The following is a 115,343-nucleotide window of genomic DNA, read 5'->3' on the forward strand; positions in this document are numbered from 1 at the left end:
TAATTGAAGTCATATATTTTGGCTGTCTGTTAAGTGTCATTGATCTCAACGAAAACGTATTGCTACCAATGCCCTACCCCTTCAGAACCCCAAAAAATCCCACACTCAAACCCAAAACCACACTCAAATTCTTATTTTTCAAGCTTAAACCTCACCTTTACCCTCACCTTTTGCTTTATCGGGGTCTCTCCTTTCTTGGCGGGTTGCCAATCCGATCCTTCTTTGATGAGACGGATTACCTCCTCATCACAACCGTAACCCAGGCTTCTTTTTACTTTAAAATCTGATAACGCTCCATTGGGCTGTACAAAGAAAGTAACTTTTACCTTACCCTCGATTTCATTTTTAAGTGCTTCTGCCGGATAACGCAGGCTGTCTTTTAAATAACGTTTGTAGCTTGAACTACCTACCTCGGGCTGTGCACCGATAACCGGAATAAACGCTTCGCTTTCGCCTTCATCACCGTAAGCTACTACTACCACCTCCTCCAGCGCCATTCGGTCTGGTTCAAGTGCTATATCGACGCTTTCCTGTTCTTTTACAATAATTTCTTCTGTTTCATAGCCTATGAAGCTGTAGACAAGGATAGAGTCTGATTCATTTACCTGTAGTCGGTAGTTGCCGTTGATGTCTGTGAGCACACCCGTCTTGCTTCCTTTAACTGATAATGTGACACCTGGCAGACCCTGCCCATCTTCGGCGGAAATGACCTGGCCGGATATCGTTTTTTGAAAATCAGGAGGGTTATTCAACCGCGATGCGGTTTGATCGATTGACAGCTTAGCAGCTTTTTCGGTTGATCTTGAAAAATCCCGTGCCCTATGTTCATTGGTCACAGGTGCCTGTGCCTCTTTTTTTCTTATTTTTTCCTGCGCCGTTATCTCAGGTTTGGCAATCTCCCCGGTATCTTCAGCATGATCAGCACCAAGGGCCAGATCAACATCCTGATCTATGGTAACCGCTTCATCTTCTTTTAAGGCAGTGCGATCATTTGCCTTAACGGGCGGACTGGTAATTTTGGCCAAAGTCTGCCCATCTTTCAAAGATTGATTCTTAACGTCTTGCGTAACTTTATCTTCAGATAATTGTTCAGATTCTAATTCTTCTGCAATCAGTATCGTATCACCTGTTATTAGCGGAGTTGGCTTTCCTTCCTTTTCTTCGATTTTTTGTTCACGGTCTTCTTCTGATCCGTTCGGCACTGTAGATTTTTCAAGGGCAATCGGCCCCTGGGATTCCGGTGATGAGGGATTAAATAAGCCCGGAATGTCAAACAACAGCCACGAAGCTACCAGCAACAATACTAATGCAGCAGCAATATTCCATGGCTTTTGGTAAATAGGTACAACCTTGGTTTTTGCTTTTTCTGTCCGGCGGCTTATCTGAAGGTTCAAATCTGATTCTATGGATTCCGAACTGGCAGGATTATCCATTGTTTCGATACCTTCGAGCGCCTCAACAGCCAATGGATCATCAAGTAGCATCTTTTCTACCAGATGCATCTCCCTGCTTTCCAACTTCCCTTGATGATATTTTCTCAAAATATCGGCGGTAAGTTTTTTGATCTCATGCTTATCACTATTTAATGAAGGGTCTTTCATAACTTTTCCATGTATATTTTCAGGTTACGCCGACCATTTTGAATATAACTTTTTACTTTCTTAAGTTCAAATCCTGTGATATCTACTATTTCCTTATAACACTTTTCGTGCAAATAAAACAACTCAATACACTCCTTTTGCCCATGAGGCAGTGCTGTAACAGCCATCTTTAAGTTTTCCAAATCTTCTTCTAAATTGTTTTCATTTTCAGGATGCAGATTATAGACAAATTCCATATTTTTTTCCAGGTTAATTTCCTGAATATCTTTACGATGTGTATTTTTTTGCGCTCTTAGCTGCATGAGGCAGTGATTTTTAGTAAGCACGTGCAGCCAGCTCCTGAAATTATTAACTTCATGCTTTTTTAAACTGACCACCAGCTTTTCGAAAATTTGCATTACCGCATCTTTGCTGTCATCTTCGTTTTTCAGGTACTTCATACAAACACCAAAAACAAGGCCGGTATAACGTTGATATAATTCACCCAACCGGGTCATATCACCTTGCTGCCGATAGCTTTTAACCAGCGCTTCATCACTTAGATGATCCCCGGAATGGTCTTTTTTTGCTCTTTTAAAAAACATTAATTAACAAGCTGTCCGGATGAGAAAAAAAATTACGCTCAATTTATGGAATCCTGGCGAACTAAGCATCCTGAAAATAAAACCTTTTTAGATAATGAAGAAATTTAAAGTTATTTTAATGGCTGTAATCCTCCTCATTGGGTGTACGGGCGTAAAACAAGGTAACGCGCAACGAAGTTATTGTCTGTTTTTCAACCTGTCCTGACGACAATCCACTTGCAGGTCAGGGTTTTATTATGAATAACCCTTAAATATCCACATAGGCGTAGTTTTATAAGCCCTTTTGAAGCCACATTTCCGATAAAATTTGACTGCATGGTTATTGGCAACCAGAATCTGTTGATGAAAACCGCCATACTTTTCCTGAAATTTTTGTATAATCATTTGCCCGACACCGGCGCCCTGATACTCCGGGTGTACCAGCAAGTGCGGATAATAAACCACCAGATAACCATCCGAAATGGCATTTCCCAGGCCTACCAACCTATCATCATGCCATGCGGTAATCACCGCATCTGAGTTGGCCAGTGCCGCTATCAGTTCTTTTGGTTTTTCTCCTGCAGACCATCTGTTGGCTTTGTATAAATTAATTACCTGGTCCTGATTAAGGGTTTTATCTTCTCTGAGGTTGATATTCATAGACAATGATAAGCATTCTATCGATAACCTGGCGGTAAAAGAAGAATTTATTGGTAGAATACAGCTATTTGCGCGACTTGGTCCGGCAGAGATAATGCAAAGCAGTTCAAAATCATCGATCTTTTTATGTGGGAGATTAACCTTGAGTCTGTAACCGCATTAGCTACCAGATAAATCACTTCTTCGAACAAGGTAATAGTTTTTGATTCCGGTTCATTAAATATTCATTTATTGTATAGCATAATTTAAAGAGACAACAGGTTAAAAAGTTATTGAAATGATTAAAATTTAAAAAACATGGTTTACATCTTGAAAGTCAACTTTTTCGATCTGATAGACAAAATATTGTTCAAAAGTTGGCTAATATATTGTTAACATTTTGTTAGTTTTAAGAAAATTTCAGAGAAACAGATTAAACATTTTAGGTGCTAATTGGAGAATTCAACTTCAAATACAGATGAAAAAACACTTATAAAAAACCTGGCAGACGGTGATATGGATGCTTTCCGGCAGATTTTCAACCGCTATGAAAAGCCGTTGAAATATTATGCTTTCCGCCTGACCAAGTCCAACTTCATCGTTGAAGAAATCATTCAGGAAGTATTCATTAAAGTTTGGGAGAACAGCGAAAAAATCAACCCTGATCTTAGCTTTAGCGCCTATTTGTACCGCATGGTACGTAACCGCGCTTTCAATTACTTCAGGGATTGCATGCAGTATGAGGATTTTGCCGAAGACTTATGGCAGGACCTATTGGAAGCCCGCACACAGACTGATGATGACCTTATTTCAGCAGATTATGAAAATCTGATTGGTAAAATCCTTCAGGAATTGCCGCCACAAAAAAGATCCATTTACATGCTTTCGCGGCATGAGGGAAAGAGTAACCCTGAAATCGCTGAGCTTTTGGACATCTCCACCAAGACTGTAGAAAATCACCTTTGGAAAACCTTACAGATCATAAAAGCACGACTACGTCCCCATATCCATATCTCCTGGGCACTATTGCCGGTTATGCTCTTTTTTTAGTCCCTGCATGTTTAATTAACTTACCGCTGTATTGATAAAAAATTTCATTTTGCTTGGGAGTTTCAGGTAGTTTTCGTGTATTACTAGTGAAGGGGGGATACAGCTAGTTTGCACTATGGATGAACGAAAGGAAATAGAGCTGATATTTAAGAAGTTTTTAGATCATACATGCTCCAGACAGGAGTTTGAGATTTTAAAACAATATTTGAAAGAGCCGGAGGCAGCGTTGCATATCAAACGTTTGATGGAAGAAGATGGTGAGTTAATTCAAGAATATCGGGTTTTGAAGGAAGAGCCTGAAGGTAAGGACTCGTTATTGTTCAACAAAATTACGCAGGCTGTAGGGAACAGGGAAGTTGAACTTCTGTCCAAAAGAAAAGAAAGGAGGCCAAAAAGGCATAGTAGATATTTAGCCAGTTTGATACTGATAGGTGGGATGGTAGGTTCGTGGTTTATCTACATGATCGGTCCGGATGGTTCGCAAGAAAGCTGGTTGCAGAAGAAGACACTGCCCGGACAGAAAGCCACAATAACGCTGACAGATGGGTCTACAGTGCTTCTGAACTCAGATAGCGAGCTGATCTACCCTAATGGGTTTGACGCCAAGCGGGAAGTGATTTTGGAAGGTGAGGCTTTTTTCATGATCGCTAAAGATGAAAAGAGACCTTTCAGCATAAAATCAGGAAAACTAATTACGACAGTATTGGGTACCTCATTTAACATTAAAGCATTTCAGAATGAAAACATTGAGGTAACCGTGGCTTCGGGTAAGGTAAAGGTATCACCGGAAGAAAATAGTGGGATTTTATCTGATGACGCAAATCAGGCACTTATTCTCACACCCAATCAACAAGCTGTCTATCACTTTGCCGGTGACTATTTTGGTAAGGAGGAAGTGGATGCGAGTCGTTATCTGGCCTGGAGGGAGGGTATAATAAAACTGGATCATTTACGATTCGATGAGGCTGCAAAAGTATTGGAAAGGTGGTATGGTGTTAAGATTGTTCTGGAAAATGATCAAATTGGGAACTGTGTTTTGATAGGGGGTGAATTTCAGAACCAGAGTTTACATAAAATACTTAAGACTGTGGAACTGGCCTTAGGAATTAGTTACGAATTCACGCGAGATGGAGTGATTATTAGAGGTAAAGGATGTCTGTCAAAACATAAAAAGCATTGAATTAATTAGAAATTGCCAATGACAAAATAAATCCGAAAAAATGGCTTTCCTGTTAATGTCCATGACATAGCTGGAAAAAAAAGAGGCCAGGCTTAATCCAAGTGTTGTAGCAAATGTTTAAGCTGGCCTGTGATCTAATAAAACCAAAGTCTTATTAAACTGATGCAAAAATATGAATAAAATTTTACAAAGGGAAATTAATACCCTGTCTATAACTCTCCTGGCTGGTATCGGGGCTTTTAGTCTTTTTATTGGTAATCCCCCGGAAATAGAAATTGACTACGGAAAAAAACTAACGAAGAGCATAAGTTTCCTCTCTTCTAACCTGCTACAGGCGCTTTTTCCTAAAGTTTGTGATAAAGGCTTTTTTTCAAGGTAAGTTCCTGTGGATTTTCATCGGTGGAGCAGTACAATTTAAACTTAAATTTCAGAAAGATGAGACATAAAAGACATGTGTTGATTATCATGGGTTTGCTTTGTTTTCATGCAGCTATTCAGGGGCAAATATTGCAACCGGCACAATGGAGCTTCGACATTTCGGAACAGGAAGTAAGCATCGGCGATGAGCTTGAGTTGATTTTTAAAGTGAAATTGGATGACACGTGGCATCTATACGCCAATGAACAGGATTATGAGATTGGTCCGTTGCCTGCTGAAATACATTTTGAGCCTCACGAAAGTTATCGTATTGTAGGAGCATTGATGCCTGTAGGAGAGATAATTGCCGAATATGATACCCTTTGGGAGGAAACGGTCAGGTACTTTAAACATAAGGCAGAGTTCCGTCAACGGATCAGGATATTGAAAGCAAATCCGGTGATAAAAGGTAACTATTCTTATCAGGTGTGTACTACCGTTAATGGCCGTTGTGTACCAGGTGATGAGGACTTTGCTTTTAGCGGAATTATTGTAAAACAACAAGGTAAAATCAAAACAGGGAATGCTGGAAGTAATTCAGATGGGAGCGCTCAAACGGATTTGTAATAATCCACTCTGGGGTGCGATTACAGCTAAAAACTCATGCGCAGTGAGATGTTTTTCCTGGGAAGTTTAAACTAAAAGCAAACAGTTTGAATAAATAAAAGTAACCAAGGGGACTGGCAATGATAAAAGGATGCAAGGAGACGATGTCAAAAAGATGACTGAAACACTTCATAACAATTCGGTTAGGTTAACTGCTTATGGTCCTTTTTGCCAGTCCCCAAAGGTAAGGTATCGGATGTGAAATGGGTATGACATCCAGCCTGTTAAATTATCTGATAATGTGTACAGGTTCTAAAGAGGTAGTCTTTTCCATACAGTCCGTATTCCCCTTTTTAAGGGTTAGGGGGTTAGTAAGATAAAGGACAAATTTTATGGGGAAGATACCTCTTATGGAAAAGACAAAAAGAAAACTAATTGTAAGTTGTAGAAAAGAAAAGGGAATAAGGAGTTATGGTCCAATCTAACAGGGATTCTTCCGGATTTAACGTTCATTTTAAGTTAAGCTCCTTATTACCCCTTTTCTGGGATTTAAAACAATAGAATTTTGATGATAAAAGTGGATAAGTATCAATTGTAATAAAGCGTAAAAAGCTGGAGAAATAAAAGGGAATAGGGGCATTTTAAAATAATTAAAAACAAACTTCTTCATAACATTCAGTTTAAGGTTAAGCCCCTGTTACCCTTTTTTCGGAGTCAAGACTTTGTTCAGTAGAATTTTCCCCGGATGTATGTACTGGCCCTTGTTACCAGCTTTCGCTCTGCGGAAGCGCCGTAAGCAACATCCGGGGTCCTCTGACAGTTAATTCCTGGTAACCAATGGTTGAGAATTAAAAAAACGTGACAACATATTCAAAATGGCCATTAAAAAGTTTATCCACTACGATCCTATGGTTTGCATTGCTATGAATGTTTTCGTTCACCCTGACCCCGGTAAGAAAGTCAGATATTTGATATCCGGATCATTATTGTAAAGCCGTGCCCGAGCCAAAAAAAGAAATATCGACTAAGCAATATGCCCGGATAACGCTCCGGGCCGCCTCGAGACCATTCGAAATTCGCCGGTACGAATGGTTTCAAAGAAATGTATGCTTTCTCCCGGGCCGGGAGGAAAGAATTATAGGTCATTTGTTCGTTTTTAAGGGGGATATCTTTTGTGCCTTCAGGATACTTGATTTATTGGAAAATGATTATTTGCTCCAATTTAAAGCACTTGATCATAAAGCTGGAAAGAAACCGGGTTAAGTATCCCAACTGGCTAAAGACAATCTTCGGTCCGGCAGGCCGCGAGATTGTGCACAAAAGTAATTATGCTGTGGAATTAAAAGGGAATAAGGGGTTGTCACATATCATACGGTGACTGCTTTGTGCCAATTCAGTTAAGTAAAACTCCTTATTACCCTTTTTATATCGTTCCAACTTTCCTTACAGCTATGGAATACAAGAGCAAATCACTGAACTATCAGCAATTTTCGAGTTAACATTTTGGTATCTTGTGCCAGGGTCGATACCAAAAACAGATTGTCGGTATTTACGATCATTTTGTCATGACTACCTAAAATTCATATGATTTTGTACTGGTAACTCGATTATTCGGCCAAATACTACAATTTTCTTGTACTTTTTATATAATCAGCGTTAGATAACCCTTCGGTTCATCCTCTTCAAAACGCTTTGATGATCATTTTTTTTTTGCATGGTTTTGATAAATTAATACACATTTATTATTATCATAATGCCTAATACTTGTAATTAATGACAAAATCCCGTAGATTTATGTAACCAGTATTCAAATACCAATCTGAATTAAATCATTAGTTAGCAGACATATAATTGGATTGGATCTTTTTTAGATGTTGTTTAAAACTGTTTTTAATTTGGGAAACACATACTTACTTTAATAACAATCGCCAACTGTCAATCCCTGCCAGGACTTAATTCATCGGTCTTATTTTAAAAGGGTTTGGCCTTTTTGGGAAGGGCTTCATGTCTTGAGATGTCGATATACACAGTTGGAGAAATAGAGAGTTTGTATCTAAAATAACTGGTAAAATTTGCTGTGGCATTCTGAAGTCGAAATGTATAACATTAAAAGGATTTATGATGAAAGGAGTAACCATTTATTTAACCGCCAACCAAAATCTTATACAAAACGCTAAAGAGTACCATAAAGCCAGGCCCCGTAATAAACTTCCGGACCCTATCAAGGTATTGGAAAAACCGTTGGAGACTGACGTATCGCCAGACTCGTCATTTGATTCTTCGGCACTTCCAATGAAAAAGGAAAATCTTATCACTTTAATTGGGAATGCCCCAAAAGATTTAAACTTTGTACTTTTTATAACAGATGATCAGAAAAAAAACAATCCTAAACATGGACTCAACCAAGGCAATTCTTTTACGCAAGATATGGAATCCGGTCAAATGAAAGAACTGACAAAGGACTTCCGCGGAAATAGTGATAAACGTATTAGAAAACCGAGAAAGTTCAGGAATAAACGTTCAAAAAAACTGGGATTGACTGAGACTGAAGTGGAAATATTAAGGCTTATTTGTGATGAGAATACTTCAAAAGAAATTGCTGAGAAAGTCTGCCTCGGTAGAAGGACCATAGAACACTACCGGCGCAGGATTCTTATAAAGACTGATAGCCAAAGTCCCATAGGCCTGGTAAAGTTTGCTATTAAAAATGGTTTGTACTGAAACCTTCTATGCCCGTTCCTTAATGTCAATTTGGTATTCTGCTATGCAGCCAACTCTTCATATCCAGATAATCCAGAATACTATCTGTTACGAGGTTTTTGTCTTTTTCAAACAGATCAAAGTAAAATTTCTGTAGATATTTTGGATAGTCACCGGGGGCAATGTGGCTCAGTTTTGCAAAATGCTTCAGGCAGATCCTTTCAAAGGGAGTTGCACTGGTCCGCTTTCTTAGAAAACGACGGCAACTGTCAATAGAATAACGCAGGAAGATAGTATTTCCCAATTCAAAATGAATGATCAACTGTAGTAATCGCGCGTAACGTTGAATGTCCAGTCGTGCGTCACTTTTAATTTGCATAATGCGGTTGACCCATACCAGCGCCCGGGAATAATTTTTATCCATAAATTCAAAATTGGCAAATTGATTCCAAAACAAGATAAAGTAATTGTCCGGAACAGATTTTTCATGCTTTTTCAAAAAAGATTGGATGGTTAGCATGAGCTCTTTGCCTTTTTCCAGGTTCTTTTGGTCCCGGTATAATTCTAATTCAACATTATAAGTTCTAAGCAAAGTTCTTAACCGTAGCTTATGGCTTTTTTTGATACCGTACTGATCGGGTATAGACCTAACCTTTTTGAGGAGTGCCACTACTTCATCATAACGATGGCGCATAAGTAAAAAGGTAATCTTGTTATTCATCGAGTTAAGGTATGCCCCCGGGTCGTCTTTGATTTGATGTGGATGTGCTTCGATTAAGGTAATTAATTGATCCAGGCTCTGCTCACTTAATTCCCCGTTGTCCCCAATGATCCCCTGGCTGTATAAAATATGATAGAAAAGAATTTTGGCGCGTAGTGTTTCAGGCTTCCCGGCTACTTTCAGGACGGCTTGGGAATGAAAACTTTCGGACCTATCACCGGGCTCATTAAACCGTGTCAAATCCGTAGTGATAGCCCAATACTTTTGTAATGAATGCAACTTTTCCATCGTTGCCGCAACTGTATTATCGATTTCCTACAATTTTTCCTGGTTGGCACCGAATTTGGAAAGGTATAATTTACGTTTCCAATTTAATATTTCTATCATCAGGGATAGTTTTTCATAACGTGCGGCTAACTTTTCTGCCTTTTGGATGGTAAAATAACATTGATCAAATAATTCTTTGGTAAAAAGGATTTCAATATCCCTGATCAAATCGGTAATTTCTGCTGTTTTGGAAACCTTATGATGATAATTGCGAAGACTTTTTAATATTAACTGTGACAGGTAAATCTTTGTCACATGCAATTGTTTCACAAAAGTCTCTTGAGCGAAGGTCTCTTTTAGTTTTTTTTCATCATAACTATCCCGACTATCGATAGCCTCAAACAACCTCAAATAGTTGGATGCTACGTTTATTGTACGGCAAAACAACTTAAAATAACGTTTTTCACTTTGATTTAAGGATTTGATCAAAAAAAATAGATTGCCCTTTTTGTTCATTGAAAACTTACGTTTTTTATTAAAAATACAAAAAAAATAGTGATTTAGATTTTTTTAAACGATAGTTACAGATTATTAAGATGCTACGTTTTTGAAATATTTGATTTTTTCTGAGGTTCAGGCCAGCGTATTTTTGTTACTGTCAAAATGAATATTTAACCCTAAAACTCAATGATCATGGCCAACTCAATTAACTGGTTTGAAATACCTGCCAAAAATTTCGAAAGGGCTTGTAAATTTTATGCAGAAGTGCTGGGTGGGGAATTACATGAAATGCAATCGGATAACCATAGATTTGGTTTTCTTCCCAACTGGAATCAACAGGATGGTGGCGTAGGAGGCGCTGTTGTGTCTGGCGAAGGTTATGAACCTACTGATAAAGGTTCTATTGTTTACTTAAACGGGGGAGAGGACCTTAACACGCCTTTGGAAAAGGTAGAAGCCGCCGGAGAAAAAGTTGTCACTCCTAAAACTTCCATAGGGGAAAATGGATTTGTTGCTCATTTCATTGATACCGAAGGCAATCGTGTTGCCTTTCATTCTATGAAATAATCGCTTGAATTTGTTTGTAACTTCTAAGATTTAACTTGAATAAATAAAACAGGTGGCGCCTGGCTACCTCCACATCGCCTTAACAAGGCCCACCTTTTTTATTTACCACCCCCTCAGCCCATTTTCATTGACATTTTAATTTTACCCCCTATGTCATATCTCTCAAAAGATTTCATAGCTTTCTTTAAGGAACTTGAAAAAAACAACAACAAAGATTGGTTTGATGCCAACAGGAAAAGGTATGAGACTTCCGTAAAAAAACCGTTTACACAATTGGTGGATGAAATGATCGGGCGCATTAACGCAGAAGAACCGGAAGTAACTATTCAGGCCAGGGACGCGCTATTACGCATTAACCGTGATATCAGGTTTTCTCCGGACAAAACTCCTTATAATACCCATTATGGGGCTATTATCTCGGTGGCAGGCATAAAAGATAAAAGTATCCCCGGTATTTATTTCAGGTTTTCATCAAAAGGAATAGACATCTATGGGGGCGCCCATGGGATTGACAAAGATCAACTTCAGAAAATCAGGACTTACATTGCCGACAACCCCGATCAATTTGAAAAAGTAATTAACAACAAGCGTTTTAAAGAAGCATTTGGAGAGATTATGGGAGAGAAACATCAAAGAATACCAAAGGAGTTTCAGCACATCAGTAAGAAGCAGCCCTTAATTGCCAACAAGCAATTTTACTATGGTACCCAACTTCCGGCCAAATATATCACCGATGAAAAACTTCCTGAAACACTCATGGATTACTGGCATGCAGGCCGTTCAGTCAAGGATTTTTTAATGCAGGCGATGCAATAAATTTTAGATGAGGCGCTATCATATGGAACACTTGTATGTCGCGACTTTTTGTAGATTTTTGAAAAGATTTTCTTGTTTTTTCTCTTTTAAATGTTGTTGGCAATAGGGGGTGTAATAACGATGGGTGGCGAGAAAGTTTAAATTCTGGACAAACCACACTTCATCTTTAATCCTGGTCCGATGCACGTGCTCCCATTCCTTTTTTAAGTTTTCCAGTATGGTGAAATAATCACTGGTAGCCAAATGGTACAAATCTGCATCACGGATAATCTTTTCCAACAAGTCTTTGGGGTGATGACTTATTCTGGTGGCATCGATGCACCGGTTTACCAACTTGATTTTTTCCCTGGGATAGTTTTGCAATGCTAAAAAAGCTGAGGCAATTTGTTGGCTTTCCTCTTCATGTCCCCGGTAAGTTTTGATAAAGCCGGTGTCATGAAACCAGGCAGACAGCACCAGTATTTCTTTTTCATCTTCAGACAAATCACAATTACAGGCAATTGTTATCACTGAGTCTACCACCCGGGTGGTATGATTGATGTTGTGATATGTGAGATAGGGCGGAAGCTTTTTTAAAAGTTTCCTGACATAATTTTCCGTTTCCGCAGTTATTTCCTTCTTCATTAACCCCTGGAATTTATGAAAGTTAAAATTCAATGCCAAAATCCAGACCTACTAAATTGGCTCCGGGTCCATCCACCCGGCTTTCGTTAGTGTATATTATACCGATATCTGCCAATTACATAACCCTGTTTATTCTTTTTACAAATAGTCCTTTAAACTTGGTAACGCCATATCATGGAGAATAGCGTGTTTTCACCCCAATTTTGTGACTTTCAAAGGTAAAACATTGAAGTTGCAAAAGTGGATTTAACATTTTGACTGTATTTACCAAGGGATTTACCCCTACTGTACCTCTACATGCTCCTATGGCTACCTGGCAGCTAATTCCGGGAAAAGCGTAAGCAATGCTGAGTAAAATGTGGGACTTTGAATGCCAGCCCGTGTGTGAAATGCGTGAAGGGGCTATTGAAAAGGAATTAATTTTTCTAAGCGGCGTTGTCCTATCAAAAAAAGTATGGAAGAAACAGGCCGGGAGAAGTAAGTTGAGCCCTTGGGGATATAGTCCATTTGGGTTTAAGGTATGATAAAAGCTTCATAAAAAAGCGCGCAACCGGTTGTATAATTGGGTTTAATTGCATAATATTAGTATCATTTAGTTAGTATGATTTAGCGCGTGAGAAGTTTTTTAGATGAAGAACAGTCTTATTAAACAACTGGTCCGGGGGAACCAAAAAGCGTTCAGAAAGATTTTTGACCTGTACAAAGACAGGCTCTATTATTACGCTTTGAAAATAACTAAAGACAGTGATGCGTCAGAGGATATTGTTCAGCAGGTTTTTGTCAGTTTATGGAATCATCGCGCGGAAGTTAGTGTGAACTATTCTTTCGATGCCTATCTTTTTCGCATCGTTCGAAACTGTGCTTTTAACTATCTTAAAAGTTCCGCAAAAGCTAAGCTGTTGAAACAGAAGTACCTGGATCAATGCCCCTGGCCACCTTTGGAGGTTGTAGGGGAAATAGCTTATCATGAATGTGAAGAAGTAGCGCTTCTGGCCATTGATGCACTCCCTGAAAAGAGACAAATTATTTTTAAAATGAGTTACGAGGACGGAATGAGCCATGAAGACATCGCCAAAATGTTGGATATTTCCGTCCACACCGTAAAGTCCCAACTCCTCAAAGCCACCAAAAAGATAAAGCAGCAGTTGCTTTTGTAATCATTCTGCATCCGCAGGTTTCTCTGTTTACTGCAGATGTAGCAGTGGTATGATCGCATCAATCCGTTTAAAATTTTCTAATTTTCAGCCATTTTTTTATTAAAATCATATTTTTTATTCAAATACACTGCTTTTATTAAAAAAATTACAGCCAAATTTTTTTAGAGTAATTTTTTGCCGCCTGCCGGTTGTATATCTTATAACAACAGAACTTAATGCATGATGATCTATGAAAAAGCAAGAATTGCTGCGCAAATATTTGGATGACCGTTGTTCACATGAGGAATTGCAGCGGCTGTATACTTACCTGCAGGAGGATGATGAGGATGAATACCGGGAGATCCTGTATGAGATATGGTCAAAGCTTGACCAGGGACGTACAGTGGATAAGCAAACGACGGAAAGGATGTTTGGTAACATTAAATCAGCTATAGTGGAAATGCAGGGAAGAAAGAAGGATAGACCCGCCGCTCCCTTTCACAAAATTTTAAATCCCTATACACGTGTGGCAGCGGCTGTTACAATCGTTCTCATTGCTTCTGTATTGATATTCCGGTTCTTTTTCTATGCGCCATTGATAACAGCAGATACATCGTATGGAAAAACCCGTATCGTGAACCTTCCTGATGGGTCGGTGGTTTATCTTTATGCAAATTCAAAAGTGCGTTATTCCGATGATTGGTCCCTTGTGAATCATCGCGAAGTCTGGTTAGATGGGGAGGCTTTTTTTAAGGTAGAGAAAAAGCTTGAAGTTCAGGGGCGGGACAAAAATGACCTGGTGATTGTAAGTGACGAGGTAACTACACAAAAGCATAAAAAATTTACTGTGCATACCAGTAATCTGGATATAGAAGTCATTGGAACCAGATTTAATGTCAGGGACCGCCGGGGCGAAATACAGGTAGTATTAAATTCAGGACAGATAAAACTCAAAACGTTAGAGCGTGACCTCGATGCCCGGGAAGAATACCTGATGAAGCCGGGTGACCTGGCACAGGTGGGACCTAACAAGCCATTGGCAATCAAAAAAGTGAAAGAACCCGATTTATATTCCCTTTGGAAAAAGAACGAGTTGTATTTTGATAATCTGTCGTTGCAGGAAATAGCTGTGGAACTAAATGATAGCCATGGGATACAATTGCAGTTTGAGAATCAGGAAATTGCTAATCTCAGATTTACGGGGTCTACGCCTGTAGACAACTTACAAATCTTATTGACAACCATCCAAAAATCTTTCGAATTAGAAATTATTCAGTATAAAAATGAGGTCATGTTAAAAGACAAAAAGTAAAAGACTGCCCCCAAAATTCGGTCAGTCAAAGGGGCAGTCAGATTAATTATTAGTATAAACACTTAAAGTTAGTTCATTATGAAACAGAAACTACCTAAACACAGTTTTTTTCTGCTGTTTTGTGCATCTTGTTTTCTCTGGTTAACCGCTCACACCCAGGATTTGGCGTTGGGCGGTTACTTCCCGGATGAAAGCATTGGAAGAGGCGATCAGGAAACTTCACTATCACTGAAAACGGCGCTGGATAACCTGGAAAACAAACACCGGGTGCGTTTTAATTATGCCAGCGATTTGGTTCTGGGCAAAAGGGTCACCTTGAACCAGAAGGAGTTAGGCACGGATTTAGAAAAGGGTCTGCAACTTCTTTTGAGTCCCATTGGGTTAAGGTTTGAAAGGATTAGTGAAAATGTCTATGGTATTTATAAGATTAAACCCGATTCGATAGTCAAACCGTTGGAACCAGCCAACAATGATGTCGGTGGCCGTAAGAACGGGCAATCCCTAAACGAAGTGCAAGATTTAAGTAAATGGTCGGACCGGAAGTTGATCGACAGGGATATTACCGGTACAGTAAAAGATGTATCCAACGATGAACCTTTGCCAGGTGTCAATATACTGGTGAAGGGAACCTCTATAGGTACAGTCACTGATGTTAATGGGAAGTATACACTTTCAGTGCCTGATGATGCTACAACGCTGGTTTTTTCTTCGGTGGGGTATACCGCGGAAGAAGTTACAATTGGCGGCCGGACCGTAATTGATTTATTAATGTCTCCTGATGTGCAATCCCTTTCGGAAGTGGTAGTTATTGGCTATGGTACCCAGGAAAAAAAGGATGTCACGGGTGCGATATCTTCGGTTTCGGCCCAGGATATTATGGAAGTGCCCGTTATGAATGCCCAGCAGGCCTTGCAAGGCAGGGCACCCGGTGTGGATGTGGTTGCTCTCGGAAACCGTCCGGGCCAGGACGTTCAGGTCAGGGTCAGGGGCCGCCGTTCCTTTGTGGCAGGTAACAATCCCCTGTTTGTAGTAGACGGAATTCCGTTTTCAGGGACTATCAATGACATTAACCCAGCGGATATCGAATCGATGGAAATTCTGAAAGATGCCTCAGCTACTGCCATTTATGGTTCCAGGGGGGCAAACGGTGTGGTCTTGATTACAACCAAAAGAGGTCGCCAGGGAAAAACCAATATCTCTTACAACGGATATTTTGGCCCGGTCGAAGCCTACGGTAAAGTGGACATGATGAATGGGGAAGAATTTGCTGAATACAAAAGGGAGTCGAGGAGAACCACCGGGCAGTACCCCAGCGATGTGACCGATCCGAATTTAGACGCGATTTTGTTCGAGCAGGTGGAACTGGAAAGCATTGCTGACGGTTATGCCTGGAACGATTACCAGGAATTAATTTTGCAAAGTGGCCATCAGCAAAGTCATCAGCTCAGTGTTGATGGTGGTGGTGAAAAAACCACTTTCAACGTAAGTTTCAACTATTTTAATGAAAGAGGGATTACCAAAACGCAGGACTTCGACCGCTTTACAGTCAGGGTCAATCTGGATCACAAGATCAGTGAGCGATTGAAGGTGGGGACCTCAACATTGCTCACCCACTCCATTCAGAACTGGGGTCCCAACCCATGGGGAGAAGCACTTGCCAACAATCCCCTTGGCAGGCCATTTAATGATGACGGAACCCTGCGCTTCAGGCCTACTACTGATGGATTAAGGGTCAACCCGCTGGCCGATGTGACAGATGGCGCCTTTATTGATGAACGCCGCAGATACCGGATATTCAGCAGTCTTTATGCGAATTATAAGATTACCGATGACCTGAACTTTCAGGTGAATTTCGGACCCGACGCACAAATCCGCCGGCGGGGCTTGTTTCAGGGACGATTTACCAGCGCCAGGGCCGAAGGCGCACCACGTTCCAAGGTAGAAAACCAAACCACATTCAACTACACGCTTGAAAACATTCTGCAGTGGAACAAAACCTTTGGCGATCATAGCCTCAACGTTACAGGCCTTTTCAGTATCCAGGAAGAGCGATTTGAGGAGAGTTTTACCGACGTACTGGATCAGCCTTTTGAGTCAGCCAAATTTTACAACCTGGGCTCTGCACCGTTGGTGAGGGAACTTGGCAGCGAATTAAGGGAATGGGCTATTCTCTCCTGGATGGGCCGTGTTCAATATGGTTTATTCGATAAATACCTCTTTACAGCTACCGTTAGAGCAGATGGTTCATCACGGTTGGCCGAAGACAATAAATGGGGGGTATTTCCGTCGGCTGCTTTTGCCTGGAGATTGATCGATGAAGGCTTCATGGACAATCAAAGTATATTTCAGGATTTAAAGCTGAGAGTAAGCTATGGGCAGGTCGGTAATACGGCCGGTCTGCGGCCAAATATTTCCCAGGGAAGGCTGGCCCGGACAATGTATGCTTTTGGCGAAGATGCTGCTATTGGTTTCAGACCTGACCTGATTCCTAACGAGAACCTGCAATGGGAGAGTACCACTACTTTTAATGCCGGTGTGGATTTTAGCGTTCTTAATGGCAGAATCAGCGGTGCTTTTGAGTATTACATTGCCGATACCGAAGATTTGATCATGAATCGTCAGTTGCCCACTACCTCAGGGTTTGACTTCATCCAGGAGAATGTCGGATCAACCAGAAATACTGGTTTTGAAATACAGCTATCTTCCGTGAATATAGACAATCCCGGAGGCTTTAAATGGACTACGGATGTCGTATTTAACCGAAACCGGGAGGAAATCGTTGAACTCTTTGGCGGAAAAGATGATGATATCGGAAATCAATGGTTCATAGGCGAACCTATGACGACCTATTTCGACTATGAAAAAATCGGTATATGGCAATTGGATGAGGTTGATGAAGCACAGGGCTTCAGCCAGCAGCCTGGTGAAATCAAAGTAAGGGATCAGGATGGAAACGGACGAATTGACGGTGACGACAGGATTATTCTGGGATCAGACCAACCCGACTGGGGTGGCAGTATCACTAACAGGTTTGAATATAAAGGCTTCGACCTCTCCGTATTTGTCTTTGCGCGTTGGGGACAAATGGTTCGCAGCAGATTTCATGACAACAACAATACCTTATTTGGCCGGTACAACAACCTGGATGTGGATTATTGGACGCCTACCAATCCTACCAATGCTAACCCCCGGCCCAATGAGGACCAGGAACGTCCCGTTTGGGGTTCGACGCTTTCTTACAAAGATGGTTCATTTTTGAAGATCAGAAGCATTTCCATGGGATACAATGTTCCTGAAAAATTTATGGAAAGACTGCCCTTGTCATCTCTTAGAATTTATGCTACCGCACAACAACCCCTTATATGGGCCCGCGATGATGACTTGAGAAACCTGGATCCTGAAATAACAAGAACGCCGGAAACCCGTAGGGACAGGGCTGATTTCGGGGCGGAAAGACAGGCTGAGTTATCGGCTGACGTACCGGGTCTCAGGGTATTCGTGTTTGGTATCAATGCCACTTTCTAACTATCAAAACACAAGGAAATGAAAAGAATCAATTATATATTAATGGCCATACTTACCATTTTGGGATTGGCCTGTACGAATAAATTGGATGAAAACATTGTCACCGATGTTACTGCGGAAAGCCATTACACCACTGCGGAAGGCTGGGAAGATGGCGTCAACGCCGTTTATGAGAGATTAAGAAGGTACTATGGACGGGAAGAAGGTTTTACCGTTTCTGTATTTGGTACTGATATTTACACCAAAGGTGCTGATGGGGGTCGCAAGGCTGTAAACGATTATACCGCTGCCCTTAATCCGGATGAAAGTTATTTCAGGGATATCTGGAACTGGTTTTATGAGGCCATTAATACCGGCAATACAGTGATTGATTTCGCAGAGCGTGATGTAGTCCAGGGATTGGATGAAGGAATTAAAAATGTAAGAATCGCCGAGGTTAGGTTTCTCCGTGCTTTTTACTACTTCCATCTGGTACAAATGTATGGCGATGTGCACTTCACATTGGAAGCAACTGTCGACGTGGAAACTGAAGCCAACCGTACCCCGGCAGAGCAGATTTATACTGAAGGAATTATTCCCGACCTGGAATTTGCCATTGCCAATTTACCCACTGTACAGGGTGATTATGGCCGGGCTACAAAACCGGCGGCCGAGGCAATTCTCGCCAGGGTTCATCTGGTTTTGGAAAACTGGGATGAAGCGGAAAGACTGGCTAAAAATGTGATCAACTATTCCGATTTTGACCTGGTAAGACCCTGGGGGCAAATCTGGGATCAGGACAATGAACTCAATGAAGAGGTCGTTTGGTCAGTGCAATATACCTCCGATCCTTTTACCAATGATGGCGGAAGCCGTGGCCATCTGTACTTTTTGGCTGAATACGATAAAATCCTTGGCATGGAAAGGGATATTGCCAATGGACGTCCTTGGAAGCGATTCCAACCGACCCCTTATTTCCTGAGCCTCTATAAGACGGAAATGGATCGCCGTTATGACGAAGGATTTAAAGTGGTCTGGTTTGCCAATAATCAGGAAAACCTTCCTGAGAACATGCAATTGGGCGACACAGCTTTTTATGTGGTACCTTATGCAGTGCCTGATGATATCCAAAAAAGTAAACCTTATTTTTGGGTAGACGTGGATCCGGCCTCTACAGACCCTGAAATGTCTCTGCGGCAAATCAATAAAAGGTGGTTCCCTTCTCTGAACAAGTTCATCGACCCCGAAAGATTAACCGTTCAGCAGACAGAAGGTTCCAGGGATTTTATAGTAGTAAGGCTGGCAGAAATGTATTTGGTGGTTGCCGAGGCCCTGATGATGCAGGGTAAGGTAAATGAAGGTGTTCAATATATCAATGAAATCCGCCGTCGGGCTGCCTGGGAAGGCAAAGAAGCGGATATGGAAATTACCGCCGGTGAATTGGATCTGGACTTTATTCTGGAGGAAAGGGCCAGGGAGCTGGCAGGTGAGAAGTTCCGGTGGTTTGATCTGAAACGTACCGGCAACCTGCTTGAAAGGGTAAGGCTTCACAATCCCGATGCATCACCTAACATTGAGGATTTTCACAGGCTCCGGCCCATACCCAGAGATCAGATCGACCGAACAAGCAACAAATACCCTCAAAACCCGGGCTACTAACTAACAGCCCACATCCAGGCAATCCCAAGCCGTCCCAAAATCAAACCGGGACGGCTTTTTTATTCTGCTTCCGCTTGTGGTCGTATTACAATTAAATCTTTGGAAGTATGAACTACCACACGGCTTTCTTTTTTGAATCCGGATGCCTCCAACCATTTCCCGCTTAGGATTAGCGCTGGCACCACACGATTACTCCATTTATTGAAGCGGTACTTCGGTTGTACTTTTAAGCTTCTCACTTCTGGTCTTTTTGGTTGTTTTTTCCTCTTACTTGTGGATATAAGCTTTATTTTACAAAATGGCCGGACTGTGGTGTCCACAAACAAGAGAACTTGCGTACACAGGACTTACACCTGCTCTCAGTCTGACCTTATCTTTTAATAATTAGTCTACTATGAATGTTCTTTCGTTTGTGGACAAAACAAAGGTACTGGTTTTGTTCTATTTGTATTCAATTCAAAATGTAAAAATAATTTAATAATTATCGCTAAAACCCATAAAAATATTTACTTTTCATGAAATTATTATCGTTATACTTGAGAAGTTTTTTACAAGCTGCAGGAGCATGGAAAGAGCCAAATCTCTGCGAAACTTTTCAAATAAATTTTAATTGTTTAGTTATAACTAAATAAAATGGCTAAATTTACGCTAGAAGAAATATCAGAAATAAAAGGTGTAATTAAATTTTATTATTTAATTATTGATGGTGTAAATGGTTATAAAGAATTTGAAAATGCAATAATAGCTGAGGGAAAGTGCGATCACGAGCTTAACAGTATACAAGCAATTATGGAACAAGTTGCAGATCGAAAATCCTTAACTGAGAAAAAATTCAAAGATACAACACCTAAAAAAGATAGCGTGAAGGAATACGAAATTAAAAGTAAGAATTTGAGCGTTTACCTATTTCATGAGAAAAGAAAAGGTAGAATTATAGTAGTGGGTGCCAAAAAACATCCTAAAAGTCAAAATAAAGATATTTTGAAGTTCAGAAGAATTAAAAAAGAATATATTAACTCGCTATGAAAACCTGGGAAGAACTAAGAAAAACAGAGGAATTTTGGGAGGAGAGAATCCGGAATGATATTTTTAGATTTGTAAAATCTTATATGATTGAGAACGGAATCAATCAATCCGAGTTGGCACAAGATCTCGGTGTGTCTAAAGGATATGTTTCTCAAATATTGAATGGAAACTTTAATTTTTCTATTAAAAAACTGATTGAACTTTCCCTAAAACTAAAAATTGCCCCGGATATTGACTTTAAGCCATTGCAACAATTTCTTAATGAAGAAAAGGAAAGGATTAGCAAAATAGACGAAGACCGGCAAGAGTTGGAAATAAAGGAAGCCCCAACCATGCGAGTTAAAACGTCATAGGATGGAGATCCAAAAATTACTACGGAAAAAGCAGTTAACGCATTTCAAGAAATAGCATTCTCAAATTTAGATGATCCAAGAATAATAAAACCTCCAAGAGTGCCCATGGATGCTAAAACTACAGGTTAAATGAAGAAGCCAATTAGTTATCAGCTTAGAAAGATCCGTCAAAACAGTTTTCTTTTAATACTCAATTAAGGATTGAGTCCGATGTAACAACCTTGGAAAATTACTATTTGTCCATTCTAAATCCTACCGGTATTATTCACAATTTAATCAATTCGAGTAAACATGATGATTTGATAGCATTAGCTAATAGTCATTCAGGACTAAAAAATTATGAAAAAGCCCTGGAGATAACAGATCGCATAATAAGGGAAAATCCTGACGATGTCACCCCCCACTTTAATAAGGCTGTTATTTATAATTTAATGAATGATTTTGAAAAATCGGTTGGAGCATATAATCTTTTCATAAATAGCAAAAAAGATTTTTATCTCGCGTATTTTGAAAGGGCCATGTCCTAATTTTAGCTTGAACGAATTTGAAAAAGCAACTGAAGATTTAAATAAAGTGACAGCGCTCGAACCAAACGACTATTTATCCTATTTAAACCTGGGAGTTGGCTATTTGAAAAGAGAAGATTTTACAAGAGCCTTAAAATATTTAGAGCCCGAAGAGGAGAAAAAACCCGATAGTTATCAAGCATACAATAACATAGCGGATGCGTACAGAAAAATGGGGAAATTCGACTTGGCATTGGAAAGTTCATATAAATCATTAATCTATAAAGCGAAACTTTGATTTGGGTTATGCAACCCTTGCGGAGGTTTTCGCAAATAAAATAAAAATACAGGCATATTCTTAAGTTGTGCGACACCCACGTCCGCTTGTGCCTTTTAACAACGCAAAACGCCAGCGCCATGCTTTCCTTATATGGTAATTGCAATGTTTTCATTAAAAGTCATAGTATGACCCATCCATAAGACAGCCCCCTGGTTTTCTAATTATTCTAAAAATTCTAACTTTGCCTTTTTTGTGGCAGCAAATACCCATTGCATGAAGGAAGTAAAAATCGGTTTGATAAAAGAAGGGAAATTCCCCGTTGACCGGAGGGTACCTTTAATACCAGAACAAGCCCGGAAAATTCATGAACTGCATCCCGATGTGACGGTTTTTTGTCAAAAAAGTGACATTCGCTGTTTTGAAGATCACGAGTATGAAAAAAACGGTATTACGCTAACCGATGACATTTCCGGATGTGACATTTTACTTGGGGTGAAAGAAGTGCCGGTTAATGAGCTCATTGCCAACAAGACTTATTTCTTTTTTTCCCATACCATCAAAAAACAAGCATACAATCGCGATTTGCTAAGGGCCATTCTGGAAAAAAACATCTGCCTGATTGATTATGAGTGTCTCACCGATCTGTCGGGCAGGCGGTTAATCGCTTTTGGCCGTTATGCGGGAATTGTAGGTGCTTACAACGGGATTTTGACTTTTGGAAAGCGGTATAACCTTTTTAACCTCAAAAGGGCAAAGGATTGTTTCGATTTGGAGGAGTTAAAATCAGAATATGGGAAAGTCAAATTGCCTAAGATTAAAATTGTCCTCACCGGTGGCGGACGGGTAGCCAAAGGGGCCATGGAGGTGTTAAATGGTATGGACATCCGCAGGGTAAGTCCCGAGGCCCTTCTCAAAGAAAGGTTTGATGGCCCTGTTTATACCCAGCTCAACGCCCGTGATTACAATACCCGTAAAGATGAAAAGCCTTTTACAAGGAGTGAATTTTACCAAAAACCGGAAGATTATCGCTCGGAGTTCTTACCATTTACAAAAGTAGCAGACCTGCTGATTGCAGGAGCGTTTTGGGATCCAAGGGCACCGGTGCTATTTACAAGGGAGGATATATTAAAAAGGGATTTTGAAATCAAAGTGGTGGCTGACATCACATGTGACATTGAAGGTTCCATCCCTTCTACCAAAAAACCGGCCACTATCGATGATCCGGTTTACGACTACAATCCCAGCGAAGATAAGATAGAGACTGCACTAAGCGATGAGGCTAATATCACCGTGATGGCTGTTGATAATCTGCCGGGAGAATTGCCCAGGGATGCTTCACGTGATTTTGGCCATGAGTTAGTGAATCATGTGTTACCTCACCTCCTGTATGAAAATAAAGCCGATATTATAAAAAGGGCCACCATTACCAAAGACGGAAAACTTACTGATACATACGCCTACTTGCAGGATTTTGTAGACGGTAAATAGGCTTTCCATTTTTTTTCTCATCAACTATTTACAGCAATGGCTGCATTGGTTTTTAAAAAAACTGTAAAGCGGCGTCTCATTTGAAGCGGCTTTTTTTATTTTCCCTTCATGACGTACCCATTTAAAGAACTCATAACTGACCGTTTGATACTTGCGGAGTTTGGAAAGACTTCTGCTGAAACCTGGTTAGGTTTAATCAAAGACAAGGAGGTAGCCCTGACTACCCTGGCATTACCACACCCTTGTACATGTAAGGATGCAAAATTATGGAAGGCGACACAAATAGATGCCATAAAAAGCGGTAGCATTTTACGTTGGTCGATTATCAAAACAGATGGTCATGCTGTTATGGGTTGTGTGAAACTTTCATTGAATCTGCGTTTTAATTCCGCGGAAATTGGTTATTGGGTGGGGAAAAAATACTGGGGGAACGGATATGCAGGGGAAGCTGCCATAAAAGTTTTGAATTATGGATTCAGCGAATTAAAACTTAACCGCATCGAAACCTATGCCATGGTGGTAAACAAAGCCTCCTCCAAAATCCTGTTGAAATTAGGAATGCAAAAAGAAGGCTTCCACCGGCAACTCATAAAACGCTGGGATAACTATATAAATGTCGAGTCCTTTGCCATACTTCTCAGCGACTGGAAAAATCACAACACCCCATAACAACACTCAAAAGCCAACCATCCACACCCACTCACACCCACTCTCAAACCCAAACTTACACTCAAATCATCCATTCATAGAAATCAAGAATTCCTCATTGCTCCTGGTACCACGCATTCTTTCCAGCAGGAATTCCATCGCCTCGTTGGAGTTCATGTCAGACATAAATTTCCGTAGAATCCAAACTCTGGATAGCTCTTCTTTATCCATGAGTAAATCTTCCCTTCTTGTACCTGAAGCAGGAACATCAATCGCAGGGTACACCCTTTTATTGGAAAGTTTTCTATCCAGTTGCAGTTCCATATTACCTGTACCTTTAAATTCTTCGAAGATAACTTCATCCATTTTGGATCCTGTTTCAATCAATGCGGTAGCAATGATAGTGAGTGAGCCGCCGTTTTCAACATTTCTTGCCGCGCCGAAAAACCTTTTCGGCTTATGGAGCGCATTGGCATCTACACCACCGGAAAGAATTTTACCGGACGAAGGTACCACCGTGTTATATGCCCTGGCCAATCTGGTAATAGAATCGAGCAAAATAATTACATCGTGTCCACTCTCCACCATCCGCTTTGCTTTTTCCAATACAATGCTGGATACCTTGACATGACGTTCGGCTTGCTCATCGAAGGTAGATGAAATTACTTCAGCATTTACACTTCTTGCCATGTCTGTTACTTCTTCCGGTCTTTCATCTATCAATAATATAATAAGATAGCATTCGGGATGGTTTTCGGAAATGGCGTTGGCTATTTGTTTTAACAGAACAGTTTTACCCGTTTTTGGCTGTGCCACGATCATACCCCGCTGCCCTTTGCCAATGGGGGCAAACAGGTCGAGAATTCTGGTTGAATACTTATCCGGTTTGGTGCTCAGATTTAATTTTTCTTCGGGAAAAAGTGGTGTCAGGTATTCAAATGGCACCCTGTCCCTTATTTCATCGGTGGTCTTACCATTGACGTTTTCAACCCTGAGCAGGGCGAAGTATTTTTCCCCTTCCTTGGGAGGCCTGATCTGTCCTTTGATAGTATCTCCGGTTTTTAGCCCAAAGAGTTTTATTTGTGAAGGGGACACATATATGTCATCAGGGCTGGCTAAGTAATTATAATCAGATGACCTCAAAAAACCATAGCCATCCTGCATAATCTCAAGAACACCTTCATTTTCGATAATACCATCGAACTCTTTCAATATACTCGCCGTATTTTTTTTGCCGCGGCTACCTTCGTTTCTGTCTTTTCTTTGAAGTTTATCCGTTTTTTCACGCTCGGATGCCACAGGCACAACCTTTTCAACCGTGGGGGGTTCATCTGTAGTCTTTTCATTTTCAGGTTTTTCGGGCGTGTCAGTTGGAACTTCTTCGGCCGAAGTATCTTCTGTCCGGGCGGGAGATTCAAATGAAGTAACACCCGCATCGATTTCCAGATCAAAACTTCCCAACAATTCTTCTGCACTCATATCAGCCTCAGGTTCCGGCTGTTTGTTTTCTTCTTCTATTTTTACGTTTTCCCTTTGTACACGAGGTCTTCTTTTGGATTTGGATTGATTTGAAGATTCTTTTGAATTTCCATTTTTTGCTGCTTTTACAGCTTTCTTAGGTTTTTCGGCCACTTTTTCCCGCAATTCGTTTTCTGGCGTGACAGCTTGTTGATCCAGGATTTTGTAAATCAACTCGCTTTTTGGTAGTCTTTTATAGTTTTTAACCCCTAACTTCTCAGCGATTTCTTTCAGCTCTGAAAGAAGCCTTACATTTAATTCTTCAATGTTATACATATTGTGTAGATAAAAATACCCAGGAACTTCCTGATATCGGTTTGATTTAAAAAGATGCTATTATGATTATAGAATATGTCGAATTTGATAGAAGAGAAACAAACTTGTGATGATTGTATGCCTCTTTATTATGCAATAATATACTAAGTGTGAATAATTGTCAAGTATTAAAATAAATTAATTCATTCATAAGATTAAAATCATTTTCTTTGCGCAAGCAAATTCCAGAAAAAATGTTATTAGTTGCCGACATCATTGAAAACAAGCAAAGGGTAATCCAGGGGTTGCATAAGCGGGGTTTTGACAAACCCGAGGAGGCGGTAGAGAAGATTGTGAGTTTGAATCGACAGAGAAAAGAAACAAAAACAAAATTAGATCAGACCCTCGCTGAATCGAACGGTATATCCAAACAAATCGGTAAGCTGATCAGGGAGGGAGCGCATCAGGAGGCAGAGGAGATAAAAAGAAAAACGGCAGCATTAAAGGTTTCCGGAAGGGAATTACAGCATCTTCTTACTGAAATAGAACAGGATCTGAGAACACTGTTATATCAAATTCCCAATGTCCCCAACCCCAATGTTCCCGAAGGAAAAGACGCTGAAAATAACCTGATAATTAAGCAACATGGCGAAAAGCCCGTCCTTTCCGGTGACAAAAAACCGCATTGGGATTTGATCAAGGATTACGACATCATTGATTTTGATCTTGGCAACAAGGTGACAGGTGCGGGCTTTCCGGTTTACAAGGGAAAAGGTGCCAGGTTACAGCGGGCTATGGTGAATTTTTTTCTTGACGAAGCCATCGATGCCGGTTATACGGAAATTCAGCCACCGATCATTATCAATGAGGCCTCGGGACTAGGCACCGGCCAGTTGCCTGACAAGGAGGGGCAGATGTATCATGTTCAAAATGAGAATTATTATCTTATTCCCACCGCTGAGGTGCCTATTACCAACTTATACAGGGACATCGTATTAAATGAAGCAGACCTTCCGATAAAGCATGTTGGTTATACCCCGTGTTTCAGAAGAGAGGCCGGCTCATGGGGAGCTCATGTAAGGGGTTTAAACAGGTTACATCAATTCGATAAGGTCGAGATTGTACAGATTGCCTCACCGGAAAAATCATATGAGGTGCTTGAAGAAATGTTACAACATGTAGTAGGATTATTGAAAAAGCTGAATTTACCTTACCGCGTTGTCAACCTGTGTGGCGGTGATCTTGGTTTTACAGCCGCCCTGACCTACGATCTCGAAGTATATTCTGCAGCCCAGGAAAAATGGCTTGAAGTCAGCTCTGTCAGCAATTTTGAAACTTACCAGGCCAATCGCCTGAAACTCAGATATAAAAGCCAAGATAAAAAAAATGTGTTGCTTCATACTTTAAATGGCAGTGCGTTGGCTTTGCCAAGGATTATGGCTGCTATCCTTGAAAACAACCAAAAAGAAGCAGGCATTGAAATTCCAAAAATTCTTTGGGAGTATACCGGGTTCAAAATAATTTCGTAAATTTCCCGCAAAATCAATCAGACAATCGCCTAACCAAAAAAGAGATGAGGAAGTTATGTATTTTTCTGTTATTGCTAAGCCTGTTTCAGGCCTGTTCCGATAAGAAACCTTCTGAAGATATTGCTAAAATTTCCGTGTATCCGGAGACCAAAAAAGTAGATACTATTGACACCTATTTTGGTGTGCAGGTCAAGGATCCATACCGCTGGCTGGAAGATGACCTATCGGAGGCCACGGCTTCTTGGGTGCAATCCCAGAATGAAGTTACCTTTGGCTACCTGAACAACATCTCATTTCGTGACAAGATAAAAACCAGACTGGAGGAGTTGTGGAATTACGAGAAAGTTTATGCCCCAGCCAAACATGGTGCGTATTATTATTTTTATAAAAACGACGGATTGCAAAATCAAAATGTCTACTACAGAACCAAAGATTTGGGTGAAGAGGCAACCGTTTTCATCGACCCTAATAAGTTTAGTGAAGATGGTACCATTGCTATGGCCGGTACTGTTTTTACAAAAGATGGCTCCATGGTCAGTGTTTTACTTTCTGAGGGAGGCTCAGACTGGAGAAAGTTAGTTGTATTGAACACCGGTTCGATGGAAATGGTGGGTGATACCCTTATCGACCTGAAGTTTACCGGCGTAGCCTGGGTAGGTAACGATGGTTTTTACTACAGTAGTTATGATAAACCCGAAGAAGGCAGTGAGTTATCCGCAAAAACCCAGCATCATAAATTGTATTATCATGCAATGGGGACACCACAATCTGAAGATCGCCTGATTTTTGGTGGTGACACGCAGCCAAGGCGTTATATCGGCGCTTATACAACAGAAGACGGAGAGTACCTGATCATTCAAGCGGCTCAAAGCACCTCCGGAAATGAATTATATTTAAAGAATTTGTCCGAGCCGAACAGCGAAATTATCAAGGTAGTAGATAATTTTGATCATGATCATGTAGTTATTGGCAACGAAGGGGCCAGATTATTTATCCAAACCAACCTTGATGCACCTAACCGGAAAGTGGTTGAGACCAATGCTTCCAACCCCTCGCCTGACCAGTGGAGAGACCTCATCCCTGAAACTGAAAATGTTTTAAACGCGGCAACTGGTGGGGGAAAGATATTTGCCTCTTACATGATTGATGCTAAAACAAGCGTAAAGCAGTATGACCTGCAGGGTGAGATGGAAAGGGAGATTGAATTGCCAGGTATTGGCAGTGCTTACGGTTTCAATGCCCGAAGGGAAGATCAGGATTTATATTATACTTTTACCTCATTTACCTACCCTTCGTCCATTTTCAGGTACAATATCAATAGCGGTACATCTGAGCTTTATAAAAAACCTGAAATCAAGTTTGATCCCGGTAACTATGAGACAAAACAGGTCTTTTATGAGAGTGAAGATGGTACCAGGGTGCCTATGTTTATTGTGCATAAAAAGGGTATTGAATTGCATGGCAAAAATCCTACTTACCTGTACGGATATGGAGGATTTAATATCAGTCTTACTCCCAGTTTCAGCATATCCAGGTTGATATGGCTTGAAAATGGTGGCATTTACGCCCAACCTAACTTACGGGGTGGTGGGGAATACGGAAAAAAATGGCACCTGGCCGGGACAAAAATGAATAAACAAAACGTGTTTGATGACTTTATAGCCGCGGCTGAATACCTGATTGCGAACAACTATACCTCATCCGAATATCTTGCCATTGCCGGAGGGTCCAATGGTGGATTGCTGGTAGGTGCTACCATGACGCAACGGCCCGACCTGGCTAAGGTAGCTTTCCCTGCAGTTGGGGTTTTGGATATGTTGAGGTATCATAAGTTTACTGCGGGTGCTGGCTGGGCTTATGACTATGGCACGGCCGATGAATCCAAAGAAATGTTCGAATATCTGCTAAAGTATTCACCACTTCATGCTATTAAATCAGGTACCGGCTATCCGGCTACCCTGGTGATGACCGCTGACCATGATGACCGGGTAGTACCTGCCCATTCATTTAAATATGCCGCTACATTACAGGAAAATCATGTGGGAGACAACCCTGTTTTAATACGAATTGAAACCGATGCCGGTCATGGAGCAGGCACCCCCACCTCAAAAATCATTGAGTCCATCTCCGACCGCTATGCTTTCGCTTGGTACAACATGGGCATCAAACCTTATGAAAATGGTAATAAAAATTAAAATGAAAGTTAACAATTGACTGTTAAGCGTGAAGATTACTTTTCATCATCATTTTAATTTTTATTACCCATGATTATCAGGGCTGGAGTTAAGGAAGATTTGCCGCAGGTTTTTGATTTGATTAAAGAACTGGCTGAGTATGAAAAGGCGCCACATGAAGTGGATAACTCTTTGGAGAGCATGGAAGAAGATGGTTTTGGGCCTGTGCCGGTGTTTGGATTTCATGTGGCTGAGGTTGGCAACAAGATTATTGGAATATCCCTTTATTATTACCGCTATTCTACCTGGAAGGGGAAGTGTCTTTACCTGGAAGACCTGGTGGTCAATGAAAACTACCGTGGGTCGGGTATTGGAAAAAAACTATTTGATGCAACCGTACTCGTAGCCCTGGAGACCGGCTGCCGCCAGCTTAACTGGCAGGTTCTGGACTGGAACGAACCCGCCATCAATTTTTATAAAAAGCTCGATGCCCATTTCGACGGAGAATGGATCAATTGCAGACTCACCCACCAACAGTTGTCGAATTACACAGCAAAATAACCAAACATTACAACCCCAGCATACAACCCCCCTTACACATAACATACCTTCACTCCATCTCTATCCCCCTCCCCACAACCATTCCATCCCCCCTCCCCAAAACACCCGCCCAAAAACACATCCCCTCCCCACAACACATCCCCCCAATAACCACCCCCACTTACCAAAATACCTCCCCCCCACACCCACACTCACACCCAAACTCAATTCACGGATTCTAGGACGGTCCTGAACGCCACATGCTTATCCTTAAACTTCTTCATATGCTCATCCCTTAATTTGGTAGCAAAATTGGCAAGGTAGTTATCAATTTCCTTCATGGAACGCGCAAAATACTGAATGGAGTAAGTGGTGCCATTATTGGGGATTTCACCTATCAGGCGATAAATTTTATAATCGACAAATTGCCCTGTTGCCAATACATCCGGGATATGTTTTTCTTTCATCCATGCGAGCCATTCATCTACCACATCGTCTTCAACGTTCACCGTTACATTATATAAAATCATAATCTCAGCATCTTATTGTTTTCATAAAAGCTCAATTTAGAACAATATCCTCAATATCAGAAACAACCTACTTATTGTGCTTTCATATACCGAATATTAGACTAATTTTGATAGAAAGTTTACGCTTGCATCAATCAAAATGAGTAATATGGTGTTAATTTTGGGGAATATTAGCGAAAGACATTGTTTTTGGCTTACAACAAATTTTCTTTCATTGAAAAATGAGAGGTTGTTACCATAAATTCAAAATAAATCAATGCCAAATAAAAAAGTTGTTGTCATAGGGGCCGGTTTTGCAGGCATTGCCGCTGCTACCACTCTGGCTGATCAAGGATATGAAGTGACCGTCCTTGAAAAGAATGATCGTCCCGGAGGAAGGGCCAGAAGTTTCCAGGCCGAGGGTTTTAAATTTGACATGGGGCCAAGTTGGTATTGGATGCCGGACGTATTTGAAAGCTATTTCCGGCGATTTGGTCACTCTACCGCTGACTATTATGACTTAATCCGGCTGGACCCCTCATATACTGTGATTTTTGGGGAAAATGATTTTGTAGATATTCCTGCCGACCTTGGCGAGCTGGGGGCATTGTTTGAAAATCTCGAGACCGGTAGCTACGAGAAGCTGATTCAATTTCTTAAAGAGGCAGAGTACAAGTACGAGGTTGGTATCAATAAGCTGGTGTATAAGCCCGGCCGGTCCATATTTGAATTTCTCAGCTTACAGCTTTTATTGGACCTCTTAAAATGCGACGTCTTTGTTTCCATTCACAAACATATTCGCAAGTTTTTTAAAAATGAAAAGCTGATCGAACTGATGGAATTTCCGGTTTTATTCCTTGGGGCATTGCCCGAAAACACACCGGCCTTGTATAGTCTGATGAACTATGCAGACATCAAACTGGGAACCTGGTACCCGATGGGAGGCATGTTTAAAATCATTGAAGGAATGGTTCGGTTAGCACAATCAAAAGGAGTAATCTTTGAATATAATCAGGAGGTAAAAGAAATTGTGATGAACGGAAAAAGCGCTGAAAGTGTGGTTACTGCCGGGCAAAAATTCGCCGCTGATGTGGTGGTCGGTGGGGCGGATTATCACCATGTCGAATCGGCGTTGTTACCTGCTGCTTTCAGAAGCTATGATGAGAAATACTGGGAGGGTAGGGTGATGGCGCCCTCATGTCTCATCTATTACCTTGGTATTAACAAACGTCTGCAAAATCTCCGTCACCACAACCTGTTTTTCGATGAAGATTTTGGGCCGCATGCTGTCGAGATTTATGAAACCAGGAAATGGCCGGAAAAACCACTATTTTACGTATCCGCCCCTAGCGTTACAGACGACAGCCTGGCGCCTGAAGGTTGCGAAAATCTTTTTATTTTAATTCCTGTTGCAACCGGCCTGGAAGATACGCCATCTATAAGGGAAAAGTACTATAATCTGGTCATGGAAAGGTTGGAAAGATTAACAAAACAAAACATCAGAAATGCTGTTATTTACAAAAAAAGTTTTGCCCATAACGACTTCATTAAAGACTATCATGCTTTTAAAGGTAATGGATACGGTTTAGCTAACACATTAAGGCAAACGGCTATTTTAAAACCTTCATTAAAAAGCAAGAAAGTACAAAACCTCTTTTACACCGGACAATTGACCGTGCCGGGCCCCGGAGTGCCCCCATCAATTATTTCCGGTCAGGTAGTAGCAGGGGAAATAATGAAAGAATTCGGTATTAAACAATGAATTAATTATTTTTATATTCATAGCCCGAAAAACGATGGAACTTTTTGACGAAACCACTTTCAAATGCAGCAAGCTAATTACGCAGCATTACAGTACCTCATTTACGCTTGGTATAAAGACACTCCATAAAAAGTACCATTTTCCTATCTATGCTATCTATGGTTTTGTACGTTACGCCGATGAGATAGTAGATACCTTTCATGAGCATGACAAAAGGCAGTTGCTGGAAGATTTTAAGCAAGATACCTACAAGGCCATTGATAACGGAATAAGCCTTAATCCCGTTTTGCATGCTTTTCAGGTTACCGTAAAAAAATACAATATCGAACCCGGTTTAATCAATGCTTTCCTGCATAGCATGGAGATGGATTTGTATTTTCAAAATTACAATGAAAACAAATACGATGAATACATTTATGGTTCGGCAGAAGTGGTAGGATTAATGTGTTTACGCGTTTTCTGCGAAGGGGATGATGCCTTGTACCGGAAACTAAAAGAGCCGGCCAGAAGGCTGGGGGCCGCATTTCAAAAAGTGAATTTCCTGAGAGACATGAAAAGTGACTTTGTTGAAAGAGGCAGAACCTATTTTCCTAATGTCGATTTTAATCATTTTAACAAAACGGCCAAAGTTGCCATAGAGGAGGATATTTCCAAAGACTTTGACGCAGCTTATGACGGTATATTGGGATTGCCTAAAGGGGCCAGTATGGGTGTGTACCTGGCCTATATATATTATCTTAAATTATTCAAAAAGATCCGGGATTGCCCGGCCTCTAAAATTATGCAGGAAAGGGTCAGAATTCCGGATAATAAAAAAATCGCCCTTTTAATTCAAACCTATTTCAGGCACAGATTCAATTATATATAATAAATCACCTTTGTATGCATTAACAATACAGGATATCAAAAAAATTACCCAGACTTAAAAATCAATATGTATAATTTAAAGGTAAGTATAGACGAAAATTCAGGCTTTTGCTTCGGGGTAGTATATGCCATCGAAATGGCTGAAGAAATTTTGGATGAGCAGGGTAATCTGTACTGCTTGGGTGACATTGTTCATAATGATGAGGAAGTAAAAAGGCTTGAGGCGAAAGGACTGAAGATCATCAATCACGAAGAACTTCAGAAAATCAGAGACGCTAAAGTGTTGATCAGAGCCCATGGTGAACCCCCCTCCACCTATCAACTGGCTATTGATAATAACCTGGAACTGATAGATGCCTCATGCCCGGTAGTGCTTAAACTGCAAAACAGAATTAAAAACTCCTATGATAAGGAAGAATTGATTTATATTTATGGAAAGCATGGACATGCCGAGGTAATTGGACTGCTAGGCCAGACCAGTAACAAAGCCGTTGTATTTCAGGATATCAACGAGCTCGACCTGGAAAGCTTGCCAAAAAGAATTACACTATACAGTCAAACGACCAAAAGTACAGATAATTTCTATGAGATCAAGAAAACCCTCGAAGATGCGGGCATAGAAGTTACCGCCAACGACACTATTTGCCGGCAGGTGTCTAATCGTGATAAAGAACTTAGGGATTTTGCCAACAAGTTTGATAAAATTATCTTTGTGTCAGGAACAAAGTCCTCCAACGGAAAGGTACTATACAATGTATGTAAGAAGACAAACCCCAATACCTATTTTATTTCACGGTCTGAGGAAATTGATAAATCATGGTTTTCACAGAATGATAAGGTAGGCATTTGCGGTGCGACTTCAACACCGATGTGGTTGATGGAGGAGGTTAAAAATGAATTATTAACTTATTAAGTTAAAAGCTTGCAAAATTTAATTTATGTTTTATTGGCGGTAGGAACCTTCTTTTTTATGGAAGGTGTAGCATGGTTTACCCACAAATATGTAATGCATGGCTTCCTGTGGAGCTGGCACCGTTCTCATCATACCTTGCACAATCATGCCCTGGAAAAAAATGATTTATTCGCCGTGGTGTTCAGTATTCCGGCCATTTTACTGATACTTTTGGGAACAGTAAGCCAGCAATTTTATTTTGCATTGTACATAGGTATCGGAATCACTGGCTACGGTGTTTTTTACTTTATATTTCATGACATCATTGTTCACCGCCGGATAAAGATCCCCTACAAGGCAAAAAACCGGTATATGAAAAGGATCATGAGAGCCCATTATATCCACCATGAAAAACATACCAAAGAAGGATGTGAAGCCTTTGGTTTTTTGTATGCCCCGAAAAAATATGATAAGCAGTAAGAGAAGGGCGGAGATTAAATTTCAGGTATAGCCTGAAACCATTGGTATGATTACATCAATCGTCATGGAGGCAAAAGAATAAATTAAAATTGTTGTTCAGGCATTTATGTCAACTTTACAGGTTTCGTTGATTGGTTCCGGAAATGTGGCCTGGCACCTGGCGCCCGAATTGGATAACATTGGTTACTTTGTCAGGGAAGTATATAGCAGGAATACCAAAAATGCCAGAAAGTTGATAGGGCGGCTATACCAGGCCGAGCTAAAGAAAGACCTGGATTTTTCAGAAAGCACGTCACAAATTTTCATTGTAGCCGTATCTGATGATGCTATTGATGAAATTGCCCGGGAAATAGTAGTTCCTGAAGCCTCTGTGCTTGTACATACATCAGGCAGTAAATCCATGGAGGTACTTGGTTACGCCTCCACCCCGAATATTGGCGTCTTTTATCCTCTGCAGACTTTCAGCAAGGATAAAAAAGTTCATTTCCAGGATATCCCTATTTTCATTGAAGCCGAAAACCGCCACACCCGGAAGACCCTAAAAAACATGGCAGACCAAATCAGCGAAAGCGTCTATCAAATAAATTCAGATTCCCGGCAGGCCTTGCATATAGCAGCGGTGTTTGCCTGCAATTTTACCAATCACCTTTTTACCATTGCCAAAGATATGCTGGACAATAACCATCTGGATTTTGAAATGTTGAAGCCGCTTATTGTTGAAACGATCAACAAATCATTGGCGTTGGGACCTCAGCAGGCCCAAACCGGCCCGGCCCGGCGTGGTGATCTCGAGGTGCTGGACAAGCACCTGAAGGCCTTGGAGAGCCATAAATCCTATGCGGATATTTATAAATTGATCACCCAGAGCATTCTCGATACCTATCCCAGTGAATGAATTTTTTTCAATTTGATAAAAAACAGAACAATATCCCGTTGATATATGTTTTAAACTATATAATTTTGAAACCATGGAAAAACCTGAAATTCCTCAAAAGTCTCCTATTGTTACAGAAATGGATGCCGGTACTTACTTTTGGTGTGCATGCGGTAAAAGTACCAATCAACCGTACTGCGACGGTTCTCACAACGGTACCTCATTCACACCTGTTCGTGTTACTATCGAAGCGCAAAAAAAAGTGGCCTGGTGCACCTGCAAGCACACCGAAAATCAGCCATTTTGTGACGGCTCACACAAGGATTTATAACCCCATAAAGGTCCCTTATGTCTTTCATATAACAAAAAATAAATTGCTGATAATCAATAATATACCTACTCATACTATGATTGGTTGCAAAGATATGAGTTTTTGCATTTTTGTTATTTTCTTAGGGTAGCGATTAGCAAAGATCGTGGGGGCTTTTATATAACTTAATTCTTAACCTGCCGCCAGCGTCCGTGGCTGTTGCGCATCATATAACAAAAGCAACAAAAGAAGCCGCCGCACGTTTAGCGGAGCAATAACGCGTGCTCTCTCAGCGATGAGCACGCATTTCCGTTTCATCTGCCAAGCTTTCAACCTCAGCAAATTACACTCAAACGCGTACTCGCTTCATAATTTTTATTTTCGAAAAAAATTCTGCAATACCCACATCCCCCCCTGTCAACAACCCCACACCTCCCCCCTGACACCCGACACCTCTCCCCTGATGTGAGTGTTGCACAACGCAAGCACCTATATGCCCATCTCCTCAGCGCAAACGGCTGTGTCTCTTTGTGTCTTTGTGCCTCCGTGGTGAACAGTGGTTAACCACCAAGGCACAAAGACACAAAGAGATGTTCCTTTTAATATAGCTCCTGGAATAATAACTAAAAACGGAAAGAATTATGTGTTAAGTTTTTAATAGATGATTCTTTTATTGATTTTTGTAGCCAGTGAGCTTTACCAAAAAATCCAGGGGCTGTGGCAAAAAATCGACCCGCAAATTTTTCATTTTCCGGTTTCCTGAAATTAACACGGTTTCCTAACCTGATCATCATTGCTTTGACCCAATATTTTACCGCCATTTTTCTTGTCGGTACCCAAAACCAATGGAAGATCATGCTGTCTGACTATAAACTTTTGCTTATCTCCATATCGACAGTACTTATTGCAGCCGCCGGATATATTATTAACGATTATTATGATGTCAAGATAGACTTTGTCAATAAACCCGAAAGGGTGGTTGTTGACAAATTGCTCAAAAGAAGGGTAGTCATGGCGGCCCATTCGATCCTTAATTTTGCAGGTATTGGCATTGGCTTTTTGGTGTCTTTCAAAATAGCCCTGATTAACTTTTTATCAGCATTATTGCTGTGGCTGTATTCCAATCATTTAAAGAGGCTTCCGTTTGTGGGTAATGTTGCTGTAGCATTATTAACCGGGGCAGCCCTGTTGGTGATAGCCATTTACTATCAAAAGAACATGTTCCTTGTGTTGGTATATGCAATTTTTGCATTTTCAATTACTTTAATCCGTGAAATCATCAAAGATATTGAGGATATGAAGGGAGATACTGTATTTGGTTGCAGGACCTTGCCGGTGATTTGGGGAATTAGAAAAACCAAAATGATTATTTATCTGCTATCCTCTGTTTTTACGGCGCTTTTATTTTATCTTGCGTCTGTGCTGGATAACCCTACATTAACCATCTTTTTTGCTGTACTGATTATTCCGTTGTCCCATTTTATTTACCGGCTGATTACCGCAGACACCAAAAAGGATTTTTCGTATCTGAGCACTTACTGTAAGATATTAATGTTGTCCGGAATATTAAGCATGACTTTTTTTTCATCTTAGACTATATTTGTGCTCCAAAAACCTGATAATTTGAAAGTTACGAATCAAAACCTCGCTATATTCGCATCCGGAAGCGGAAGCAATGCCGAAGCATTTTTTAAATATTTCAGAGGTAATAAAAATATCAATATTTGTCTTTTATTGAGTAATAATAAGAAAGCGTTTGCCCTTCGGCGCGCTGAAAAATATGGTGTTCCCACTGTAACTTTTGACCGCCATGAATTTTATGAAACCGACAGGGTGTTCAGCACCCTGAAGGAGCACCACATCAGCTTCATTGTTTTAGCCGGATTTTTGTGGAAGATTCCCATCGAATTGATCGAGAATTATCAGGGAAAAATGGTGAACATCCACCCTGCATTATTGCCTAAATTTGGCGGAAAAGGGATGTATGGTATGCATGTGCACAAGGCTGTGATTGAGGCGAATGAAAAAGAAAGCGGGATCACCATCCACTATGTTACAGAGAACTATGATGAAGGTGAAATAATATTTCAGGAGAAATGTGAAGTAAAGCCTGCCGATTTGCCTGAAACACTGGCAGAGAGAATCCAAAAGCTGGAGCATAAATTTTATCCTCAGGTAGTCGAAAAAACCTTATCCGTCCTTCAATAAATACAAGTATATTGGCCTTGTAATGTATTGAACAATAAATGATTAAAAAAAATATAAAAGTTTATAGTTTTGCATTTTAATACGAATTTAAACATGTCCTTGAGAATAAAGATAAAATCTGCATTAATATCGGTTTACTACAAAGACAATCTTGAAGCGATCATTCGGTTACTGAAAAATTATGATGTGGACATTTATTCTACAGGAGGAACACAAAAATTTATCGAGGGGTTGGGAGCGAAGGTGATACCGGTTGAAGGGCTTACCGGCTATCCGTCTATTTTAGGAGGCCGTGTAAAAACTTTGCATCCTAAAGTGTTTGGCGGCATCTTGTCCAGAAGGGAGCACCGACAGGATTTGGAAGATACACGTCAATACGAAATACCGGCTATCGACCTTGTGATTGTAGACCTGTATCCTTTTGAAGAGACGGTAATGTCAGGGGGCTCGGAAAGTGAAGTAATTGAAAAGATTGACATTGGGGGTATCTCATTGATAAGGGCGGCAGCGAAAAACTTCAGGGACGTAACTATTATTTCATCTAAAAACCAATACGAAACACTGGAAACGATATTAAAAGAAAAAGAAGGTGCTACTGATCTGGAAGACAGAAAACTGTTTGCCACGCAGGCCTTTGATGTCTCCTCCCATTATGACTCGTTGATATTTAACTATTTCAATCAGGGAGGGGAAGTGAAGTCTTTGAAATTTAGTGAGCAGAATGAGCAGACTTTGCGATATGGGGAAAACCCTCATCAGAAGGGTGTTTTTTATGGCAACCTGCCGGAAATGTTTGACCAATTGAACGGGAAGTCTTTGTCATACAATAATCTGGTAGACATTGATTCTGCGGTATCATTGATCGATGAATTTGACGGAGAGACAGCTTTTGCCATTTTAAAACATACCAACGCCTGTGGAGTAGCTACCGGTAATACAGTAAAAGAGGCCTACTTAAAAGCTTTTGCAGCCGATACCATCTCTGCATTTGGCGGTGTGTTGGTGACCAATCAGAAGGTGGATGCCGAGGCGGCAGAGGAGCTCGACAAATTATTTTTTGAGGTATTAATTGCTACGGCTTTTACCGATGAGGCATTAGACATTTTGAAAAGCAAAAAGAACAGAATATTGTTGCTCCGGAAAACCGGGATCAAAACGAAAAAGCAATTCAAAAGCCTGCTTAATGGTGTGATTGAACAGGACAGGGATTTAAAAACAGATGAGGCCGCTGATTTTAAAGTCGTAACAGACCGCGCCACAAATTCTGAGGAGAATGAGGCGCTGGTATTTGCAAGTAAAGTTGCCAAGCATACTAAATCCAATACCATTGTTTTGGCCAGAAGCGGCCAACTGTTGGCAAGCGGGGTGGGGCAGACTTCCAGGGTGGATGCATTGAAACAGGCTATTAAAAAGGCAAAGCATTTTGGATTTGAATTGCAGGGTGCTGTCATGGCATCGGATGCGTTTTTTCCTTTCCCTGATTGCGTGGAAATAGCACAAAAAGAGGGGATCGAGGTAGTAATACAACCGGGGGGATCGATTAAAGATCAGGCATCTATTGACTATTGTAATACGCACAATATGGGTATGGTGTTTACGGGGATTCGTCACTTTAAACATTAAGCTTTTTGGATAAACCAATATCCATGGTAAATTGAATTTTTATAAGATAACAACCTAATATAAAGAGGACTATAAGCTAATATGGGATTATTTGATTTTTTGTCAAGTGATATTGCTATCGATTTAGGTACTGCCAATACCTTGATTATTAATAAGGATAAAATTGTGGTGGATGAGCCATCAATCATTGCCGTAGATAAGACTAACAATAAGGTGTTGGCGATTGGGAGAGAGGCGATGCAGATGCATGAGAAGACACATGAAAATATTAAAACTATCAGGCCTTTGAAAGACGGGGTAATTGCTGATTTCTATGCTGCCGAGCAAATGATCAGGGGTATGATAAAAATGATCGATAAAAACAACAGAAGATTTTTACCTACATCCCACCGCATGGTCATCTGTATACCTTCAGGTATTACCGAAGTGGAAAAAAGGGCAGTACGTGACTCAGCCGAGCATGCCGGGGCCAAAGAAGTGTATATGATCCAGGAACCACTCGCCGCCGCAATCGGCATTGGCATCGATATTGAAAGACCCTTCGGATCGATGGTTGTAGACATAGGAGGAGGAACTACAGAAATTGCGGTTATAGCCCTTTCAGGTATAGTTTGTGACCAATCCATACGCGTTGCAGGTGACTCTTTTAATAAAGATATCCTGGACTACATGCGCAGGCAACATAATCTCCTGATCGGTGAAAGGTCTGCCGAAAAAGTCAAAATTGAAGTTGGATCCGCCCTTACCGAACTTGATGATGCACCCGAGCCATTTGAGATCAGGGGAAGGGATTTAATGACCGGAATCCCAAAAGTAATTAAGATAGACTACTCTGAAATAGCCTTTGCAATAGATAAATCTGTTTCTAAAATAGAAGAGGCGGTATTAAAAGCGCTGGAAATCTCTCCACCCGAACTTTCAGCAGATATTTATGACAACGGAATACACCTCACTGGCGGCGGTGCATTATTAAGGGGATTGGACAAAAGATTAGCTTTAAAAACCAAGTTGCCTATTCACGTAGCGGAAGACCCGTTAAGGGCCGTGGTAAGGGGAACAGGTATTGCCTTGAAAAGCATTAATGATTTCAAAGCGGTATTGATGACATAGAAGTGTCAGATGCGAAGTTTATTTTTATTTTTATTTAAATATCGAACCTTTTTTGTTTTTGTAATTTTACAAATTCTTTGTTTCTGGCTGATAATCAGTAACAACAGGTATCAAAGTGCCGCATTTTTTACCTCTTCGAACCAACTGGCTGCAACGATCATGACCACTACAGATAATGTAAGCGATTATTTTAACCTCGGGGCACAGAACAGGAAACTGGCAGAAGAGAATGCAAGGCTTAAAAAACTGTTAAATGAAAAGCAACAAATCTCAAGTTACTTTCCCGCTAAACGGGTAAAAGATACAGCCGTATTGAAACAATTTAACTATGTGCCGGCTAAGGTTGTCAAAAATTCTGTTAGCTGGTCCAACAATTACATCACCATTAACAAAGGTGCCAAGGATGGAATCAATAAAGGAATGGGGGTAGTAAGCCATGACGGTATTGTGGGCATTGTAAAATCTTCTTCCGGACATTTTTCAACGATTACTTCCCTTTTACATAGTAATATATTTATCAGCTCTGTTATTAAAAGAACCGGTGATCTTTGTTCAACCAGTTGGGACGGGCGTAATCCTTACGAGGCTACTTTAAGATTTGTCCCCCGCCATATACGTTTACAGCCTGGTGATACCATAGTTACTTCTGGCTTTAACGCGATATTTGACAAAGGCACCCTGATTGGAACTGTAAAAGAAACCAGCATCGAGGAGAATGCTACCTTTTATAAGGTGACTATCGACCTCGCTACGGATTTTAATAGTCTGTCTTATGTGTATGTAATTGAAAACCGCCTGAGGGTGGAAAAAGATTCACTGGAACAAAATCTGGCGCAGTAAGATGGATAACCGGAATTTAGTCATACAATCGATTCTCTTTATCATCTACATGGGATTGCAGGTGATTTTTATGAAGAATGTGGTGTTGTTTGACAAAGCCTTTTGTTTTGTTTATGTAGCCTTTCTGCTGCTCATCCCACTGGAGGCAGGAGCTTTGCTAATCATGTTTTTGGGATTTATAACGGGTCTCATCACAGATATTTTTTATGACTCCCTTGGAATTCATGCTTCTTCCTGCGTTATTATTATGTTCTTGCGTCCATATTTAGTAAATTTATTAACACCGAGGGGTGGTTATGATGCCGGTTTAGTGCCCACCCTGAGAGTTATGGGATGGGAATGGTTTGGTGTTTACGCTTACGTGCTGATCTTTATTCACCATCTGGCCTTGTTTTATATTGAAGCCAGCGGCTTCAGGATGTTCTTCTTTACCTTTTCAAAGGCTTTTTTCAGTAGTATTCTGACATTTACAGTTGTGGTCATTATTCAATATTTGTTTTACGCACCCAGAAGAAGCTTATGAACAATAACTCAAAGTATATTATTCAGTTTACCATATTATTTGTATCCCTGGTATTTACCGGAAGGCTGTTTTCCCTTCAGGTGCTGGACAAAAACTATAAACTGGCCGCAGAAGATAATGCTATGAGGCCAATCATAGAATATCCCTACCGGGGGGTAATCTATGACAGGAATGGTAAACTGATTGTGCATAACACACCGGTCTATGATCTGATGATAATTCCAAAGGAAGTGAAGATGGAAGACACGCTGGCCTTTTGTCAACTGGTTGGAATTACTCAAAAAGAATTTGAGGAGAAGATAAAAACACTTAAAAAGCAACGTCGCTATGCGCTACCTTCAGTACTTGTAAAACAAATTCCCGGAGAGGAATTTGCAAAAATTCAATCTTCCCTGATAAATTATCCGGGATTCAATATAGTGGCCAGAACTGTGCGGGGCTACCCTTACGGCACACTGGCCAATGCCCTGGGCTACATGAGGGAAATCGATCAGAAAGGCCTGGACAAAGATACGGCAAACTATTACAAGCAAGGGGACTACATCGGGATCAGTGGTGTGGAGGCCAGTTATGAGGAACCTTTGAGAGGTAAAAGAGGGGTCCAATACAAGATGGTAGATGCTATAGGGGTAGTGAAAGGTGCATTTAATAACGGAGCCTTCGATACCTTGTCTATTCCAGGTCAAAACCTTTATGCCTCCATAGATATAGACCTTCAAAATTATGCCGAGCAATTATTGGATAATAAAAGGGGAAGTATCGTAGCCATCGAACCTTCTTCAGGAGAAATATTAACGATCGTTTCCAGACCTTCGTACGACCCTAATAGCCTATCGGGCAGGGATTTGAGCAAAAATTATAGAAAGCTCACCCAGGATACCCTCAAGCCATTGTTCAACCGGCCGATTATGGCAACCTATCCGCCAGGCTCGATTTTTAAAACCCTGCAGGCTTTGATAGCACTTCAGGAAGGGGTGATCAGCCCAAATGAACAGATTTACTGTGACGGCGGCCTTATTGGAGATCATGCCCCGCCAGGATACTATAATGTACACAGAGGTATCAAATATTCTTCCAATAACTACTTTTTCAAAGTATTTAAGCGGATTATTAACCAGAGAAAACATGAAAATACTTTTATAGATGCAAGAATAGGCCTAACCAACTGGCGGGAATACGTGGCTGGATTCGGACTGGGACATAAACTGGGGGTGGACATACCCAACGAGAAAGGTGGACATATTCCTGATACCAGCTACTACGACCGTTTTTATGGTAAAAACCGCTGGAAGTTTTCTAACATTTATTCTTTAAGTATTGGCCAGGGAGAAATGCTGATGACCCCCATTCAAATGGCTAACCTCGCTGCTATTTTAGCCAATAAAGGTTATTACTATATACCCCATATCATTAAGGGTGTGGGCGACGAAAACCAGCCATTGCCGGAGTATCGAAAGAAATATCACGTGGGTATTGACTCATCCTATTACACTTATGTCATTGATGCCATGCAGGAAGCCCTATCCGGAACAGCCGGGCGGGCCATTATTCAGGACATCGAAATTTGTGGCAAAACAGGGACTGCCGAAAACCCACACGGAGAAGACCATTCCGTTTTTATGGCTTTTGCCCCGAAGGACGATCCCAAAATAGCGATTGCTGTTTATGTCGAAAACGCAGGTTGGGGCGGGCGAGCGGCGGCAAGTACTGCAAGTTTATTGATAGAAAAGTATATCAGGGGTGAAATTACACGACCCTGGCTGGAAGATTATGTGTTAAAAGGAAAATTTATTTACTAAGTGAGAAGGCCGGATCTTTTAATTAATAAAGTCGATTGGCTGGTGACTGTGATTTATGGTGTCCTGGTGTTGTTAGGATGGTTAAATATCTATGCTGCCTCTTATAACCCTGAAGTAAGCATATTTTCAACCGGCATTAACTCGGGACGGCAACTCCTGTGGATAGGAGTTTGCCTTATCACCATCATGTTTATTTTAGTAATCGATTTTAAGATTTACAATTCAACGGCCTATTTCATCTATGGGTTTTTCATATTATTGTTAATTGGTGTATTGTTCACCCGGTCGGTGAGCGGTGCGAGTTCCTGGTTTCAGATTGGCAGTTTTAAATTTCAGCCCTCTGAGCTGACTAAATTCGCGACAGCACTTACGCTGGCCAAATACTTCAATGATCATAACCCCAGGTTTGACAGGATCAAATCGCTGGGTTTCATGTTGATAATAATTGGTACACCTATGGGCCTGATTTTACTTCAACCCGATGCCGGTACTACCTTGATTTTTGGCGCTTTTGTCCTGGTATTGTATAGGGAAGGGCTTAACCCGATGATCCTGGTAATTGGTCTGGTGGCCATTACCCTGGTAGTTTTAACTTTGCTGGTCGCCAATGATTGGTTTCTGGTGGGTGGCATTGTTCTGATAACAGCGGCGATTATCATTTTCTGGGGTAAAAATATGAAAACCAAGCGTCTGATCAGAATTATCGTTGGCGCGTTACTGATTATTGGCATAATCTTTAGTGTGGATTACCTGGTAAACGAGGTTTTGCCCCCTCATCAACAGAAAAGGATTATGGTATTGTTCAATCCGGGGTCAGATCCATTAGGGGTAGAATACAACGTCACACAATCCAAAATCGCCATTGGATCCGGAGGATGGTTTGGGAAAGGCTATTTACAAGGCACACAAACCAGTGGCGGCTATGTACCGGAACAAAGCACGGACTTTATATTCAGTACCATCGGAGAAGAGCATGGTTGGATGGGCAGCCTGGTTTTGATGGTGTTATTTTCTGTGTTATTCCTAAGGTTGTTGTTTATCTCAGAAAGGCAAAAGTCCAGGTTCGCCCGTGTTTATGGCTATTCGGTCGTGAGTATTTTCTTTTTCCACTTCATGATTAACATTGGCATGAGTATCGGACTTTTCCCGGTGATCGGTATACCGTTACCATTTTTTAGTTATGGAGGGTCCTCGTTGTGGTCTTTTACCATATTAATTTTTGTCCTGCTAAAGATCGATGCCCATCGCATGCAGGTATTTACAAGGTAGGCATAAAAAAGCACAGATTACAATAACCTGTGCCCGATTTCAAGTAATAAAATTTCTTAGTTAAGCTTCAGGCGCCGATGTATCGATAGAAACGAAAGAACGGTTATTTCTTCCCTTTTTAAATACTACCGTACCATCTTTTAACGCAAATAAGGTGTGATCCCTGCCAATACCCACATTAGCACCCGGATGATGTTTGGTGCCTCGCTGCCTTACCAGGATGTTGCCGGCAATCGCCTTTTGACCACCGTATATTTTCACCCCCAACCGTTTACTTTCCGATTCTCTTCCGTTTTTGGAACTACCAGCTCCTTTTTTATGTGCCATTTTAAAATATTTTTATGATATCTTCTCGATTAATACCTTGGTGAATTGCTGTCTGTGACCATTTTTGACTTTGTATCCTTTCCTTCTTTTCTTTTTGAATACAATCACTTTGTCACCTTTAACATGCTCAAGAACTTTGCCGGTTACCTTGGCCCCTTTTATAGTTGGCGAACCGATTTTAACCTTGCCGTTATCATCGGTTAACAGCACTTTATCGAATTCTACGGAAGCGCCAGCCTCATTGCTGCCCATAAATGGCGCATAAACATACTGGTCTTGCGTTACTTTGAACTGCTTTCCTGCTATATCAACAATTGCGTACATCTAACTCTGATTCAATTATTTTGTCAATTCAAAAATGGTTTGCAAAGTTATAGTATTTAATACATAAAACAAATCCCTTATATTTAAAAAATGGACAGAAGAAAAAAAAATATTTTTTTTTGAAAAAATTAACCCTTTTTTTGGAGTGATAATTATCAAGTGTTTATTGTAAATGTGGTATTTAAAACAATGAAAATCAGAATATTAAATAGAATTTTAAGGTTTTTGCTATTCAAATTTTTAGACCAGGCCATCTTTGATTTTTAGATGTGATTTTATCATATTTGTAAAAGTTATCTTGGACAAAGAAATCGCCCATCTGACCGGCATAATTAAGATAGCTATTCAACGACACAGGTATATTATAGTATTGTTAAGGGATAAATTCATAAAGCAGATTTTCGTATAATGCTGACAGCTTAATCAAGCTGAGTGAAACCTTCTGTGAGTTAAAATAAAGATTCAATCAAAAAATAATAGTAAATGAGTAATAATGGCGCTGTTACAGAACCCATTTTAAGTGAAAACAAAAACAGGTTCGTTTTATTCCCAATTGAGCACGATGATATATGGCAGTTTTACAAAAAGGCGGAAGCCAGTTTTTGGACTGCTGAGGAGATAGACCTTAGCCAGGATTTAAAAGACTGGGAAAATCTTAATGACGGTGAAAGACATTTTATTTCTCATGTACTGGCATTCTTTGCCGCCAGTGATGGTATTGTTAACGAAAACCTGGCGGAGCACTTTGTCGCCGAAGTTCAATATACTGAAGCCAAGTTTTTTTACGGTTTTCAGATAGCCATCGAAAATATTCATTCCGAAACTTACTCTCTGCTAATCGATACTTATATAAAAGATCCCAAAGAAAAAGATAAACTTTTTAATGCGATAGAGACCATGGATTGCGTTAAAAAGAAAGCAGACTGGGCATTGCGGTGGATTGATGAGGGATCATTTCACGAAAGGCTGATAGCATTTGCGGCCGTGGAAGGGATTTTCTTTTCAGGAAGCTTTTGCTCAATATTCTGGCTGAAGAAGAGAGGCTTGATGCCTGGCCTGAGTTTTTCAAATGAGTTGATTTCCAGGGACGAAGGATTACATTGTGACTTTGCTTGCCTATTATACAACAATCATGTTACCAATAAGCTTGGCGATGAAAAAGTTATTGAAATAATAAAAGACGCCGTAGAAATAGAAAAGGAATTTGTGACGGATGCCTTGCCGGTAAAATTGATCGGTATGAATGCAGATTTAATGTGTCAATACATTGAATTTGTTGCCGATCGCTTGCTATCGGAGCTTGGATGTCCTAAAATCTATGGAGCCACCAATCCATTTGATTTTATGGAAATGATCTCCCTGCAGGGTAAAACCAATTTCTTCGAGAAGCGTGTCGGAGAATACCAAAAGGCTGGTGTCATGAAGAAAGAAGAAAGTAATTCCAAATTTTCGCTGGACGAAGATTTCTAGGCGTATTCAAAAAATTTTGTTAACCCCAATAAACCCCCTAATAAATGCTAGTAGTTAAAAGAGATGGTAGACGAGAGTCAGTCAAATTTGACAAGATAACGGCCAGAATTGAAAAACTGTGTTATGGTTTGGATATGAGTTATATAGAACCCGTTGAAATTGCCAAGAAGGTAATTAACGGTATCTATGATGGTGTCACTACTATTGAACTGGATAATCTCGCTGCGGAAACAGCCGCTACCATGACTACCCAGCACCCTGACTTTGCCAAATTAGCCGCCAGGGTTGCCATTTCAAATCTCCATAAGGTAACCAGCAAATCCTTTTCCAACACTATGAAAAGGCTGTATACCTACATTGATCCCAGAACAGGGGAAAATGCCCCTTTAATTTCCAAGGAGGCTTATGGGGTGATCAAGAAAAATGCGGCACTGCTTGATTCTACAATCATTTATGACAGGGATTTTAGCTATGACTACTTTGGGTTTAAGACGCTGGAACGATCTTACCTCATGAAAATTGATGGTATGGTGATAGAAAGGCCACAGCATATGTTGATGAGAGTGGCTGTGGGCATTCATATGGATGATATTGAAGAAGTGGTAAAAACCTATAATCTGTTGTCCGAAAAATGGTTCACTCATGCTACGCCTACACTGTTTAACGCCGGCACACCTAAGCCGCAGTTGTCTTCCTGTTTCTTGCTTACCATGAAGGAAGACAGTATTGAGGGCATTTATGACACGTTGAAACAAACGGCAAAAATATCTCAATCGGCCGGAGGTATTGGCCTGAGCATTCATAATGTAAGGGCGACAGGATCTTATATCAAAGGTACAGGGGGCGTATCCAATGGTATTGTTCCCATGTTGAGAAACTTTGACATGACCGCTCGTTATGTCGATCAGGGCGGTGGGAAGAGAAAGGGTAGTTTCGCCATATATCTGGAGCCCTGGCATGATGATATTTTTGCCTTTCTGGATTTGAAGAAAAACCATGGTAAAGAAGAGTTAAGGGCAAGGGATCTGTTTTACGCGCTTTGGATTCCCGACCTTTTTATGAAGAGGGTTGAAAATAATGAAATGTGGTCTTTATTCTGTCCTAATGAAGCGCCGGGATTGGCAGATTGTCATGGCGAGGAGTTTGAAAAACTTTACGCAAAATACGAAAAAGAACAACGGTACAGAAAACAGGTTAAAGCACAGGACCTCTGGTTTGAGATTTTGGAGGCCCAGATCGAGACCGGGACACCTTATATGTTATACAAGGATGCGGCCAACAAGAAATCCAATCAGAAGAATTTAGGGACCATTAAGTCAAGTAACCTGTGTACAGAGATTATCGAGTATACTTCTCCCGATGAGATAGCTGTATGTAACCTGGCTTCAATCGCACTTCCGAAGTTTGTGACGGAGGATGGGAAATTCGATCACCGGAAATTGTATGATATCACATATGTGGTGACCAAAAACCTGAACAAGGTGATTGACATTAATTTTTACCCCGTTCCTGAGGCTCAAAGATCAAATATGAGACACCGTCCAATTGGGATAGGTGTACAGGGGCTGGCAGATACATTTATACAATTAAAAATGCCTTTTGACTCACCTGAGGCCCGTGGTTTGAATGAAGATATTTTTGAAACCATTTATTTTGCTGCCATGACCGCTTCCAAGGACCTGGCCAAAACAGATGGAAAATATGAAACATTCAAAGGCTCGCCGGTTTCAAAAGGTATTTTTCAGTATGATATGTGGGGCGTGACTCCAAAATCAGGAAGATGGGATTGGGATAGCCTAAAAAGAGAGATCAAAAAACATGGTGTAAGAAACTCCTTGCTTGTGGCGCCTATGCCAACCGCTTCTACCTCACAAATTCTTGGAAACAACGAATGTTTTGAGCCATATACCTCCAATATTTACACCCGGAGGACACTTTCAGGAGAGTTTATCGTAGTGAATAAGCACCTCATGAAAGATTTAATAGAACTGGGCTTGTGGAATGATGCCATGAAAAACCGCTTGATCGCTGCCAATGGCTCTATTCAGGAAATCCCGGAGATTCCTCAAAATATTAAAGACCTTTATAAAACCGTTTGGGAAATATCCCAAAAAGCCATCATCGACATGGCCGCTGACCGTGGAGCTTATATTTGCCAGTCACAAAGTATGAATGTACACATTCAGGACCCGAACTTCGGTAAATTGACTTCTATGCATTTTTATGCCTGGAAACGTGGATTGAAAACGGGTATGTACTACCTGAGATCCAAAGCCGCCACCGATGCTATCAAGTTTACTGTGGATAAAAGCACCGCACAACAGCCTCAACAACAGGTTGTTCCTGCACAGCAGGAGCAATTGCAGCAAAAACAAGCCGATATGGCCTGCTCATTGGACAATCCGGATGATTGTGAGGCCTGTGGTAGCTGATTTGTAAATCTGGCTTAACCAAAGATTTCTTGTAACAACCTGCTATTAAAAATGATTAGCAGTAAGTCCCGGTAACAAAAGCCGGGACTTTTTTTATTTCAAAAAATTTTTGTGATTATCTTAGTTAACCATTGAATATCAATCTTTATGACCGACAGATTATCTATAAGACGCTGTGGTATAAAAGATCTGAAGGTATTAAGCGATGTTAGCGTTACCACCTTCAAAGATGCTTTTGCGACTGAAAATACAGTAGAGGATATGAATGATTATCTTCAAAAAGCATTTAACCGGAAACAGATTGAAAAGGAACTTTTGCATCCTCATTCAGTTTTTTATCTGGCCTACTATCAAAATGAATTAGCTGGCTATCTCAAAATTAATTTCGGGCCTGCCCAAACAGACATCCGGGATGACACGTCCCTTGAATTGGAGAGAATTTATATCCTGCAAGCATTCCAGGGCAGAAGGTTAGGCCCACAGTTACTGGAAAAAGCTATTGAAGTAGCCAGGGAAAATAAATTAAAATACATCTGGTTAGGCGTATGGGAAAAGAATGACCGCGCTATTCGTGTATACAGCAAGAGAGGGTTTGTAAAGTTTAAGTCCCACACCTTCTGGTTGGGACAGGATAAGCAAACCGACGATCTGATGAAACTGGAATTGTAAAGGCTTGGTTAATCATCGGATGTTATTAACAACCATGTACCTTGGATAATATGCTGTTTAATTGACAATGGTTATGAAGACTTGCCGGCTTTTTCCTCATCCCTAACCCCTCTTACCTCTCTCCTTAAAACCGGAATATTTTAGATAGCATCTATATTTTCTCTCCGGTTTTTCCGGATTTTTGTAGGTAAACAAAAGATTATTCTTCTTTTTGGAGCAAATCCAAAAGGTCTTCTACCCGAAGATTATTTCCCTGAATAGTATATTGGGCTTGTTGGTAGTATGGCTTCCTTTTTTCAAGTTTTTTAATAAGCTCCTTGGTCAGGTCATCGGATGCAATATTGTTAAACAAAGGCCTTTCCTCCAAATCCTTCACGGTCAGCCGGTTGGCTATGATATAAGGATCCACGTCAATGAATATACTTATCCCGCTTTTATTAATGTATGCCATGTTATCAAAAAAACAGGGTGCGCCACCGCCCGTGGCCATGACAAATTCCCGATATACATCATTGATGTTGTGTAATGCCTTTCTTTCCTTGATTCTGAAATAATCTTCGCCCTGGGCAGCAAAAATTTCCGGGATGTTTTGATGTTCTTTCGCAGTGATGACCTCATCCAAATCAATAAACGGTAAATCCAGGGTATCTGCCAATTGCCTGCCCAGCGAAGATTTACCACAACCAGGCATGCCGATCAAGAATATCTTCATGGCTACTTGGTCAGTTTTAGTACATCTTCAGCTTCCGGTACATCGTTGTAGTGCCATTTGCCTTTAACCACCCCGTTATCCAGTAAAACGAGACCAGGGTTCGAACGAATGATCGTCTTCAGGACAGTGGCATCTGCAAAGTAGTAAGGGACACCCAATTGCACTTCATGTCTGAATTTCTCAAATGTCTCGCTGCCTGTGGCAGTAAATACAACCGGATCCACCACGCTGTTTTCAAGTCCGGCAATTAGTTTATTGATGGTTTCGAAGCTTTTAACATCCGATTTTTTCACATCATAGGTAATAATAATCAGCTTAACACCTTCAAAACTTTTCTGTGTGAAATCACCTTCGTCATTCCAGATATTATAATCCGTGATTTTTGGTGATGCCTCGGGGTTTAACAGAATCATGTCTTTGTATTCATAACCGCCTTCACTGGGATATTGGTCGAATTTGTGTTCTTTCCCATCTTTTGTCATGATGTACTGGTAACGCAACTTTTCGGACGGTTCCATCGATTTGGGTAAATTTGCACCTATTTTGTAGGCACGAAAGTCCACGAACGGCAGGTGATCTATGGCATAAATGGCCAGAAATGTATTAATCGCAAAAACAGTGGCTACGATGACAGTGCCCGTTTTGAAATTCAGCGGTGATTTGAATTTTTTCCAGTGAAAAAACAAGATGCCTATCAGTATTATCAGTACCACATCTTTGGAAAACGATTCCCATGGAGTCAGCTTAATAGCATCTCCGAAACAGCCGCAATCAGTCACTTTATTGAAGTAAGCCGAATAAAAAGTCAGGAAAGTAAAAAACACGATAATGATTAACAAAATGCGGGTAGTAAGCCGCATATGGTAGTTGATCAAGACAGCAAAGCCCAATGCTACCTCCAGAACACTTAGAAACACGGCAAATGTCAAAGAATAAGGGACAAAAACATGAAAAAAACCGGCAATGTCGGTTGAAAAAACTTCAAAGTATTCCTGCATTTTTATAGATGTGCCAACAGGGTCATTTACCTTGATGATACCGGAAAAGATAAAAAGTAAACCTACGATCCAACGCGCTGTGTTAATCACTATTCTCATTTTTGTAGTATTTCAAGTTTAAAAAACTATTTCATTCAATCTTTTGTAAAGCCTGATTTGATCAGGGCAAATACGGCGTAATTGATAATATCCTGATAATTGGCTTTTACCCCTTCGGATATGAGTGTTATACCGGCATTGTCTTCAATTTGTTTTACACGTAACAGTTTCATCAATATGATGTCGGTGATTGAACTTACCCTCATGTCTCTCCAGGCCTCACCGTAGTCATGGTTTTTATTTTGCAGCAACTCAAGGTTTTCATTAACAGCGTTGTCATAGTAAGGTTCTAATTCCTCATAAGTGATCTCCATCCTTGGGTCATCTGCGAGGTTTATCTGTAAAATAGCTATTACACAATAGTTAATGATTCCAACAAATTCGGAAGTCACGTCTTCAGGTATTTTTTGTTCACCTTTCTCCTGAATGGATCTGATTCGCTGGGCTTTGATAAAAATTTGGTCGGTAATGGAAGGTAGTCTGAGAATTCTCCAGGCAGTTCCATAGTCCTTCGTTTTTTTGGTAAAAACTTCTTTACATGCACCGATGACATGTTTATACGCATTGATGGTTTTGTCTATCAATTTTTTCTGTTATTTTATTCAGATCATTAACTTCACCACACCTAGTGCGAATTTAAATTTTTGCACTTAAACAACCATCAATAATTTATAAAATTAATTGTGACAATTGTACGGGTATTTACGTTAATATACATTGAGGGTGGTTGCTAGTCGGGCAAATTATGACTGATACGATTTTCCACATAAAAAAGACCTGGAATCTACAGGGGGTTATTCGCTGCCTGGATCAGCCCATGGTGATGGGTATCATCAATACAACCCCGGATTCATTTTACAACGAAAGCAGACGAAACGGAAAGGTACAGCTATTGTCAGGAGTGGAAAAAATGGTTGAGGAAGGGGTGGATATTATTGACATCGGAGGGTATTCTTCCCGGCCCGGAGCTGCTGAAATTTCTGTTGAGGAAGAGTTAAAGCGGGTAATTCCTGCAGTAAAATCGGTAGTAAAGCGTTTTCCGGGGGTCATGTTGTCTGTCGATACATTCAGGGCTGCAGTGGCCAGGGCGGCTGTCGATCAGGGTGTTCAGATAATCAATGACATATCCGGAGGGGAAGGCGACCCTGATATGTTTGATACGGTAGCCTCTCTGAAGGTTCCTTACATTTTGATGCACATGCGGGGCAAGCCTCATAATATGCACCAATTCACAGATTATGAGGATGTGGTGATGGATATTATAAATTATTTCCAGGAAAAAATCAAAAAACTTAAAAATCTGGGGGTAAATGATGTAATTTTAGACCCCGGATTTGGGTTTGCAAAAACGCTGGAACAAAATTATGAAATACTAAAAAAATTAAGCTATTTTAATGTCTTAAACCTGCCGGTTTTAGTGGGTGTTTCAAGAAAATCTATGATTTATAAAAAGCTGGGGGTGTCTGCCGCGGAGGCTTTGAATGGAACCAGTGTTTTACATGCTATAGCCCTTATGCAGGGTGCCATGATTCTCAGGGTTCATGATGTCAAGGAGGCGAAAGAGGCCGTATTGTTATTTCAGGAAGTTTTCAAGTGATATTGCTGTTCGACATAGGATTTTTGAAAATTAGCTGGGTAGATATTATCGATATCTCCCTGGTAAGTATCCTGATGTATCAGGTTTACAAGTTAATGCGGGGTAGTGTCGCCCTAACCATTTTTCTGGGATTTTTATCACTCTATCTTATATATCTGGTAGTTGGTGCTGCCGGAATGGAGCTGGTAACTACTATTTTAAGTCAGTTCATGGAGGTTGGTGTCATTGCGGCGATCATTCTGTTTCAGCAGGAAATCCGGAAATTTTTACTCCTGATTGGAAAAACCACTGACTTAAACAGGGAATATTTGTTCAAAGGCTTTTTAGGTATCAGAAACGGCACTGGTAAAAAAAGCTATCAGGTAAACCCCATTGTGGAGGCGGTAAAGGCTATGGGGGGCTCGAACACCGGAGCGCTTATCGTCCTGTCCAAGGATTCTGAGTTGAAGTTTTATGTGGAGTCCGGGGATGTAATCAATGCCAAGGTATCCAAAAGATTGCTGCTGGCTATCTTTAATAAATTCAGCCCGTTACATGACGGCGCAGTAATTATTCATCAGGGCGTTATCAAGGCCGCAAGATGTATTTTACCCGTAACTGAGCGGGAAGACCTGCCAGCCACTTTAGGCCTGAGACATCGCGCGGCCATAGGAATGTCCGAAATAACGGGGGCTATGGTAATTATCGTGTCAGAAGAAACCGGGGAAATGTCAGCAGTAATAGATGGGGAATTATTTAAGAATCTTTCAGCCCAGGAGTTGAGAAAGATGATCAATAATTACCTTTTCGAAGACCAGTCTGCCAAGAAAGAAAAGAAAAATAAAAAAGATAAGAACAAAAAGACCATTACTGAGCTCATTGCCGGTAATGACAATTAAGGCATTGTACCTATCAGGCACTTCACTGAACTCATTCAAAATATAGAATTTTCTCCCATTTAAAGAATAATTTCCCGGAATGGGAAACTGCCATCGTATAAAATCCGCTTTTTTGGGCCAAAAACCGCGATATTAAGTTTGGCGGGCGTTTTGAAACAGGATTGCCACATTGAAACATTAAAAATATGAAAAGTGATAAACCAACAGCATATATCCAAAACACCATGTATAGCCTATTTGCCAGTAACAAATTCAGGTACCCGGTGTTGTTATCCCTGGTTTGTCTCATATCCCTGGCATTGACTGCGCAGGACATAACTTTGGAAGCTAAAAGAATGCAGAAAACAGATCAGGGATCTGCCATTGAATTATCTCTCCTCAGCCATTTATTTTTGAAAGTAAAGATTAACCCTCCTTATTATCAAAACATTACTGATTATGCCGGCCTGCCGGTTCATATATTAAGCTATAACAACGAATTGATCGCTGAGGGGGTGCTGGATCAAAATGGACAAGCGGAATTTAACGAGTTAATAAAAGTTTCTTTGGACCGGGTTCACATTTACAGCGTTGTGACCGGGGATAAGATAACAGTAGAAAACCCCAACGGGGCAGTGGTGGGATTTTTAATATCACCTCTGGATAAGTTAAAAGATATTTAAGTTACCGTAATGGTGTTTTAGTTTAGTTAGTTGGTTTTTTGGTTAAAAGTGGTCTAAGCATTTGCGAAGACCATTTTTTGTTTTCGGAAGTTTTAAAGACAGTTAACCGCTGTCAATTCTGGCAATTATCATTATTTTTGAAAAAACTATCGGACAAATTTATGCTCAGAAGGCCACGGAGAAACAGAAAATCGCCCATCATCAGGTCAATGGTTGCGGAAACAAACTTATCGGTGAAGGATATGATCTTTCCCATATTTTTGATTGAAGGAAATAATAAACAGGTGGAAGTTGATTCGATGCCGGGGATTTTTCGTTTTAGCCTTGACAAGCTGCTTCCTGAAATAGAGGCCTGCCTTAAGCTGGGGATTACTACATTTGCTCCGTTCCCTGCCATCGATGAGTCAAAGAAGGATAAGTTTGCCACTGAAAGCCATAATCCGGATGGTCTATATATTAAGGCTATAACGGCGGTAAAAAAGGAGTTCCCTGATATTTGTCTGGTTACCGATGTGGCGATGGATCCCTATAGCTCAGATGGCCATGATGGCATAGTTGAAAACGGTGAGATACTAAATGACGAAACCCTGGAAGTTCTGGGCAAAATGGCTTTGGCCCAGGCCCAAGCAGGTGCAGATATCATTGGCCCTTCCGATATGATGGATGGAAGGGTAGGCTATCTCAGAAATATGTTGGATGAACATGGTTATTCCGGCGTTTCCATTATGTCTTACACCGCTAAATATGCCAGTGCTTTTTACGGCCCCTTTCGCGATGCCCTGGACTCTGCTCCCAAAGCGGGTGATAAAAAAACCTATCAAATGGATCCTGCCAACCAAAAAGAGGCGTTGATTGAGGCAGACCTGGATATGGAAGAGGGGGCGGACTTTATCATGGTGAAGCCTGCTCTTGCATATCTCGATGTTATCAAACTTTTAAATGACCACCTTAACCTGCCTGTAGCTGCCTATAATGTTAGCGGCGAATATGCCATGATCAAAGCTGCGGCCCAAAGAGGCTGGTTAGAGGGTACAGGTGCCATGCTTGAAGTTCTGCTAAGTATTAAAAGAGCAGGCGCGAAGCTTATATTGACTTATTTCGCTAAAGATTTTGCCATGCATCAGCAGGTCTGACGGTGTATTGAATATGTTAATCAAACAAATCGTCTTCACGCTCCAACATCAAAATGGAGGATTGGGGCACAATGTAGTATTTCTCTCCTTTGTATTGTAACGCATAAGCCCCTTTTTGAAGAAAAATAGCCAGATCCCCTTCTTTGGCCTGTAAAGGAAGCTATTTCACCTTCTCATCCTGCTCCTTCCAAATCTCATCCTCGTCAGCCGGAATAGGAATGGGGTATCCCGGGCCGGTTTTCGCCTATAAAATCAAAATACAGGCACATGCTTAAGTTGTGCAACACCCACGAGACACTTGCGCCAGCAAGAATCAACCACTAACTGTCAATTGCCAATCACTCCAAAATCTTTTTTAATCCCTCCCAATATTTTTCAAATTGCCCCAGATTATTGTGACCCCCGTGAGGTATGGTGATCATTTCTACATTTTTTCCATCGAGCGATTCCTCCAGTTTTTTGCCGGAGGCGTAGGCTACTATTTCATCTTGCAAGCCGTGGAAGATGTAAACCGGTGTTTCAACAGCTTGTAGATATTGATAGGATTCCAATGGATAGCGGATGAGTTGGTTTACAGGAAGAAAAGGGAAATACGACCGGGCAATTTGGGCCAGGCTGTAAAATGGAGTTTCCAGGATTAAAAACCTGTGAGGTATCTGAGAGGCAAGATAGGCAGCAATGCCAGTACCAATAGATCTGCCGTAAATAACAATATCCCTGGCGGCGTATTTTTGCTTTAAATAATCATAACATAACCTGGCATCACTGAATAAAGCAGCCTGACTGATTTTACCCGTACTTTTACCATAGCCTCTGTAATCAGGCATAAAAATATCGTAACCAAGTTTCGTGAATGCCTCTGCTACCTGTCCCCATCCTGCCAAACTTCCGGCATTACCGTGAAAATACAGGATAACTCCCTTAGGTTGCACTGAGAAAAAATGTAGTGCATGGATCCTGGCTCGGCCTGCCTCATTACTTTCCAAAAAGACTTCCTCGAACTTATTCCGGAAGGTAAACTGATAGTCCTGCGGCAATTTTTGCGGAAAAAAAATAACCTTTTCCTGGAAAAAATAAAGCACCAGGCACAAGGCCAGATAAATTACGGCAGCGCCCAAGAAAAATTTCAGTATGAAACTCATAGGGTGGGTATCGTTAAAAGGTTGGGTTTTTTAAGCATCCTCTTCTTCACTTTCTTCGAGGGATAAGGGATCGGAATCCGGTAGCTCCAGGGCCTCGACCGATTGGATGGCGTTGCCTGCAATACCTTTAATGGTACTGTACATGTAATTGGTGTTCAGCAACACTTTTTCTATTTGCATTTCCCGCCTTTTCCAATGCCCCTGAATCGATCTTCTTTCCTTTTCCAGATCCTGCTTCATTTGGGTAAAGCCTTCCACAATGCCTTCGATCTGGAGCTTGAACTCGTTGCTGGTGAGAAAGTCATACAACATGGTCATTTTATCACCTTTGTTTTCCTGGACGGTCACCGCGTTGTTAATCTGAATGATGGACTCCCTTAAGACAAAACACAAACCTTTGAACTCCTCGAAAGTACAAACCCAAATTCCCTCTTTCAATCCCATGCGTTCCATGTTGTCTGGCATGGTGTCAGTTACCAGTACGCCGATGTTGGCACCTTTTTCACGAATGTCATTTTTAAACTTCTCAATCCAGGTTTTTTGAAAATCCTTCGTACGCTTGCTTTCATAATAGATGACTCCGCAGTTTTGCTTTTCCCTGGTGTTGACGATCTGCAAACAATCTGCCCCCCTTGCCCCTTTTTTGATTTCTGAGATGGTATCCAGAGGAAATTTATCCTGCAACCATTCCTCAATAGCCAATTCCTGGACTTCCCCCTGAATTTGCATGGAACCCTGTGCTACCTTTCTTTGCATTTCTTCCAGGTGTTTCTTTTGGTCTTTCAGCTTTTTTTCATACTCCTTGAACTTAAGCTCATTTTTCTCAGCCTCTTTTTTTCTGATTTCTTCAGCAAAATCTTCCATTTTCCTGTTAAGCTCTCTTTGCACCTTCAGTTCCAACTCTTCCTGTTGTTCCTTTAATTGATTTTCTTTTTTCAATAGTTCCAACTCCCGTTGCTTCAGCAATGCATTTTCCTCTTTTTTTTGAGCATTTTCTTCCTCGAGCATTTTTATTTTTTGCTGAAATTCGCCGGAGGTTTCTTCTTTTAATCGCAGCTTTTCCTCCTGCAGTTTTTTGACCAGCCTCTGCTGAAAGATCTCATTTTCCCGCTCTTTTTTCTTTTCGAATGCCTCCCTTTCTTGGGCCAGTGCCTGTTTTTGATGGTTAAATGCCGCTGCCTGATCAATTAACTTTTTTTCATACTCTTTTTTGATCCTTTCCCGGGCCTGGTTAAAAAAGGCTTCCTCGACAGGGAATTCGAAATGGCAGTTGGGGCAACTGATGATGTTTTTATTGTTACTCATAGATTGATTTTTAAGCCATGTTTGCTTAAACAAATCTAGTGGAATTTGATGAAGTTAATTTTATTCTCGATATAATTTTGAACAGGGGCGGCCATTTTCATGAGGGTGGTATTTGTTTCAGAAATCTTGTTTGCGTCATAGTATGGCTTTGAGCTATGCTATGACTGGTAATTAAAAATTTCGGGTAGCGTTGTATTCTTGAGCAGGAAGGGCCGGATTTAGAGCAAAAGTGCAATAAGAGGTAAAGAATGTGTAAAGTATTTCGTTATATTAAAAATAATTTTTTTGAATTGTTGTGACTTTTTGAATGCGGTGGTATTATAAAGTCAAACGATTAAATAAAATAGCCTTTGAATAGTCATTACCATATCAGCGATGAACAGATTAGTCAGGAGCAGGCATGGGTAGAGGCGGCACAAAAGGATCCTGAACAATTCGATAAGCTATATGACCGCTACTTCGGAGGTATATTTAATTTTGTTTACAGGAGGACGGATGATGAGGTAGTAGCTGCAGACATTACGTCACAGACCTTTTTGGCGGCATTGCAAAATCTGAAAAAGTACAGCTTCAGGGGATTACCATTTTCTGCGTGGCTTTACAAAATAGCGGCTAACCAGGTTAACAAGTATTACCGGATCTCTAAGAAAAATGTGGTTTTCAGCCTGGAAGAGTCGTTGATTGGAAAGTTGATTGCCGAAACTGAGGAAGATACCAATGAGGAAAAAGTTGCCCTGTTGGTGGAATACCTTAAGCAGCTATCAACAGAAGACGTCATGGTGTTGGAATTGCGTTTTTTTGAAGAAAAGAGTTTCAGAGAGATTGCCTATATATTGGAGATCACAGAGAGTGGTGCGAAGATGAGGACGTACAGAGCCCTGAACAAATTAAAAAAAACCTTTGACGCTAAATTAAAGAGGTATGAAAAGGCATGATATCAGATTGAGGAAACAGGAGTTTAGCGCTAACCGCATCAGGCAGTATAAAGATTACAAACAATTGATGGGTAAACACCAGCGTATGAGCCGCACTCGTACCATGGTGCAATTTGCAGTGGCAGTTGTATTGCTGGTATTCGTCATGGGGTTGATATATTATACGGCAACCAGCCCGGTGGCCGAATCGCCACAGGTTGAAGGGCCGGATTTTAATCAGAAAACAGGTATTCTTAATCCTGAAACAGACCAAACTGATTTTAAGCATGAAGTGGTCAGTGTGATAGGCATTAGCGCATCACCAATGGGGGGACTGGAACAATATGAGACGTATTTAAATGAAAATTTACGTTATCCGTTGGCCGCGAAACAAGGAAGGCTTTCGGGAAAAGTTTTGGTGCAATTTCTGGTGAGTCCGGAGGGCAGTCTGAGTGATTTCAGAATTATGCAAAGTGTTGGCGGAGGATGCGATGAGGAGGCAATCCGCCTGATTAAGGAAGGGCCGGCTTGGGTGCCTGGGATGATCAACGGGGAATCAAAAGAAGGGGCCATGATTGTACCGGTTAATTTTGAGCTTAAAAACAAATAAACTACCCTTATTATACAGCCTTTGACCGGCAAATTTGTCTGAGTCCGGGTACTATTTTGAACAAGTGTATGGCCATACCAGCGTTCACCTGATTCTTTTTTGAAACTTTAAACAAAATTTATCATGGATGTTAAGAAAAAACCAACGGCTGACGTCTATCGCAGCCGGAGTATGTATTTAAATCTTAGTTTGGTTATAACCTTGTTGCTTGTGATCAGCGCTTTCCAATGGCGATCGTACGGAGCAGGTGACCTGCTTACTTTTGGAAGTTTGGACGAAGCAGAGGATGATTTATTCATTGTTCCGCCAACCGTGCAACCACCACCTCCAAAACCTAAAATTCAGCACCCCAAAGTATTGGAAGTTGAAGACGATGTGGAAATTGAGGACCTGGATATTAGCCTGGATGTTTTTATCGATGAAGATGATGCTATTGAAGTTATCGTTTATGATGATCCGGAAGATGAGGAAGACGCAGACCATATCTGGGAAGGAATTATCGAAGAGCAACCGGCCCCTGTGGGTGGTATGTCGGCTTTCAAGCAATTTTTAAAGAAAAACCTGAAATACCCCAACCAGGCACGGAGGATGGGTATTGAAGGGAAGGTATTTGTACAATTTATCGTGGACAGGGATGGCAGTCTCAACGATATAAAGGTGCTTAAAGGCATTGGGGCAGGCTGTGATGAAGAAGCTGTGAGGATCTTGAAAAAACACCCCAAATGGTCGCCCGGCAAACAACGTGGCAGGCCTGTCAAGGTTCGAATGGTCATCCCGATCTTCTTCAAACTGGGATAATGCCCGAAAAAGGGAAATAGCCATCAGTTTAAGCAATTTGCTATTAAATATTGTCGCGATGCAACTAAACCCGAATGGCGTGTGCGTGTGTGGAGCATGGGCTCACCATTCTCGGGGAAGATGTTTGCGCCGAAGCTTTGCCGGCATATTACCGGTGGAAACGATACATAAAGGCGACGAACCATATTGACAGCATATTTTACCTAAATCATGGCATGGCAAATATTTAATAAGCTTTCAACTGGCGGCTTTTATCCCGGTTTCGAATGAATAACGATCACAGGGTTTACCATACAGTTTGGCCAAGTGATGGCCGTTATGCAAAGCCTTTTGTTTTATTGGATCAGTTCTAAAATACAACAGCCTGGAGAGGGTGGACTTTACACTTAAAACAAAGAATTGAATTTACATTTAGAAAACAGATTTGAAATGAAAAACCAAACCAAAAGAGGCCGCCCGCAGCTTAACACCGGAAGCATGGCCGATATCGCTTTTTTACTTTTAATATTCTTCCTGGTTACTATGACTATCAATACCGACAAAGGCTTGATGATGCGGCTGCCGCCGAAACCTGATCAGCCCCTTGACATGGAAATTCATGAAAGGAATCTTTTCAAGATTTTGCTGAACAGCCATAACCAGGTGATGGTAGAAGATAAATTACTGGATAACATGACCGGGCTCAGGCAGGATATTATCGATTTTGTCCTGAACCGGGGAAAAGATGAGAACAGCTCGGATAGCCCCGAAAAGGCAGTAGTGTCGATAAAAACCAACCGGGGTACATCCTATAAGCAGTATATTAAAATACTTGATGAGGTGCAGGCGGCCTATTTTGAAGTATATGCGGAACGGGCAGGTGTGACACCAGAGATTTTCAGGGCGCTGGACCATAGAGACCCGAAGCAAAAAGCACTTTACTTAAAAGCAAGAAAAGGCATCCCCATGAACATTTCCATTGCCAAACCTTCGAACTAAAATTACAGGAAAAATGAATAAGTTTAAAACAAGTAGTAACACTTCACAGGAAATCCCCATGGCCGCGCTGCCAGATATCATTTTTATGTTATTGTTTTTTTTCATGGTCACCACAGTGGTCAGGCCAAACGAGATTTTAGTTAAGCAGCAATTACCCAGTGCCACGCAATTGAAGAAAGTTGAAAAAAAATCATTGGTAGCCAATTTTAACATCGGCGCTCCTAAAAATGTGCATCAGTATGGTACTGAAACTAAAATTCAATGTAATGATGTTTTTATTGCAACCAGGCAAATTCCCCAACAAGTTGAAGAAGCCAGGGCAAAATTGAGCGAACCGGAAAAGGACAAGCTGACCATCGCTTTAAAGATTGACGAGGAAGTGAAAATGGGTATAGTGAGTGATGTCGAAACACAACTTAAGGAGGTAAATGCTTTGAAAATCATTTATAATAGCGTTAAACCTCGGTAATTTTCTTTAATAATTCCTGAGGTTCACTCATCGATTGTATGCCGTTTTATTTTAATTTCTTAAACATTATCAAGTTTTTCCAGTTTTGTTACCCACTCCTCTTCCGAATGCCCTTCAGCAATAACATGAAGATGCTTCATGGCTTTCCTCCTATAATATTGTGTTCCCAAAGGTCACCTGTACTAAATTCATCCAGGTAAGCGGAAAGCTCATCTGAGGTATATCTTTTGTATTGTGAGTCTCTGCCCTTTCTTTCGATAACCACTAAATCATCAGGGGAAAAATTATTTACCATACTTACCGATTGTGTAGCAATCAATAGCTGACAATGATGAGATGCTGCTTTGATTAGACCAGCAATAACATCAATGGCTGCTGGATGAAGACCTAATTCAGGCTCATCAAGAAATTGAAAGTTGAAATCACCGATTTTAACCAAGCGTTATACTCAACTCAAAAGAGAAGTTCCGGTTCCCGATTTCCTAATGGCATACAACGATCCTGCTGAAATAACTGTGTGAAGAATATCTAAAAAGAACTGTAGCCTTTTGCATAGTGGACTCTCAATTTAAATATTCCCTCACGAACAGGCTGACAATCACCAAAGTTGCCATTGAGAGGGCTAAAAACACTCATCCGGACTGCGTAGGGCCCTCTTCTAAAACCGGGCCATATTCTATTTTAGTGATATAAGAGCTATCTCATTCTCTGTCAGCATGCATAAACCCTATCGTTTCGGATGTGGTTCCGGTATCCGGGCCTTCAGTCCATCTGAAGATCGATGTTATCCTAATGTTAACGGATTGTCCTGATTCACCGAGAAATCTTCCTTTATTCTCGGTAAATGCATCGAAATTGGCCGTTCTGCCTTCCTGTTTCAAATCGCCATCTTGTACCCTAAAACGAAGGCCAAATGCATCATCTCCTAATTCAGCCGGGCCTCGGATTGACCCACTCACATTGAGTGATCCTTCAGGATTCTCAAACCCCTCGAGGTTTGTGGTGAAATTGATGAGTTGGCCGGTAAACGTTTGGGCTTCGAAATCCAGGGTGAATTCTACATCGGCGAAGTAATCAAGTTTAAACCCGGAGGTGGTATTTCTTTCAAAAAATTCACCCATATGCATGCCCTTATAGACCATGGTACCACTCGTAGGGAACCCTGCTTTTCTGGTGAGGGAATGCTTGGCGTTCTCTCTCAATGCTTTATACCGGGTCTGCGCTTCCGCAAACGTCCGCTGTGCGTTTTCATCATTGCTTGTATTATCTGTAACAGCCTCATCGTCCTCACTACAGCTCCAGATGGCCAACAGAACTAAAAAAATAAATGAGATTTTATTCATAACGCAAGGATCATTATGGTTAAAAAAATTATTCTTCCCGCCAAAATTAAGAATCACCGATATATTCCCCTACCCTTAATCCGTCAAATGATGTTGGTATTCTGACACTTGTAAGTTATTTCTCTAAATAAACACACATATTTACCGCTTTCAAATTGCGCTCACCAACAACAAAATGACAAAAAGATGGCCTCATTTGAGGAGAAATAAAAGTGATCCCATTCTATTTTTAAGCCGCGCAGAAATTACCCGACAACCCCTTCTAACCGCCACCAGAACAGGATATGAGTGCCATCAACAGCCAAGGCAAGCATCCTGGTTTAGGTTATTTATCTAGTTGAAGGGTGGAATGGGTTTTTCCTTCTTCATGAAAGTCACCATATTTATACAGTTTTTTGGTTGGTAAACGAGTTTAAATCTAAAAAGAATACATGAACGGGCAATACAGAAAAGCTATCAAGCCAGGTTTGTTGGTTAAAATAGTTCAAAAACAAGACCAAAGATCCGGTATCCTGACGGAAGGTGTAGTAAGGGATATCCTGACGAATTCGCCCACCCATCCGCATGGCATTAAAGTCAGGTTGGAAACCGGTGAGATAGGCAGGGTAAAAGAGATTCCGGAGGAATAAATCACGATGGGCCAGGGCATCGATCCGGATTGTGGAAATAGTCATGATGAAGATAGTTCGGTAATACTACGGAGTAGCATGGGCTCAAACGGGTTCCCTTTTTCCGGTTAAGTTGATTTAGCCAGGTTACATTTTTATGAAATTTTGATCTTAAACCCGCAGGTTCCGGTTATACCTAAAACTAATTTTAGGATCTTGACGTTTTCCATTAAGTATGTGATGGAAGCTCTCAATACATGATACTTTCTTTTTTGTGTAATGTATGAAGGCATTATTGAAAAATTTTTTATTTACCCGCTTGTACCTTAGGCAGATGAATTTTAAAAGGGACTTACGACTATTGGTTATCTTTACTTTCCTATCACCCTATTGCTTCGGTCAAACTGCAGGGGAATATTACGAAAGAGGCATCAGGGAGCTATATAAGAATAAAAATTACAAAGCCGCCCTGACAGCTTTTTCCAGGGTAATTGATATCGACCCCGAATTTTATGCCGCATACACCAACCGTGGAAAGGTAAAGCAAAAAATGAGGGACTATTACGGGGCCAGAAAAGATTTTGACAAGGCGGTGGAATTACGCCCCCAAAGTTTTGACGTGTACATCGCCCGGGCAGATTTTAATACGGCTATTAAAAAACTCAATGAAGCCTACGAAGATTACACCAGGGCTTTGGATTTGAATCCGGGATCCACAGAAATATATACTAAAAGAGCGCAGGTTGCCCATCTGTTGAGGGACTTTAATAGTGGCATTCAGGATCTTGATTCGGCGATTTCGATCACGCCGGCAGACCATAAACTATACGCCATGCGGGCTCACATAAAATCCAATGCCTATGATTCCAGATCGGATACAGGAGTTGAATGGGGCACAGCGGCTATTGTAGACCTGGACACGGCACTGAGTATAGATCCGCTCAACGCGGATTATTACGATCAGCGTGGTGTTATTAAGTTTGAATTGGGCAGAAACCTGGATGCTATGGCAGATTTTAACCGGGCCATTGAACTGAATCCAAAAAATCCTGAAACGTTCAACAACAGGGGTCTCGTGAAAATGAAAATAGAGGATTACAAATCGGCGAACAGTGATTTTGGTAAGGCCATTGAACTGTCTCCCGATAAAGAGTATTATTTTAGAAACCGGGGTTTGACCCGTTTCAATGCAGGGAAGCATAAAATGGCAATTACCGACTACACCAGGGCCATACAATTGATCATAAGCCAGGGTGAGGTACCGGCAGACGGAGTCAATTTTAAACTAACCAATGCGCATCTGATCAGGGGCATGTCCTATGTCGCTATCAAGAATAATTTCGCAGGCTGCAAAGACTTCTATCGCGCTGCTGAACTGGGTGAAACCAAGGCCAAAAACTATTTGCGAAGGTACTGCAATAACCAGTAAAATCGCCGCGCGTAATGAACACTCATTTTTTAACTAACGACTCAATAATCTGAAAATTAACTTCCGGGAAACAGGGCAAGTATCTCGTGGCTGATGCGGAACGTTTTCGGCAGAATTCTTTGTGCCTCTTCGTGTCTTTGTGCCTCCGTGGTGAAAAATGGTAAACCACCAAGACACCAAGAGACACAAAGATTTTGGTCGATGAAATAAAATACAGGTTCACGCTTGAGTTTTGTAACAGCCAGGAACATTGGCGCCATATCTTCGTTGAGAGGCAGGCTTGATTTTATGTCGTCTCACACCCTTGGACGCATACACTACTTTTAAAAAAAATTGTCGAAAACTTGCAATTACGAACTGATTCGTACTTACAAGTTTGTACGAATCAGTTCGTATTTACAAGTTATGAGTTTTCCAAAACCAACAGACAGTGAATTAGCCATTTTGCAGGAGCTATGGCAAAGGGGGCCGAGTACGGTGAAGGTAATCCATGAAGCCTTGTCATCAAGCCGCGATATCGGCTATACCACCGCCCTGAAGCTGATGCAAATCATGCATGAGAAGGGTTTGCTCACCAGGGAAAGGGAAGGAAAAACCCACATTTATCAACCTGCTGTTTCGCAGGAAAAAATACAGAAACAACTACTCAATAAATTAGTGGACACCGCTTTTCAGGGATCTGCCATGAAGTTGATCATGCAGGCGCTGGGCAATGAAAAAACCTCCACTGATGAACTCACTCAAATAAAGTCTTTTATTGAAAAACTGGAAGGAGGTCAAAATGAATAAGCTTAATGAAATTTTCTCAACAACTTTTACCGAAGCACTCGGCTGGACACTTTTCCATTCACTCTGGCAAGGGGCAATCATTGCTGTTTTCTTATATCTTCTGCTGTCAATCTTCAGACAGGGACAGTCAAGGATTCGCTACTTTATCGCTGTTAGCGCTCAATTATCAATTTTAACCGTGGCTGTCATTACTTTTATGTACCAGCTTAATATAGCTGCTCCTGCGGCTGTCGATAAGAAGATGCCACTCTATTTTTTGAAGTCAACGCATGGTGCAGCAGCCGGTGATTATGCCGTTGGCAATGCATCCACTTTTACCCTGGACTACCTCCTGGCTGTTGTTCAGGCTCAGATGCCCCTGTTTTTAATGGGCTGGCTTGCCGGCGTAGTGATTGCCCTATGCAAGCTGGCAGGGGGGTATTACTACATGAAAACAAAGATCGGAAAGGCCATGAACCATTGCCCCGATGAACTAAAGCAACTGCTTTCAAGGCTCACAAACCAGATGAATTTTAACAGGATGGTGAGAATTTGCGAAGTACCATTTCTAAATGTACCCGCTGTTTTTGGTCATTTGAAACCGGTTATACTAATTCCTGTAGGGTTGGTAAATCATCTTACCCCTCAGCAGGTGGAAATGGTAATTCTACATGAGTTGGCCCACATTAAGAGGAATGATTTTTTGATTAACCTGTTACAGTCTATTATGGAAGCCCTGTTTTTCTTCAATCCCACAGTGTGGTGGATATCGCGCGAGATAAGACAGGAAAGGGAAAATTGTTGTGATGACCTTATCATAGAAATGCATGGACAACCGTTGCCATACATTAAAACCCTGGCAGCAGTCAATCATTTTAATGTCTCAGGCTTTAAATTACTTCCTGGCTTTTTTGGAAACAGTAAAGGACAGTTACTGAAGCGAATGCAACGGCTTGTTGGGGTTAAAACGGGCAATTCCTCTCCCCAGGGGTACAAGGTGGTATCTTTATTGGTAGTGCTCCTGTCGTTCTTTTATTTCGGTTGGGTAAATAAACATTTGACTACTCCAAACCAGGCCGTAGAGCATGGCAGTGCATACAGCACTCTCCTTTCGGAAATTCCTGAGCCATCTCAGGGATTTTACAAGATATTGCCGGTTCCGGAGGCCGATACGGTTAAAGATGATGATATTACCAGGGAACAAGCGGCAAAAATCAAGGAACAGGAGCAGCTTATCAAGGAGTTGAAGGCTAAAATTGATGCGCTGGAAGCCAGAAAAAGCGAAGATAGGAGAGCAAGAGCGCAACGCAAGGAAGAAGTAATAAGAAGTTCGGGAGAGCATCCGGAGGAAATGCTTGAGCTTAAGGAGGAGGCAAAGAGGCAGCTTGAAAAATTACAAGACCCGGAGATAGAAAGCGTTGAAAAGATTGGTGAGATGCTGGAAAATACAATCATCGAAGAACTTCCGGATTTTAGCCGCCTTAATCACCTGAAAGACGTCGAGATCGAGCTGGAAATTCAGGAACATTTGAACATCATTCGGGAAGAAATACTGGAAAACATCAATGAGGTTAACATTTCAAGACTGGAAGACTTTGAAATAAATATCTCCGGTTTGCAAGCTTTGGAATTAAACACGGAGAGTATGAAAGAAATGATGCAATTCGATTTGGAATAGCCCCCGATGTGACGGTTCAACTTGCCGCACCACATTAAAACTTTTGGATACCTTTAGTTGTGTGATCACCTTTGTGTCTCTTTGCGTCTTTGTGCCTTCGTGGTGAATAACGGTTAACCACAAAGTTCCCCAAGGTCAGACAATTGACCAAACATCTAACAAAAATAGTTAATTCATAAATATTTGATATTCAATAATTTATGAATTAGTTATATAGTAGACACCAAGGCACAAAAGGGACTATCTAAGCTAGCTCTTCGAAGGTAATTATGGTTTTTTCAATAATGTCACAGCATTCGTGCAGTTGCTCTTCGGTCATTACCAGTGGAGGGGCAAAACGAATGATGTTTCCATGCGTAGGCTTAGCCAGTAAACCATTATCTTTTAAAGCCATACAAATATCCCATGCTGTTGAACTTTCAGGTGTATCGTTGATCACAATGGCGTTAAGCAGCCCCTTTCCCCTTATCAGTTGAATAATGCTTGTTTTGGCGATCAATTGATTCATCCTTTCCCTGAATAAATTACCCAACCTGAAGGCATTTTCAGCAAGTTTTTCATCTTTTACCACTTGCAGGGCGGTGATGGCCACTTTACTTCCCAAAGGGTTACCGCCAAACGTACTGCCATGCTGCCCGGGTTTCATCACCTCCATAATATGGTCATCTGCCAGCACTGCCGACACAGGGTATACCCCGCCCGAAATGGCCTTGCCCAGGATCAGTATGTCGGCTTTTACATCTTCATAATCACAGGCAAGCAGTTTTCCTGTTCGTGCAATGCCCGTTTGGATTTCATCACCAATAAACAAAACATGATGTTTCCTGCATAAATCGTAAACATCTTTCAGAAATCCTTCGTCTGGTACATAAACCCCGGCCTCGCCCTGGATTGGTTCTACCAGCACGCCTACCACGTCCTTTTCTGCTAATGCCTCAGCCAGTGCTTTTGTATTGTTGTAAGGTATTTTGATAAACCCGGGTGTGTAAGGGCCGAAGTGTTTTTTAGCATCAGGGTCATTGGAGAAAGAGATAATGGTTGTAGTGCGGCCGTGGAAGTTGTTTTCAAAAACAATAATTTTGGCGGTATTTTCGGCTACACCTTTTTTCTCATACCCCCATTTCCGGCAAAGTTTAATGGCCGTTTCCACTCCCTCAGCCCCGGTGTTCATGGGAAGCACCTTGTCATAACCAAAATACTCAGTGATATATTTTTCATATACACCCAGCACATCGTTATGAAAAGCCCTGGATGTCAACGTTAGCGTATCGGCCTGTTCCTTAAGCGCCTTAACGATACGCGGATGGCAATGTCCCTGGTTTACCGCACTGTAGGCCGACAGGAAATCGTAATATTTTCTTCCTTCCACATCCCAGAGATATACACCTTCACCTTTTGAAAGTACCACGGGCAAAGGGTGGTAATTGTGGGCGCCGTACCTGTTTTCTAATGCAATAGCCTCATCACTTGAAGAAAGAATAGAGATCATATTTTTGGGTTTACAAATTTCAACTATCCGCAAATTTACTAAAATAAGCCCTGATTCCGAAAAGAATAATCTGCATATAATCCAAAAAAACAGTCATTTTTTGAAAATACTTTCTATTTTGCGGGTCTATGCATTTTAAAGCCGGATTTTGTTCAGAAAATATTTATGAAAGATTTTGCTGTTATTTTTGATATGGATGGGGTGTTGATCGATAGTAACCCTTACCACAAAAAAGCACTTGTACAATTTTGCCTTTCCCATGGCTACCAGCTAACGGAAGAGGAACTGCGTGAGAAGATTTACGGACGGACCAATAAGGACTGGATTACCAACCTTTTTAACGGTCAGGTTACAGGCGAGGAGCTGAAAAAGTATGCCGATGAGAAAGAGGCGCTTTTTCGAAGATTGTATAAGGGCTTTGTAAAGCCTGTGAAAGGACTCATAGCGTTTCTGGAGCTGTTGGAAGAAAAGAACATTACCAGGGCCATCGCCACATCTGCCCCCCGGGCCAATGTTGATTTTACCCTGCAAGAAACGCACATGGGAGAATTTTTTACGACCATTTTGGATGATTCGTACGTAAACAAAGGTAAGCCGGATCCGGAAATTTATTTAAAAACCGCTGCGGCTATAAATTATAAACCCGGGCATTGTGTGGTAATTGAGGATTCGCTGTCGGGTGTAAGCTCGGCCAGGGCGGCCGGCACCAAAGTGATTGGTATCACGACCACCCATACCAGGGAGGAATTGAGCGATACGGATTTAATCATTGATAATTTCACTGAACTCAATATTGAAACTATCGCATCGTTATTTTAAGTATTAAAAATAAGCCTGTAATTGAGTCGCTGTTGATCCATGTTATTTGAAAACCCATCCATAGAAATCAATGAATTGCCTTCTACCGAAGCATTGGATTTTAAAAAACTTGATCCCCGGTATCTGACAGTCAAAATTGTCAACCATACCATTTTTTTTTCATTTTCGGGATTGGGGCTGGTTTTGTTTGCGTGGCTTAGGGACGGCTTTCCGTTCAACCCGGTTTACCTGATTCTTTTAGGAGCCTGGGTGGTTATCTACCTTATAACGCTGTGGTACATGATCAAAGCTTTTCAATTTAAAGGTTATGTGCTTCGTGAACGGGATATTATTTATAGAAAAGGATGGCTCTGGAGCAGTACCACCATTGTTCCATTTAATCGCATTCAACATTGCGAATTAAGTCAGGGACCCTTTGAAAAGACCTATAATTTGGCCAAATTAAATATATTCACCGCAGGTGGGCAAAGCAGCGATTTAAGATTGCCCGGATTAAAAAAGGAGGAAGCTGCGCGTATAAAAGAATTTCTTGTCAATCAGATTAATGACCACCACAAACCCAGAAGCTAATTTCAACGTTCCTGCCAGGCAATCCAGGGCTGCGATTTTAATTTTCATTTTAAAATTTATCAATAATACTTTTAGAAAAGGCTGGGCACTCCTGGTCCCTGCATTTTTAGCACTGAGAAAATTATCGCTTGATGATTGGCAAATTTATGTGCTTGGTTTCGTCATTGCTGCTATTTACATTGTTTTTTCCTATTTGTCTTACCAACGCTTCTTTTATTATGTGCTGGGCGAAGAAATTATTATTGAAAAAGGTATCTTGTATAAAACCAAAATAAGCCTTCCTTTTGACAAAGTTCAAACGATTAATTTTAAGCAGAATATTCTGCAACAGGCCTTAGGTGTACTCACCCTGGAAATAGACGCTGCCGGTTCGGGCACTGAGGAAATTAGCCTGGAAGCGCTGCGTGAAAACAGGGCTAAACAATTCAGGGATTACATCCTGGACCGGAGAGGTGCTGCCGAACAGTTGGTGGAGGGGGAAAGTAGCCCATTGGATAGTGACAAAACGGAGGATCATACCTGGAAAAAAAGGGAAACAAAAACCCTGCTCCGGCTTCAACCTGTCGATTTAATTAAAATCGGCATTTCCCAGAACCATTTAAGATCGATGGTTATTTTTGCAGCTTTTGTCTGGAACATTTATGACCAGCTAAAAAAACAACTGAATTTCAATGAGGAAGAAAAGATTGAAGAACTGACAGGTTTTATTGGAAATGAGTGGTTGGGAAGGCTGGGTCTAACGATAGCCATTGTCCTGCTGCTTTCCTTGATTGTTTCCCTGGGTCTTGTCTTTTTCAGAAACTTGAATTTTCGCCTGCTAGAAACCGGTGAAGCCATTAAAAAACGGTATGGCCTCTTTGAAAGGCAAGAACAATCCACCACCCTCAGCAAGATCCAGAGTGTTTCATGGGGTGATAACCTTATTAAGAAATTATTTGGCCTTTTTGTGTTCCGCATGTACCCGGCGGCAGGTACTGAGCTTAACAGTAAAAAGACAATCAGCGTGCCGGGTTGCTACCGCCGGCATGTCAAGACAGTACTTGATCTTATTTTCGGTAATCAGGAGGTCGTTCATTATTCCAGGTATCCAATGAGCAGGTTATTTATCAGAAGATACCTTCTTTTCTCAGGTATTTTACCGGCAGTTTTTTTGGCCGCATTGACCTGTATGTTGAATGGATTTTATGGACTGTTCTTCCTGCTTTGGATTCCTCTGGCTTTTGTAGCTGTAAAAGTTTATTATAACAAATGGCAGCTTTTCCTTTCCGAAGATATCTTAAAAATTCAGTACGGTTTGTTTTCCCATCAAAACAAGATGATGTTTTTCCACAAGGTGCAGGGAGTAAAACTGAGCCAAAGCCCCTACCAAAAAAGGAATCGCCTCGCCTCGCTGGAATTGTTTTCTGCCGGCAGAAATTTTTCTATTAACTATCTGAGTTATGATACGGCTCTACAGCTTCAGAATTATATACTCTATAAAGTGGAGAGCTATGAGGAGACCTGGATGTAGTTGAAAAAAAGTACTTTTCATTTACAAAAAAATGGTTAACCACAAAGCCACCGAGACACAAAGAATTTTGTCGGAAACGTTGTGCAACAGCCACTGGCGCCAGGTTAGGAATTAAGTTATATGAGCGCAATAGAAAAGTACCTGAAGATAAAATAATTAAATATTTATCAAGACTATTCAAAAATCAGCTATGTTTAACCTGGAATACGCAGCGGAAAGTTTGGATTCTTATTAAAAGCTTCCGATATTTGCGAACTCTTTAGAAAAAAGAAGAAAAATAAAGCATCATGGCTAGAGTTTGTCAAATATCGGGAAAGAGGCCTTTAAGTGGGAATAATGTCTCACACGCCCATAATAAAACTAAAAGAAAGTTTTATCCCAACTTGCATAAAAAGCGTTTCTATATTCCTGAAGAGGATAAGTGGATCACCCTGAAAGTATCTGCTTCAGTGTTAAGAACGATTAATAAGAACGGCATTACCAGTGTCTTGAGAAAAGCCAGAAAACAAGGCAATGTTTTAGTATAGGCGTTGGTTCCGGTGATTAAAAAATTTTACTTTAATTAAGATGGCAAAAAAAGGTAATAGAGTTCAGGTAATTCTTGAGTGCACGGAGCATAAAAAAACCGGCTTACCGGGTACCTCGAGATATATCACCACCAAAAACAGGAAAAACACCACCGAAAGGCTGGAGCTGAAGAAGTACAATCCGGTACTTAAAAAACATACTGTTCACAAAGAAATTAAATAACCATGGCTAAGAAAGTTGTTGCTACCCTGCAAAAAAAAGAGACCAAAAATTTTGCTAAAGTTATTAAAGCTGTAAAGTCACCTAAAACAGGGGCCTATACTTTCAAAGAAGAGATGGTACCTGTTGATATGGTGAAAGAAGTTCTGGCTTCCGCCAAATAGGTAGCAAGAAAGGCAAAAATTGATGAAAGTCCCTGCTGGGACTTTTTTAGTTTTACTTTTAAGCAGCTTGCATTTAGCGTTACATTAAACCCATTATTAATCTTTCCGGCATGGCACTTTTCGGGCTTTTTGATAAGAAGAAAAATAAGGAGTCATTGGACAAGGGTCTTGAGAAGACCAAAACCTCATTTTTGTCGAAGATTAGCAAAGCGGTTGTCGGGAAGTCCAAAGTCGACGATGAAGTTTTAGATGAACTGGAAGAAATATTGATTACGTCGGATGTAGGGGTGGAGACAATGGTAAAAATCATTGAAAGAATAGAGGCGAGGGTCTCCAGGGACAAGTATCTTAATGCCAGTGAACTCGATGTAATCCTGAAGGAAGAGATAGCAGGGCTTCTACAGGAAAATAACAGCGAGGATTTGAAGGATTTTTATGTGCCGGAAGCGCACAAACCTCACGTAATCATGGTTGTTGGCGTAAACGGCGTAGGGAAGACCACCACGATTGGTAAATTGGCGGCTCAGTTCAAGGCCAGGGATAAAAAGGTAGTACTGGGTGCGGCGGATACCTTCCGGGCCGCAGCGGTAGACCAGTTGAAATTATGGGGAGAGCGGGTAGGTGTGCCGGTAGTAGCACATGGTATGCATACAGACCCTGCCTCAGTCGCCTACGACGCAGTAAAGGAAGGGGTACAGGAAAACGCTGATGTAGTGATAATCGATACGGCAGGCCGTTTGCATACCAAGGTGAACCTAATGAACGAACTTTCAAAAATAAAAAGGGTAATCCGGAAATTTATTCCGGAAGCGCCTCATGAGGTTTTGTTGGTATTGGATGGTAGCACAGGCCAGAATGCCATCATCCAGGCTAATGCTTTTACGCAAGCTACAGATGTTACAGCCCTGGCAATTACCAAACTGGATGGCACAGCAAAAGGAGGGGTCGTTATAGGCATTTCAGACAGATTTAAGATTCCGGTTAAGTATATAGGTGTGGGTGAGGGTGTGGAGGATCTGCAGATTTTCAACAAAAATCTGTTCGTCGACTCTTTATTCAGCAAAAATTAAATCTTCCCTCAACCTGCAACTATCAAACGCGTGCTCATCGTAGGGAGGCAACCCGGAACCCACTACCTACCCCCTCGATTTCAACCAATTATAGAACTGAACCTGCGACCTGACCTTCCTCGTCCCACTTGCCCTCTTGATAGGTAAATGCTTATGATTCTTATCCAGTTTCCGTAATTTGGTATTGTCTTTTAATTGCAGATTGATGAGTTGCATCAGTTCTTTCTTAATAGCCGGATCATATATGGGAAAGCCCACTTCAATACGGCGATAAAGATTTCGCTTCATCCAATCGGCTGAAGATAAATACATGTTGTTTTCCCCTCCATGCCTGAACACAAAAATACGGGCATGTTCCAGATACATATCTACCAGGCGATATATCTCGATGTTTTCACTATGATGCATTTCATTGGGAATAAGGCAGCAGATGCCTCTGACAATCAACTTTATCCGGACCCCCGCCTGGCTGGCTTCATAAAGCTTGTTAATCATGACTTCATCTTCCAGGTTGTTTAGTTTTATGATGATTTCCGCCACTTCGCCTTTCCGTGCATAATCTATTTCCCGGTCAATCATTTCAAGGAAACGTTCCTGAAGGTTGAATTTTGCTACCAGCAGGTGCTCAAACCCGGTGATTTTTTTCTTTTTATGCAGGTAGTTAAAAACCTGATCGAGCTCGGAAACCATGGTTTGATGACTTGTCAGTAAACCATGATCTGCATAAATGCTGGCTGTGCTTTCGTTAAAATTGCCGGTACCAAAGAACGCATAGGCCTTTAATTCCCCTTTTTTACTTTTCATTTTCACCAGGGCCACTTTAGCGTGTACCTTCAAACCCGGGATGCTATAGATAATGTTAATGCCCGCGTTTTGCATCTTTTTTGCCCACCGGATATTGTTTTCCTCATCAAACCGCGCTTTTAATTCTACAAATACTGTTACCTTTTTACCATTGTTTACCGCACTGATCAATGCATTGGCAATCACTGAATTTGCAGCTATACGATACAAGGTAACTTTTATTTCCTCTACCTCGGGGTCGGTAGCAGCTTCATTGAAAAAGCGCAATACGTAGTCGTACGATTGGTAAGGAAAATGTAAAATCACATCCTTTTCCCGGATGGTTTCAAAAATCGATTGACCCTGATCTAAAACAGTTTTTTTCACAGGCAATTGCCCCGGATACTTTAGCTTGGGGTAGAGGGGATTGGGAAGTTTCATGAAATCATTCAAATTATGATATCTCCCTCCTGGCACCAGTTCATCCTTACTTAGCCCGAAAGTATCTACGAGCTGTTTCAGCAGGTTTTCGTTCATTTCCTGATCATACAAAAACCTTGATGGCGGGCCAACGTTTCTTTTTGCCAGTTGTTTGGATATTTTTTCTACCAGGTCGCCTGAGTACTCATCCTCTATATTCAAATCCGCACTTTTATTGAGTTTGATACTATGACAGGCCAGTATATCATAACCGGGAAAAACGATGTGCAAATTGGCCTTTAGTATGTCGTCAAGCAGGACATAGTGATGACCATCTACAACGGAGTTTACTTTAAAGAACCGTGGAAGGTGATCAGAAGGAATATTGACATAGGCAAAACATGGCGTGTTTTCCGAAGGCGATTGGAGTTGAAGCGCGAGATAAATGCCCCGGTTATTGAGAAAAGGTTCCCGGTTGTTTTCCCTGTTTAAAAAATAAGGTTGGATATAGGCCAGTACCCTGCTTCTGAAATAGTATTCCGTTTCGGCAGAAAACTCCTCGGGTATTGTCTCATTCAGATGTACGAATATCTTGTTTGATCGCAGTTCAGGTAACAGTTCATTTCTGAAAACCTGACCGAATTCATCCAATTGCCGGTTTACTTTTTCATGAATTTCATGTAAAATAGTCTTTGGGTCAACAGGCAGATTCTTTTTCACTTTTTTCTTGCCCAGCTTATTGAGGCTTTGCCAAGAGGCCACCCTGACCCTGAAAAATTCATCGAGATTTGATGAGTATATAGATAGAAATTTGATTCGTTCATAAAGAGGTACGTTGGGATCCTTGGCTTCCTGCAGTACGCGGTGATTAAAAATTAACCAGCTCAAGTCCCTGTCAAATAAAGGCGTCGCTTCTTCCATAATGCGTTTAAATAATCGGGCAATAATTTATAGCAATTATTACTCAATTAAAAGCATGATTACCAAATGATAACAATTTATTCATGCAGGCTGTATGCCATGATACGGTTATCGAAAAATGTGGGAACCAAGAGAAGGTTTTTTTCTTTGATATACTCGATATCGGCGGCATTGATATTATCTTTTTTAGTGTCGAGAATTTTAAATTTTGTTCCATCGGCATTCAGGTAATATATTTCACCTTGCCAGTTAGAAATAAGATAGCCTCCATTGCCGATGGCCATAATTCCATGGCCCGCCCCGATGTTATCAGTTACAACTTTGATTTTCCCGGTAGTCATGTTTATGGAGCGCAGGTCGCTGCTAGCCATTGAAGTAATTAACAGGTGACGTTCAGTTAAAAACAAACCATTGGGGCCGTCAAGATCGGCGTTTTCAAGCCAGGTGGTAATCATATCACCTTTTAATTGATGAATTTTGTTTGTATTGGAGTCGGTAAAATAAACTATTCCCTGGCTATCGATCACGACATCACTTAGAAATTCGGCGCCTATCACCGGATATTTTTTGACGATCTTACTTTTTTCAATGTCAATTTCAACTAATTCGTCGATGTCAGTTACGTACAGTTTATTACCATATATTCCCATCCCCTTAGGTGCATTCAGGCCTGTTACCCAATGGAGGTCAATAACCTCTCCTTTTGTTGTAAGCCTGGACAAAAATCCATTGCCGTCTTTTTTAGTTGGGTCTCCATTGATGTTAGACGCAATTAATATATTTTGATTCGGGTAAAATACAATTGATTCAACGGTGGTAAAAATTGTGTCAGTTTCCCAGACTTTGTTCAGTTTCAGGGATGGTTGGTTCCTTGTGTATGCGTCGGGGTTGCTTGAAGCATTATTCAATGGCTCTCTAGAGCTTTGAATGCATCCTGACAGCCCGTAGAAAAGAACTAAAAACAGATGGAATTTTGACTTTTTCATTTAAAATTATCTGGTTTCGAATTTGACAGGATGTTTTTCTACGATACCCTTTCTATTTGACCTATCAACGGGTGCATCAATTTAAACCAAACCGGTGGAAACAGGGCCACAATCATCATTCCCGGATAGCCTGTCGGCATCTGGGGGCTCCTGGGATGATATTCCAGTGTCTGATATTTTTTACTGGCCTTAAAGTGGTGGTCCGAATGCCGTGAAAGTTCAAAAAGCACAACCCTTCCGATTACATGGTCTGAATTCCAGGAATGATGTGGTTTTACCCTTTCATAAATACCTTTATCCACCCGGGCCCGGTAAAGGCCATAATGTTCGATATAGTTAACCGATTCAAGGAGCAGAATACCCACCATTGCTGAGATCATAAAATACAACAAGGGTGCAAGTCCGAAAATCAAAAAAATCAAGCCCAAAAACAGCACCTGGATCAATTGAAATTGCAACATTTGATTATTATAAAAACTCAGAGGATTTACTCCTTTGGCCAGCAACCTGCTGGCTTCTAATCTCCAGGCCGAAAGATAGCTGTTTATAACAGAACGTAACCAGACTGCATAAATGCTTTCATGCAGTCTGGCTGATGCCGGATCTTCTTCGGTTGCCACATGCTTGTGATGCCCCCGGTTATGTTCAATGAAAAAATGCATGTAAATTGATGTTAAAAGCAGGGTTTTAGAGAAGAATTTTTCAAACTTTTTTGTCCTGTGCCCTAATTCATGCGCCACATTGATGCCGAATACACCGCACATAATACCCATTCCCACTGTTCTTCCGGTCAATTCAATAACAGTTAGCCCTGGCTCGGAAATGGAATAAAGGAAATAAACAACAAAAGCCAGTTGAATTGGAACGATCATATACAGTAATAAGTCATAAACCCATTCTTTTTTGACCATTTCCTGCTCAGCTTTATCGAGATTACTATGATCGGGTTTAAAAAACAGTTCTAATGACGGAATCAAAACAAAGGCATATACCAATGGTAAAAAGGTAAGCCATCCCTGGGAGGAGAATGAGATAAAAGCAGTCAAAGGCAACAAAAAGACACTTAAATACTTCAAGAATCTAATTTTACTCATCAGGTGGTAACTTTGATCCTTTACTAATTTATCGAATGTTAAGCAGACTTAAAAGTTAATTGGTGACAAAATCCCACAATCTGGGGGGTTACATATTATAAATTAATTCTTGACATTTATGTTGTGTATTGTGATTGTTTTTTGCCTTCTCTAAAAATTACCATTTTTGGGGAAGGTTTTTTTGTAGTTTCAGCCTTGGATTTCTTTTAAAAAGATGAGGTTTTTTCTAAGTTATGTAAAAAATAAGAGGTTCAGCCACTCCTAGCTGAACCCCAAAGGTCAAAAACTCAAAATAAATAGGATCAATGAAATTTTAATCCTCAACAACAATATGCAATATAAGATTTATTTTTCTAAAATAAAATAGCAATTTGGCTTCAAGACCTATTAAATTGCTATTTTAGAAGGATATTACTATCTCCACTTCTATTTATAAAACAAATATTGTGTGAATATTGTTCGCTGTCAGGTTAATTTTTTCGCCTTTTGCATAGGTTTGCGATAACCTGGTTTTAGGGGCAACGCTCAGAGATGGCTTTTTAAATATGCTTAAAATACTTACTTTTAGTTTGGCAATCACACATTTTGTTTAGACAGCTTACCGGTAATATTTTGATTATGGATATATATGATCGGTGGGCTGTTTAAGTTTATAACAAATCATTGGCAAGATTGGCTAACTCCGACCTTTCACCCTTCTCCAATGTAATATGTGCGTATAGCGGATGATCCTGAATTCTGTCAATCAAATAAGACAATCCGTTGCTTTGCGAGTCGAGATATGGGGAGTCAATTTGGTAAATATCCCCGGTAAAAATAATTTTGGTATCATCGCCGGCCCTGGTAACAATGGTTTTTACCTCATGAGGTGTCAGATTTTGGGCTTCATCCACGATAAAACAAATATTTGATAAACTACGGCCTCTGATATACGCCAAAGGGGTAATAACCAGTTTCTCGTTGTTTACCATTTCGGTAAGTCTCGAGGCTTCTTTGTCGTTTTCCCCAAATTGATTTTGGATGAGCTTAAGATTGTCCCAAAGGGGCTCCATGTATGGATTCAGCTTGGATTTGATATCTCCGGGTAAATAGCCGATATCTTTGTTGCTCAATGGAACGATAGGCCTTGCAAGATAGATTTGTTTAAATGATCTTCTCTGCTCGAGGGCTCCGGCCAATGCCAGTAAAGTTTTCCCGGTTCCGGCAACACCTCTGATGGTGACCAGCCTGACTTCAGGATTCAGGATGGCATGCAGGGCAAAAGTCTGCTCTGCATTTCTGGGTTTGATGCCGTAGGCGCTCTTTTTCTCTACTTTTTCAATGTTTTGTGAAATGGGGTTGTAATAAGCCAGTACTGAGTTTTTGGTGCTTTTCAATATGTAATACTTGTTGGCAGATAGCGCTACTTCATCTTTTAACTTATCGCCACTGAAGGAACCCTCCTCGTACATTTCATTGATCAGCCCTACCTTGATTTTATCTACGGTAGTTTTGCCGCTGTACAGACTGTTGACATTTTTTATTTTCCCGGTTTCGTAATCCTCGGCATGTAAATTTAAGGCTTTGGCCTTTAATCTTAGATTGATGTCTTTGGTGACGAGTATTACTTTCCTTTCCTTGGTTTCCTGTTGCAACTTCAGCGCTGCATTCAGGATTTTATGATCCGCATTTTCCTGATCAAATACGTCTTCCGCGTCAATTTTACTATCAGAGGTCATCAACACTTTAAATTTACCTTTGGATTTCCCATTCAATGGAATCCAATGATCGAGCATGTAATCAGAAGATAATTTATCGATCATTCTGATAAACTCACGCGCCTCAAAGTTTTTGGTATCATTGCCTTTTTTAAAGTGATCCAGCTCTTCCAAAACTGTAATTGGAATGCCTACATCGTGTTCTTCAAAATTCAATATGGCATCGTGAGAGTATAAAATTACGGAAGTGTCCAGTACAAAAATTTTCTTGTCTTTTCCGGTAGGCATACTTAAATCCTTATTCAAAAACCCAATTCAACACATTATCTGGTCTGTAATTCAGCGAGATTTGGCTGTTTGGCAAAGATAAGGTGAATTGATATATAAATGATTAATTTTTATGGTAATTTCAAAGTAAACACATCCTGTGTTTCGTTGACATTAATTCTTAACACATTGGCTAATACCAGTTTAACCAGCGTTTTTGAAGCAATGGGCCGTGATAAGTTGGCAATTTGCTGAAATTTACGTAAGGTAATAAATTCGTTTTGATCTAAATACGCCATTAAAATTTTTTCTTTTTCGCCAAACCGAATATGCACCCCCTTGTCTTTATTTTTTCTTTTCAGTATTTCCCTGATTTCTTTGCTGGCCTTGATTGTTTTGTCTTCCACGCGTATATAAGCCTTTCCCCAAGCCTGGGTTTGGTCTTCGATTACATAATGTGGTTTATTTTTGCTTTCCAATATATCATAGCTAATTACTGATTTTTTGGCGTTTAATGGAATGATCTTTAGGATAAAGTTGATTTTTGGTTTAATAAATTTTTGAATGGCCTGGTCCAGGGCAAATTGTTCTTCATTCACAAATTTTAATCCGGGTAAGCTCCCGTTGTCGTCTACACCGATCAATAATTTACCTCCTCTGGTATTGGCAAAGGCTACGATTTCCTTGACTATTTTTTCAGGATGAGCTACTTTTCTTTTAAACTCCAGCGTCTCGTTTTCCCCCGATTTTACCAGGTTCCTTAATTCATTGATATTCATCTTTTCAAAAAGTAAAATAACGATTTTCAGTTCACCTGAAAAATCCCTGTAGCTGCAACAGCAAGGATTAGGTTGATCGATGGTCACACGATCTTAATCATACAAATATCTGAAAATTTGCGATAAATCATTTCATATAAAGGCACTAAAATAGTACTAATAGCTATCGATATCATCTTCGTCCCCAGACTCCGGTATAGAAAACATGCTACTGAGTAAATCCTTAAATTTGGTGCCGTGGGTAAGCGGCTTTTTGCTTAGTAAACTGTATTCTGACAGACCATGCAGGGCAAATTCCATTAAAAACAGCTTAAATTCACTATCGTTTTTTTTATGATACTGATCTATCAGTTTTTTCAACCCCGGAACATTGTTAAGTTTGTTTTCATAGTCCTTGTTATTAGCATCATTAATAATATCAATTTCGTTGCCATCACTAAACCAGCCGGTAATCTCAGCGTAAGGGCTCTTTTCTTTCTGCTTTCTGAATGCTTCAGGATTAGGAAAAAAATCCGTGAATTTTTGCCTGATAGCCTTACCTACGAGGTTATTGGCGACAATGGCCGGGCCTTCTTGTTCACCCTCATATACTAGTTCCACCTTGCCTGTAATGGCAGGAATGGCTCCGATAAAATCTGACACACGGATATATGTTTCTTTTTCTCCGTTAATCAGTGCCCTTCTTTCTGCTGCACTGACCAGATTTTCATAAGCTGAAATGGTCAGGCGGGCAGATACACCACTTTTTGCGTCCACATACTCACTTTCTCTGGCTTCAAAAGCAATTTGCTCTATGAGATCGCTGGCCAACTCGTTGGTTTTGACCATTTCACATTGACTTTTCTTAATGTTGGCTTCCTGTGTGGTAATCTTTTTTCCAATTTCTATGCTTTTAGGGTAATGGGTGATAATCTGGCTGTCTATCCTGTCTTTCAAAGGGGTCACAATGCTACCGCGATTCGTATAGTCTTCAGGGTTGGCTGTAAATACAAACTGGATGTCAAGGGGCAATCGGAGTTTAAAGCCACGTATCTGTATGTCCCCTTCCTGCAAAATGTTAAACAGGGCTACCTGTATCCTTGCCTGAAGATCAGGTAGTTCGTTGATAACGAAGATGCCACGGTTGGATCTCGGTATTAAGCCATAATGTATCACTCTTTCATCGGAATACGGCAGTTTCAGTGACGCAGCTTTAATGGGGTCGACATCTCCGATAAGATCTGCTACTGAAACATCCGGAGTAGCCAGCTTTTCCGTATACCTTTCTTCCCGGTGTTGCCATATTATCGGGGTATCATTACCCAGTTCGTCAATAGTGCTTTTGGCATGTTTTGATATGGGTTTTAGCGGGTCATCATTCAGGTCGGAACCTTTAAGTACCGGAATGTATTCATCGAGCAATTCCACCATCATCCTGGCCAGACGCGTTTTTGCCTGACCTCGCAAACCCAGCAAATTGATGTTGTGCATCGACAATATGGCCCTTTGTAAATCCGGAATAACGGTTTCCTCATAACCCCATATACCTTTAAATACTTCTTCTTTTTTGTGTAATCTGGCAATGAGGTTGTTCCTTAACTCCTGTTTTATCGACTTTGGTTGATAGCCGGCGGCTTTAAGTTCCCCCAAAGTCTGTATACGCAATAATTTATCAGGCAAAATTTCCTGGTAATTCATATTCATCGTTAGGTTATAAAACTAAATATTCTTTCTTCGATTTCTTTTGTAATCTTCAAATACCAGATTGCCCAGGCCTTGCAATCCACTGTAATAGGCATTTCCGTTGTTTGCCTTGGTAAATTCTTTAACGAATTCTTTTAAATAAGGATCTGTCGCAATCATGAAGGTGGTAACGGGAATTGATAATTTTCGGCATTGAATGGCCAGGTTGAGGGTTTTATTGAGAATTTTGCTATCCAATCCAAAGCTGTTTTTATAGTATTTTATGCCTTGTTTCAGGCATGTTGGTTTACCATCGGTAATCATAAAGATTTGCTTGTTGGTATTTTTCCTTCTTCTGAGTAAATCCATGGCGAGCTCGAGCCCAGCTACCGTGTTGGTATGGTAAGGGCCCACCTGCAGGTAGGGGAGATCTTTTATCTTTATCTGCCAGGCATCGTTACCAAAAACAATGATGTCCAGTGTATCTTTCGGATATCTTGTAGTGATTAGTTCCGCCAGCGCCATGGCTACTTTTTTGGCCGGGGTAATGCGATCTTCCCCATACAGAATCATAGAATGGGAAATATCGATCATCAATACGGTAGAAGTCTGTGTTTTGTATTCATTCTCAACAACCTCCAGGTCCTCTTCGGTAAGCATGAAATCTGATAATCCGTGATTGATGTGAGCATTTTTGATGGAATCGGTCATAGAAATCTGCTGAATAGAGTCACCGAACCGGAAATTCCTCCTGTCGGTACTTTTCTCATCACCCAGGCCGTTGTAGTGGGTCCTGTGGTTGCCCCCTCCTGCTTTTTTTAATTTTCCAAATATTTCCTCCAGGGCGTTTTTTCTGATTTTCTGCTCTCCTTTGGCAGTTAATTTGAATGCACCTTTAACATTTTCTTCTGTAAGATATCCTTTATCTTTTAAATCCCGGATGAAATCTCCAATGCCATAAGCATCGTTTGTCAGGTTATATTGCTTGTCGAGATTGGTTAGCCATTGCAATGCCTCACCAACATCTCCTGCCGTAACCAACATGATCTGCATAAATATATTCAGCAGATCATCGAAGTTATTGGCTTTCTTTTTCTCTGGGATAAACTCTCCAAATCTATATCCAATCATAGGGTGTTAGCTTAAACTTATTTCTTTAATGAAACGAAAAACAAGCCCTGATAATTCTGTTCCGGCGCTTAAAAGAATCTAACTTTCAAATTTAGAACTATGCATATGTACCAAAAACCCGGGAATTGCGTTTATTGTTTGAAGCATTTTAATAATTTTGCAAGAAATATTTAAAGTATAAAATATTTAACTATGAAGAAAGTAGTTTCTTTTTTATTTGCGTCTTTGTTATTTACTGTGGCGAGTTGTTCTTATAAAACCTGCGCAACATACACAAAAGCTCCTGCTGAAAAACAACAAAAGGAGGTTAAAAAGGATGTAAATGGTTAAGTTTTCCTTATTTTATCTTTAGGAAGTATGTTATTCGATGATGAAAAATGCCTTGCTCAAGGTATTTTTTGTCATTTACAGGGGTTTGTAAAGTGATTATAGGAAAAACCCAAAGGGTCAGGATACTGATAGATGAACCCTAGCTCGTCCATCATTTTATTTCCATTAATAATTTTGAAATTGCCAGTGGTGATATTGCTAAATGCGGGAGCTTTCACATTTAGTATTGCTGCATTTCTAAGGAACACCTGCTTCCTGGTAGGATGTTTGGGGGCAACTACGTTATAGATTCTTCCCCATGCCTGCCTGTCAATAACTGTCATAACGCTTTTAACAGCATCATCACGGTGCAGATAGTTAACCGGGAAATGACCATTGTCGATTTCTTTTTTGTCTAAAAAGTATTTTACCGGTATCCGGTCATAACCAAACAAGCCTCCCAACCTTAAAATAGTTAGTTTATTGCCAAAGGTATTTTTAAGCAATTTTTCGATATGTGCCAGTGGTGATGTTTTCACAGGTAAATTTTGAAGGCTCATTTCATCATGGCTTTTGCCATCGGTTGGATACACGGATGTCGAACTGGTATAAATTACTTTGCCATCAAAACTTCCTGTTGCCTCCTTGACGCTTTCAATCTGGCCAATACCATGTTCAGGGCCTTGTTTTCTCACTTTAGGGGGTAAGGTGATGATGAGTAAATCGGTCTGAAAAAAATCAGCATCGGCAGGGGCGCTCCGGTTTTTCTCATTCCCCAGGGTAAACTGGTAAGGTATGATACCTGCCTCTTTAAAAAAATCGATTTTGTGTTGACTGGTTGTGCTGCCCTTTACTTTAAATCCCTGATTGAGTAGTTGCAGGGCCAAAGGGTAACCTAGCCAGCCACATCCTAATATGCTTACTCTTTTAATATTATCCATAGAAAACTAATGGTACCATGAAATACAAATAGGGGAAATGTCCCCCAATACTAGCGTAATTGTCTGTTTCAAAATATTTTAGATAAAATTCTTGGTGTCTTGAAGTCTTTGTGGTTCACCATTTTTCACCACGGAGGCAAAAAGACACAGAGATTCTGATCTACATGAAAATACCGGGACATGCTTCAGCTTTGCAACCATCACTTCCCTCAGCACATTAGTTATTAAGTATCCGGATAACCATTACCGGGAAGTTTGCTTAGGCATAGTTCCGAAGATGTAGTCCCACAGTGGGGAGGACACCCCGAATGCCCTTTCATGGTCCTTGTAATGATGAATGCCGTGGTGAATCCAAAGTACCTTGAAAATATTTTTGGGAGGCTGATAAGCATGTACAATGTAATGCACTCCCAAATAAGCGCAGTAGCCTATCAGAAATCCAGGCAAAAACCCGAAAACGGCATTCCCCATAATCAGCCTGAATAGAAAAAACAGGATTACCGTGATGGCGCTGCTCATTAAAGGAGGCATAGCCAGACGGTCTTTGTCTTTTGGGAATTCATGATGCACACCGTGTACCGAATACTGGATTTTTTCCCTGGCAGGGGTAGAGGGTACCATGTGAAATACATAGCGGTGTATCAGGTATTCTATCAGGCTAAAAGTGATCATCCCAACAAAAAAGAGGATGACGGCCAGCAATACGCCAATAGCACCATTGCTTATCCCCCAATATATGACCCCTATGGCGGCAATAGTCAATATGCTAATCGGCACCATAATATGCGTCCTGGACAGCTTTTCCAGGATTGGGTTACTAAAAAGTTGTTTGGTCCCTTTATTAGTTGGTTTGGTGTTTTTCTGCAGTGTCTGGCTCATTTTATATTTCTGATATTTTTAAAATGATATGCAAATTTAAATCATAAACGGCAAAATTGATATTTTATCATAAAAAAAATGATGACTTTCATCATTCGACAGCCAGGTTTTGCCACTATTTCGATTTTTCCAGAATCCGTTTGTTTTGGCCCACAATCTTTTCATAATAATCTTCATAGTGGGGCAAGATGGTATCCACATCAAAATCCTTGGCCCTGGCCAGGGCGTTAGCTTTAAACCGGTCAAGATTTTGCTCGTCCAAAATATACAATGCGTTTTTGGTCATTTCATCAATGTCACCCGCATCGCTTAAAAAGCCGGTTACACCATTGATGTTTAATTCAGGCAACCCTCCCGCATTGGTAGAGATGATTGGAACCTGGCATGCCATAGCTTCGAGCGCTGCCAATCCGAAACTTTCTTTTTCCGATGGCATAATAAAAAGGTCGGCTACAGACAATACCTCTTCAACCGCATCCAGCTTGCCCAGGAACCTCGTGTTTTCGTAGATGCCCAATTCCCTGCAAAGATTTTCTATGTTGGTTCTTTCGGGGCCATCTCCCACCAGCAGCAGTTTTGCAGGCATTTCTTTCTGAATCCGGGAAAATATTTTGATGACGTCATCAACCCTCTTAACCCTTCTGAAATTGGAAGTGTGAACAATCAGCTTTTCTCCGTGAGGGCAAATCGCTTTTTTAAAGTGTTCTTTTTTTTGTTTTTTAAATCGGTCAAGATCGATAAAATTCGGTATTACAGCGATCTCTTTTGTTACCTGAAAATGCTCATAGGTGTCTCTTTTTAAATCTTCGGAGACTGCGGTCACGCCGTCGGATTGATTTATGCTAAAAGTTACCACCGGTTCATAGGAAGGGTCTTTTCCCACGAGGGTGATATCAGTACCATGTAGCGTAGTGATTACGGGTATTTCAATATCTTCGGTTTTAAGTATTTGCTTAGCCATATACGCTGCAGAGGCATGAGGGATAGCATAGTGAACATGGAGCAGGTCCAGATGCTCATATTTGACCACTTCTACCATCTTACTGGCCAGTGCCAGTTCATAAGGGGGGTATTGAAATAATGGGTAAGTCCGGATGTCTACTTCATGATAAAATAGGTTCTCATTAAAAAAATCTAGTCTGGTGGGCTGGGAATAGGTGATAAAATGGATGTTATGGCCATTTTTTGCTAGTGCTTTGCCTAGTTCCGTGGCCACTACCCCGCTACCTCCAAAAGTAGGGTAACATACTATTCCTATTTTCATTTTTAATTTGGTAAGTGGTAATCTATCTGGCTTAAAAGTAACATAAAAATATCAATTACTACGTCGTGAGCTTTACATGTTTCGGATTATTTGACGATAGCCTGATATATGATATCCTGAATTCTTGTACGAATATTTTTTTTGATTAGTTTAAAATTATTCGCGGTAGGATAAATTCTGTTGCTTAAGAATATGTATATCAGATCGTGGGCAGGGTCGACCCAGGCTGCTGTTCCGGTGAAGCCTGTATGGCCGTAGGTATTGGGCGAGGTGAATAATGAAGTGGGGCCGTTATCATCATCCGGTTCCGGTTTATCCCACCCCAGACCTCTCCGGTTGTCTTCAACCTGCCGCCTGGTGAATCGGTTAACTGTACCTGGCCTCAAATACTGTGTGCCTCCGTAAATACCATCCTGTAATGTCATTTGCATAATTTTAGCAATATCGTTGGCGTTGCCAAAAACTCCGGCATGGCCGGCAATGCCACCCATCATGGCTGCACCCGGGTCATGCACCGTGCCGTGGATGAGTGCGTTACGAAAGTAATTGTCGTATTCCGTCGGCGCAATTAATTCTTTATTAAACTTTTTTAAGGGCAGGTAACTTAAAAAATTCATTCCGAGAGGCTGGTAAAAATTCTGCTCCAGAAATTCGTCCATTTTCTGGTTTAAAAGTTTTTCAGCCAACCGGTGTAAAATGAAAAACCCTAAATCGCTGTATTTGTAGTCAAATTTATCCTTATATTTTTTCATGGGCCTCAGATCCGAGGATTTTATCCAGTGCCATAATGAATCCTGGAGGGTGTGGAGCCCGTAGATTTCAGGGGTAACCTCCATTTTATAAGGTGGCGACCCGGACCTGCTGTAAATATCATTTTTTAACCCCTGCTCATCTATGGTTTTTATCCAAAAAGGAATGAATGTCAGGAGACCAGCCTGATGTAACAGAATATCCTTGATTATCATGTCTTCCTTATTGCTCCCTTTCAGGTCATGCAGATAATGTGAGGCTTTTTGGTTCAAATCAATTAACCCCTGATCATAGAGAAACATGATGGTTTGCAGGGTGGCTACCACCTTGGTCAGGGAAGCCAGGTCATATATGGTTTCATTGGTGGAGGCTTGTTTTTTATCGTAGGTTAAATAACCAAATGATCTTTCATAGACTACTGCCCCGTTTTTCGCAACTAAAATCTGGCACCCCGGGGTGGCCTGATCGGTGATGGCTTCTTCAGCAATAAGATCTATTCTTTTCAGAACATCCGAATCCAGGCCAACATCCTCGGGAAGGGTGTAACCTAACCTTCCCAGGGGCTTGGTTTCGACACCCAGGTGTATACTCATTTCTTCTGAGGCTGTCACCGGCAGATGACCATTGGCAGGAATGGCCCCAAAAATGATCTGAGGGGCAATTTTAAGCGTGTATTTGTTTTCCTCATAGGTACAGAGTACATGGTCTATCTCATCGAAAAACCTCAAACTGTAGGGATTGCCAAACACTACGACAATTACCCTGGTGGCTTTTTGCAACCTGTTCAGAAAATTTAGATAAACTTCGTTGGTACCATAATTTTTCCCGGGGGAATTGAAGATGTCATGCACCCCTACTACCACGGTTTTATATCTTTTTAGCTTATGGAATAATTCGTCGTATTTATTCAGATTTTTTTCCTGGCTGGAAATATAGTGATGCTTGAAATTTACATATTTACTTAATGTTTTCTGAAACAAATTGCCGGCTTCATTACCAATGCTCAGGGAGGCAAATGACTGTGTTTCAAGGTTTCTCAACGGAAGGGCGCCTCCGGCATTTTTTGCTATCGTTACAGACTTTTCATAAAGTTTCTGGTTCAACAAATCGGCATTCGGTGTATTTAACCGGTCGAGGATGTAGCGATGATCCAGTGGCTCGAACCGGTGCAAATCCGCCTCGTATTTGACGCTGAGGATCTTTTTGACACTTTCTTCAATGCTTTCCCAACTGATGTCTCCTTTCTTAAGGTGTTTAAGGATAAGTGAAATGCTTTCGGGCACTTTCTCAGGCAGTAACAACATATCATTGCCGGCCTTTACCGCCATCAGATTCACTTCAGGGGATGGAAAATACCTGGTTACCGCTTTCATGTTCAAGGCATCGGTAAAGATTAATCCATCAAATTGCATGGATTGCTTTAACAACCCGGTCACCAGTTTCCCGGATAATGTGGAAGGAAGATTTTTGGTAGAATCAATGGCTGGAATATGCATATGGGCGATCATGGTGCTCTTCAGACCTGCTTCCATTAAAGATTTAAAGGGAGATAGCTCCATATCGTGCAGTCTGTCCAGGTTATGATTGATCACTGGTAGTGAGTAATGCGAATCCTTGTCTGTGTCTCCGTGACCGGGAAAATGCTTGGTATTGGCAATAATACCATGGTCCTGCAAACCCATCATATAAGCTTTGCCCTTTTTTGATACCTCATTGCTATCTTCACCAAAAGAACGCTGGCCTATAACCGGATTGTCAGGGTTGCTGTTGATATCCAAAACCGGGGCAAAATTGATATGGGCTCCGATGAGTTTACACTGTCTGGCGATTTCAGCACCGAGGTTGTAGATAAACTGGTCATTTTTGATGGCACCGAGTGTCATTTGTTTAGGAAAACTGATGGTGCTGTCCAGGCGCATACCCAAACCATACTCCAGGTCCATGCCAATCAAAAGCGGTGTCTCTGCCGCCTTTTGATAGCGGTTAACGAGGTTTATCTGCCTTCCTGGACCTCCCTGCATAAAAAGTAACCCCCCGACATTGTATGTTTCGATCATGTCTTCCAGCTTTCGATAATGTGTTTCGTTGAGGTTGGAGTAAGCGGCAACCATAAACATTTGCGCGACCTTCTGCTTATCGGATAAGCTGTTATAGACACTGTCAACCCATCTTTCACGGTCATTCTCCTCATTATCGGCCCTATTGTTTTGGCCGGTTAGATGGCTTGAAATCCCCACTGCCAGGATCGATAGGATGAAAACTTTTTTAATCATATGGCCGTAAGCAGTTTATGATAAGATAAAAATAAAATTTATTTTTGTAACTCAATGATTCGATCCATCATATGAAACTACCATTCAATTTTACACTGGTAATTTCAAAAAATATGCCAGAATAAAATTAATGAAGTGTTTCATCAGACTGTTCAAAATTAAACGTTAAAACTGATGAAATTTCCTCAATTTATCCGCGTTCCCAAATACAAAAGATTTCACATCACACCCCGCTATTATGATCCGGTCAAAGAGGATATCGAAATGCGCACGCAAAAGATCAAAAATGAACTATATAATTCAAAATTAGGAAATTATCGATCACATATCAGCGGTTCTTTTGAAAGAAAAGTTACGCGTGAGTCTAATACCGGATTTTTAAGATTAATTATATTTTTAGTGATTATTGGCTCTTTGGGAGGGTACATATATTTTGGCAAAGACTTTTTATATATTTTCTTTCTTTTAATTCCCGTTTACGTATATTTCAGATTGAAAGGAGGTACGAAACGAAGGTAACAATTTATGTCAGACATCATTCAACTGCTTCCGGATTCCATAGCGAATCAGATCGCAGCCGGGGAGGTGGTGCAGCGCCCGGCTTCAGTGGTCAAGGAATTGCTTGAAAACGCCATCGATGCGGGAAGCAGCGATATAAAAGTAATTATTAAAGATGCCGGTAAATCGGTTATTCAGGTGATCGATAATGGGATTGGCATGTCTGAAAACGATGCCAGGATGTGTTTTGAAAGACATGCCACCTCCAAAATAAGGAAGTCAGAAGATTTGTTTGCCATTAAAACCCTGGGATTCAGGGGTGAGGCCATGGCTTCTATTGCCGCGGTGGCTCAGGTAGAGCTAAAAACCAGGGTTGAAGGTGATGAATTGGGTGTAATGTTGCAAATTGACGGTTCCACCCTCAAAAAGCAGGAACCCGTTTCCCACCCGGTTGGTACTTCGGTAAGTGTGAAAAACTTGTTTTTCAATGTTCCGGCCAGAAGAAACTTTCTAAAATCAAACCCGGTGGAACTAAGACATATTGTCGATGAATTTGTCAGAATATCACTGGCAAATACCGATAAGTCTTTTCAAATGATTCAAAACGATCTGGAAGTTTACCACCTGCCGGCAGGGAAATTGAGTCAGCGCATCGTCAACTTGTTTGGTAAGAACTACCGGCAACAACTGGTTGCCTGCCAGGAAGAAACGATGGATGTGAAAATCACTGGCTATATCGGAAAGCCGGAATTCGCCAAGAAGACCAGGGGAGAACAGTTTTTTTTCGTTAATAACCGGTATATCAAGAGCAATTATTTGAATCATGCGGTTAACACTGCCTTTGAAGGGTTATTGCAGGAGAATACTTACCCATTCTATGTACTGTTTATCCAAATCGATCCAAAACGCATAGATATAAATGTTCATCCCACCAAAACCGAAATTAAGTTTGATGACGAAAGAACCATGTATGCCATCATCCGTTCGGTGATCAGGCAAGCCTTGGGAACCCATAACATCACGCCAGCCCTGGATTTTGGAAAGGATGTCAATTTTCAAAATGAAAAGGCTGCAAAGCTGAATTTTAACAACGTTTTGGGCGCAGACTATAATTACAGGCAATACCAGGAGGCCTCGAAGGAAAGCCGGAACCTGAAACATTGGGAAAATCTATACCCTGAACCCAATGAAACAGGAGAACAGAAAAAGGAAGAAAATGAAACTTCATCCGGGGAGGTTACACTTACGTTTGAAAGCGCTGCCAATCAGATGGACTTGTCTGTTGATCCTGAAAACCAAATCCCACGCCGGGAAGCCAGACAGGGTATAATGCAGATCCACGAGCGCTATATTTTAACCCAGGTGAAGTCAGGTATTATTCTTATCGACCAGGAGACGGCCCATGAACGGATTTTGTATGAAAAATACCTCGATGCCCTCAAAAAAAAGTCCGGTGCTTCCCAACAATATCTCTTTCCGCAAAGTATTGAATTGAGCCCTGCGGACTTCATACTTGTGATGGAACTTGAGCAGGAAATTAAGTCACTGGGATTTGATTTTAATGTTTTTGGGAAAAACAGCATTGTGATTAACGGCGGTCCGGCAGAGGTAAGCACAGGAAATGAAAAGGCATTGTTTGAAGGTTTTATTGAACAGTTTAAGAAGAATAAGAATGACTTATCAATAGGAACCGTAGAAAACATGGCGAGATCCATTGCACGGCGCTCGTGTATTAAATCAGGACAAAAACTGGGGTCGGATGAAATGACTGCCCTGATTGACCAGTTATTTGCCTGCGAAAATCCAAATTACTCCCCTGCCGGTCAATTGACATTTTCTATGGTTAGTTTGGATAAAATTGCTAACTTTTTTAAAAAATAAAATATAAATATATGTTTGGAAGGATCACCCCGATGGTGAAGAATCTGTTGATAATTAATGTGGGGGTACATTTGCTAAGTTGGCTATTAAAAATTGATGTGAGTGATATGTTTTCATTCTACGGATTCCATTCACCAAAATTTGAACCTTACCAGCTATTTACTTATATGTTTTTGCATGCAAATTTTTCTCATTTGCTTTTTAACATGATAGGATTGATTGTTTTTGGTCCTATGCTGGAGAATTTTTGGGGAGCGAGCAGGTTTTTACAATATTATCTGATTACCGGGATTGGTGCGGGTATTCTATATGCTGCCGTTAACTGGATGGAATTCAACGGTACTTCAAGGGATGCCGAACAATACATCGAGCAACCTACCCCTGAAGGTTTTTACAGCTTTTTAAGGGATCATTTCCCGGAATTCCGCGCCAGCACCGGATTGGTAAGCCTGGCTGAGAATTTTGATGATAAACCTGATTCCGAACAACTAAAACAAATTACCGTTTCACAAGTAAGGGATTTAACTGCCTTGATCAGGGATGGTGGCATGTTGGGAGCGTCAGGGGCGATATTTGGTTTACTGATGGCGGCAGGCTTGTTGTTTCCAAATACACAGGTAATGCTACTTATTCCTCCTATCCCTATTAAAATCAAATATATGGCATTAATTTTAGGGTCTCTGGCGATCTTTGGCGCCTTGCACAAGACACCGGGAGATAATGTCGCTCATTTTGCCCATCTCGGTGGAATGTTGGTGGGTATCATCATTATTAAAATCTGGAATAGAGACAGAACGAAATTTTATTAAGTGAGAGGAGAATCAAAAAATGTTTAAAAGTATTGCAGACGATTTCCGATATGCGTGGAACAGGCCTAACAATGGTTTGCAAAGGATTATTATAATAAACGTTTTTGTGTTTGTTTTAATTAATCTTACCCAGCTTTTCGGAGGTGAGTCCGTGGGTAACTTTGTATTATACAACATTATTTTACCGACAAAATTTGAACAGGTAATTCTGAAGCCATGGACCATCGTGACCTCATTTTATGCACATGAGGGGTTCGGTCATATATTTTGGAATATGATATTCCTTTATTGGTTTGGAAAGCTCATTTTTGAATATCTGGGCAATACCAAGCTTATTAACATTTACGTTTTGGGTGGATTGGCAGGAAGTGCCTCAGTCTTAATTCTTTTTAATCTTATACCCAGGTTTGCCGAATTAAGCGGGGGGTATGCCCTGGGCGCTTCAGCAGCGGTATTTGCCGTGTCTACCGCAGCGGCTGCTTTATTACCGGACTATTCATTTCACCTCTTTTTTATCGGGCCGGTCAAAATCAAATATATTGTAGCGGTTCAGGTATTCCTTGCTTTGATCGGTTTAAAAGGCCATACGTTTGCGGCTGAGGTGGCTCATCTGGCTGGCGCTTTTTTTGGGTACATTTATATCGTCCAAATGCAGAAAGGAAGGGACCTGGGAGGCTGGCTCAATTCATTGGGTACTTTTCTAAAAAGCTTTTTTGTAAAACAGCCGAACATCAAAGTCTCTTACAAAAGGCAAAACGCCAAAAAGGCCTCCAAAAAGCCGGTTAGCAAGGGACAAAGCTCAGCTACGCAGGATGAAATTGACGCTATTCTTGATAAAATCAACGCCTCGGGTTATGAAAGCCTGACCAAAGAGGAAAAACAGAAACTTTTCAATGCCGGAGAAAATTGAGTTTGAGTGTGGGTTTGGGTGTGAGGGGTGTGAGTGTGTCTCTTTGTGTCTTGGTGCCTCCGTGGTTAACCATGGCTCACTCACCACGGAGGCACGAAGAGACACAAAGAATTTTGTCGAAGACGTTGTGCAATAGCCATATCTGCTAGCGCCATGGGACGTTTTTTTTAAACCGATGGCTATGCCTTCAGGGGGGGTGATACGGCTAACTTGACAGAGACAACTTACTCGTTTAAGGGGTGGGGGACAACCGCTGGAACTTCTTGTATCAGGTGATCAAAGAAGTTGTGCAGCGGCTGCATTTGATTTCATGCTGAAGCGTACTTTGTCAACTTTTCAGTTACACTTTCTGACCTTCGTACTGAGGTCTTAGCTTTCTTACCTGTGCCCCTGCCTGCCACATTTCAGCATCCCGGATTCCCTTCAGTTCTTCTTCCAGCTTTTCTCTGTAATCGGGCTGACTGTTGGTAGCAATTGACCTTTTAGCCTCCTCACCTGATGCCACGCTTTCATATAACTCCTCAAACACAGGTACGACGGCTTCGCGGAATTTATGGCGCCAGTCCAATGCACCTCTTTGGGCCGTCGTAGAACAGTTGGCATACATCCAATCCATACCATTTTCTCCTACCAGCAGGATCAAACTTTCCGTTAATTCTTCTACAGTTTCATTAAATGCTTCGCTGGGTGAATGTCCTTTTTTTCTTAACAAGGCATACTGAGCTTCCAATATGCCGGCCAAAGCGCCCATCAAAGTGCCTCTTTCCCCGGTCAAATCGCTGTAAACCTCCTTCTTAAAATCAGTTTTAAACAAATAACCCGAGCCCACACCGATGCCGAGGGCAATTACTCTTTCCTTGGCCTTTCCGGTATAATCCTGGTAAATGGCATAGCTTGAATTAAGCCCTTGTCCGGCCAGAAATTTCCTTCTTAAACTGGTACCTGAGCCTTTCGGGGCTACCAATATGACGTCTACATTGTCGGGTGGGACAATACCTGTTTGATCGTTGAATGTTATGCCAAAGCCATGAGAGAAGTACAGTGCCTTGCCTTCTGTCAAATATTTTTTGATGGTTGGCCACGCTGAGATCTGCCCGGCGTCGGACAATAAAAACTGGATGATTGTTGCCTTTTCGCAGGCCTCCTCAATAGAAAACAGGTCCACACCGGGAATCCAGCCATCCTCCACGGCCCTATCCCATGATTTTGAAGGCTGCCTTTGGCCTACAATGACATTAAACCCATTGTCTTTCAGGTTTAATGACTGCCCTGGGCCTTGTACACCATACCCAATGATGGCAATAGTCTCGTCTTTCAAGGTTTCCAAAGCTTTTTCCAGTGGGAATTCATCCCTTGTTACTACTTCTTCGATTACTCCTCCGAAATTTAATTGTGCCATTTTAATAGTTATTTGTTAATTTTAATTTTACTTGCTTCTTCTACTTCCTTTAAAAATGTAGTGGTTTCCCTCTTGGATTTTGATATAGCGATCCTCCCTGACCGTACGAATTCCAGCACACCAAAGGGTTTAAGTTTTTCAAACATTGCATGGGTTTCATGCATATGACCGGTTTTTTCAATCACAATGTAATTTTCTTCGATCACCAAAATCCTTGCCCCGTTATTTCTCACCAGATCCTCGACTTTGTTGCCGTTCATAATGTGTTTGGTTTGCACTTTGTACAATGCCAGTTCCTGGTAATGAATTTCTTCCTGTTCATATACAAATGCGCCCAGCACCTCCACCAGCTTACGGATCTGTTTGACGACTTTTTCAACCACCTCCCGGGTGCATCTTACCAAAATGGTATACCTGCTTACACCCTCTACTTCGGTGATGGATACATTAATTGATTCTATGTTTACCTTTCTCCTGGTAAACACAATGGTGACACCATTTAAAAGACCACTTTTGTTTTCAGTTAATACCGAGATGATAAATATTTTTTCCTGATGGTCTTCAGCCACAGGTGTGCCATTTAAGGTTGTTTTTTTGTCAACTAACTGATCGGGGTTTTTATTTTCCATGTCCTTATTCCAATCTAATTTCTGTAACACAGGCTCCTGAGGGAACCATAGGAAATACATTTTCTTCTTTTTCTACCATAACTTCCATGAAATATGGCCCCTGATGTGCTAGCATGTCATCAATAGCCTGACCGATTTCCTCGCGGTTCGCCACCTTTTTGGCGGGAATATCATACCCTGACACAATGGTGGTAAAGTTTGGGTTGACCATTTCTGTCGAAGAATACCTTTTTTCGAAAAACAACTGCTGCCACTGCCGTACCATACCCAGGAAATTGTTGTTCAATACAACAATTTTTACCGGTACCTTGTATTGAAAAATCGATCCCAGTTCCTGCAATGTCATTTGGAATCCGCCATCGCCGATGATAGCGATTACTTCCCGTTCAGGGGCGCCAATTTTAGCGCCAAAGGCTGCCGGCAGGGCAAATCCCATGGTACCCAGTCCCCCGGAGGTAACATTACTTTTGTTAGACCGGAATTTATAGTACCTTGAAGTGGCCATCTGGTGTTGCCCCACATCTGTGACAACAATGGCTTCACCCTTTGTTTTTTCCGAAATCAAGTGGATTACCTCTCCCATTTTTAATTCGCCCTGATCGGGATAAATATGGCGGTTAATCACCTTCTCGGTTTCAAGCTTATTGCATTTCCGGAATTCTGCCAGCCAGTCGGGAAAAGATCTCTTGTTGACTTTTTCAGTCAGCAAGGCCAGGGCCTCCTTGGCATCCGCGTTGATGGCTACGTCGGTTTTAACGTTTTTATCGATTTCTGCCGGATCGATTTCAATATGCAATACTTTGGCCTGCCTGGCATACGTTTGGAGATTGCCGGTTACACGATCGTCAAAACGCATGCCGGCAGCGATTAGCAAATCACACTTGTTGGTTAATACGTTTGGTCCATAATTACCATGCATTCCCAGATAACCGACATACAAGTCATGATCAGGTGGAAAGGCGGACAAACCCAACAATGTGGAAGCTACCGGAATCCCGGATTTTTCTACGAATGCTTTTACTTCTTTTTCAGCACCGCTTAAGGTTATTCCCTGGCCAATCAGCATGTAGGGCCTTTCGGCCTGATGAATGAGATCAATTGCCTGCTTAATGTGGTCATGGTTGATTTTAGGAACGGGGTGATAACTGCGGATGTTTTCGCACTTTTTGTATTTAAATTCAGCTTCGGCAAACTGAGCATCTTTGGTGATGTCAATTAATACTGGTCCCGGCCTGCCTGAATGCGCAATGTAAAACGCTTTGGCAATTACCTCAGCGATTTCTTCCACACATGTTACCTGGTAATTCCACTTGGTGACGGGCATGGAGATGCCAATCACATCTGTTTCCTGAAAAGCATCTGTACCCAGCAAATGCGAAGCTACCTGCCCTGTGATACAGACCAGCGGGGTGGAGTCAATTTTGGCATCGGCAATACCGGTGATCAGATTGGTAGCACCGGGGCCTGAAGTTGCCATGCATACGCCCACCTTGCCCGAAACCCGGGCAAAACCCTGTGCGGCATGTATAGCACCCTGTTCATGTCTTACCAGTATGTGCTGTAGTTCCTCCTGGTACTGAAAAAGTGCGTCATAGATTGGCATAATAGCACCACCGGGATAACCAAAAACCGTTTCCACACCTTCGCAGAGTAGTGATAATATTACCGCCTCGGCCCCAGATATTTTCTGGCCATGCTTAACGCTCTTTTCGATATCTTTTGCTAATAATGTCTCCATATTATTGGTCAGTTATGCATCCTTCCGATGCTTGTGATACTGATTTTGTATATTTAAATAATGTTCCTCTGTTGAATTTCAATGGTGGCTGTTGCCATTCATTTTTCCTTTTTTGGATTTCTTCCGGACTTAAATGCGCTTCAATAACGTTGTTGACCGCATCGATGGTAATTTGATCGCCATCTTTTATAAAGGCTATTAAGCCACCTTGCTGTGCTTCCGGTGTAATGTGACCCACCACAAAACCACGTGTGCCCCCGGAAAACCTTCCGTCAGTGATCAGTGCCACGTCATTGCCCAGTCCGGCGCCCATGATCAGGGAGGTAGGTTTAAGCATTTCGGGCATACCGGGACCACCCCGGGGCCCTTCATACCGGATCACTACAACGTCACCTTTTTGGACCTTGCCATCTCTTATCGCGTCGTTGGCTTTATATTCGCTGTCAAAAACCCTGGCTGAACCTGTGAATTTTTCCCCTTCCTTACCGGTTATTTTGGCTACGGATCCTTTTTCGGCCAGATTTCCATACAGAATTTGCAGATGGCCGCTGGGTTTGATAGGCGTTTCAAATGGCATTATGACCTTTTGACCTGCTTTTAAATCCGGAGCATCGGCTACGTTTTCGGCTAATGTTTTGCCTGTTACCGTGAGGCAATCCCCATGCAGGTAACCATGGTTGAGTAAAAACTTCATGACCGCCGGTATGCCACCGATCGCATGCACATCTTCCATCAGATATTTTCCGCTAGGCTTCAGGTCGCCAAGGTAAGGAGTCTTGTCACTGGCTTTTTGAATATCATCGATGGTCAGATCAATTTCAAAAGCCCTGGCAATAGCCAGCATGTGTAATACAGCGTTGGTAGATCCTCCCAATACCATAACCATGGTCAGCGCATTTTCAATGGATTTTTTTGTAACAATATCCCGGGGTTTAATATCGTGCTCAATTAAGTACCTCATGGCCTTGCCTGCCGCCCTGCATTCATCCGGCTTTTCACTTCCAGCGGCTGGGTTTGAAGCTGAAAACGGAAGACTCATTCCCATCGCTTCGATGGCTGTGGACATCGTGTTGGCCGTATACATCCCTCCACAGGCACCTGCTCCCGGACAGGCATGTTGAATTACTCCCTGAAAATCCTTTTCCTCCAGCCTTCCTGCAATTTTTTCTCCGAGCGCTTCAAATGCCGATACGATATCCAGTTTTTTATCTTTGTAAAAACCTGAGGCAATGGTACCGCCGTAAACCAAAATAGCCGGTCTGTTTAAACGCCCGAAGGCTATCATAGCGCCCGGCATGTTTTTGTCACAGCCAACCACGGCAATAACGCTATCGTAAGATTGCGCATTTACCACGGTTTCGATAGAGTCAGCGATAATATCCCTGGAGGGAAGGGAATAGCGCATACCGGGTGTTCCCATCGAAATACCATCACTGACGCCAATTGTATTAAACGTGAGGCCAACCAGATCGACACTCAATACCCCTTCCTTCACAAATTTGGCCAATTGATTAAGATGCATGTTACACGGATTACCTTCATAACCTGTGCTGACAATGCCTACCTGAGGTTTCTGCAAATCTTCGGTAGTTAAACCGGTAGCCAGCAACATGGCCTGGGCAGCCGGTTGAGTTTCATCTTGCGTAACAATCTTACTGTACTTGTTTGTTTCCATCAAAAAATTAGTTCTATCCGTTTTTTCCTTAAATCAATTTCAAAAAATCATTTGCCCTCGACTCCCCATCCCGCACCCTCAAACTCCATCCCCACCACCAATTGTTCATTGTCAATTATCAATTGTCAATTAAATCACACCAACGTAAAGTCTTGAATTTCCTTATTTACGACGCGCTGCCTGTACATCAAAAACAGGCTGTACCCAATAGAGTCTTCCCATTCCACCTTAAACCTTTTGCCATCGATTGATCTGATACCGGCTACTTCCGTGGCAGTGCCTGTAAAAAAGGCCGCGTCGGCCTTGTGTAGCTCAGAGGGTTTGGAAAGTTTTTCTTCTACTTTGTATCCCAGCTCCCGGGCGTAATCCATAATTATGGCCCTGGTAATGCCTGGCAAAATATTGCCTTCCGGCGGTGTATAAAGTACTTCATCCTTTTCATAAAAGAAATTAGCGCCAGGTCCCTGAGCGATGTAACCATCTGCATCAAGCAACAACGCTTCATCAAAACCTTTGGCCCTGGCCGCCGCACTTGCCAGGATAGCACTGGTGTATTGACCAACCAGTTTTGCATCTATGTGGCAAGATAATGGACTGGGTCTTCTGTAATCGGAAATTTCCACATCCAGATGTTCGGTACGATGGTATTTTTCCCACTCCCATGCCGCCATCATAAAGTTTACCTGCTTGGATGGATGAAGGGCCATATTTTGTCCGCCATAGACCAGGGGCCTTATGTACGTGTCGTTCAGGTTGTTTTTTCTAAGCAACTGATAACTCAATTCTACCAGCTCAGCTACTGTATAAGGTATATTTAACCGCAATTTTTTGGATGATTCCAGCAACCTTTTAAAATGTCTCCGGGCTTTGAATATATGAGGGCCATCAGGGGTTGCATAAGATCTCAACCCTTCAAAAACCCCATAACCGTAATGCAATGTCTGACTGAATAAGTCGGCTTTGGCATCTCTTGCTTTTATCCACTCCCCATTAAGATAAATGACCGTGTTATCGTTGTAGTACATGATACTTTTATTTACATGAGCCTATTAAAAAAAAGCCTTTCTTTTGGATAAGAAAGGCTTAAATTTTTTTTTAAAATCAATCCTATCTATCCCCTCGTTTCACAAGGTTGACGACGGTAATGACCAGGACGATATAACTATTATTATTCAACATTTAAATCATGATAAAAAAAGCGCCAGCTTCATGAGAGAACGGCGCTTTGATTTTTTCACTTTTGAATATGCCATTCTCTTTCCCTATGTCCGGACGAGGACATCGATAAGGGAACCGGAAAGAACATATTCGCTAACCATATGTTTAATAATTAAGAATCTAATAGCAAATATATTATTATTAAAAATTAAAGCAAAACAAACTTTTATTTTATTGGCTCATTGGTTTGTAAAATATTATTAATGCTGGAATCCGTTTTTTAAGAACAATATTAATATTTTCCTTTTGAGCCCAATCTATTATGATTTTTATAAAATAAATCTCAATTCAGGGAATTTTTTTGCAAAAATTAAAATATACCGATCGGGCAGATATATTTTTATTAAATATGAAAATAAGTCGGATAATTTACAATTCCGGGAATTCATCATTGCTATGAAGAAAAAGGTCATACTGGGTTTTATACTTTTTATATCTTCCCATTCCTATGCACAGCAGGAAAAGCTGACAGATTTTAATCAAAAAAGACTGTTAATTAACCAAAGGGGCATGACGGTACTTGCAGGCTGGGCACTATTGAATCTGGCAGTTGGTGGTAGCCGGCTTTTTCATACCGAAGGTGTTGACAAAAATTTTCATATTATGAATGCCACATGGGGCGCTGTAAATATGGCCATTGCGGGTTTTGGTTATTTTAGTTCTTTGCAGGATCCGGCGGGATTTGGCTTGTACGATACTTTCAATGAGCAAAAGTTTATCCAGCAGTTTCTATTGTTTAATGCCGGCCTGGATGTTGCCTACATAGTTGGTGGATTTTATTTGAAGGAACGCTCTGAAAGATTTTCAGGTGGTGCCAATCGGACGAAATACGAAAGATTTAAAGGTTTTGGGCGTTCCCTGATTTTGCAGGGAAGTTTTTTACTGGCTTTCGATCTTACGCTCTTTTTCATGCATAAATTGCACGGGGACAACAATTTGCCAGCCCTTTTGAAAAACCTGGAAATAGGGTGGAATCAGGTCGGTATTCGCCTGTGGTTATAAAGGCTGAAGTCACTTATTTTTATTCGCCAATTGACCACAGGCAGCATCGATATCTTTCCCGCGACTTCTTCTTATATTCACATTCACTCCCTTGTCCTGCAAAAAGTTGGCAAAGATGGCCAGTTTATCCTGTGCCGTATTTGTAAAATCCGCTTCTGAAATAGGGTTATACTCGATGATATTTACTTTGCCGGGTACATATTTGGTGAACTGCAAAAGTTCCTTTGCGTCCTGCAGGCTGTCATTAAAATTGTTAAATACGATGTATTCGAATGTGATATGGTTCCGGGTTTGATAGAAATATGACTGCAAGGCCTCTTTGAGCGACTTCAGGGAATTGCTTGCATTGATCGGCATAATCTGGTTTCTTTTGGCATCATTGGCCGCATGTAAGGATAATGCCAGGTTAAATTTTACCTTGTCGTCTCCTAATTTTTTGATCATTTTGGCAATTCCTGCGGTGGAGACCGTAATTCTTTTAGGCGACATGCCCAGACCATTCTCAGAAGTAATATAGTCGATAGATTGGATGACATTCTGGTAGTTGAGCAATGGTTCTCCCATGCCCATATAAACGATGTTGGTAAGTGGCACCTGATAATGAGTTTCTGCCTGGTTTTTGATATGGACTACCTGATCATAAATTTCAGCGGCATCGAGATTTCTTTTACGATCCATGTATCCGGTAGCACAAAATTTACAACTCAATGAGCAGCCCACCTGAGAGGAAACACAGGCAGTCATCCGGCTATCGGCAGGGATTAATACGCCTTCGATGATGTGGTCATCATAAAGTTTGAAAGTGGATTTGATGGTCTGATCATCGCTGACCTGCACCTGGTTAACGGTAATTCCATTTATGGCGAAGTGGTCCTTTAACAACTGCCGGGTCTTCAACGAAAGATTGGACATTTCATCAAAAGTCTGCGCAGACTTTTTCCATAGCCATTCATTGATTTGCTTGCTTCGAAAAGGTTTTTCGCCTTGATCGACAAGAAATTCTGTCAGCCTCTTACGCTCAATTTTTCTAATGTCCTCTTTGACCTTGATCGCATTCATGTTACAAAGTTAACAATAACGCAAGATTTTTAAGAGCAGTTCATCAATAAAGCCGGATCCGAGTCGACAAAGCCGGTTCCTATCTGTGATAGGCGCTCTGGCAAATGGTTCATGCTGTTACTTACTCAATCGCTATGGTGACCCGGTTGTCGAAGGCGTATAACCCCAGGGCAACAAAGGCTGAAACAAGACTTGCGGCCAGTAACAATATGTCAAGTTCCAGTCCTGCTACCACGCCTTTTGGCGCCAGTACCCCCACGCTGGCGACAATGATGACAGCGGCGAGTAAAAGGTTCGCCCATTTGTTCTGAAAACCAGCCAGAATGGCCATATTTGCCATGACTTCAACCCACCCGGTTACAGGCACCGGAAAACCTGGGAATCCCATGCTTACGAATTTTTCCATGGCGGTTTGCATGTAAATGGCTTTAGGAAAACCATGCCATAGAAAGACAAAAACAATGGTGAGCCTTGTGCTCTTTTGGATGACTGAATCATAGCATGAAAATGTTTATTTAGATGTGACTGATTTTTCACAGAATAAGGACTGAGCGGCTTTTTGATGGCATGGCTATTGCAAAATACAATAAGTGGCTAGGGTTGCAACAATTTGATTAATGCGACTAGTCATAGTATGACTCCAAGTCATATTATGACTGTGACGAAATTGCTTATATGAAAGCAATTGGCTATCTTTTCGCCACCAAAATGAAATTAAATACAGAATTTGATATTTGAATTTTTAAACCGGACTGCTAAAATCATCGACCAGATTAATGAGTGGGTCGGTCGTAAAATCTCGTGGCTTACCAGTGTGCTGGTTTTGATAATTTGCGGGGATGTGGTGATGCGTTATTTTTTTAACGCAAGTAGTGCCGGCGTATTTGAGTTGGAATGGCATATATTTGCCGTGATTTTTTTACTGGGGGGAGCATACACGCTAAAACATGACAAACACGTCAGGGTGGATGTTTTTTATAGCAGATTTACGGAAAAACAAAAAGCCTGGGTAAATCTGACTGGCACTTTACTTTTTTTATTACCATTTTGCCTTGTAGTCATCGACGCTTCTTTCAAATTTGTAGAGAATTCATATCGTTTTCATGAGTCTTCGCCTGACCCGGGTGGCTTGCCGGCCAGATTTATTATCAAATCAGCCATCACCATCGGATTCATTTTGTTATTGATGCAAAGTATCTCTCTGATTTTTAAGTCCATCATTACTATTTTTGCACCGGCAAACGCTACTAAACACTAAAGCTTTTGGCAGAGGCATTGGCAATCATATTGTTTGCACTGATTTTTATACTGATTTTGTTCGGTTTCCCCGTTGCATTTACTCTGGGAGGTATTTCGGTACTATTTGGCTTAATTGTCTTCGGCCCGGATTTTTTTTATTTACTATCCCTGAGAATCTACGGTACGATGTCCAATTTTGTGCTGATTGCCGTACCCCTTTTCATATATATGGGCATCATGCTTGAAAAATCTGGATTGGCGGAGAATTTGCTCGATACCATGTCTTTATTGTTTGGCCGCCTTAAAGGAGGACTGGCGATCTCGGTTGTTATTGTTGGTGCCATGCTGGCCGCCTCTACCGGAATTGTTGGCGCCACTGTTATTACTATGGGCCTGATTAGTTTGCCGACCATGTTAAAGAGGGGATATAGTGTGGAGTTAGCCACGGGCACTATTGCATCTTCGGGTACATTGGGACAGATTATCCCTCCGTCTGTGGTATTGGTGTTACTGGGAAGTGTTCTTAATGTATCGGTGGGGGAACTATTTACGGCTGCTTTGATACCTGGTATAATCCTGGTTGCCCTCTATCTTTTATATATTATCCTCAAAGCTACTATTACCCCGGAAAGCGCCCCACCACTTCCACATGAAGAGATCATGAAATTCAGAGCCAAGGGGATGGCTAAAAAGGTAATCAATGCCTTTGTGTTGCCTTTCGTGCTTATACTGGCGGTATTGGGGTCAATCTTTGCAGGGATCGCTTCACCTACTGAGGCGGCGGCAGTAGGAGCGATGGGTGCCACGGTTTTGACAGTCATCCAGGGTAAGTTTAACTATAAAAACCTGAAAGAAGTCATGCGTGAAACCACGCATTTGACATCCATGGTGTTTAGTATTTTCATTGGGGCTACTGCCTTCTCTTTGGTGTTCAGGGGGTTGGAAGGTGACCGTTTTCTGGTCGAAATCATTACCCAGGCAGATTTAAGTACCAACGCATTTATCTTTATGGTCATGGCAGCCGTCTTTGTAGCCGGATTTTTCATTGATTTTATTGAAATAATTTTTATCATCGTTCCTGTAGTTGCCCCTATATTTACCCTGCTTGGCGTGGATCTGGTATGGGTAGGTATTTTGCTCGCTGTTAACCTGCAAACCTCATTTTTAACGCCACCTTTTGGCTTTTCCCTTTTTTATCTGAAAGGGGTGGCACCACCGGGGGTGGAAACGAGGCATTTATATCGTGGTATTGTACCGTTTATTATTATCCAGTTGGTGTTTCTGAGTTTGATCATCTTTTTTCCGGAGGTGGTAAGCTGGTTGCCGGAGGTGATAGAAGACTAACAATAAAAATGAAAAAACCTGCCGGGGCAGGTTTAGAGGTATTATGAAAATATTTAAATACTAATTGTTGGTGGATGGTGGTTCTACACCTAGTTTGGCGAGTACCAGATTTGAAACGTCGTACTCCTCTTTTGCGAAAAGCAGGACGTCTAATCCACCGGTGCTTGAATTAAGTATGTGTGTGAAGTTATTTTCTTCGGCTACATTATGTATGGCTACCCGGATTTCTTCCAATACCGGTTCCAAAAGTTTTTTCTGCTTATCTGCAAATGATGTTTGCGCATCCTGCTGAAATTGCCTCAAGGAGGCCTCGAGGTTTTGCAGCTCCCGCTCTTTATCTTTTCTTATCAGTTCAGTCATTGTACTCGCGGCTTTCTGATAGTCGGCGAGTTTCTCTTGAAAAGTCTGCTCCTTTGCCTTAAATTGTGAATTCAACTGCTCGTTATAATCAGACAGTTCTTTTTGAATCGCTTTAGCAGCGGGTAATAAGCTCAAGATATATTCGGTGCTGGTATAGCCAATTTTTAAGGGTGCGTTTTGCGCCTTGCTACTGACACCCATAAACAAAATGATGGCTATGAAAGCATAAATCATCTTAGTTTTCATAATCTCTTTGATTTTATTGTAAATGAACTCCAGACTATCTATAACAATTAAAATGCCTAATTTGAAAAAGAGGTTGCTTGTAGAAATAAAAAAAGTTTATGCTTGAATGAAAACTAATGTAAATAATTGATATTCATTATCTTATAAATAATTTTTTTGTCAAAAAAGAATTTTGTCGAAAACGTGGTGCTACAGCCACGAGACGCTTGTGCCATATTTTCAAACCCGGCAACCCGCCCCGCATCCTGCAACCCGTAACCAGGAGGTAACCCGAACACCCCCGACTTTCCACCTACGTCAAAACCTTCTCATAAAAAGTACTCTCGCTGATTTTTGACCAACTATTAATTCCCTGCCGGAAGTGATGGTAATGCTCATACACCTTTTTACTCTCCGGGTCTTCCTCGATCAATTCCGTGACAGTCTCTTCAGTGAATTTACGCAAAGCCTGTAGTACCTCGGCTGGGAAAGCCCGTAACTGAACGTTTTCTTCGTTAATCAATTTTTGCAAATAAGTATTGTTTTTGGCATCGAATGCTGCGACCATCCAGACGTTTGAGCGCATAGCAGCGGACCTGATAATGGCTTGTAAATCCGGAGGCAGGGAAGCAAACTTTTCTTTATTGACAATAAGCTCCAGCACGGGACCGGGTTCGTGCCAGCCGGGGTAATAATAATATTTGGCAACCCGGTAAAAACCCATCAGGTAGTCATGAAAAGGCCCTATCCATTCCGTGGCGTCGATTACTCCCCTTTCCAGATTAGTATATATTTCCCCTCCTGCTACAGTAATGGCAGTTCCTCCGGCTTTGTTCAATACTTTCCCCCCCAGCCCCGGTATGCGCATTTTTAAACCACGCAGATCGGTTATGTTGTTGATTTCCTTATTAAACCATCCCCCCATTTGCACCCCGGTATTGCCGCAGATCATGGGAGTAAGATTGAATGGATCATACAAGGCCTCCCATAATTTATCACCCCCTCCTGCAATGATCCAAGAATTCATTTGCTGGTAATTCATACCGAAGGGTACCGCAGCGAAGAATTGTGCCGCAGGGGCTTTGCCCGACCAGTAATAGGCGGCTCCGTGTCCCATTTCTACGGCACCACTGCTTACGGCCTCAAAGCTTTCCAGAGGTGGCACCAATTCACCCCCACCGTACACGGTTATCTTTAATCTTCCGCCAGACATCTCCTCAATCCATTTTGCCAGAAGATTACAACCCTCACCGATTACAGGAAAATTAGGAGGCCACGTAGTCACCATTTTCCACTGATAAGTGTTGTTAAAATTGATGTTCGGGGCCACAATCGGTTTCTTGCCGTCCTCGGACTGGCAGGAAGATGCAATGCTTGTGGTCCCTATCACGGCTGCGGCACCCTTCCTTAAAAACCTGCGCCTTTCGAATTTTTTCATTAAGAAAAATATATTTTATAATTTTAATTTCCGAATTTAAGAAGATTATCTACTAGTGAAAAATATTTTTTATGACCGAAAATTTGTATCCCCTGAAGTTCAAAACAATATTCAAAGACAAAATCTGGGGGGGTAATAAAATTAATGCCGTTTTAGGTAAAGACTTTGGCGATTTACCTAATTGTGGTGAAACCTGGGAAATATCCGGTGTAGAAGGTGACATTTCCATCGTAGCAGACGGCGCCCTTGCCGGCAGGTCACTGGTAGAATTGATAGAGAGTTACCAGGGTGATTTGCTGGGCTTTAAAGTCTATAACAAATATGGCAGCCAGTTTCCACTATTGGTTAAATTTATTGATGCTAACGCAGACCTGTCCATACAGGTGCATCCCGACGATGAACTGGCAAAAGCCCGTCACAATTCATTTGGAAAAACAGAAATGTGGTATGTTTTTCAGGCAGATGAAGGGTCATCGCTTATATCGGGTTTTAATCAGCCTGTAGACAAGGAAGCGTTCCTGAATAAATTTAACAGCGGTCGGCTAATGGATATTCTCAACAGGGAAAAAGTAAAAGCGGGTGATGTCTTTTTTATTCCGGCAGGCCGGGTTCATACCATTGGGAAAGGACTGTTGCTTGCTGAAATACAACAAACATCGGATATTACTTATCGTATATATGATTTTGACCGGGTTGATAGTAATGGCCAAAAAAGGGAATTGCATGTAGAGGAGGCTTTGGATGCCATTGATTATAGTTTTTATGATCATTATAAAGTGCCTTATGGGGATCAAAAAAACACACCGGTCGAGTTGGTAAGATGCGACTATTTTACTACAAACAAAATAACCATCGATCAAACGCTGGAAAGGAATTATAGCGATCTTGACTCATTTATTATTTATATTTGCTTTGACGGAGATTTGATTTTGGATTATGCAGGAGGAAAAGTAGCCGTGAAAAAAGGAGATGCGGTATTATTGCCGGCAAAGTTGAAAAAGGTTAAGCTTATTCCCACTGAAACATGCAAAATACTGGAGTCTTATATTGACCGATGAATTTAATACGTAACAAGAAGGTAACGTTCGAGGATCTGGGCCTGATTGATTATCAACAGGCGTGGGATTATCAGGAAGAAATATTCAGGAGGGTGGTGGCGTTAAAAATATCTAACCGGAAGTTACCTGACAGTCATCGGCAACCCACCCCTAATTATCTTTTGTTCTGTGAGCACCCCCATGTATTTACTTTAGGTAAAAGCGGTGATGTCAGCAACCTTCTCATCAAAGAAAGTGATTTTGACCGGGTGGATGCGGGTTTTCACCGGACCAACAGGGGCGGGGATATCACCTATCATGGCCCGGGGCAAATTGTTGGGTATCCTATTCTAGACCTGGATAATTTTTTTACCGACATTCATCGTTATCTGCGGCTGCTGGAAGAAGCTGTCATAAAAACGCTGGCTGAATTTGAGGTGCAAGCGGGAAGGATCGAGGGGCTCACTGGCGTTTGGACAGGTGCTGATGATCCGGTTTCAGCAAGAAAAATATGTGCGATGGGAGTCAAGGCCAGCAGGTGGGTAACCATGCATGGCTTTGCTTTTAACATAAACACGGACCTGGAATACTTTGACTACATTGTTCCCTGCGGTATAAAGGACAAAGATGTTACCTCTTTGGCTGCAGAACTTGGCAACCGGCCCGATATTTCGGTAGTCAAGCAAAAACTGTTGAGACATTTGGCAGATTTATTCGAAATGCAATTGCTTACGGACAACATAAAAGTGCTTTAAATCAAGGGTCATGAAAAAGGATATCCCTCATTTACCGGTAAAAGGAGTCAAACTAGCTATAGCGAGAAAGAATGGAGAAAACAAAGAGATACAATGGCATGTTTACATCATTAATAATAATAAGGTAGACCTGGATAATTTGCTAATTACCTCAAAAGGATACAGTGATAAAAATGTGAAGGATGGAGAGCAGCAGAAAACGTCGGTATTGAGGCATATGATAGAAAAGCTAACCGCAGGGAGTTATGCGGTCATTGAGCCGATAGACCCTGCATTATTTAAACTTTTTAATGAATTCTGGGTGAGCTATTACATTGATAAACATATATACGATAAAAAATTTGTGTTTGTGCCGGAGAGTATCAGGGAAGAAAATCTGATACAGATATCAGAAATAGGGTTAGACGGTGTACTTCATTCCTAGCCGGTGACGCCATGGCATTTACTAAGGCGTTGTACTTCATTCAACTTGCAGGCCAATATCCCTGGCATTAAGTCCGGTAAAATGGATGTAAATGGAGGCATGCCCGGTAACTTAATAATTGATTGGAAATTTAACAGTATCTCTGATTATGGCCTAAGAACAGTTCAAAAGCACTGCAGACAGGCATAGACAGGATACTTAACACTAAGTAATGACAAAAAGAAAGAAAACAACCGAAAAGCCAGGTAAAAGATTTAACGAGAATAACTTAAAAGAACAAATTTTAAACCTTTTGAATGGCAATGTGTCGAAGGCATACTCGGTAAGGCAACTGACCAAGAGTTTACAAATACGAGGCAAACAACATAAAGATCAGATGCTTGAACTCTTATTTAAAATGGAAGAGAAAAATGAGGTCAGTGTCATCAGAAATAAATTTAAAAGCACCCGCAAACCGCACTTGTTCACAGGCACGGTCGACTTTGTCAATCCACGCACCGCATTTATCATCAGTGATGGTTTTACCAAAGATCCAAAAGTGAAAATTGATGATTTGAAATATGCGCTCGATGGGGATACAGTGGAATTTATACTGTTAAATAAGCCGGGAAGAAATCCCAGGGCCCGGGTTGAAAGGATTGTAAAGAGAAAGCGAAATACTTTCGTGGGAAGAATTGAAATGTCTTCGACATATGCATTCGTGATTGCCGATAACAAAAGAATGCATTATGATATATTCGTCAAAAATAATGACACCCAAGGCGCCTCTCATAACGACAAGGTGATTGTCGAAATCACGGAATGGCCCGGCTGGGATAAAAACCCGGAAGGTAAGGTGATCAGAATTTTGGGAAAAGCCGGGGAGAATGATGCTGAGATTCATTCGATCATGGCTGAGTTTGGTTTGCCATGGGATTTTCCGGAAAAGGTTGAATCCGAAGCACGGAAAATTCCGGAAAACATACCTGCCACAGAGATCAGGAAAAGAAAAGACTACAGGGAAACATCCACTTTTACCATAGATCCGGTTGATGCAAAGGATTTTGACGATGCTTTATCTTTCAAAAAGCTCAAAAATGGTCACCTTGAAGTAGGGGTGCACATTGCTGATGTGACACACTATGTAAAACAGGGTGACATCCTGGATCGTGAAGCGTTTGAGCGGGCTACCTCGGTATACCTGGTGGACCGTACGGTACCCATGCTGCCTGAAAGGTTATCCAACGGCTTATGTTCCCTGAGACCTGATGAGGACAAACTTACCTTTTCTGCTGTTTTTGAACTCGATGAAAATGCCGGGATTGTAAAGGAATGGTTTGGCAGAACGATCATTCATTCTAACCGGAGGTTTACCTACGAAGAAGCTCAATCGGTCATTGAAAACAGGGAAGGGGATTTTAAAGAGGAAATAATTATACTCAATGATCTGGCCAGGAAATTGAGGAAGGAGCGTTTTGCCAAAGGTGCCATCAATTTTGAAACCACCGAGGTTAAATTTAACCTCGACGACCGGGGAAAACCATTGGGAATTATTCCTAAAGTCAGAAAAGACGCTCACAAAATGATTGAGGAGTTTATGCTGTTGGCCAATAAAAGGGTGGCTAATTTTGTGTATCATTTGGAAAAAAGCAGGGATAAATTCTCTTTTGTTTACAGGACCCATGATAACCCGGACCCTGAAAAGTTAAATACATTCAGCGTTTTTGCCAGAAAGTTCGGTCATCAGTTGCACATCCATGAAAACGGCGTATCCACTTCATTGAATCGCCTTATGGATGAAATCGAAGGAAAACCCGAACAAAATGTGCTGGAGACCCTGGCGATCAGAACAATGGCCAAAGCCAAATATACCACTGAGGCCAAAGGGCATTTTGGATTGGCTTTTGACCATTATTCCCACTTTACCTCTCCCATACGTCGCTATCCGGATGTAATGGTGCACCGTTTACTGCAACACTACCTGTTAAAGGGCAAACCTATCAATCGCGATGAGTATGAAGAGAAATGTGAACATGCTTCTGAAATGGAAAAAAGAGCAGCGGATGCAGAGCGTGCGTCCATTAAATATAAACAGGTAGAGTTTATGCAAAATGCTGAAGATAAGGATTATGATGGTATCGTTTCGGGTGTGACGGAATGGGGGATTTATGTGGAAATTGTTGAAACCAAATGTGAGGGTATGGTGAAAATGGCTGACCTTATAGATGATTTTTATGAATATGATGAAAAGAATTTCTGTGTAGTGGGCGTAAGAAACAAAAGAACGATAACACTCGGTGATAATGTGAAGGTCAAAGTGAAAGATACAGATATTGATCGGAGAACTATTGATTTACTTTTTGTGTAATGATATAAGTTAGCTTTAATTTTTTCTGAGCATGAGCCGAAGATTTGTTAATTTCACCTGAAAAATAAAGATGCAAGTACATTTTTAAGTGGTGCAGCACCCACAATTGCCCATGATTTTTTTTCTTCAAAACATTTTCATCAAATTTACCGGAGCTTGTAGTAATTGACAGTTGATAATGGACAATTATATAATGATACTGCTAATAACGTTACACCAAATTGTCAACTGTCAATTATCAATTGTCAATTGAAAATCTTATGGAAGAATTTTTAACCATCAGCGCACTCATCAGCCTTCTGTCTTTAACTTTAATGGAGGTTGTACTGGGAATAGACAATATTATTTTCATTTCCATTTTAACTGGCCGTTTACCGGAAAAACAACAGGAAAGGGCCAGGCATATCGGCCTTATGCTGGCTTTGTTAATGAGAGTAGGTTTATTGTTTGCCATTAGCTGGCTTATCGGATTAAACAAAGCACTTTTTACGGTCGCAGATTTTGAAGTCTCTGGCAGGGACATCATTCTTGCACTGGGGGGATTATTTCTCATCTATAAGAGTACAACGGAAATTCATGGAAAACTGGAAGGTGAAGAAGAAAGTGAACAAAATATTAAAACCTTAACCATGCAAAAAGCCATTATGCAGATTGTATTGCTGGACATTGTCTTTTCGTTTGATTCTATTCTTACAGCGATAGGGTTGGTAAAGGAAATTGAGATAATGGTTGTGGCAGTGATCATTTCAATGGCTGTTATGTTGCTGGCAGCGAAAAAAATAAGCGATTTCATCAATAAACATCCTACCGTGAAAATGCTGGCCCTGTCATTTTTGCTCATGATCGGTGTTTTGCTCATTGTTGATGCATTTCATTATCACGTGCCTAAAGGATATGTCTATTTTGCCATATTCTTTTCCCTGGCGGTGGAGATTCTCAACATCAGAGCCAGAAAAAAGGGCACCTACGAACCAGTCCACCTGAAACAAAAATACAAAGACATAGAAACCGGAGACACCAATTAATCAGCAGTTAAAAATTTTAAAAATAACCTAGATTTAGTTAGAAAATTTGGCTTTTAATGGGCTTTTTGCCATTAAAGCTATTTAAAAAGCCATTTGAACTGAAACAAAAATACCGCTCAAAGACCCTAAACGCAGATTTTCGCCTTCATTTGACCGCTCAAAAAAAACACCATAAACAGGTGATAACAAAATTTTATATTGTTCGTGTTTAATAGGTAAGGTCAATTAACTCTCAAAACCATGTCAAAAACTCAGATACTCATCGTAGCCCTGATATGGGCGAATTGTAATTTATTCGTTCAGGCTCAGCACAGGGGATACCGTTTTATCAACAACAAGCAAATTGTCGAAGTTCCCTTCAGATTGGTCAATAACCTGCCGGTTATTGAAGTTACCCTTAATAAAGAAAAAAAGCTTAATCTCATTCTGGATACCGGAATACGTACCACAGTTGTTTTCAGCAAAAACTATTTAAAAGGACTTGATTATAGTTTTGGCAGAGAGGTCAGGTTTTCAGGCGTAGGTTCAGATCGATTAATTTATGGGAAGGTGGTATCGGAATTTACTTTAAACATTGGCGATGTAGAGGGCAATGGTGTATCAGTGCTCGTTCTGAACGAAAATCAAAGGTTAAAAAGAAGGTTCAAAAATATTAATGTGCAAGGAATTATAGGTTATGAGTTGTTTGCGAGATTTGTGATAGAGATCGATTATCATAACAAAATAGTTAGTTTCTGTGAGCACGAATATTATAACTTCAGTGATGTCTATGAACAAATGCCTCTCATTGTACAGGATACAAAACCATACATATATGCCAGTTTAAAGTTAAAAGGAAAGGACAAAAATTACGCCCGGCTCATGCTGGATACCGGTTCGAGTACAACCATGATGTTGGACAAAGATCTTGAACTGGATCCCTATTTTACTGAAAACGAAACCATCGCCGTAGGCTTGTCAGGAGATATTACCGGATCAGTAGGCAAACTTCAAGAAATACAAATAAAATCTTTTCAGATGAAAAATGTGCCTGTTTTACTGGTTGAAAGCTCTACCTTTGCCAAGCACAATCTTAAACATGAAAGAATCGGAACGATGGGCGGAGGATTGTTTCTGGCTTATTCAATTGTTTTTGATTATGCGCATAACACCTTCTACATGAAAAGAAAGCATCCGTCTCCAAACAAGGTGGTGGTCAGTCTCTGATTGTCCACCTGAATTTTTCCCAATTTATTTTATATTTGCCTAATAAACGCAGGTTTAATATGGTAAATGAA

At 41.1% G+C, this 115,343-nt stretch carries 111 protein-coding genes and 1 pseudogene (1 of these 112 running past the window's edge); 72 read left to right on the plus strand and 40 right to left on the minus strand.

The genetic code is table 11. The annotated features are described in order from the left end of the window. Nucleotides 1-131: 131 nt before the first annotated feature. The 3 genes from AC04NP_RS02475 to AC04NP_RS02485 all read right to left on the minus strand — a co-directional run bounded on the left by AC04NP_RS02475 (nt 132) and on the right by AC04NP_RS02485 (nt 2,824). Nucleotides 132-1,601, minus strand: coding sequence for an energy transducer TonB (locus AC04NP_RS02475; RefSeq protein WP_482857760.1), 1,470 nt, complete (start codon nt 1,599-1,601; stop codon nt 132-134). Further along, the gene (locus tag AC04NP_RS02480) at nt 1,598-2,185 is read right to left on the minus strand and encodes an RNA polymerase sigma factor (protein WP_482857761.1); all 588 of its coding nucleotides are present in this window, start codon (nt 2,183-2,185) and stop codon (nt 1,598-1,600) included. Before AC04NP_RS02480 ends, AC04NP_RS02475 begins: the two co-directional genes overlap by 4 nt. A gap of 234 nt (nt 2,186-2,419) precedes the next feature. Next, nucleotides 2,420-2,824: a GNAT family N-acetyltransferase gene (locus AC04NP_RS02485; protein WP_482857763.1), complete on the minus strand. Its 405-nt coding sequence runs from the start codon at nt 2,822-2,824 to the stop codon at nt 2,420-2,422. Nucleotides 2,825-3,256: 432 nt separating this feature from the next. Here AC04NP_RS02485 and AC04NP_RS02490 point away from each other — a divergent pair, with 432 nt between their 5' ends. The 5 genes from AC04NP_RS02490 (at nt 3,257) to AC04NP_RS02510 (ending at nt 8,717) form a co-directional block, all read left to right on the plus strand. After that, the gene (locus AC04NP_RS02490) at nt 3,257-3,853 is read left to right on the plus strand and encodes an RNA polymerase sigma factor (protein ID WP_482857764.1); all 597 of its coding nucleotides are present in this window, start codon (nt 3,257-3,259) and stop codon (nt 3,851-3,853) included. 115 nt (nt 3,854-3,968) lie between these two features. After that, nucleotides 3,969-5,033 carry a FecR family protein gene (locus tag AC04NP_RS02495; RefSeq protein ID WP_482857765.1) on the plus strand — a complete coding sequence of 355 codons (1,065 nt, stop codon included), beginning with the start codon at nt 3,969-3,971 and terminating at the stop codon, nt 5,031-5,033. A 172-nt stretch (nt 5,034-5,205) separates the two neighbouring features. Further along, nucleotides 5,206-5,412: a hypothetical protein gene (locus AC04NP_RS02500; protein WP_482857766.1), complete on the plus strand. Its 207-nt coding sequence runs from the start codon at nt 5,206-5,208 to the stop codon at nt 5,410-5,412. 56 nt (nt 5,413-5,468) lie between these two features. Next, entirely contained in the window at nt 5,469-6,017 is a 549-nt protein-coding gene (locus AC04NP_RS02505; RefSeq protein ID WP_482857768.1) for a protein-disulfide reductase DsbD domain-containing protein, read from the plus strand. Between the two features lie 2,097 nt (nt 6,018-8,114). Further along, a complete protein-coding gene (locus tag AC04NP_RS02510; protein WP_482857769.1) occupies nt 8,115-8,717 on the plus strand; it encodes a response regulator transcription factor in 603 nt (200 codons plus the stop codon). Nucleotides 8,718-8,742: 25 nt separating this feature from the next. Here AC04NP_RS02510 and AC04NP_RS02515 read toward each other — a convergent pair whose 3' ends face one another. Together AC04NP_RS02515 and AC04NP_RS02520 are read right to left on the minus strand one after the other, a co-directional pair. Next, a complete protein-coding gene (locus AC04NP_RS02515) occupies nt 8,743-9,705 on the minus strand; it encodes a hypothetical protein (RefSeq protein ID WP_482857770.1) in 963 nt (320 codons plus the stop codon). Between the two features lie 27 nt (nt 9,706-9,732). After that, on the minus strand, nt 9,733-10,200 hold the full coding sequence (locus AC04NP_RS02520) for a hypothetical protein (RefSeq protein WP_482857771.1): 468 nt from the start codon (nt 10,198-10,200) through the stop codon (nt 9,733-9,735). A gap of 177 nt (nt 10,201-10,377) precedes the next feature. Here AC04NP_RS02520 and AC04NP_RS02525 point away from each other — a divergent pair, with 177 nt between their 5' ends. Together AC04NP_RS02525 and AC04NP_RS02530 are read left to right on the plus strand one after the other, a co-directional pair. Beyond that, nucleotides 10,378-10,752 carry a VOC family protein gene (locus AC04NP_RS02525; protein ID WP_482857772.1) on the plus strand — a complete coding sequence of 125 codons (375 nt, stop codon included), beginning with the start codon at nt 10,378-10,380 and terminating at the stop codon, nt 10,750-10,752. Between the two features lie 150 nt (nt 10,753-10,902). Continuing rightward, on the plus strand, nt 10,903-11,568 hold the full coding sequence (locus AC04NP_RS02530) for a DUF2461 domain-containing protein (RefSeq protein ID WP_482857773.1): 666 nt from the start codon (nt 10,903-10,905) through the stop codon (nt 11,566-11,568). Nucleotides 11,569-11,586: 18 nt separating this feature from the next. Here the strand turns inward: AC04NP_RS02530 and AC04NP_RS02535 are convergent, their stop codons facing one another. Then, nucleotides 11,587-12,192 carry an HD domain-containing protein gene (locus AC04NP_RS02535; RefSeq protein WP_482857774.1) on the minus strand — a complete coding sequence of 202 codons (606 nt, stop codon included), beginning with the start codon at nt 12,190-12,192 and terminating at the stop codon, nt 11,587-11,589. A gap of 629 nt (nt 12,193-12,821) precedes the next feature. Between AC04NP_RS02535 and AC04NP_RS02540 the strand changes: the two genes are divergently transcribed. The 4 genes from AC04NP_RS02540 to AC04NP_RS02555 all read left to right on the plus strand — a co-directional run bounded on the left by AC04NP_RS02540 (nt 12,822) and on the right by AC04NP_RS02555 (nt 19,803). Next, nucleotides 12,822-13,349 (plus strand): RNA polymerase sigma factor, encoded by a 528-nt coding sequence (locus tag AC04NP_RS02540; RefSeq protein ID WP_482857775.1) that lies wholly within the window; start codon nt 12,822-12,824, stop codon nt 13,347-13,349. A gap of 229 nt (nt 13,350-13,578) precedes the next feature. After that, on the plus strand, nt 13,579-14,640 hold the full coding sequence (locus AC04NP_RS02545) for a FecR family protein (protein WP_482857777.1): 1,062 nt from the start codon (nt 13,579-13,581) through the stop codon (nt 14,638-14,640). Between the two features lie 78 nt (nt 14,641-14,718). After that, entirely contained in the window at nt 14,719-18,165 is a 3,447-nt protein-coding gene (locus AC04NP_RS02550; RefSeq protein ID WP_482857778.1) for a SusC/RagA family TonB-linked outer membrane protein, read from the plus strand. A gap of 18 nt (nt 18,166-18,183) precedes the next feature. Continuing rightward, nucleotides 18,184-19,803 (plus strand): RagB/SusD family nutrient uptake outer membrane protein, encoded by a 1,620-nt coding sequence (locus tag AC04NP_RS02555; protein ID WP_482857780.1) that lies wholly within the window; start codon nt 18,184-18,186, stop codon nt 19,801-19,803. Between the two features lie 59 nt (nt 19,804-19,862). On the opposite strand, the gene AC04NP_RS02560 is transcribed toward AC04NP_RS02555, so the two are convergent. After that, complete coding sequence (locus AC04NP_RS02560; protein WP_482857781.1) at nt 19,863-20,123, minus strand: SymE family type I addiction module toxin; 261 nt, start codon at nt 20,121-20,123, stop codon at nt 19,863-19,865. A 313-nt stretch (nt 20,124-20,436) separates the two neighbouring features. Between AC04NP_RS02560 and AC04NP_RS02565 the strand changes: the two genes are divergently transcribed. The 6 genes from AC04NP_RS02565 to AC04NP_RS02590 all read left to right on the plus strand — a co-directional run bounded on the left by AC04NP_RS02565 (nt 20,437) and on the right by AC04NP_RS02590 (nt 24,125). Continuing rightward, on the plus strand, nt 20,437-20,829 hold the full coding sequence (locus tag AC04NP_RS02565) for a hypothetical protein (RefSeq protein WP_482857782.1): 393 nt from the start codon (nt 20,437-20,439) through the stop codon (nt 20,827-20,829). Beyond that, nucleotides 20,826-21,182 carry a helix-turn-helix domain-containing protein gene (locus AC04NP_RS02570; RefSeq protein ID WP_482857783.1) on the plus strand — a complete coding sequence of 119 codons (357 nt, stop codon included), beginning with the start codon at nt 20,826-20,828 and terminating at the stop codon, nt 21,180-21,182. Before AC04NP_RS02565 ends, AC04NP_RS02570 begins: the two co-directional genes overlap by 4 nt. Before the next feature lie 299 nt (nt 21,183-21,481). Further along, nucleotides 21,482-21,709 (plus strand): tetratricopeptide repeat protein, encoded by a 228-nt coding sequence (locus AC04NP_RS02575; RefSeq protein WP_482857785.1) that lies wholly within the window; start codon nt 21,482-21,484, stop codon nt 21,707-21,709. 7 nt (nt 21,710-21,716) lie between these two features. After that, complete coding sequence (locus AC04NP_RS02580; protein WP_482857786.1) at nt 21,717-21,986, plus strand: tetratricopeptide repeat protein; 270 nt, start codon at nt 21,717-21,719, stop codon at nt 21,984-21,986. A gap of 255 nt (nt 21,987-22,241) precedes the next feature. After that, nucleotides 22,242-23,456 (plus strand): NAD(P)-dependent oxidoreductase, encoded by a 1,215-nt coding sequence (locus tag AC04NP_RS02585; RefSeq protein WP_482857787.1) that lies wholly within the window; start codon nt 22,242-22,244, stop codon nt 23,454-23,456. Nucleotides 23,457-23,564: 108 nt separating this feature from the next. Next, on the plus strand, nt 23,565-24,125 hold the full coding sequence (locus AC04NP_RS02590) for a GNAT family N-acetyltransferase (protein WP_482857788.1): 561 nt from the start codon (nt 23,565-23,567) through the stop codon (nt 24,123-24,125). Nucleotides 24,126-24,191: 66 nt separating this feature from the next. Here the strand turns inward: AC04NP_RS02590 and rho are convergent, their stop codons facing one another. Then, entirely contained in the window at nt 24,192-25,898 is a 1,707-nt protein-coding gene (gene rho / locus AC04NP_RS02595; RefSeq protein ID WP_482857789.1) for a transcription termination factor Rho, read from the minus strand. 233 nt (nt 25,899-26,131) lie between these two features. On the opposite strand from rho, the gene serS reads away from it, so the two are divergent. The 3 genes from serS (at nt 26,132) to AC04NP_RS02610 (ending at nt 30,141) form a co-directional block, all read left to right on the plus strand. Next, nucleotides 26,132-27,406, plus strand: coding sequence for a serine--tRNA ligase (serS, locus tag AC04NP_RS02600; RefSeq protein WP_482857790.1), 1,275 nt, complete (start codon nt 26,132-26,134; stop codon nt 27,404-27,406). A gap of 44 nt (nt 27,407-27,450) precedes the next feature. Continuing rightward, nucleotides 27,451-29,601 carry a prolyl oligopeptidase family serine peptidase gene (locus AC04NP_RS02605; protein WP_482857791.1) on the plus strand — a complete coding sequence of 717 codons (2,151 nt, stop codon included), beginning with the start codon at nt 27,451-27,453 and terminating at the stop codon, nt 29,599-29,601. A gap of 69 nt (nt 29,602-29,670) precedes the next feature. Next, nucleotides 29,671-30,141 (plus strand): GNAT family N-acetyltransferase, encoded by a 471-nt coding sequence (locus AC04NP_RS02610; protein ID WP_482857792.1) that lies wholly within the window; start codon nt 29,671-29,673, stop codon nt 30,139-30,141. 203 nt (nt 30,142-30,344) lie between these two features. Here the strand turns inward: AC04NP_RS02610 and AC04NP_RS02615 are convergent, their stop codons facing one another. Beyond that, nucleotides 30,345-30,650: a DUF4286 family protein gene (locus tag AC04NP_RS02615; protein WP_482857793.1), complete on the minus strand. Its 306-nt coding sequence runs from the start codon at nt 30,648-30,650 to the stop codon at nt 30,345-30,347. A gap of 256 nt (nt 30,651-30,906) precedes the next feature. Between AC04NP_RS02615 and AC04NP_RS02620 the strand changes: the two genes are divergently transcribed. The 14 genes from AC04NP_RS02620 (at nt 30,907) to rodA (ending at nt 45,186) form a co-directional block, all read left to right on the plus strand. Continuing rightward, entirely contained in the window at nt 30,907-32,391 is a 1,485-nt protein-coding gene (locus AC04NP_RS02620; protein WP_482857794.1) for a phytoene desaturase family protein, read from the plus strand. 34 nt (nt 32,392-32,425) lie between these two features. Continuing rightward, nucleotides 32,426-33,259 (plus strand): phytoene/squalene synthase family protein, encoded by an 834-nt coding sequence (locus AC04NP_RS02625; RefSeq protein WP_482857795.1) that lies wholly within the window; start codon nt 32,426-32,428, stop codon nt 33,257-33,259. 66 nt (nt 33,260-33,325) lie between these two features. Continuing rightward, the gene (locus AC04NP_RS02630) at nt 33,326-34,171 is read left to right on the plus strand and encodes a 4-hydroxy-3-methylbut-2-enyl diphosphate reductase (protein ID WP_482857796.1); all 846 of its coding nucleotides are present in this window, start codon (nt 33,326-33,328) and stop codon (nt 34,169-34,171) included. Nucleotides 34,172-34,228: 57 nt separating this feature from the next. Next, nucleotides 34,229-34,630, plus strand: a complete 402-nt coding sequence (locus AC04NP_RS02635; RefSeq protein ID WP_482858289.1) for a sterol desaturase family protein — start codon at nt 34,229-34,231, stop codon at nt 34,628-34,630. Between the two features lie 106 nt (nt 34,631-34,736). Continuing rightward, nucleotides 34,737-35,525: a Rossmann-like and DUF2520 domain-containing protein gene (locus tag AC04NP_RS02640; RefSeq protein ID WP_482857797.1), complete on the plus strand. Its 789-nt coding sequence runs from the start codon at nt 34,737-34,739 to the stop codon at nt 35,523-35,525. A gap of 73 nt (nt 35,526-35,598) precedes the next feature. Further along, a complete protein-coding gene (locus AC04NP_RS02645) occupies nt 35,599-35,835 on the plus strand; it encodes a CDGSH iron-sulfur domain-containing protein (protein WP_482857799.1) in 237 nt (78 codons plus the stop codon). 696 nt (nt 35,836-36,531) lie between these two features. Then, entirely contained in the window at nt 36,532-37,407 is an 876-nt protein-coding gene (locus tag AC04NP_RS02650; RefSeq protein WP_482857800.1) for a geranylgeranylglycerol-phosphate geranylgeranyltransferase, read from the plus strand. Between the two features lie 30 nt (nt 37,408-37,437). Then, entirely contained in the window at nt 37,438-38,022 is a 585-nt protein-coding gene (gene purN, locus AC04NP_RS02655) for a phosphoribosylglycinamide formyltransferase (RefSeq protein ID WP_482857802.1), read from the plus strand. A gap of 93 nt (nt 38,023-38,115) precedes the next feature. Continuing rightward, nucleotides 38,116-39,645, plus strand: a complete 1,530-nt coding sequence (purH, locus tag AC04NP_RS02660) for a bifunctional phosphoribosylaminoimidazolecarboxamide formyltransferase/IMP cyclohydrolase (RefSeq protein WP_482857803.1) — start codon at nt 38,116-38,118, stop codon at nt 39,643-39,645. A gap of 81 nt (nt 39,646-39,726) precedes the next feature. Beyond that, complete coding sequence (locus AC04NP_RS02665; RefSeq protein WP_482857804.1) at nt 39,727-40,755, plus strand: rod shape-determining protein; 1,029 nt, start codon at nt 39,727-39,729, stop codon at nt 40,753-40,755. Between the two features lie 9 nt (nt 40,756-40,764). Further along, nucleotides 40,765-41,595 (plus strand): rod shape-determining protein MreC, encoded by an 831-nt coding sequence (gene mreC / locus AC04NP_RS02670; RefSeq protein WP_482857806.1) that lies wholly within the window; start codon nt 40,765-40,767, stop codon nt 41,593-41,595. Between the two features lies 1 nt (nt 41,596). After that, nucleotides 41,597-42,118: a Rod shape-determining protein MreD gene (locus AC04NP_RS02675; protein WP_482857808.1), complete on the plus strand. Its 522-nt coding sequence runs from the start codon at nt 41,597-41,599 to the stop codon at nt 42,116-42,118. Next, nucleotides 42,115-43,917 carry a penicillin-binding protein 2 gene (gene mrdA, locus AC04NP_RS02680; protein ID WP_482857811.1) on the plus strand — a complete coding sequence of 601 codons (1,803 nt, stop codon included), beginning with the start codon at nt 42,115-42,117 and terminating at the stop codon, nt 43,915-43,917. Before AC04NP_RS02675 ends, mrdA begins: the two co-directional genes overlap by 4 nt. Continuing rightward, nucleotides 43,918-45,186 carry a rod shape-determining protein RodA gene (rodA, locus tag AC04NP_RS02685; RefSeq protein WP_482857813.1) on the plus strand — a complete coding sequence of 423 codons (1,269 nt, stop codon included), beginning with the start codon at nt 43,918-43,920 and terminating at the stop codon, nt 45,184-45,186. Nucleotides 45,187-45,246: 60 nt separating this feature from the next. Here rodA and rpmA read toward each other — a convergent pair whose 3' ends face one another. Both rpmA and rplU read right to left on the minus strand, forming a co-directional pair. Then, complete coding sequence (rpmA, locus tag AC04NP_RS02690) at nt 45,247-45,513, minus strand: 50S ribosomal protein L27 (protein WP_482857815.1); 267 nt, start codon at nt 45,511-45,513, stop codon at nt 45,247-45,249. 12 nt (nt 45,514-45,525) lie between these two features. Further along, the gene (rplU, locus tag AC04NP_RS02695) at nt 45,526-45,837 is read right to left on the minus strand and encodes a 50S ribosomal protein L21 (RefSeq protein WP_482857816.1); all 312 of its coding nucleotides are present in this window, start codon (nt 45,835-45,837) and stop codon (nt 45,526-45,528) included. Between the two features lie 483 nt (nt 45,838-46,320). Between rplU and AC04NP_RS02700 the strand changes: the two genes are divergently transcribed. The 3 genes from AC04NP_RS02700 to AC04NP_RS02710 all read left to right on the plus strand — a co-directional run bounded on the left by AC04NP_RS02700 (nt 46,321) and on the right by AC04NP_RS02710 (nt 50,408). After that, a complete protein-coding gene (locus AC04NP_RS02700) occupies nt 46,321-47,307 on the plus strand; it encodes a ribonucleoside-diphosphate reductase small subunit (protein ID WP_482857819.1) in 987 nt (328 codons plus the stop codon). Between the two features lie 44 nt (nt 47,308-47,351). Continuing rightward, nucleotides 47,352-49,739, plus strand: coding sequence for a ribonucleoside-diphosphate reductase subunit alpha (locus tag AC04NP_RS02705; RefSeq protein WP_482857820.1), 2,388 nt, complete (start codon nt 47,352-47,354; stop codon nt 49,737-49,739). 147 nt (nt 49,740-49,886) lie between these two features. Next, a complete protein-coding gene (locus AC04NP_RS02710) occupies nt 49,887-50,408 on the plus strand; it encodes a GNAT family N-acetyltransferase (protein WP_482857822.1) in 522 nt (173 codons plus the stop codon). Between the two features lie 199 nt (nt 50,409-50,607). On the opposite strand, the gene AC04NP_RS02715 is transcribed toward AC04NP_RS02710, so the two are convergent. Genes AC04NP_RS02715 through AC04NP_RS02725 form a run of 3 tightly spaced genes read right to left on the minus strand, consistent with a single transcriptional unit; the run spans nt 50,608 to nt 52,801 of the window. Continuing rightward, nucleotides 50,608-51,120 (minus strand): shikimate kinase, encoded by a 513-nt coding sequence (locus AC04NP_RS02715; RefSeq protein WP_482857824.1) that lies wholly within the window; start codon nt 51,118-51,120, stop codon nt 50,608-50,610. A gap of 2 nt (nt 51,121-51,122) precedes the next feature. Beyond that, nucleotides 51,123-52,217, minus strand: a complete 1,095-nt coding sequence (locus AC04NP_RS02720; RefSeq protein ID WP_482857825.1) for a BT_3928 family protein — start codon at nt 52,215-52,217, stop codon at nt 51,123-51,125. A 35-nt stretch (nt 52,218-52,252) separates the two neighbouring features. Beyond that, nucleotides 52,253-52,801: a DUF1599 domain-containing protein gene (locus tag AC04NP_RS02725; RefSeq protein ID WP_482857827.1), complete on the minus strand. Its 549-nt coding sequence runs from the start codon at nt 52,799-52,801 to the stop codon at nt 52,253-52,255. 161 nt (nt 52,802-52,962) lie between these two features. Between AC04NP_RS02725 and folP the strand changes: the two genes are divergently transcribed. The 4 genes from folP (at nt 52,963) to hemB (ending at nt 56,487) form a co-directional block, all read left to right on the plus strand. Beyond that, nucleotides 52,963-53,814, plus strand: coding sequence for a dihydropteroate synthase (folP, locus tag AC04NP_RS02730; RefSeq protein WP_482857829.1), 852 nt, complete (start codon nt 52,963-52,965; stop codon nt 53,812-53,814). Further along, nucleotides 53,811-54,692: a diadenylate cyclase CdaA gene (cdaA, locus tag AC04NP_RS02735; RefSeq protein WP_482857831.1), complete on the plus strand. Its 882-nt coding sequence runs from the start codon at nt 53,811-53,813 to the stop codon at nt 54,690-54,692. The genes folP and cdaA overlap by 4 nt, the downstream gene beginning before the upstream one ends. Before the next feature lie 185 nt (nt 54,693-54,877). Beyond that, nucleotides 54,878-55,354, plus strand: a complete 477-nt coding sequence (locus AC04NP_RS02740) for a hypothetical protein (RefSeq protein ID WP_482857832.1) — start codon at nt 54,878-54,880, stop codon at nt 55,352-55,354. 161 nt (nt 55,355-55,515) lie between these two features. Further along, nucleotides 55,516-56,487: a porphobilinogen synthase gene (gene hemB / locus AC04NP_RS02745; RefSeq protein ID WP_482857834.1), complete on the plus strand. Its 972-nt coding sequence runs from the start codon at nt 55,516-55,518 to the stop codon at nt 56,485-56,487. A 16-nt stretch (nt 56,488-56,503) separates the two neighbouring features. On the opposite strand, the pseudogene AC04NP_RS02750 reads toward hemB, so the two are convergent. From AC04NP_RS02750 to AC04NP_RS02760, 3 genes and pseudogenes are all read right to left on the minus strand, one after another. Continuing rightward, nucleotides 56,504-56,728 (minus strand): annotated as a pseudogene (locus tag AC04NP_RS02750) (co-chaperone GroES); the annotation flags it as partial. Nucleotides 56,729-56,825: 97 nt separating this feature from the next. Beyond that, nucleotides 56,826-57,629, minus strand: a complete 804-nt coding sequence (locus tag AC04NP_RS02755) for an alpha/beta hydrolase (RefSeq protein WP_482857835.1) — start codon at nt 57,627-57,629, stop codon at nt 56,826-56,828. A 30-nt stretch (nt 57,630-57,659) separates the two neighbouring features. After that, nucleotides 57,660-58,934, minus strand: a complete 1,275-nt coding sequence (locus AC04NP_RS02760) for a DUF2130 domain-containing protein (RefSeq protein ID WP_482857837.1) — start codon at nt 58,932-58,934, stop codon at nt 57,660-57,662. 350 nt (nt 58,935-59,284) lie between these two features. Between AC04NP_RS02760 and AC04NP_RS02765 the strand changes: the two genes are divergently transcribed. From AC04NP_RS02765 to AC04NP_RS02785, 5 genes are all read left to right on the plus strand, one after another. Continuing rightward, nucleotides 59,285-59,869, plus strand: coding sequence for an RNA polymerase sigma factor (locus tag AC04NP_RS02765; RefSeq protein WP_482857838.1), 585 nt, complete (start codon nt 59,285-59,287; stop codon nt 59,867-59,869). Continuing rightward, a complete protein-coding gene (locus AC04NP_RS02770; RefSeq protein ID WP_482857839.1) occupies nt 59,856-60,458 on the plus strand; it encodes an energy transducer TonB in 603 nt (200 codons plus the stop codon). The genes AC04NP_RS02765 and AC04NP_RS02770 overlap by 14 nt, the downstream gene beginning before the upstream one ends. 123 nt (nt 60,459-60,581) lie before the next feature. Next, nucleotides 60,582-61,256 carry an energy transducer TonB gene (locus tag AC04NP_RS02775; protein ID WP_482857840.1) on the plus strand — a complete coding sequence of 225 codons (675 nt, stop codon included), beginning with the start codon at nt 60,582-60,584 and terminating at the stop codon, nt 61,254-61,256. A gap of 429 nt (nt 61,257-61,685) precedes the next feature. Then, the gene (locus tag AC04NP_RS02780; RefSeq protein ID WP_482857841.1) at nt 61,686-62,234 is read left to right on the plus strand and encodes an ExbD/TolR family protein; all 549 of its coding nucleotides are present in this window, start codon (nt 61,686-61,688) and stop codon (nt 62,232-62,234) included. Nucleotides 62,235-62,247: 13 nt separating this feature from the next. Next, nucleotides 62,248-62,703 carry an ExbD/TolR family protein gene (locus tag AC04NP_RS02785; protein WP_482857842.1) on the plus strand — a complete coding sequence of 152 codons (456 nt, stop codon included), beginning with the start codon at nt 62,248-62,250 and terminating at the stop codon, nt 62,701-62,703. A 136-nt stretch (nt 62,704-62,839) separates the two neighbouring features. On the opposite strand, the gene AC04NP_RS02790 is transcribed toward AC04NP_RS02785, so the two are convergent. Both AC04NP_RS02790 and AC04NP_RS02795 read right to left on the minus strand, forming a co-directional pair. Continuing rightward, the gene (locus AC04NP_RS02790; RefSeq protein ID WP_482857844.1) at nt 62,840-63,142 is read right to left on the minus strand and encodes an AAA family ATPase; all 303 of its coding nucleotides are present in this window, start codon (nt 63,140-63,142) and stop codon (nt 62,840-62,842) included. A gap of 262 nt (nt 63,143-63,404) precedes the next feature. Continuing rightward, nucleotides 63,405-64,046 (minus strand): hypothetical protein, encoded by a 642-nt coding sequence (locus tag AC04NP_RS02795; protein WP_482857846.1) that lies wholly within the window; start codon nt 64,044-64,046, stop codon nt 63,405-63,407. A gap of 431 nt (nt 64,047-64,477) precedes the next feature. On the opposite strand from AC04NP_RS02795, the gene AC04NP_RS02800 reads away from it, so the two are divergent. The 4 genes from AC04NP_RS02800 (at nt 64,478) to AC04NP_RS02815 (ending at nt 68,529) form a co-directional block, all read left to right on the plus strand. After that, nucleotides 64,478-64,675 (plus strand): YwbE family protein, encoded by a 198-nt coding sequence (locus AC04NP_RS02800; protein WP_482857847.1) that lies wholly within the window; start codon nt 64,478-64,480, stop codon nt 64,673-64,675. Nucleotides 64,676-64,988: 313 nt separating this feature from the next. After that, complete coding sequence (locus tag AC04NP_RS02805; RefSeq protein WP_482857849.1) at nt 64,989-66,083, plus strand: tetratricopeptide repeat protein; 1,095 nt, start codon at nt 64,989-64,991, stop codon at nt 66,081-66,083. A 405-nt stretch (nt 66,084-66,488) separates the two neighbouring features. Continuing rightward, nucleotides 66,489-66,872, plus strand: coding sequence for a BlaI/MecI/CopY family transcriptional regulator (locus tag AC04NP_RS02810; RefSeq protein WP_482857850.1), 384 nt, complete (start codon nt 66,489-66,491; stop codon nt 66,870-66,872). Further along, entirely contained in the window at nt 66,865-68,529 is a 1,665-nt protein-coding gene (locus tag AC04NP_RS02815; RefSeq protein ID WP_482857852.1) for a M56 family metallopeptidase, read from the plus strand. Before AC04NP_RS02810 ends, AC04NP_RS02815 begins: the two co-directional genes overlap by 8 nt. A 244-nt stretch (nt 68,530-68,773) precedes the next feature. Here the strand turns inward: AC04NP_RS02815 and rocD are convergent, their stop codons facing one another. Next, nucleotides 68,774-70,018, minus strand: a complete 1,245-nt coding sequence (gene rocD, locus AC04NP_RS02820; RefSeq protein ID WP_482857853.1) for an ornithine--oxo-acid transaminase — start codon at nt 70,016-70,018, stop codon at nt 68,774-68,776. Nucleotides 70,019-70,183: 165 nt separating this feature from the next. Here rocD and AC04NP_RS02825 point away from each other — a divergent pair, with 165 nt between their 5' ends. The 7 genes from AC04NP_RS02825 to ftsY all read left to right on the plus strand — a co-directional run bounded on the left by AC04NP_RS02825 (nt 70,184) and on the right by ftsY (nt 74,898). Further along, complete coding sequence (locus tag AC04NP_RS02825) at nt 70,184-70,837, plus strand: HAD family hydrolase (protein WP_482857855.1); 654 nt, start codon at nt 70,184-70,186, stop codon at nt 70,835-70,837. Nucleotides 70,838-70,876: 39 nt separating this feature from the next. After that, nucleotides 70,877-71,407, plus strand: coding sequence for a PH domain-containing protein (locus AC04NP_RS02830; RefSeq protein ID WP_482857856.1), 531 nt, complete (start codon nt 70,877-70,879; stop codon nt 71,405-71,407). Continuing rightward, nucleotides 71,382-72,917, plus strand: coding sequence for a PH domain-containing protein (locus AC04NP_RS02835; RefSeq protein WP_482857857.1), 1,536 nt, complete (start codon nt 71,382-71,384; stop codon nt 72,915-72,917). Before AC04NP_RS02830 ends, AC04NP_RS02835 begins: the two co-directional genes overlap by 26 nt. Nucleotides 72,918-73,204: 287 nt before the next feature. Next, a complete protein-coding gene (gene rpmB, locus AC04NP_RS02840; RefSeq protein ID WP_482857858.1) occupies nt 73,205-73,444 on the plus strand; it encodes a 50S ribosomal protein L28 in 240 nt (79 codons plus the stop codon). Nucleotides 73,445-73,484: 40 nt separating this feature from the next. After that, nucleotides 73,485-73,667, plus strand: a complete 183-nt coding sequence (gene rpmG / locus AC04NP_RS02845) for a 50S ribosomal protein L33 (RefSeq protein ID WP_482857859.1) — start codon at nt 73,485-73,487, stop codon at nt 73,665-73,667. 2 nt (nt 73,668-73,669) lie between these two features. Continuing rightward, a complete protein-coding gene (locus AC04NP_RS02850; RefSeq protein ID WP_482857860.1) occupies nt 73,670-73,828 on the plus strand; it encodes a DUF4295 domain-containing protein in 159 nt (52 codons plus the stop codon). 110 nt (nt 73,829-73,938) lie between these two features. Further along, nucleotides 73,939-74,898, plus strand: a complete 960-nt coding sequence (gene ftsY, locus AC04NP_RS02855) for a signal recognition particle-docking protein FtsY (RefSeq protein WP_482857861.1) — start codon at nt 73,939-73,941, stop codon at nt 74,896-74,898. A 66-nt stretch (nt 74,899-74,964) separates the two neighbouring features. Here the strand turns inward: ftsY and ppk1 are convergent, their stop codons facing one another. The 7 genes from ppk1 to AC04NP_RS02890 all read right to left on the minus strand — a co-directional run bounded on the left by ppk1 (nt 74,965) and on the right by AC04NP_RS02890 (nt 84,638). Then, nucleotides 74,965-77,022 (minus strand): polyphosphate kinase 1, encoded by a 2,058-nt coding sequence (ppk1, locus tag AC04NP_RS02860; RefSeq protein ID WP_482857862.1) that lies wholly within the window; start codon nt 77,020-77,022, stop codon nt 74,965-74,967. A gap of 77 nt (nt 77,023-77,099) precedes the next feature. Then, nucleotides 77,100-78,008, minus strand: coding sequence for an NHL repeat-containing protein (locus tag AC04NP_RS02865; protein WP_482857863.1), 909 nt, complete (start codon nt 78,006-78,008; stop codon nt 77,100-77,102). 38 nt (nt 78,009-78,046) lie between these two features. Beyond that, entirely contained in the window at nt 78,047-79,102 is a 1,056-nt protein-coding gene (locus tag AC04NP_RS02870) for an alkane 1-monooxygenase (protein ID WP_482857864.1), read from the minus strand. A 650-nt stretch (nt 79,103-79,752) separates the two neighbouring features. Then, nucleotides 79,753-81,087 carry a PhoH family protein gene (locus AC04NP_RS02875; RefSeq protein ID WP_482858291.1) on the minus strand — a complete coding sequence of 445 codons (1,335 nt, stop codon included), beginning with the start codon at nt 81,085-81,087 and terminating at the stop codon, nt 79,753-79,755. Between the two features lie 110 nt (nt 81,088-81,197). Then, nucleotides 81,198-81,932 carry an AlbA family DNA-binding domain-containing protein gene (locus AC04NP_RS02880; protein ID WP_482857865.1) on the minus strand — a complete coding sequence of 245 codons (735 nt, stop codon included), beginning with the start codon at nt 81,930-81,932 and terminating at the stop codon, nt 81,198-81,200. Nucleotides 81,933-82,001: 69 nt separating this feature from the next. Further along, nucleotides 82,002-83,522, minus strand: coding sequence for a sigma 54-interacting transcriptional regulator (locus tag AC04NP_RS02885; RefSeq protein ID WP_482857867.1), 1,521 nt, complete (start codon nt 83,520-83,522; stop codon nt 82,002-82,004). A 21-nt stretch (nt 83,523-83,543) separates the two neighbouring features. Continuing rightward, the gene (locus AC04NP_RS02890) at nt 83,544-84,638 is read right to left on the minus strand and encodes a vWA domain-containing protein (RefSeq protein WP_482857869.1); all 1,095 of its coding nucleotides are present in this window, start codon (nt 84,636-84,638) and stop codon (nt 83,544-83,546) included. Between the two features lie 192 nt (nt 84,639-84,830). Between AC04NP_RS02890 and AC04NP_RS02895 the strand changes: the two genes are divergently transcribed. Then, nucleotides 84,831-84,968, plus strand: coding sequence for a hypothetical protein (locus AC04NP_RS02895; RefSeq protein WP_482857870.1), 138 nt, complete (start codon nt 84,831-84,833; stop codon nt 84,966-84,968). 71 nt (nt 84,969-85,039) lie between these two features. On the opposite strand, the gene AC04NP_RS02900 is transcribed toward AC04NP_RS02895, so the two are convergent. The 4 genes from AC04NP_RS02900 to AC04NP_RS02915 form a co-directional block, all read right to left on the minus strand. Continuing rightward, nucleotides 85,040-85,888: a Rossmann-fold NAD(P)-binding domain-containing protein gene (locus AC04NP_RS02900; protein WP_482857872.1), complete on the minus strand. Its 849-nt coding sequence runs from the start codon at nt 85,886-85,888 to the stop codon at nt 85,040-85,042. A gap of 243 nt (nt 85,889-86,131) precedes the next feature. Then, complete coding sequence (locus AC04NP_RS02905; RefSeq protein ID WP_482857873.1) at nt 86,132-86,767, minus strand: sterol desaturase family protein; 636 nt, start codon at nt 86,765-86,767, stop codon at nt 86,132-86,134. A gap of 115 nt (nt 86,768-86,882) precedes the next feature. Beyond that, a complete protein-coding gene (bshA, locus tag AC04NP_RS02910; RefSeq protein WP_482857875.1) occupies nt 86,883-88,031 on the minus strand; it encodes an N-acetyl-alpha-D-glucosaminyl L-malate synthase BshA in 1,149 nt (382 codons plus the stop codon). Between the two features lie 86 nt (nt 88,032-88,117). Then, entirely contained in the window at nt 88,118-91,054 is a 2,937-nt protein-coding gene (locus AC04NP_RS02915; RefSeq protein ID WP_482857876.1) for a serine hydrolase domain-containing protein, read from the minus strand. A 174-nt stretch (nt 91,055-91,228) separates the two neighbouring features. On the opposite strand from AC04NP_RS02915, the gene AC04NP_RS02920 reads away from it, so the two are divergent. The 4 genes from AC04NP_RS02920 to AC04NP_RS02935 are packed head-to-tail and all read left to right on the plus strand — an operon-like array spanning nt 91,229 to nt 95,152. Next, entirely contained in the window at nt 91,229-91,573 is a 345-nt protein-coding gene (locus AC04NP_RS02920) for a hypothetical protein (RefSeq protein WP_482857877.1), read from the plus strand. A gap of 6 nt (nt 91,574-91,579) precedes the next feature. Next, nucleotides 91,580-93,433, plus strand: a complete 1,854-nt coding sequence (gene mutL, locus AC04NP_RS02925; RefSeq protein ID WP_482857879.1) for a DNA mismatch repair endonuclease MutL — start codon at nt 91,580-91,582, stop codon at nt 93,431-93,433. An 11-nt stretch (nt 93,434-93,444) separates the two neighbouring features. Next, entirely contained in the window at nt 93,445-94,242 is a 798-nt protein-coding gene (locus AC04NP_RS02930; protein ID WP_482857880.1) for a rhomboid family intramembrane serine protease, read from the plus strand. Between the two features lie 19 nt (nt 94,243-94,261). Beyond that, nucleotides 94,262-95,152, plus strand: a complete 891-nt coding sequence (locus AC04NP_RS02935) for a rhomboid family intramembrane serine protease (RefSeq protein WP_482857881.1) — start codon at nt 94,262-94,264, stop codon at nt 95,150-95,152. A gap of 340 nt (nt 95,153-95,492) precedes the next feature. On the opposite strand, the gene ilvC is transcribed toward AC04NP_RS02935, so the two are convergent. The 5 genes from ilvC to AC04NP_RS02960 all read right to left on the minus strand — a co-directional run bounded on the left by ilvC (nt 95,493) and on the right by AC04NP_RS02960 (nt 101,618). After that, nucleotides 95,493-96,551: a ketol-acid reductoisomerase gene (gene ilvC, locus AC04NP_RS02940; RefSeq protein ID WP_482857882.1), complete on the minus strand. Its 1,059-nt coding sequence runs from the start codon at nt 96,549-96,551 to the stop codon at nt 95,493-95,495. Between the two features lie 8 nt (nt 96,552-96,559). Next, complete coding sequence (gene ilvN, locus AC04NP_RS02945; RefSeq protein ID WP_482857883.1) at nt 96,560-97,180, minus strand: acetolactate synthase small subunit; 621 nt, start codon at nt 97,178-97,180, stop codon at nt 96,560-96,562. Between the two features lie 4 nt (nt 97,181-97,184). Further along, the gene (gene ilvB / locus AC04NP_RS02950) at nt 97,185-98,918 is read right to left on the minus strand and encodes a biosynthetic-type acetolactate synthase large subunit (RefSeq protein ID WP_482857884.1); all 1,734 of its coding nucleotides are present in this window, start codon (nt 98,916-98,918) and stop codon (nt 97,185-97,187) included. 1 nt (nt 98,919) lies between these two features. Beyond that, complete coding sequence (gene ilvD / locus AC04NP_RS02955; protein WP_482857885.1) at nt 98,920-100,593, minus strand: dihydroxy-acid dehydratase; 1,674 nt, start codon at nt 100,591-100,593, stop codon at nt 98,920-98,922. A gap of 134 nt (nt 100,594-100,727) precedes the next feature. Further along, entirely contained in the window at nt 100,728-101,618 is an 891-nt protein-coding gene (locus AC04NP_RS02960; protein ID WP_482857887.1) for a branched-chain amino acid transaminase, read from the minus strand. Between the two features lie 589 nt (nt 101,619-102,207). On the opposite strand from AC04NP_RS02960, the gene AC04NP_RS02965 reads away from it, so the two are divergent. Then, on the plus strand, nt 102,208-102,813 hold the full coding sequence (locus AC04NP_RS02965) for a DUF6992 family protein (RefSeq protein ID WP_482857888.1): 606 nt from the start codon (nt 102,208-102,210) through the stop codon (nt 102,811-102,813). A gap of 9 nt (nt 102,814-102,822) precedes the next feature. Here AC04NP_RS02965 and rlmN read toward each other — a convergent pair whose 3' ends face one another. Both rlmN and AC04NP_RS02975 read right to left on the minus strand, forming a co-directional pair. Continuing rightward, nucleotides 102,823-103,872 (minus strand): dual-specificity RNA methyltransferase RlmN, encoded by a 1,050-nt coding sequence (gene rlmN / locus AC04NP_RS02970; protein WP_482857890.1) that lies wholly within the window; start codon nt 103,870-103,872, stop codon nt 102,823-102,825. 121 nt (nt 103,873-103,993) lie between these two features. Next, the gene (locus tag AC04NP_RS02975) at nt 103,994-104,359 is read right to left on the minus strand and encodes a DoxX family protein (protein ID WP_482858293.1); all 366 of its coding nucleotides are present in this window, start codon (nt 104,357-104,359) and stop codon (nt 103,994-103,996) included. 240 nt (nt 104,360-104,599) lie between these two features. Here AC04NP_RS02975 and AC04NP_RS02980 point away from each other — a divergent pair, with 240 nt between their 5' ends. Both AC04NP_RS02980 and AC04NP_RS02985 read left to right on the plus strand, forming a co-directional pair. Next, on the plus strand, nt 104,600-105,130 hold the full coding sequence (locus tag AC04NP_RS02980) for a TRAP transporter small permease subunit (protein WP_482857891.1): 531 nt from the start codon (nt 104,600-104,602) through the stop codon (nt 105,128-105,130). Between the two features lie 5 nt (nt 105,131-105,135). Next, a complete protein-coding gene (locus tag AC04NP_RS02985; protein ID WP_482857892.1) occupies nt 105,136-106,455 on the plus strand; it encodes a TRAP transporter large permease in 1,320 nt (439 codons plus the stop codon). Between the two features lie 60 nt (nt 106,456-106,515). On the opposite strand, the gene AC04NP_RS02990 is transcribed toward AC04NP_RS02985, so the two are convergent. Together AC04NP_RS02990 and AC04NP_RS02995 are read right to left on the minus strand one after the other, a co-directional pair. Continuing rightward, the gene (locus AC04NP_RS02990) at nt 106,516-107,061 is read right to left on the minus strand and encodes an OmpH/Skp family outer membrane protein (RefSeq protein ID WP_482857893.1); all 546 of its coding nucleotides are present in this window, start codon (nt 107,059-107,061) and stop codon (nt 106,516-106,518) included. A gap of 292 nt (nt 107,062-107,353) precedes the next feature. After that, nucleotides 107,354-108,478, minus strand: coding sequence for a TRAP transporter substrate-binding protein (locus tag AC04NP_RS02995; protein ID WP_482857894.1), 1,125 nt, complete (start codon nt 108,476-108,478; stop codon nt 107,354-107,356). A gap of 71 nt (nt 108,479-108,549) precedes the next feature. Between AC04NP_RS02995 and AC04NP_RS03000 the strand changes: the two genes are divergently transcribed. The 7 genes from AC04NP_RS03000 to AC04NP_RS03030 all read left to right on the plus strand — a co-directional run. Beyond that, nucleotides 108,550-109,536 (plus strand): type I phosphomannose isomerase catalytic subunit, encoded by a 987-nt coding sequence (locus tag AC04NP_RS03000; protein WP_482857895.1) that lies wholly within the window; start codon nt 108,550-108,552, stop codon nt 109,534-109,536. Beyond that, nucleotides 109,533-110,270, plus strand: a complete 738-nt coding sequence (lipB, locus tag AC04NP_RS03005) for a lipoyl(octanoyl) transferase LipB (protein WP_482857896.1) — start codon at nt 109,533-109,535, stop codon at nt 110,268-110,270. The genes AC04NP_RS03000 and lipB overlap by 4 nt, the downstream gene beginning before the upstream one ends. A 10-nt stretch (nt 110,271-110,280) precedes the next feature. Then, entirely contained in the window at nt 110,281-110,694 is a 414-nt protein-coding gene (locus AC04NP_RS03010; protein ID WP_482857897.1) for a hypothetical protein, read from the plus strand. Nucleotides 110,695-110,905: 211 nt separating this feature from the next. Further along, complete coding sequence (rnr, locus tag AC04NP_RS03015; RefSeq protein ID WP_482857898.1) at nt 110,906-113,041, plus strand: ribonuclease R; 2,136 nt, start codon at nt 110,906-110,908, stop codon at nt 113,039-113,041. Between the two features lie 260 nt (nt 113,042-113,301). Then, the gene (locus AC04NP_RS03020) at nt 113,302-114,066 is read left to right on the plus strand and encodes a TerC family protein (protein WP_482857900.1); all 765 of its coding nucleotides are present in this window, start codon (nt 113,302-113,304) and stop codon (nt 114,064-114,066) included. Nucleotides 114,067-114,306: 240 nt separating this feature from the next. Next, nucleotides 114,307-115,272 (plus strand): pepsin/retropepsin-like aspartic protease family protein, encoded by a 966-nt coding sequence (locus AC04NP_RS03025; protein WP_482857901.1) that lies wholly within the window; start codon nt 114,307-114,309, stop codon nt 115,270-115,272. A gap of 59 nt (nt 115,273-115,331) precedes the next feature. Then, nucleotides 115,332-115,343, plus strand: the 5' end (the start) of a protein-coding gene (locus AC04NP_RS03030) for a phosphoribosyltransferase family protein (protein ID WP_482857902.1). The gene runs 498 nt beyond the window's last position; only the first 12 of its 510 coding nucleotides appear in the window; it begins with the start codon at nt 115,332-115,334; the stop codon falls past the right edge of the window.

Source organism: Agaribacillus sp. DX54 (assembly GCF_056858335.1).

Excerpts from the sequence above, each read along its gene's own strand:
- bshA (WP_482857875.1), bottom strand. The coding sequence starts at position 88,031 with ATGAAAATAGGAATAGTATGTTACCCTACTTTTGGAGGTAGCGGGGTA.
- AC04NP_RS02935 (WP_482857881.1), top strand. The coding sequence starts at position 94,262 with ATGTTTAAAAGTATTGCAGACGATTTCCGATATGCGTGGAACAGGCCT.
- AC04NP_RS02515 (WP_482857770.1), bottom strand. The coding sequence starts at position 9,705 with ATGGAAAAGTTGCATTCATTACAAAAGTATTGGGCTATCACTACGGAT.
- AC04NP_RS02740 (WP_482857832.1), top strand. The coding sequence starts at position 54,878 with ATGAAAAGTGATAAACCAACAGCATATATCCAAAACACCATGTATAGC.
- AC04NP_RS03000 (WP_482857895.1), top strand. The coding sequence starts at position 108,550 with ATGACCGAAAATTTGTATCCCCTGAAGTTCAAAACAATATTCAAAGAC.
- AC04NP_RS02995 (WP_482857894.1), bottom strand. The coding sequence starts at position 108,478 with ATGAAAAAATTCGAAAGGCGCAGGTTTTTAAGGAAGGGTGCCGCAGCC.
- AC04NP_RS02475 (WP_482857760.1), bottom strand. The coding sequence starts at position 1,601 with ATGAAAGACCCTTCATTAAATAGTGATAAGCATGAGATCAAAAAACTT.
- lipB (WP_482857896.1), top strand. The coding sequence starts at position 109,533 with ATGAATTTAATACGTAACAAGAAGGTAACGTTCGAGGATCTGGGCCTG.
- AC04NP_RS02555 (WP_482857780.1), top strand. The coding sequence starts at position 18,184 with ATGAAAAGAATCAATTATATATTAATGGCCATACTTACCATTTTGGGA.
- ilvD (WP_482857885.1), bottom strand. The coding sequence starts at position 100,593 with ATGGAAACAAACAAGTACAGTAAGATTGTTACGCAAGATGAAACTCAA.
- AC04NP_RS02665 (WP_482857804.1), top strand. The coding sequence starts at position 39,727 with ATGGGATTATTTGATTTTTTGTCAAGTGATATTGCTATCGATTTAGGT.
- AC04NP_RS02520 (WP_482857771.1), bottom strand. The coding sequence starts at position 10,200 with ATGAACAAAAAGGGCAATCTATTTTTTTTGATCAAATCCTTAAATCAA.
- purH (WP_482857803.1), top strand. The coding sequence starts at position 38,116 with ATGTCCTTGAGAATAAAGATAAAATCTGCATTAATATCGGTTTACTAC.
- AC04NP_RS02815 (WP_482857852.1), top strand. The coding sequence starts at position 66,865 with ATGAATAAGCTTAATGAAATTTTCTCAACAACTTTTACCGAAGCACTC.
- AC04NP_RS02710 (WP_482857822.1), top strand. The coding sequence starts at position 49,887 with ATGACCGACAGATTATCTATAAGACGCTGTGGTATAAAAGATCTGAAG.
- AC04NP_RS02805 (WP_482857849.1), top strand. The coding sequence starts at position 64,989 with ATGAATTTTAAAAGGGACTTACGACTATTGGTTATCTTTACTTTCCTA.
- AC04NP_RS02965 (WP_482857888.1), top strand. The coding sequence starts at position 102,208 with ATGAAGAAAAAGGTCATACTGGGTTTTATACTTTTTATATCTTCCCAT.
- rpmB (WP_482857858.1), top strand. The coding sequence starts at position 73,205 with ATGGCTAGAGTTTGTCAAATATCGGGAAAGAGGCCTTTAAGTGGGAAT.
- rocD (WP_482857853.1), bottom strand. The coding sequence starts at position 70,018 with ATGATCTCTATTCTTTCTTCAAGTGATGAGGCTATTGCATTAGAAAAC.
- AC04NP_RS03025 (WP_482857901.1), top strand. The coding sequence starts at position 114,307 with ATGTCAAAAACTCAGATACTCATCGTAGCCCTGATATGGGCGAATTGT.
- AC04NP_RS02565 (WP_482857782.1), top strand. The coding sequence starts at position 20,437 with ATGGCTAAATTTACGCTAGAAGAAATATCAGAAATAAAAGGTGTAATT.
- AC04NP_RS02530 (WP_482857773.1), top strand. The coding sequence starts at position 10,903 with ATGTCATATCTCTCAAAAGATTTCATAGCTTTCTTTAAGGAACTTGAA.
- AC04NP_RS02605 (WP_482857791.1), top strand. The coding sequence starts at position 27,451 with ATGAGGAAGTTATGTATTTTTCTGTTATTGCTAAGCCTGTTTCAGGCC.
- AC04NP_RS02625 (WP_482857795.1), top strand. The coding sequence starts at position 32,426 with ATGGAACTTTTTGACGAAACCACTTTCAAATGCAGCAAGCTAATTACG.
- AC04NP_RS02675 (WP_482857808.1), top strand. The coding sequence starts at position 41,597 with ATGGATAACCGGAATTTAGTCATACAATCGATTCTCTTTATCATCTAC.
- AC04NP_RS02535 (WP_482857774.1), bottom strand. The coding sequence starts at position 12,192 with ATGAAGAAGGAAATAACTGCGGAAACGGAAAATTATGTCAGGAAACTT.
- mutL (WP_482857879.1), top strand. The coding sequence starts at position 91,580 with ATGTCAGACATCATTCAACTGCTTCCGGATTCCATAGCGAATCAGATC.
- AC04NP_RS02755 (WP_482857835.1), bottom strand. The coding sequence starts at position 57,629 with ATGAGTTTCATACTGAAATTTTTCTTGGGCGCTGCCGTAATTTATCTG.
- AC04NP_RS02635 (WP_482858289.1), top strand. The coding sequence starts at position 34,229 with ATGGAAGGTGTAGCATGGTTTACCCACAAATATGTAATGCATGGCTTC.
- AC04NP_RS02640 (WP_482857797.1), top strand. The coding sequence starts at position 34,737 with ATGTCAACTTTACAGGTTTCGTTGATTGGTTCCGGAAATGTGGCCTGG.
- serS (WP_482857790.1), top strand. The coding sequence starts at position 26,132 with ATGTTATTAGTTGCCGACATCATTGAAAACAAGCAAAGGGTAATCCAG.
- AC04NP_RS02890 (WP_482857869.1), bottom strand. The coding sequence starts at position 84,638 with ATGATTGGATATAGATTTGGAGAGTTTATCCCAGAGAAAAAGAAAGCC.
- AC04NP_RS02875 (WP_482858291.1), bottom strand. The coding sequence starts at position 81,087 with ATGCCTACCGGAAAAGACAAGAAAATTTTTGTACTGGACACTTCCGTA.
- AC04NP_RS02800 (WP_482857847.1), top strand. The coding sequence starts at position 64,478 with ATGAACGGGCAATACAGAAAAGCTATCAAGCCAGGTTTGTTGGTTAAA.
- AC04NP_RS02780 (WP_482857841.1), top strand. The coding sequence starts at position 61,686 with ATGAAAAACCAAACCAAAAGAGGCCGCCCGCAGCTTAACACCGGAAGC.
- mreC (WP_482857806.1), top strand. The coding sequence starts at position 40,765 with ATGCGAAGTTTATTTTTATTTTTATTTAAATATCGAACCTTTTTTGTT.
- AC04NP_RS02630 (WP_482857796.1), top strand. The coding sequence starts at position 33,326 with ATGTATAATTTAAAGGTAAGTATAGACGAAAATTCAGGCTTTTGCTTC.
- folP (WP_482857829.1), top strand. The coding sequence starts at position 52,963 with ATGACTGATACGATTTTCCACATAAAAAAGACCTGGAATCTACAGGGG.
- AC04NP_RS02770 (WP_482857839.1), top strand. The coding sequence starts at position 59,856 with ATGAAAAGGCATGATATCAGATTGAGGAAACAGGAGTTTAGCGCTAAC.
- AC04NP_RS02550 (WP_482857778.1), top strand. The coding sequence starts at position 14,719 with ATGAAACAGAAACTACCTAAACACAGTTTTTTTCTGCTGTTTTGTGCA.
- AC04NP_RS02705 (WP_482857820.1), top strand. The coding sequence starts at position 47,352 with ATGCTAGTAGTTAAAAGAGATGGTAGACGAGAGTCAGTCAAATTTGAC.
- rlmN (WP_482857890.1), bottom strand. The coding sequence starts at position 103,872 with ATGAATGCGATCAAGGTCAAAGAGGACATTAGAAAAATTGAGCGTAAG.
- rho (WP_482857789.1), bottom strand. The coding sequence starts at position 25,898 with ATGTATAACATTGAAGAATTAAATGTAAGGCTTCTTTCAGAGCTGAAA.
- AC04NP_RS02485 (WP_482857763.1), bottom strand. The coding sequence starts at position 2,824 with ATGAATATCAACCTCAGAGAAGATAAAACCCTTAATCAGGACCAGGTA.
- AC04NP_RS02715 (WP_482857824.1), bottom strand. The coding sequence starts at position 51,120 with ATGAAGATATTCTTGATCGGCATGCCTGGTTGTGGTAAATCTTCGCTG.
- ppk1 (WP_482857862.1), bottom strand. The coding sequence starts at position 77,022 with ATGGAAGAAGCGACGCCTTTATTTGACAGGGACTTGAGCTGGTTAATT.
- AC04NP_RS02540 (WP_482857775.1), top strand. The coding sequence starts at position 12,822 with ATGAAGAACAGTCTTATTAAACAACTGGTCCGGGGGAACCAAAAAGCG.
- AC04NP_RS02990 (WP_482857893.1), bottom strand. The coding sequence starts at position 107,061 with ATGAAAACTAAGATGATTTATGCTTTCATAGCCATCATTTTGTTTATG.
- AC04NP_RS02830 (WP_482857856.1), top strand. The coding sequence starts at position 70,877 with ATGTTATTTGAAAACCCATCCATAGAAATCAATGAATTGCCTTCTACC.
- AC04NP_RS02895 (WP_482857870.1), top strand. The coding sequence starts at position 84,831 with ATGAAGAAAGTAGTTTCTTTTTTATTTGCGTCTTTGTTATTTACTGTG.
- AC04NP_RS03010 (WP_482857897.1), top strand. The coding sequence starts at position 110,281 with ATGAAAAAGGATATCCCTCATTTACCGGTAAAAGGAGTCAAACTAGCT.
- AC04NP_RS02480 (WP_482857761.1), bottom strand. The coding sequence starts at position 2,185 with ATGTTTTTTAAAAGAGCAAAAAAAGACCATTCCGGGGATCATCTAAGT.
- AC04NP_RS02570 (WP_482857783.1), top strand. The coding sequence starts at position 20,826 with ATGAAAACCTGGGAAGAACTAAGAAAAACAGAGGAATTTTGGGAGGAG.
- AC04NP_RS02510 (WP_482857769.1), top strand. The coding sequence starts at position 8,115 with ATGATGAAAGGAGTAACCATTTATTTAACCGCCAACCAAAATCTTATA.
- AC04NP_RS02930 (WP_482857880.1), top strand. The coding sequence starts at position 93,445 with ATGTTTGGAAGGATCACCCCGATGGTGAAGAATCTGTTGATAATTAAT.
- AC04NP_RS02495 (WP_482857765.1), top strand. The coding sequence starts at position 3,969 with ATGGATGAACGAAAGGAAATAGAGCTGATATTTAAGAAGTTTTTAGAT.
- AC04NP_RS02865 (WP_482857863.1), bottom strand. The coding sequence starts at position 78,008 with ATGAAAAAGTCAAAATTCCATCTGTTTTTAGTTCTTTTCTACGGGCTG.
- hemB (WP_482857834.1), top strand. The coding sequence starts at position 55,516 with ATGCTCAGAAGGCCACGGAGAAACAGAAAATCGCCCATCATCAGGTCA.
- rplU (WP_482857816.1), bottom strand. The coding sequence starts at position 45,837 with ATGTACGCAATTGTTGATATAGCAGGAAAGCAGTTCAAAGTAACGCAA.
- AC04NP_RS02545 (WP_482857777.1), top strand. The coding sequence starts at position 13,579 with ATGAAAAAGCAAGAATTGCTGCGCAAATATTTGGATGACCGTTGTTCA.
- AC04NP_RS02525 (WP_482857772.1), top strand. The coding sequence starts at position 10,378 with ATGGCCAACTCAATTAACTGGTTTGAAATACCTGCCAAAAATTTCGAA.
- AC04NP_RS02720 (WP_482857825.1), bottom strand. The coding sequence starts at position 52,217 with ATGAGAATAGTGATTAACACAGCGCGTTGGATCGTAGGTTTACTTTTT.
- ilvN (WP_482857883.1), bottom strand. The coding sequence starts at position 97,180 with ATGGAAAATAAAAACCCCGATCAGTTAGTTGACAAAAAAACAACCTTA.
- ilvB (WP_482857884.1), bottom strand. The coding sequence starts at position 98,918 with ATGGAGACATTATTAGCAAAAGATATCGAAAAGAGCGTTAAGCATGGC.
- rpmA (WP_482857815.1), bottom strand. The coding sequence starts at position 45,513 with ATGGCACATAAAAAAGGAGCTGGTAGTTCCAAAAACGGAAGAGAATCG.
- AC04NP_RS02645 (WP_482857799.1), top strand. The coding sequence starts at position 35,599 with ATGGAAAAACCTGAAATTCCTCAAAAGTCTCCTATTGTTACAGAAATG.
- AC04NP_RS02870 (WP_482857864.1), bottom strand. The coding sequence starts at position 79,102 with ATGAGTAAAATTAGATTCTTGAAGTATTTAAGTGTCTTTTTGTTGCCT.
- AC04NP_RS02700 (WP_482857819.1), top strand. The coding sequence starts at position 46,321 with ATGAGTAATAATGGCGCTGTTACAGAACCCATTTTAAGTGAAAACAAA.
- AC04NP_RS02610 (WP_482857792.1), top strand. The coding sequence starts at position 29,671 with ATGATTATCAGGGCTGGAGTTAAGGAAGATTTGCCGCAGGTTTTTGAT.
- AC04NP_RS02760 (WP_482857837.1), bottom strand. The coding sequence starts at position 58,934 with ATGAGTAACAATAAAAACATCATCAGTTGCCCCAACTGCCATTTCGAA.
- AC04NP_RS02590 (WP_482857788.1), top strand. The coding sequence starts at position 23,565 with ATGACGTACCCATTTAAAGAACTCATAACTGACCGTTTGATACTTGCG.
- AC04NP_RS02835 (WP_482857857.1), top strand. The coding sequence starts at position 71,382 with ATGACCACCACAAACCCAGAAGCTAATTTCAACGTTCCTGCCAGGCAA.
- AC04NP_RS03020 (WP_482857900.1), top strand. The coding sequence starts at position 113,302 with ATGGAAGAATTTTTAACCATCAGCGCACTCATCAGCCTTCTGTCTTTA.
- AC04NP_RS02785 (WP_482857842.1), top strand. The coding sequence starts at position 62,248 with ATGAATAAGTTTAAAACAAGTAGTAACACTTCACAGGAAATCCCCATG.
- AC04NP_RS02810 (WP_482857850.1), top strand. The coding sequence starts at position 66,489 with ATGAGTTTTCCAAAACCAACAGACAGTGAATTAGCCATTTTGCAGGAG.
- rnr (WP_482857898.1), top strand. The coding sequence starts at position 110,906 with ATGACAAAAAGAAAGAAAACAACCGAAAAGCCAGGTAAAAGATTTAAC.
- ilvC (WP_482857882.1), bottom strand. The coding sequence starts at position 96,551 with ATGGCACAATTAAATTTCGGAGGAGTAATCGAAGAAGTAGTAACAAGG.
- AC04NP_RS02885 (WP_482857867.1), bottom strand. The coding sequence starts at position 83,522 with ATGAATTACCAGGAAATTTTGCCTGATAAATTATTGCGTATACAGACT.
- AC04NP_RS02900 (WP_482857872.1), bottom strand. The coding sequence starts at position 85,888 with ATGGATAATATTAAAAGAGTAAGCATATTAGGATGTGGCTGGCTAGGT.
- AC04NP_RS02500 (WP_482857766.1), top strand. The coding sequence starts at position 5,206 with ATGAATAAAATTTTACAAAGGGAAATTAATACCCTGTCTATAACTCTC.
- AC04NP_RS02615 (WP_482857793.1), bottom strand. The coding sequence starts at position 30,650 with ATGATTTTATATAATGTAACGGTGAACGTTGAAGACGATGTGGTAGAT.
- AC04NP_RS02620 (WP_482857794.1), top strand. The coding sequence starts at position 30,907 with ATGCCAAATAAAAAAGTTGTTGTCATAGGGGCCGGTTTTGCAGGCATT.
- AC04NP_RS02905 (WP_482857873.1), bottom strand. The coding sequence starts at position 86,767 with ATGAGCCAGACACTGCAGAAAAACACCAAACCAACTAATAAAGGGACC.
- mrdA (WP_482857811.1), top strand. The coding sequence starts at position 42,115 with ATGAACAATAACTCAAAGTATATTATTCAGTTTACCATATTATTTGTA.
- AC04NP_RS02850 (WP_482857860.1), top strand. The coding sequence starts at position 73,670 with ATGGCTAAGAAAGTTGTTGCTACCCTGCAAAAAAAAGAGACCAAAAAT.
- ftsY (WP_482857861.1), top strand. The coding sequence starts at position 73,939 with ATGGCACTTTTCGGGCTTTTTGATAAGAAGAAAAATAAGGAGTCATTG.
- AC04NP_RS02960 (WP_482857887.1), bottom strand. The coding sequence starts at position 101,618 with ATGTACTACAACGATAACACGGTCATTTATCTTAATGGGGAGTGGATA.
- AC04NP_RS02795 (WP_482857846.1), bottom strand. The coding sequence starts at position 64,046 with ATGAATAAAATCTCATTTATTTTTTTAGTTCTGTTGGCCATCTGGAGC.
- rpmG (WP_482857859.1), top strand. The coding sequence starts at position 73,485 with ATGGCAAAAAAAGGTAATAGAGTTCAGGTAATTCTTGAGTGCACGGAG.
- AC04NP_RS02915 (WP_482857876.1), bottom strand. The coding sequence starts at position 91,054 with ATGATTAAAAAAGTTTTCATCCTATCGATCCTGGCAGTGGGGATTTCA.
- AC04NP_RS02920 (WP_482857877.1), top strand. The coding sequence starts at position 91,229 with ATGAAATTTCCTCAATTTATCCGCGTTCCCAAATACAAAAGATTTCAC.
- AC04NP_RS02775 (WP_482857840.1), top strand. The coding sequence starts at position 60,582 with ATGGATGTTAAGAAAAAACCAACGGCTGACGTCTATCGCAGCCGGAGT.
- AC04NP_RS02585 (WP_482857787.1), top strand. The coding sequence starts at position 22,242 with ATGAAGGAAGTAAAAATCGGTTTGATAAAAGAAGGGAAATTCCCCGTT.
- AC04NP_RS02505 (WP_482857768.1), top strand. The coding sequence starts at position 5,469 with ATGAGACATAAAAGACATGTGTTGATTATCATGGGTTTGCTTTGTTTT.
- AC04NP_RS02825 (WP_482857855.1), top strand. The coding sequence starts at position 70,184 with ATGAAAGATTTTGCTGTTATTTTTGATATGGATGGGGTGTTGATCGAT.